The sequence below is a fragment of the Rhodococcus sp. NPDC056960 genome, from assembly GCF_042674125.1.
Lineage (GTDB): Bacteria > Actinomycetota > Actinomycetes > Mycobacteriales > Mycobacteriaceae > Rhodococcus_F.
On the sequence record NZ_JBHURF010000018.1, the window covers coordinates 1 to 112,754 of the forward strand.

Annotated in this window: 101 protein-coding genes and 5 pseudogenes (1 of these 106 running past the window's edge); 48 read left to right on the forward strand and 58 right to left on the reverse strand. The window is 69.1% G+C overall.

Annotated features, from left to right (window positions below; genetic code table 11):
• Together ACFTWF_RS26950 and ACFTWF_RS26955 are read left to right on the forward strand one after the other, a co-directional pair.
• Positions 1-175, forward strand: a pseudogene (locus tag ACFTWF_RS26950) (lipoyl synthase); the annotation flags it as partial.
• Positions 172-402, forward strand: a complete 231-nt coding sequence (locus ACFTWF_RS26955; RefSeq protein WP_378464211.1) for a hypothetical protein — start codon at positions 172-174, stop codon at positions 400-402. The pseudogene ACFTWF_RS26950 and the gene ACFTWF_RS26955, both read left to right, overlap by 4 nt.
• A gap of 21 nt (positions 403-423) precedes the next feature.
• Here ACFTWF_RS26955 and ACFTWF_RS26960 read toward each other — a convergent pair whose 3' ends face one another.
• Positions 424-1,539, reverse strand: coding sequence for a GAF domain-containing protein (locus tag ACFTWF_RS26960; protein WP_378464212.1), 1,116 nt, complete (start codon positions 1,537-1,539; stop codon positions 424-426).
• 299 nt (positions 1,540-1,838) lie between these two features.
• Between ACFTWF_RS26960 and ACFTWF_RS26965 the strand changes: the two genes are divergently transcribed.
• Both ACFTWF_RS26965 and ACFTWF_RS26970 read left to right on the forward strand, forming a co-directional pair.
• Positions 1,839-2,804: a sugar phosphate isomerase/epimerase family protein gene (locus tag ACFTWF_RS26965; protein ID WP_378464213.1), complete on the forward strand. Its 966-nt coding sequence runs from the start codon at positions 1,839-1,841 to the stop codon at positions 2,802-2,804.
• 46 nt (positions 2,805-2,850) lie between these two features.
• Positions 2,851-3,885, forward strand: a complete 1,035-nt coding sequence (locus ACFTWF_RS26970) for a Gfo/Idh/MocA family oxidoreductase (RefSeq protein ID WP_378464214.1) — start codon at positions 2,851-2,853, stop codon at positions 3,883-3,885.
• Positions 3,886-3,915: 30 nt separating this feature from the next.
• Here ACFTWF_RS26970 and ACFTWF_RS26975 read toward each other — a convergent pair whose 3' ends face one another.
• Together ACFTWF_RS26975 and ACFTWF_RS26980 are read right to left on the reverse strand one after the other, a co-directional pair.
• On the reverse strand, positions 3,916-4,206 hold the full coding sequence (locus ACFTWF_RS26975) for a hypothetical protein (protein WP_378464215.1): 291 nt from the start codon (positions 4,204-4,206) through the stop codon (positions 3,916-3,918).
• Positions 4,207-4,313: 107 nt separating this feature from the next.
• Positions 4,314-4,838: a PadR family transcriptional regulator gene (locus ACFTWF_RS26980; RefSeq protein WP_378464216.1), complete on the reverse strand. Its 525-nt coding sequence runs from the start codon at positions 4,836-4,838 to the stop codon at positions 4,314-4,316.
• A gap of 102 nt (positions 4,839-4,940) precedes the next feature.
• Between ACFTWF_RS26980 and ACFTWF_RS26985 the strand changes: the two genes are divergently transcribed.
• Entirely contained in the window at positions 4,941-5,423 is a 483-nt protein-coding gene (locus ACFTWF_RS26985) for a DUF1707 domain-containing protein (RefSeq protein WP_378464217.1), read from the forward strand.
• Between the two features lie 33 nt (positions 5,424-5,456).
• Here the strand turns inward: ACFTWF_RS26985 and ACFTWF_RS26990 are convergent.
• A pseudogene (locus ACFTWF_RS26990) lies at positions 5,457-5,645 on the reverse strand (response regulator transcription factor); the annotation flags it as partial.
• 200 nt (positions 5,646-5,845) lie between these two features.
• Here ACFTWF_RS26990 and ACFTWF_RS26995 point away from each other — a divergent pair.
• Positions 5,846-6,865 (forward strand): LacI family DNA-binding transcriptional regulator, encoded by a 1,020-nt coding sequence (locus tag ACFTWF_RS26995; protein WP_378464218.1) that lies wholly within the window; start codon positions 5,846-5,848, stop codon positions 6,863-6,865.
• Here the strand turns inward: ACFTWF_RS26995 and ACFTWF_RS27000 are convergent.
• On the reverse strand, positions 6,862-7,770 hold the full coding sequence (locus ACFTWF_RS27000) for a LysR family transcriptional regulator (RefSeq protein ID WP_378464219.1): 909 nt from the start codon (positions 7,768-7,770) through the stop codon (positions 6,862-6,864). The two genes, ACFTWF_RS26995 and ACFTWF_RS27000, sit on opposite strands and share 4 nt — an antisense overlap.
• Before the next feature lie 155 nt (positions 7,771-7,925).
• Between ACFTWF_RS27000 and ACFTWF_RS27005 the strand changes: the two genes are divergently transcribed.
• From ACFTWF_RS27005 to ACFTWF_RS27015, 3 genes are read left to right on the forward strand one after another with little or no spacing between them, the layout of a single operon-like run.
• Positions 7,926-9,236 carry a CitMHS family transporter gene (locus ACFTWF_RS27005; protein ID WP_378464220.1) on the forward strand — a complete coding sequence of 437 codons (1,311 nt, stop codon included), beginning with the start codon at positions 7,926-7,928 and terminating at the stop codon, positions 9,234-9,236.
• Positions 9,237-9,264: 28 nt separating this feature from the next.
• Positions 9,265-10,641 (forward strand): acyclic terpene utilization AtuA family protein, encoded by a 1,377-nt coding sequence (locus ACFTWF_RS27010; RefSeq protein ID WP_378464221.1) that lies wholly within the window; start codon positions 9,265-9,267, stop codon positions 10,639-10,641.
• The gene (locus ACFTWF_RS27015; protein WP_378464222.1) at positions 10,638-10,958 is read left to right on the forward strand and encodes a hypothetical protein; all 321 of its coding nucleotides are present in this window, start codon (positions 10,638-10,640) and stop codon (positions 10,956-10,958) included. Before ACFTWF_RS27010 ends, ACFTWF_RS27015 begins: the two co-directional genes overlap by 4 nt.
• 4 nt (positions 10,959-10,962) lie before the next feature.
• Here ACFTWF_RS27015 and ACFTWF_RS27020 read toward each other — a convergent pair whose 3' ends face one another.
• Genes ACFTWF_RS27020 through ACFTWF_RS27050 form a run of 7 tightly spaced genes read right to left on the reverse strand, consistent with a single transcriptional unit; the run spans position 10,963 to position 17,385 of the window.
• Complete coding sequence (locus tag ACFTWF_RS27020) at positions 10,963-12,357, reverse strand: AMP-binding protein (RefSeq protein WP_378464223.1); 1,395 nt, start codon at positions 12,355-12,357, stop codon at positions 10,963-10,965.
• Positions 12,350-12,952: an energy-coupling factor transporter transmembrane component T family protein gene (locus ACFTWF_RS27025; protein WP_378464224.1), complete on the reverse strand. Its 603-nt coding sequence runs from the start codon at positions 12,950-12,952 to the stop codon at positions 12,350-12,352. Before ACFTWF_RS27025 ends, ACFTWF_RS27020 begins: the two co-directional genes overlap by 8 nt.
• Entirely contained in the window at positions 12,949-13,629 is a 681-nt protein-coding gene (locus ACFTWF_RS27030) for an energy-coupling factor ABC transporter ATP-binding protein (RefSeq protein ID WP_378464225.1), read from the reverse strand. Before ACFTWF_RS27030 ends, ACFTWF_RS27025 begins: the two co-directional genes overlap by 4 nt.
• Positions 13,626-14,753 carry a thiolase family protein gene (locus ACFTWF_RS27035; RefSeq protein WP_378464226.1) on the reverse strand — a complete coding sequence of 376 codons (1,128 nt, stop codon included), beginning with the start codon at positions 14,751-14,753 and terminating at the stop codon, positions 13,626-13,628. The genes ACFTWF_RS27030 and ACFTWF_RS27035 overlap by 4 nt, the downstream gene beginning before the upstream one ends.
• Positions 14,750-15,871: a synthetase gene (locus ACFTWF_RS27040; protein WP_378464227.1), complete on the reverse strand. Its 1,122-nt coding sequence runs from the start codon at positions 15,869-15,871 to the stop codon at positions 14,750-14,752. Before ACFTWF_RS27040 ends, ACFTWF_RS27035 begins: the two co-directional genes overlap by 4 nt.
• Complete coding sequence (locus ACFTWF_RS27045; RefSeq protein WP_378464228.1) at positions 15,868-16,452, reverse strand: biotin transporter BioY; 585 nt, start codon at positions 16,450-16,452, stop codon at positions 15,868-15,870. The genes ACFTWF_RS27040 and ACFTWF_RS27045 overlap by 4 nt, the downstream gene beginning before the upstream one ends.
• 33 nt (positions 16,453-16,485) lie before the next feature.
• A complete protein-coding gene (locus tag ACFTWF_RS27050) occupies positions 16,486-17,385 on the reverse strand; it encodes a DMT family transporter (protein ID WP_378464229.1) in 900 nt (299 codons plus the stop codon).
• 83 nt (positions 17,386-17,468) lie between these two features.
• On the opposite strand from ACFTWF_RS27050, the gene ACFTWF_RS27055 reads away from it, so the two are divergent.
• The gene (locus ACFTWF_RS27055) at positions 17,469-18,365 is read left to right on the forward strand and encodes a LysR family transcriptional regulator (protein WP_378464230.1); all 897 of its coding nucleotides are present in this window, start codon (positions 17,469-17,471) and stop codon (positions 18,363-18,365) included.
• Positions 18,366-18,368: 3 nt separating this feature from the next.
• Here ACFTWF_RS27055 and ACFTWF_RS27060 read toward each other — a convergent pair whose 3' ends face one another.
• The 4 genes from ACFTWF_RS27060 to ACFTWF_RS27075 form a co-directional block, all read right to left on the reverse strand.
• Entirely contained in the window at positions 18,369-19,388 is a 1,020-nt protein-coding gene (locus tag ACFTWF_RS27060) for a sugar phosphate isomerase/epimerase family protein (protein WP_378464231.1), read from the reverse strand.
• Positions 19,389-19,431: 43 nt separating this feature from the next.
• On the reverse strand, positions 19,432-20,610 hold the full coding sequence (locus tag ACFTWF_RS27065) for a Gfo/Idh/MocA family protein (RefSeq protein WP_378464232.1): 1,179 nt from the start codon (positions 20,608-20,610) through the stop codon (positions 19,432-19,434).
• A 229-nt stretch (positions 20,611-20,839) separates the two neighbouring features.
• Positions 20,840-21,904: a LacI family DNA-binding transcriptional regulator gene (locus ACFTWF_RS27070; protein WP_378464233.1), complete on the reverse strand. Its 1,065-nt coding sequence runs from the start codon at positions 21,902-21,904 to the stop codon at positions 20,840-20,842.
• Positions 21,905-22,012: 108 nt separating this feature from the next.
• Entirely contained in the window at positions 22,013-22,711 is a 699-nt protein-coding gene (locus ACFTWF_RS27075; protein WP_378464234.1) for a GntR family transcriptional regulator, read from the reverse strand.
• Positions 22,712-22,803: 92 nt separating this feature from the next.
• On the opposite strand from ACFTWF_RS27075, the gene ACFTWF_RS27080 reads away from it, so the two are divergent.
• Positions 22,804-23,991 (forward strand): AbrB family transcriptional regulator, encoded by a 1,188-nt coding sequence (locus tag ACFTWF_RS27080; protein ID WP_378464235.1) that lies wholly within the window; start codon positions 22,804-22,806, stop codon positions 23,989-23,991.
• Here the strand turns inward: ACFTWF_RS27080 and ACFTWF_RS27085 are convergent.
• A complete protein-coding gene (locus ACFTWF_RS27085; RefSeq protein WP_378464236.1) occupies positions 23,919-24,824 on the reverse strand; it encodes a phosphatase PAP2 family protein in 906 nt (301 codons plus the stop codon). The two genes, ACFTWF_RS27080 and ACFTWF_RS27085, sit on opposite strands and share 73 nt — an antisense overlap.
• A 139-nt stretch (positions 24,825-24,963) precedes the next feature.
• Here ACFTWF_RS27085 and ACFTWF_RS27090 point away from each other — a divergent pair, with 139 nt between their 5' ends.
• Both ACFTWF_RS27090 and ligD read left to right on the forward strand, forming a co-directional pair.
• Positions 24,964-25,398 carry a PAS domain-containing protein gene (locus tag ACFTWF_RS27090; RefSeq protein WP_378464237.1) on the forward strand — a complete coding sequence of 145 codons (435 nt, stop codon included), beginning with the start codon at positions 24,964-24,966 and terminating at the stop codon, positions 25,396-25,398.
• Between the two features lie 115 nt (positions 25,399-25,513).
• A complete protein-coding gene (gene ligD / locus ACFTWF_RS27095) occupies positions 25,514-26,485 on the forward strand; it encodes a non-homologous end-joining DNA ligase (RefSeq protein WP_378464238.1) in 972 nt (323 codons plus the stop codon).
• 3 nt (positions 26,486-26,488) lie between these two features.
• On the opposite strand, the gene ACFTWF_RS27100 is transcribed toward ligD, so the two are convergent.
• From ACFTWF_RS27100 to ACFTWF_RS27145, 10 genes are all read right to left on the reverse strand, one after another.
• On the reverse strand, positions 26,489-28,252 hold the full coding sequence (locus tag ACFTWF_RS27100; protein WP_378464239.1) for an MOSC domain-containing protein: 1,764 nt from the start codon (positions 28,250-28,252) through the stop codon (positions 26,489-26,491).
• Between the two features lie 133 nt (positions 28,253-28,385).
• Positions 28,386-28,604: a hypothetical protein gene (locus ACFTWF_RS27105; protein ID WP_378464240.1), complete on the reverse strand. Its 219-nt coding sequence runs from the start codon at positions 28,602-28,604 to the stop codon at positions 28,386-28,388.
• Positions 28,605-28,718: 114 nt separating this feature from the next.
• A complete protein-coding gene (locus ACFTWF_RS27110) occupies positions 28,719-29,939 on the reverse strand; it encodes a VWA domain-containing protein (protein ID WP_378464241.1) in 1,221 nt (406 codons plus the stop codon).
• Positions 29,936-30,583, reverse strand: a complete 648-nt coding sequence (locus ACFTWF_RS27115) for an SRPBCC family protein (protein WP_378464242.1) — start codon at positions 30,581-30,583, stop codon at positions 29,936-29,938. Before ACFTWF_RS27115 ends, ACFTWF_RS27110 begins: the two co-directional genes overlap by 4 nt.
• A gap of 12 nt (positions 30,584-30,595) precedes the next feature.
• Entirely contained in the window at positions 30,596-31,483 is an 888-nt protein-coding gene (locus tag ACFTWF_RS27120) for an AAA family ATPase (protein WP_378464243.1), read from the reverse strand.
• Positions 31,480-32,403, reverse strand: coding sequence for an XdhC family protein (locus ACFTWF_RS27125; protein ID WP_378464244.1), 924 nt, complete (start codon positions 32,401-32,403; stop codon positions 31,480-31,482). The genes ACFTWF_RS27120 and ACFTWF_RS27125 overlap by 4 nt, the downstream gene beginning before the upstream one ends.
• A gap of 29 nt (positions 32,404-32,432) precedes the next feature.
• The gene (locus tag ACFTWF_RS27130) at positions 32,433-34,835 is read right to left on the reverse strand and encodes an aerobic carbon-monoxide dehydrogenase large subunit (protein ID WP_378464245.1); all 2,403 of its coding nucleotides are present in this window, start codon (positions 34,833-34,835) and stop codon (positions 32,433-32,435) included.
• A complete protein-coding gene (locus ACFTWF_RS27135; protein WP_378464246.1) occupies positions 34,832-35,416 on the reverse strand; it encodes a (2Fe-2S)-binding protein in 585 nt (194 codons plus the stop codon). Before ACFTWF_RS27135 ends, ACFTWF_RS27130 begins: the two co-directional genes overlap by 4 nt.
• 2 nt (positions 35,417-35,418) lie before the next feature.
• The gene (locus tag ACFTWF_RS27140) at positions 35,419-36,324 is read right to left on the reverse strand and encodes an FAD binding domain-containing protein (RefSeq protein ID WP_378464247.1); all 906 of its coding nucleotides are present in this window, start codon (positions 36,322-36,324) and stop codon (positions 35,419-35,421) included.
• A gap of 76 nt (positions 36,325-36,400) precedes the next feature.
• Positions 36,401-37,543, reverse strand: coding sequence for an XdhC family protein (locus ACFTWF_RS27145; protein WP_378464248.1), 1,143 nt, complete (start codon positions 37,541-37,543; stop codon positions 36,401-36,403).
• Positions 37,544-37,694: 151 nt separating this feature from the next.
• Between ACFTWF_RS27145 and ACFTWF_RS27150 the strand changes: the two genes are divergently transcribed.
• The 3 genes from ACFTWF_RS27150 to ACFTWF_RS27160 are packed head-to-tail and all read left to right on the forward strand — an operon-like array spanning position 37,695 to position 38,964.
• Positions 37,695-38,006, forward strand: a complete 312-nt coding sequence (locus tag ACFTWF_RS27150) for an ArsR/SmtB family transcription factor (protein WP_378464249.1) — start codon at positions 37,695-37,697, stop codon at positions 38,004-38,006.
• A gap of 1 nt (position 38,007) precedes the next feature.
• The gene (locus ACFTWF_RS27155) at positions 38,008-38,571 is read left to right on the forward strand and encodes an SRPBCC family protein (protein WP_378464250.1); all 564 of its coding nucleotides are present in this window, start codon (positions 38,008-38,010) and stop codon (positions 38,569-38,571) included.
• Between the two features lie 42 nt (positions 38,572-38,613).
• Complete coding sequence (locus tag ACFTWF_RS27160; protein WP_378464251.1) at positions 38,614-38,964, forward strand: VOC family protein; 351 nt, start codon at positions 38,614-38,616, stop codon at positions 38,962-38,964.
• A gap of 7 nt (positions 38,965-38,971) precedes the next feature.
• On the opposite strand, the gene ACFTWF_RS27165 is transcribed toward ACFTWF_RS27160, so the two are convergent.
• From ACFTWF_RS27165 to ACFTWF_RS27175, 3 genes are all read right to left on the reverse strand, one after another.
• Complete coding sequence (locus tag ACFTWF_RS27165) at positions 38,972-39,451, reverse strand: sigma factor-like helix-turn-helix DNA-binding protein (RefSeq protein WP_378464252.1); 480 nt, start codon at positions 39,449-39,451, stop codon at positions 38,972-38,974.
• A 123-nt stretch (positions 39,452-39,574) separates the two neighbouring features.
• The gene (arfB, locus tag ACFTWF_RS27170; protein WP_378464253.1) at positions 39,575-40,036 is read right to left on the reverse strand and encodes an alternative ribosome rescue aminoacyl-tRNA hydrolase ArfB; all 462 of its coding nucleotides are present in this window, start codon (positions 40,034-40,036) and stop codon (positions 39,575-39,577) included.
• On the reverse strand, positions 40,033-41,052 hold the full coding sequence (locus tag ACFTWF_RS27175) for an alpha/beta hydrolase (RefSeq protein WP_378464254.1): 1,020 nt from the start codon (positions 41,050-41,052) through the stop codon (positions 40,033-40,035). The genes arfB and ACFTWF_RS27175 overlap by 4 nt, the downstream gene beginning before the upstream one ends.
• Positions 41,053-41,195: 143 nt before the next feature.
• Here ACFTWF_RS27175 and ACFTWF_RS27180 point away from each other — a divergent pair, with 143 nt between their 5' ends.
• Positions 41,196-42,293 (forward strand): DUF1524 domain-containing protein, encoded by a 1,098-nt coding sequence (locus ACFTWF_RS27180; RefSeq protein WP_378464255.1) that lies wholly within the window; start codon positions 41,196-41,198, stop codon positions 42,291-42,293.
• A gap of 106 nt (positions 42,294-42,399) precedes the next feature.
• Entirely contained in the window at positions 42,400-42,696 is a 297-nt protein-coding gene (locus ACFTWF_RS27185) for a response regulator transcription factor (protein ID WP_378464256.1), read from the forward strand.
• Between the two features lie 3 nt (positions 42,697-42,699).
• On the opposite strand, the gene ACFTWF_RS27190 is transcribed toward ACFTWF_RS27185, so the two are convergent.
• Complete coding sequence (locus ACFTWF_RS27190) at positions 42,700-43,986, reverse strand: alpha-hydroxy-acid oxidizing protein (protein WP_378464257.1); 1,287 nt, start codon at positions 43,984-43,986, stop codon at positions 42,700-42,702.
• A gap of 115 nt (positions 43,987-44,101) precedes the next feature.
• Here ACFTWF_RS27190 and ACFTWF_RS27195 point away from each other — a divergent pair, with 115 nt between their 5' ends.
• Positions 44,102-44,875 carry a VOC family protein gene (locus tag ACFTWF_RS27195; RefSeq protein ID WP_378464258.1) on the forward strand — a complete coding sequence of 258 codons (774 nt, stop codon included), beginning with the start codon at positions 44,102-44,104 and terminating at the stop codon, positions 44,873-44,875.
• A gap of 33 nt (positions 44,876-44,908) precedes the next feature.
• Here the strand turns inward: ACFTWF_RS27195 and ACFTWF_RS27200 are convergent, their stop codons facing one another.
• Positions 44,909-45,838: an alpha/beta fold hydrolase gene (locus ACFTWF_RS27200; protein WP_378464259.1), complete on the reverse strand. Its 930-nt coding sequence runs from the start codon at positions 45,836-45,838 to the stop codon at positions 44,909-44,911.
• Positions 45,839-45,887: 49 nt separating this feature from the next.
• Positions 45,888-46,505 carry a TetR/AcrR family transcriptional regulator gene (locus ACFTWF_RS27205; protein ID WP_378464260.1) on the reverse strand — a complete coding sequence of 206 codons (618 nt, stop codon included), beginning with the start codon at positions 46,503-46,505 and terminating at the stop codon, positions 45,888-45,890.
• A gap of 87 nt (positions 46,506-46,592) precedes the next feature.
• Here ACFTWF_RS27205 and ACFTWF_RS27210 point away from each other — a divergent pair, with 87 nt between their 5' ends.
• From ACFTWF_RS27210 to ACFTWF_RS27220, 3 genes are all read left to right on the forward strand, one after another.
• Positions 46,593-47,951, forward strand: coding sequence for a cytochrome P450 (locus ACFTWF_RS27210; RefSeq protein WP_378464261.1), 1,359 nt, complete (start codon positions 46,593-46,595; stop codon positions 47,949-47,951).
• Positions 47,952-47,973: 22 nt separating this feature from the next.
• The gene (locus ACFTWF_RS27215) at positions 47,974-49,134 is read left to right on the forward strand and encodes an alkaline phosphatase family protein (RefSeq protein ID WP_378464262.1); all 1,161 of its coding nucleotides are present in this window, start codon (positions 47,974-47,976) and stop codon (positions 49,132-49,134) included.
• Between the two features lie 74 nt (positions 49,135-49,208).
• On the forward strand, positions 49,209-49,970 hold the full coding sequence (locus tag ACFTWF_RS27220) for an HNH endonuclease family protein (RefSeq protein WP_378464263.1): 762 nt from the start codon (positions 49,209-49,211) through the stop codon (positions 49,968-49,970).
• Here the strand turns inward: ACFTWF_RS27220 and ACFTWF_RS27225 are convergent, their stop codons facing one another.
• Both ACFTWF_RS27225 and ACFTWF_RS27230 read right to left on the reverse strand, forming a co-directional pair.
• Positions 49,971-50,609, reverse strand: coding sequence for a DUF3060 domain-containing protein (locus ACFTWF_RS27225; protein ID WP_378464264.1), 639 nt, complete (start codon positions 50,607-50,609; stop codon positions 49,971-49,973).
• A gap of 10 nt (positions 50,610-50,619) precedes the next feature.
• Positions 50,620-51,639, reverse strand: a complete 1,020-nt coding sequence (locus ACFTWF_RS27230; RefSeq protein WP_378464265.1) for a beta-ketoacyl-ACP synthase III — start codon at positions 51,637-51,639, stop codon at positions 50,620-50,622.
• Between the two features lie 285 nt (positions 51,640-51,924).
• On the opposite strand from ACFTWF_RS27230, the gene ACFTWF_RS27235 reads away from it, so the two are divergent.
• The 4 genes from ACFTWF_RS27235 to ACFTWF_RS27250 all read left to right on the forward strand — a co-directional run bounded on the left by ACFTWF_RS27235 (position 51,925) and on the right by ACFTWF_RS27250 (position 56,814).
• On the forward strand, positions 51,925-53,046 hold the full coding sequence (locus tag ACFTWF_RS27235) for a DUF4185 domain-containing protein (protein ID WP_378464266.1): 1,122 nt from the start codon (positions 51,925-51,927) through the stop codon (positions 53,044-53,046).
• Between the two features lie 21 nt (positions 53,047-53,067).
• The gene (locus ACFTWF_RS27240) at positions 53,068-53,691 is read left to right on the forward strand and encodes a class I SAM-dependent methyltransferase (protein WP_378464267.1); all 624 of its coding nucleotides are present in this window, start codon (positions 53,068-53,070) and stop codon (positions 53,689-53,691) included.
• Between the two features lie 82 nt (positions 53,692-53,773).
• Complete coding sequence (locus ACFTWF_RS27245) at positions 53,774-55,609, forward strand: acyl-CoA dehydrogenase (RefSeq protein ID WP_378464268.1); 1,836 nt, start codon at positions 53,774-53,776, stop codon at positions 55,607-55,609.
• A gap of 227 nt (positions 55,610-55,836) precedes the next feature.
• Complete coding sequence (locus ACFTWF_RS27250) at positions 55,837-56,814, forward strand: hypothetical protein (protein ID WP_378464269.1); 978 nt, start codon at positions 55,837-55,839, stop codon at positions 56,812-56,814.
• 71 nt (positions 56,815-56,885) lie between these two features.
• Here ACFTWF_RS27250 and ACFTWF_RS27255 read toward each other — a convergent pair whose 3' ends face one another.
• Both ACFTWF_RS27255 and ACFTWF_RS27260 read right to left on the reverse strand, forming a co-directional pair.
• Entirely contained in the window at positions 56,886-59,195 is a 2,310-nt protein-coding gene (locus ACFTWF_RS27255; protein ID WP_378464270.1) for a VanW family protein, read from the reverse strand.
• A 331-nt stretch (positions 59,196-59,526) separates the two neighbouring features.
• Entirely contained in the window at positions 59,527-60,861 is a 1,335-nt protein-coding gene (locus tag ACFTWF_RS27260; RefSeq protein ID WP_378464271.1) for an acetyl-CoA C-acetyltransferase, read from the reverse strand.
• A 130-nt stretch (positions 60,862-60,991) separates the two neighbouring features.
• Between ACFTWF_RS27260 and ACFTWF_RS27265 the strand changes: the two genes are divergently transcribed.
• Complete coding sequence (locus tag ACFTWF_RS27265; protein WP_378464272.1) at positions 60,992-62,338, forward strand: 3-oxoacyl-ACP reductase; 1,347 nt, start codon at positions 60,992-60,994, stop codon at positions 62,336-62,338.
• Positions 62,338-63,201, forward strand: a complete 864-nt coding sequence (locus ACFTWF_RS27270; protein ID WP_378464273.1) for a MaoC/PaaZ C-terminal domain-containing protein — start codon at positions 62,338-62,340, stop codon at positions 63,199-63,201. The genes ACFTWF_RS27265 and ACFTWF_RS27270 overlap by 1 nt, the downstream gene beginning before the upstream one ends.
• Positions 63,202-63,249: 48 nt before the next feature.
• Here the strand turns inward: ACFTWF_RS27270 and ACFTWF_RS27275 are convergent, their stop codons facing one another.
• Together ACFTWF_RS27275 and ACFTWF_RS27280 are read right to left on the reverse strand one after the other, a co-directional pair.
• Positions 63,250-63,849, reverse strand: coding sequence for a TetR/AcrR family transcriptional regulator (locus ACFTWF_RS27275; protein ID WP_005243713.1), 600 nt, complete (start codon positions 63,847-63,849; stop codon positions 63,250-63,252).
• A gap of 104 nt (positions 63,850-63,953) precedes the next feature.
• Positions 63,954-65,144: a glycoside hydrolase family 3 N-terminal domain-containing protein gene (locus ACFTWF_RS27280; RefSeq protein ID WP_378464343.1), complete on the reverse strand. Its 1,191-nt coding sequence runs from the start codon at positions 65,142-65,144 to the stop codon at positions 63,954-63,956.
• 119 nt (positions 65,145-65,263) lie between these two features.
• On the opposite strand from ACFTWF_RS27280, the gene ACFTWF_RS27285 reads away from it, so the two are divergent.
• The 4 genes from ACFTWF_RS27285 (at position 65,264) to ACFTWF_RS27300 (ending at position 71,502) form a co-directional block, all read left to right on the forward strand.
• On the forward strand, positions 65,264-65,731 hold the full coding sequence (locus tag ACFTWF_RS27285; protein ID WP_378464274.1) for a universal stress protein: 468 nt from the start codon (positions 65,264-65,266) through the stop codon (positions 65,729-65,731).
• Positions 65,732-65,761: 30 nt separating this feature from the next.
• On the forward strand, positions 65,762-66,853 hold the full coding sequence (locus ACFTWF_RS27290; protein WP_378464275.1) for an isochorismate synthase MenF: 1,092 nt from the start codon (positions 65,762-65,764) through the stop codon (positions 66,851-66,853).
• 127 nt (positions 66,854-66,980) lie between these two features.
• Complete coding sequence (locus ACFTWF_RS27295; protein WP_005258546.1) at positions 66,981-67,154, forward strand: DUF2613 domain-containing protein; 174 nt, start codon at positions 66,981-66,983, stop codon at positions 67,152-67,154.
• A 46-nt stretch (positions 67,155-67,200) separates the two neighbouring features.
• Positions 67,201-71,502, forward strand: coding sequence for an alpha-(1->3)-arabinofuranosyltransferase family protein (locus ACFTWF_RS27300; RefSeq protein WP_378464276.1), 4,302 nt, complete (start codon positions 67,201-67,203; stop codon positions 71,500-71,502).
• Between the two features lie 20 nt (positions 71,503-71,522).
• Here the strand turns inward: ACFTWF_RS27300 and ACFTWF_RS27305 are convergent.
• Positions 71,523-72,581, reverse strand: a pseudogene (locus tag ACFTWF_RS27305) (acyltransferase family protein); the annotation flags it as partial.
• 220 nt (positions 72,582-72,801) lie between these two features.
• On the opposite strand from ACFTWF_RS27305, the gene ACFTWF_RS27310 reads away from it, so the two are divergent.
• Positions 72,802-73,959 carry a DUF3068 domain-containing protein gene (locus tag ACFTWF_RS27310; RefSeq protein ID WP_378464277.1) on the forward strand — a complete coding sequence of 386 codons (1,158 nt, stop codon included), beginning with the start codon at positions 72,802-72,804 and terminating at the stop codon, positions 73,957-73,959.
• A gap of 138 nt (positions 73,960-74,097) precedes the next feature.
• Here ACFTWF_RS27310 and ACFTWF_RS27315 read toward each other — a convergent pair whose 3' ends face one another.
• Complete coding sequence (locus tag ACFTWF_RS27315; RefSeq protein WP_378464278.1) at positions 74,098-75,306, reverse strand: polysaccharide biosynthesis protein; 1,209 nt, start codon at positions 75,304-75,306, stop codon at positions 74,098-74,100.
• A 54-nt stretch (positions 75,307-75,360) separates the two neighbouring features.
• Between ACFTWF_RS27315 and ACFTWF_RS27320 the strand changes: the two genes are divergently transcribed.
• Positions 75,361-77,082 carry a hypothetical protein gene (locus ACFTWF_RS27320; protein ID WP_378464279.1) on the forward strand — a complete coding sequence of 574 codons (1,722 nt, stop codon included), beginning with the start codon at positions 75,361-75,363 and terminating at the stop codon, positions 77,080-77,082.
• On the opposite strand, the gene ACFTWF_RS27325 is transcribed toward ACFTWF_RS27320, so the two are convergent.
• Positions 77,023-78,243 (reverse strand): glycosyltransferase family 4 protein, encoded by a 1,221-nt coding sequence (locus ACFTWF_RS27325; RefSeq protein ID WP_378464344.1) that lies wholly within the window; start codon positions 78,241-78,243, stop codon positions 77,023-77,025. The genes ACFTWF_RS27320 and ACFTWF_RS27325 overlap by 60 nt on opposite strands.
• Positions 78,244-78,417: 174 nt before the next feature.
• Here ACFTWF_RS27325 and ACFTWF_RS27330 point away from each other — a divergent pair, with 174 nt between their 5' ends.
• The 5 genes from ACFTWF_RS27330 to ACFTWF_RS27350 all read left to right on the forward strand — a co-directional run bounded on the left by ACFTWF_RS27330 (position 78,418) and on the right by ACFTWF_RS27350 (position 83,931).
• A complete protein-coding gene (locus ACFTWF_RS27330) occupies positions 78,418-79,173 on the forward strand; it encodes a class I SAM-dependent methyltransferase (RefSeq protein ID WP_378464345.1) in 756 nt (251 codons plus the stop codon).
• Between the two features lie 2 nt (positions 79,174-79,175).
• On the forward strand, positions 79,176-80,063 hold the full coding sequence (locus ACFTWF_RS27335; RefSeq protein ID WP_378464280.1) for an ROK family protein: 888 nt from the start codon (positions 79,176-79,178) through the stop codon (positions 80,061-80,063).
• 79 nt (positions 80,064-80,142) lie between these two features.
• A complete protein-coding gene (locus tag ACFTWF_RS27340; RefSeq protein WP_378464281.1) occupies positions 80,143-81,312 on the forward strand; it encodes a phosphotransferase family protein in 1,170 nt (389 codons plus the stop codon).
• Positions 81,309-82,454 (forward strand): hypothetical protein, encoded by a 1,146-nt coding sequence (locus ACFTWF_RS27345; protein ID WP_378464282.1) that lies wholly within the window; start codon positions 81,309-81,311, stop codon positions 82,452-82,454. The genes ACFTWF_RS27340 and ACFTWF_RS27345 overlap by 4 nt, the downstream gene beginning before the upstream one ends.
• Before the next feature lie 28 nt (positions 82,455-82,482).
• Positions 82,483-83,931, forward strand: coding sequence for an aldehyde dehydrogenase (locus ACFTWF_RS27350; protein WP_378464283.1), 1,449 nt, complete (start codon positions 82,483-82,485; stop codon positions 83,929-83,931).
• Positions 83,932-83,999: 68 nt separating this feature from the next.
• Here ACFTWF_RS27350 and ACFTWF_RS27355 read toward each other — a convergent pair whose 3' ends face one another.
• From ACFTWF_RS27355 to ACFTWF_RS27375, 5 genes are all read right to left on the reverse strand, one after another.
• Complete coding sequence (locus tag ACFTWF_RS27355; RefSeq protein ID WP_378464284.1) at positions 84,000-84,500, reverse strand: hypothetical protein; 501 nt, start codon at positions 84,498-84,500, stop codon at positions 84,000-84,002.
• A 150-nt stretch (positions 84,501-84,650) separates the two neighbouring features.
• Entirely contained in the window at positions 84,651-86,480 is a 1,830-nt protein-coding gene (locus ACFTWF_RS27360; protein ID WP_378464285.1) for a phosphoenolpyruvate carboxykinase (GTP), read from the reverse strand.
• Positions 86,481-86,754: 274 nt separating this feature from the next.
• Positions 86,755-87,066 (reverse strand): DUF6802 family protein, encoded by a 312-nt coding sequence (locus tag ACFTWF_RS27365; RefSeq protein WP_378464286.1) that lies wholly within the window; start codon positions 87,064-87,066, stop codon positions 86,755-86,757.
• Positions 87,067-87,171: 105 nt separating this feature from the next.
• Complete coding sequence (locus ACFTWF_RS27370) at positions 87,172-88,650, reverse strand: hypothetical protein (RefSeq protein WP_378464287.1); 1,479 nt, start codon at positions 88,648-88,650, stop codon at positions 87,172-87,174.
• Entirely contained in the window at positions 88,617-89,489 is an 873-nt protein-coding gene (locus ACFTWF_RS27375) for a hypothetical protein (protein WP_378464288.1), read from the reverse strand. The genes ACFTWF_RS27370 and ACFTWF_RS27375 overlap by 34 nt, the downstream gene beginning before the upstream one ends.
• 122 nt (positions 89,490-89,611) lie before the next feature.
• On the opposite strand from ACFTWF_RS27375, the gene trmB reads away from it, so the two are divergent.
• Genes trmB through ACFTWF_RS27390 form a run of 3 tightly spaced genes read left to right on the forward strand, consistent with a single transcriptional unit; the run spans position 89,612 to position 94,135 of the window.
• Entirely contained in the window at positions 89,612-90,388 is a 777-nt protein-coding gene (trmB, locus tag ACFTWF_RS27380; protein ID WP_378464289.1) for a tRNA (guanosine(46)-N7)-methyltransferase TrmB, read from the forward strand.
• A complete protein-coding gene (locus tag ACFTWF_RS27385; protein ID WP_378464290.1) occupies positions 90,385-91,116 on the forward strand; it encodes an NYN domain-containing protein in 732 nt (243 codons plus the stop codon). Before trmB ends, ACFTWF_RS27385 begins: the two co-directional genes overlap by 4 nt.
• 10 nt (positions 91,117-91,126) lie before the next feature.
• Positions 91,127-94,135: an MMPL family transporter gene (locus tag ACFTWF_RS27390; RefSeq protein ID WP_378464291.1), complete on the forward strand. Its 3,009-nt coding sequence runs from the start codon at positions 91,127-91,129 to the stop codon at positions 94,133-94,135.
• Here the strand turns inward: ACFTWF_RS27390 and ACFTWF_RS27395 are convergent.
• The 5 genes from ACFTWF_RS27395 to ACFTWF_RS27415 form a co-directional block, all read right to left on the reverse strand.
• Positions 94,110-96,017, reverse strand: coding sequence for a DUF2339 domain-containing protein (locus tag ACFTWF_RS27395; RefSeq protein WP_378464292.1), 1,908 nt, complete (start codon positions 96,015-96,017; stop codon positions 94,110-94,112). The two genes, ACFTWF_RS27390 and ACFTWF_RS27395, sit on opposite strands and share 26 nt — an antisense overlap.
• A 66-nt stretch (positions 96,018-96,083) precedes the next feature.
• The gene (locus tag ACFTWF_RS27400) at positions 96,084-96,734 is read right to left on the reverse strand and encodes a DUF1707 domain-containing protein (protein ID WP_378464293.1); all 651 of its coding nucleotides are present in this window, start codon (positions 96,732-96,734) and stop codon (positions 96,084-96,086) included.
• A gap of 61 nt (positions 96,735-96,795) precedes the next feature.
• Positions 96,796-97,464 (reverse strand): response regulator, encoded by a 669-nt coding sequence (locus tag ACFTWF_RS27405; RefSeq protein ID WP_378464294.1) that lies wholly within the window; start codon positions 97,462-97,464, stop codon positions 96,796-96,798.
• Positions 97,457-98,659, reverse strand: a complete 1,203-nt coding sequence (gene macS / locus ACFTWF_RS27410) for a MacS family sensor histidine kinase (protein ID WP_378464295.1) — start codon at positions 98,657-98,659, stop codon at positions 97,457-97,459. Before macS ends, ACFTWF_RS27405 begins: the two co-directional genes overlap by 8 nt.
• Positions 98,643-99,872: an AI-2E family transporter gene (locus tag ACFTWF_RS27415; protein WP_378464296.1), complete on the reverse strand. Its 1,230-nt coding sequence runs from the start codon at positions 99,870-99,872 to the stop codon at positions 98,643-98,645. The genes macS and ACFTWF_RS27415 overlap by 17 nt, the downstream gene beginning before the upstream one ends.
• 187 nt (positions 99,873-100,059) lie before the next feature.
• Here ACFTWF_RS27415 and ACFTWF_RS27420 point away from each other — a divergent pair, with 187 nt between their 5' ends.
• Complete coding sequence (locus ACFTWF_RS27420) at positions 100,060-101,517, forward strand: adenylate/guanylate cyclase domain-containing protein (RefSeq protein WP_185730025.1); 1,458 nt, start codon at positions 100,060-100,062, stop codon at positions 101,515-101,517.
• 28 nt (positions 101,518-101,545) lie between these two features.
• Positions 101,546-102,667, forward strand: a complete 1,122-nt coding sequence (locus ACFTWF_RS27425; RefSeq protein ID WP_378464297.1) for a YbhN family protein — start codon at positions 101,546-101,548, stop codon at positions 102,665-102,667.
• A 21-nt stretch (positions 102,668-102,688) separates the two neighbouring features.
• On the opposite strand, the pseudogene ACFTWF_RS27430 reads toward ACFTWF_RS27425, so the two are convergent.
• A pseudogene (locus ACFTWF_RS27430) lies at positions 102,689-103,535 on the reverse strand (alpha/beta fold hydrolase).
• A gap of 85 nt (positions 103,536-103,620) precedes the next feature.
• Here ACFTWF_RS27430 and ACFTWF_RS27435 point away from each other — a divergent pair.
• Together ACFTWF_RS27435 and ACFTWF_RS27440 are read left to right on the forward strand one after the other, a co-directional pair.
• Positions 103,621-104,199 (forward strand): TetR/AcrR family transcriptional regulator, encoded by a 579-nt coding sequence (locus ACFTWF_RS27435; RefSeq protein WP_378464298.1) that lies wholly within the window; start codon positions 103,621-103,623, stop codon positions 104,197-104,199.
• A 151-nt stretch (positions 104,200-104,350) separates the two neighbouring features.
• Positions 104,351-104,905, forward strand: a complete 555-nt coding sequence (locus ACFTWF_RS27440) for a YceI family protein (RefSeq protein WP_378464346.1) — start codon at positions 104,351-104,353, stop codon at positions 104,903-104,905.
• A 144-nt stretch (positions 104,906-105,049) separates the two neighbouring features.
• Here the strand turns inward: ACFTWF_RS27440 and ACFTWF_RS27445 are convergent.
• Positions 105,050-106,036, reverse strand: a pseudogene (locus ACFTWF_RS27445) (YbhN family protein); the annotation flags it as partial.
• The gene (locus ACFTWF_RS27450) at positions 105,954-106,589 is read right to left on the reverse strand and encodes a TetR/AcrR family transcriptional regulator (RefSeq protein WP_378464299.1); all 636 of its coding nucleotides are present in this window, start codon (positions 106,587-106,589) and stop codon (positions 105,954-105,956) included. The pseudogene ACFTWF_RS27445 and the gene ACFTWF_RS27450, both read right to left, overlap by 83 nt.
• Before the next feature lie 107 nt (positions 106,590-106,696).
• On the opposite strand from ACFTWF_RS27450, the gene ACFTWF_RS27455 reads away from it, so the two are divergent.
• The gene (locus ACFTWF_RS27455) at positions 106,697-107,074 is read left to right on the forward strand and encodes a DUF3054 domain-containing protein (protein WP_378464300.1); all 378 of its coding nucleotides are present in this window, start codon (positions 106,697-106,699) and stop codon (positions 107,072-107,074) included.
• 59 nt (positions 107,075-107,133) lie between these two features.
• Complete coding sequence (locus ACFTWF_RS27460) at positions 107,134-108,606, forward strand: peptide MFS transporter (RefSeq protein WP_378464301.1); 1,473 nt, start codon at positions 107,134-107,136, stop codon at positions 108,604-108,606.
• A gap of 33 nt (positions 108,607-108,639) precedes the next feature.
• On the opposite strand, the gene ACFTWF_RS27465 is transcribed toward ACFTWF_RS27460, so the two are convergent.
• The 3 genes from ACFTWF_RS27465 to ACFTWF_RS27475 form a co-directional block, all read right to left on the reverse strand.
• The gene (locus tag ACFTWF_RS27465; RefSeq protein ID WP_378464302.1) at positions 108,640-109,377 is read right to left on the reverse strand and encodes a sulfite exporter TauE/SafE family protein; all 738 of its coding nucleotides are present in this window, start codon (positions 109,375-109,377) and stop codon (positions 108,640-108,642) included.
• A gap of 106 nt (positions 109,378-109,483) precedes the next feature.
• Positions 109,484-111,163, reverse strand: coding sequence for an NTF2-like N-terminal transpeptidase domain-containing protein (locus tag ACFTWF_RS27470; RefSeq protein WP_378464347.1), 1,680 nt, complete (start codon positions 111,161-111,163; stop codon positions 109,484-109,486).
• Between the two features lie 96 nt (positions 111,164-111,259).
• Positions 111,260-112,754, reverse strand: partial view of a penicillin-binding transpeptidase domain-containing protein gene (locus tag ACFTWF_RS27475; protein ID WP_378464303.1) — the 3' portion only. Its footprint extends 314 nt past the window's final position; 1,495 of the gene's 1,809 nt are visible here — the last part of the coding sequence; its start codon lies off the right edge, out of view — the gene reads right to left on this strand; it ends in the stop codon at positions 111,260-111,262.

A 112,754-nucleotide genomic window follows, 5' to 3' on the forward strand; every position in this document is an offset into this window, starting at 1 on the left:
CTCCCGGACCGCCGAGGAGATCGGGTTCGCCGGCGTCATGGCCGGACCCCTCGTCCGCTCGTCGTACCGCGCCGGCCGCCTCTACGCCCAGGCGACGGCCCACCACCGCCGCGCACTCGCGGAACCCCTCTCGCATCTCGCAGCAGTTCCCCTGGACAGGAGTGTCGGACCATGATCAACGATTCCGTGATCGAAGATGCGCAGGTCATCGAATTCGCGCGTCGCTGGCTTCCGTACGGCGGCGGCACCACCGGCGATCTCCTCGTCGAATTCGGGATGACCCCAGCGTGTTACGTGGCCCGCCTCGGCAAGATCCTCGCCGGACCGGTCGGTCGCCGGCTCGATCCCCAATTACGTTCAGACCTGAGTCATTTCGTCGCAGTGCGGTCTGCGCGGCGTTAGCCACCGGGTTCGCGTCTCGCCTCACCCGACGACGTGCACGTCGACACCGTCGGCGAACCGATACGGATGAGTGGACAGCACGGGGCCGAGACTCTTCCGGAGGCGGGAGAGCTCGGCACGGACGGCCACAACATGCTCGCGGTCACCGAACAACGACACGCTCAGGGACGCGGCATCGATTCCAGCGGAATCCGTGTCGGTGAGCACGCGCAATATCTGCGCGTGGCGCGGAGAGAGCGCCCGAGTCCAGCTCGTGTCCCCCCGCACCGTCACTCGCGGGGCGTCACCGAGATCGAGTTCCACTCCGATGGTGGTCGGCCTGCCTCCGCGACGCACCAGCCAGCCGTCACCGAGCGGCTCCGGCAGACACAGCCCCAATCCGGGAACCAGCAGCGGCGTGCCGAGGCATGGCGGTGCCACCCGGTCGGGAACGGCCAGCCCACGGGCGTCGGCGACCCAGCCGTGCCGGTCCACCACGAGTGCGGGACCGGCGGTCGCCCCGAGCACCGGTGCCGCGTGACCTCTGAGCTTCTCCAGGTTGACCGTGTGCTCCTGCCACAGCGTGGCCTCGGCCAGCCGGACCGCCGTCTGCACCAGCGCCACCGTCGTCGGATGAACCGACATCGCCGAGCCACTGATGTCGACGACACCGAGGACGTCGCCATTGCGCGGATCGTGCACAGGCGACCCCGTGCACGACCATCCGACATGGGACCGTGCGTAATGCTCTGCCGAGAACAGCTGCACGGGAGCATCTTCCACCAGGGCCGTGCCGATGGAGTTCGTACCCACCGACCCCTCGGACCAGCGGGCGCCTTCCATGAATCCCAGCGCGTCGGCGGCCTTCCGCACGCCGCGCGCCCCTTCCCGCCACAGCACCACTCCGTCGGCGTCCGCGATCACCACGATGAAATTCGCGTCGTCCGCGACCTGGGTCAACGTGTTGCGGAGCTCGGGAAGGACCGATCGCAGGGCAGTGCGAGTCCGCCGGGCCTCGACCTCCGCGTAATCGGCCAGCACCACGTCCTCGCACCGATCGGGACTCACCCCGTCCGCTTGCAGTCGCGACCACGACCGGCCGACGACATCGCGCGGCTGCGCGGGTGGTTGCCTGCCCGACAGCACAGCGTCGTGCACCTGACTCAGCAACTTTGCGTGCCGAGGCAGATCCACGCCCGAGCCGACTGCAGGAAGGCGGTGCCGAACCGAACTGGTAGTGCTCACACAGCCGAGCCTACCGGGGAAGCCGGCGTCTAACCATGCCCCGGGTTCGCCGATTTCGGTTGGGTGCGAACATAATCGACAGCTATGGCGCCTCTGCAATTCTTCGCAACCCTTGAATTCCTGCGGTCGATGATGTGCGACCTTCTTGACAAACCGACCTACTAGAACGTACTAGTTGACGAGCCCGCATCGAGCCACGACGGAGAAGACGCATGAAAATCGGCCTGATCACCGACTCGGTCAGTCACCTGCCCTTCGAGGCAGCCCTCGACCTCGCACAGCAGCACGGACTGAATTCGGTCGAGGTCGCGACGGGAAACTGGTCGGAGGCCCCGCACGCGGACCTCGACGCGCTGGTCTCGTCCACGGAGGCACGCGCCGAGTTCGCCGAGAAGATCACCTCCCGGGGTTTGACGCTGAGCGCTCTGAACGCCAACGGCAACCAACTACATCCCGTGTCCGGCAAGGCGCACGATGCCGTCGTCCGTCGGACCATCGAGCTCGCACACGCACTCGACGTCCCGACCGTCGTCCTCATGTCCGGACTGCCGGGCGCGAAAGGCGACAGCAGCCCCAACTGGATCACGACGGCGTGGCCCCCGGAGAACCTCGACGTCCTCGCCTACCAGTGGGACGACGTCGCGATTCCCTACTGGAAGGAGCTTGCGGCGTTCGCCCGCGACCACGGCGTCAAGCTCGCGGTCGAACCCTGCGGCGGCCAGCTGGTCCACAACGTCTCGACGATGCTGCGGCTGATCGACAGCGTGGGCGACGACGCGGTGGGCGCGAATCTCGACCCTTCTCACCTGATGTGGATGGGCGCCGACATCCCCACCGTCATTCGCGCACTGGGCACGTCGATCCTCCACGTGCACGCCAAGGACATTCGCATCAACACGTGGGCCGCGCAGCGTGACGGGCTCCTCGACACCGTCCCGGTGACCGAGCCGCTGGGGCGGGCCTGGAACTACGTCACGCTCGGTCTCGGTCACCCGGACGGGGCCACGTTCTGGGCGGATTTCGTCTACGCCCTTCGCGCGGCCGGCTACGACGGCACCCTCAACATCGAGCACGAGGACGCTCTCGTCAATTCACTGGAAGGCGTCGGCCGCGCTGCCGACCTCCTGAAGCAGGTTGCCCTCGTCGAGCCACCCGACTGGACTCCCGCGAACGTCTGACGACATGATCTTGCCTTGTCCGAATGTCTTAACATAGGCTGCAACGATGAGTGTGAAGATCGGGATCGTCGGATACGGGTTGGGTGGCCGCTACTTCCATGCGCCGTTCGTCGAGGCTGCAGAGGGAATCACGCTGGGCGGCATCGTGACCCGATCGCCGTCCCGAATCGCCGAGGCCACCGCCGACTTCCCCGACGTGCCGGTGTTCGCGAGTCTCGGCGAACTGATCGACTCGGGGGTCGACGCCGTCACGATCACCACCCCACCGCAGACCCGGCGCGACCTCGTGCTCGCGGCCGTCGGGCGGGGTGTGCACGTGGTGGCCGACAAACCGTTCGCACCCGACGTCGGCACGGCCCGTGAGATGATCACCGCCGCCGACGACGCCGGCGTGCTGCTCGGCGTGTTCCACAATCGCCGGTACGACGCGGACATCCGCACACTGAAGTCGGTGCTGCCGCGACTCGGGGACATCTGGCGCGTCGAATCGCACTTCGACCTGGACGGCGCCGACACACTCGAAGCCGGCCCGGCCGGCGGGTTGCTGCGCGACATCGGCGCGCACGTCGTCGATCAGGTGCTGTGGCTGTTCGGTCCGGCGGAGCGAGTGGACGCGCACCTCGACTACGTCGAGCTTCCCGAGGGGCGCACCGACACCGGCTTCGTCGTCAACATCACCCACCGCAGCGGGGTCTACTCGACCGTCTCGTCGACCAAGATCAACCACCTCGACGGGCGGCGGTTGCGCGCGTTCGGGAGCCTGGGCAGCTACGTCGCGGACGGGACGGACGTCCAGGCGCAGGCGCTCTTCGCGGGAACCCGACCGGTCGACGATCCCACCGGTTGGGGCTATGAGGCGCGGGAGCGGTGGGGTGTTCTGCGCACCGCGGACGGGGCGGAAACGATCCCGTCGCAACAGGGTTCATATCAGGACTACTACACGCAGTTCGCGGCCGCCGTTGCCGGCGCCGGCGAGCAGCCGGTACCGGCCCGCGCCGCACTCGGCACCATCGCCGTGCTGGCGGCCGCGCGGGAAGCGGCGGAGACGGGCCGTTCGGTCGCGGTGCCGCCCGTCGACTGAACTGTCCGAACCGTCGCGACGGACTGCGCGTCAGCCCACCTGTTCTTCGTCCGCCGCACCGGCGGCGTCTTCGGAGGCGCGGCGGTCGAGGCGCTCGGCGTGGGACACCGCGGCCTCGAGGTGCCGGTCGGCGGTGGTCAGGTCGAGGCGTGCGTCGCTGAGACCGTCGATGACCTCGATGAGTGCGGCGTCCTCGGCGACACCCTGCGAGCGCCCGCCTCTCGCGTCGAATTCCTCGGTCAGCTCCTTCATCCGCTGAATGAGATCGTGCAGATCGGATCGCAGCTGTTCCGCCTGCCTGGCCAGATCGGATCCGCTCATGCTTACCTGCACTTCCTCGCCAGGGGTACACACACCGTCGGTTTCACGGTAGGCCAGGCCCATCCCGGCCGGGGCCGAAACCGCACGCCCGTGGCCGCGCGGTCGAGTCACTCCCCGCCCGCGAGCCGGTTCTCGACGCGATCGAACCAGTCGAGAACCGCGCGCTCGTACACGATCCCGAAGTCGAGGGTGGCCATGGCATAGCGGTTCGATCCGTGTGTTTCGGCGTCACGCTCGTACTCGGCGAGCTGACGCTCGTGGGCGGAGCGGTGCACGCCGAGCATCGCGAACAACCGCTCGGGCGGAAGGTGCGCGCCGAACGCGACGGTGAGCAACAAGGGATAGCGGATGTTCTCCGGGCCGGGCTCCCGGTCGATCCAGTCCGCGAATGCCCGGCGCCCCTCCTCGGTCAGCGTGTAGGGCTTGCGCTCGCGGGCGCCCCGCTCCCCCGCCTCGATCAACCCGGCCCGCTCCATCGCCGCGAGCTCCCGGTACACCTGACTGGTCGTGATCGACCAGAATTTGCCGATGCGCTCCTGCGCGGTCACCACCAGGTCCCACCCCGTCTTGGATCCCTCGTGCAGAAATCCGAGCAACGATGCCGCGGTGGCATTGAGAGGGCGTTCAGCCATGGCACGGTCCTTCGCACGGTAGGGGTTGACATTCCACTGTGTCATATCAATGATGGCAATAACGACATTCCACAGTGGAATGTCACCGCCGAGGAGGTTCCGATGGCGTACACCGACAGCATCCGGATATCCGATTCCGAACGTGAGCAGATCGTCGGTGAACTCGGCCGTCATCTCACCGCGGGCCGGCTGACCATCGGCGAGTTCGACCAGCGGGTCGCGCAGGTGTACCGGTCGATCACCCGGCACGAGGCGCAGCAGGCACTGGTCGACCTTCCCGCCCAGGCCGCTGCACCCGTGCCGACGCCGAAACCGACGGCACCGGCACGTCCGGCACTCCGGCGACTACCGGCGCATCAGCAGATCGAGTGGCTCGCCTGGCTTGCCGCCGGAACCGTCAATCTCGCGATCTGGGGAATCATCTCGGTTGCCACCGGCACCATGCCCTACTTCTGGCCGGTGTGGGTGATCGGCCCGTGGGGGCTGGTCCTACTGGGTCGGACACTACTCGGCGTCGAGGGCACGTGCGGCGCGATCGCGAGCGCCGTGCGGGGCGACCGACTGCGGGTCACCGCGCGAAGCTGACCCGCGACGGGACGAGACGGCTTCTGCCGCAGCTCAATCCGCTCCGGCGACGCCCGGGGTGACGATGCCGTGGTCGAAGGCGTACACGATCGCGGCCGCGCGGTCGCGGAGGTCGAGCTTGACGAAGATGTGCCCGACGTGACTCTTCACGGTCACCCCCGAGATGCCCAGTTGCCGCCCGATCTCGCCGTTGCTGTGCCCACGCCCGACGAGCGCGAGCACAGTTGCCGAGCCCGGTGGCCCGCGTGTCACCGGCCCCGGGGACCGGACGGGCCACGATCTCCGCGTGATTCGAGCCGATGTGGCCCGCACCAATACTAAGCTAGTACGTTCTAGTTTCAGACCGTAGAACTCGTGAGATCATTGGTCGAGAGCGGCCGCGAACGGACAGCGCGAGCCCCAGAAGACAAGGAGCCGTGCACGTGGCCGAACCGGTAGTGGGGTCGACCGGTGGCGCCCGTCCGACGATGGGCGATGTCGCGCGAGAGGCAGGCGTCTCCACCGCGCTCGTCTCGATCGTGATGCGGGGCGTTCCCGGCGCCAGCGAGGCAACCCGCCGGCGCGTGCTCGAGATCGCCGACGGCATGGGCTACGTGCCGGACCGCCGCGCGCAGAAACTGCGGCAGGCCAGTTCCCGGCTCCTCGGAGTGGTGTTCGAACTGCAGCAACCGTTCCACGGCGACCTCGTCGAGCAGATCTACGCGGCGGCGTCACGGCGCGGATACGACGTCATGCTCAGCGCGGTCGCGCCGAGCCGCGCCGAGCAGGTCGCGGTGCAGGCGCTGATGCGGGAGCGCTGCGAGGCCGCGATCCTTCTCGGATCCCGATTCGACGCCGACGCGCTCGGTGAACTGGCCGACCGCGTGCCCGCTCTCGTCGTGGCGCGGTCGAGCGGCCTGCCCGGGGTCGGCGCCGTCCGTGGCGACGACGTCGCCGGCATCACCCTCGCGGTCGACCACCTCGCCGAACTCGGGCACCGGCGTATCGCCCACATCGACGGCGCCGACGCACCCGGCGGCTCGGACCGCCGGGCCGGCTTCCTGGCTGCGATGGACCGGCACGGGCTGTCGGCGACGGCAACGGTCGTGAGCGGTGGTCCCACGGAAACCGAAGGCGCACAGGGAATGCAGGAACTCCTGGAAATGTCCGCTCCCCCGACCGCCGTCGTCGCCTTCAACGACCGGTGCGCCACCGGCGTGCTGGACCTCCTGGTCCGCCGCGGCCTGAACGTACCCGAGGACATCTCCGTCGTCGGCTACGACGACTCTCGTCTGGCGAGGATTCCGCACGTGCAGATGACGACGATCTCCCAGGACGCCACGCAGATGGCCGACGCCGCCGTCGACGGCGCGCTGGCCCAGATCGCCGGGAACGAGGCCGTCGACCTCGTGCTCGCCCCGCACCTGGTGAGGCGAGCGACCACCGGCCCCGTCTCGGGCTAGCCGGAATCAGGATTTCGGTCGGCGAGAAGCGTGTTCACGAAACCACGAGTGCTCGCCGTCTGCGGTCGGCCGGCCACCTGGACGAGCGAGATGGTGCGGTCGACTCTCGGGTGCAGGGGTATATGGACGAGACCGGCGAACGAGATCATGGGAAGCACCAGTTCCGGCACCGCGGTGACCCCGAGCCCGGCGGCGGCCAATCCCGCTACCGCACCGATGTTTTGCGCCTGCATGACCGGACCGAGTTCGATGCGAGCATCCTCGACGGCCCGGCGGACGGGCGCCGCGATACTGCTCTCGGGACCGAACGCGATGAACGGCTGCCCGGCGAGATCCGCCCATCGGAGCGCCTGTCGACCAGCGAACGGATGCGACGGCGCGACAGCGCAATAGAAGGAGTCGCTCGTCAGAACGTCCTGGCGCAGACCGGGCAGAACCCCCGACGTGGTAACCAGGGCGAGATCGACGGTGCCCGAGTACACGGCATCGAGAACCTCCTGCCGCAGTCCGTCCCGAATCTGGAGGCGCACGTCGGGGTGCCGCTCGCGGAAGTGCACCACGTAGGGCGGAAGGAATGTGGCCGCGAGCGACGGCAGGCACGCCACCGTGACGATTCCGCGGTCCCCGGTGACGAATCGCTCGATCTGGGTGAGTCCGTCGTCGAAGTCGTGGAGCATCCGCCGGGCGTGCTCGATGATCTCGTGCCCGTGTGTGGTCAGCTCGACGCGGCGAGTGGTGCGATCGAACAGCGTGACGTCGAGTCTGCGCTCGGCCTCGGCGACCGAGCGGCTCAGCGAGGACTGCGACACGTCGAGCGCGTGGGCCGCCGACGTGAAGCTCGCGTAGTCGGCGATGGCGACGATGCTCCTCAGGTGAGAGATCCCGAGATTGATGCTCATGCGCATCAGTATGGCCGGTATTCATGCGCTGGCGAGTCGCTCCACGGCTCTCGGCTGCACCCATGCATTCATGAGTTGAAATCATGAATCGATCGCCCATTGATATTTGACGCGCAATTGTGAGCCGCGCGACACTGAGACTCCGTTTCGAAGGAGGTCACATGGTTGCCGCGCTCGGCTTCGCCACGATCGCTTGTTTCCTGGCGCTCGCGTTCAGCCGACGGGTCTCGGTGCTCGTCGCGCTGATCCTCGTCCCCATCGCGTTCGCCATCGTGGGCGGCTGGGCACCCGACCTCGGGGAGATGGTGGGCGACGGTCTGCTGAAGGTCGCGCCCGTCGCGATCATGATCGCCTTCGCGGTGCTGTACTTCAGCCTGATGGTCGACGTGGGACTGTTCGATCCCGCGATCCGCCGGATCGTCGGATGGGCCGGGGGCAACCCCACCAAGATCGCCGTCGGGACCGCGGTGCTGACCCTGCTCGTCGCACTCGACGGCGACGGCACCTCGACCTTCCTCATCACGATCTCGGCTCTGCTCCCCATCTACCAGCGGCTCGGGATGCGCCCGGTCGTCCTGACCGGCATCGTCTGCCTCGCCGCGGGTCTCATGAACATGATTCCGTGGGGCGGCCCGACCGTCCGCGCCATGGCGGCGCTCGACCTGACCAGCGCCGACATCTTCACGCCGGTTCTGCCCGCCATGGGGGCCGGCGTGCTGTGGGTCCTGTTCGCCGCCTACATGATCGGCCGCACGGAACGGAAGCGGCTCGGCGTCACCGAACTGACGGCTCCCGGCGGCGGTGGCCCCGGAACGCCACACGTGTCCGACGCGCCGGTCCGCACCGGCCGCCAGCGCGCGGTGATGGCGTTCAACACGGTGCTCACTCTCGTCCTGATCGTGATCCTGCTGTTCCAGCTCGTGCCGCTCGAGGTGGCATTCGCCATCGCATTCGCGCTCGCGCTCGCCGTCAACCGCCCGAAGTGGGCCGACCAGCAGGCCCTGTTCGCGAAACACGGCGGCAACGTCACCATGGTCGTGATGATGATCCTCGCGGCCGGCGTGCTCACCGGCATCCTCAACGGCACCGGGATGATCACCGCGATGGCGGAAACCTTCGTCTCCTGGATTCCGCAGTCCGCCGGCTCCCTGATCCCCGTCATCACCGCCGTCACGTCGATGCCGCTCAGTCTGGTCTTCACCCCGGACGCCTACTACTTCGGCGTCGTACCGGTGCTCGCGGAGACCACCGCATCGTTCGGGGGCGACCCGGCGGAGATCGGCCGCGCCGCAATCCTCGGGCAGATGACCACCGGTTTTCCGCTCAGCCCGCTCACCGCCGCGACGTTCATCCTGATCGGACTGAGCAAGGTCGAGCTCGGCAAACACCAGCGTTTCATCTTCGGCTGGGCCTTCGGGACCACGATCGTCATGACCGTCGTGGCGCTGTTCACCGGCGCCCTCTCGCTGTAGTCGCCCACAAGCAAAGGACTTCGAGCACGTGACACCATCGAGCACCACCCGCGGCAACGCCTCGCGGAGCGTGCGACTCGGCGCAGGATCCGGATTCTCCGGGGACCGCATCGACCCTGCCGAGAAACTCGCCCGCCGCGCCGACCTCGACTACCTGATCTTCGAATGCCTCGGCGAACGCACCGTGGCCGCCGGGAACTCGCGCCGCCTCGAGAACCCGGACGCAGGATTCGATCCGCTGCTCGCCGCACGCATGCGCGCGGTTCTCCCGCACACACTCGCATCCGGGACCACGGTGATCACCAACGCCGGTGCCGCGAACCCGCTCGCCGCCGCGAAGCTGGTCACCGGTATCGCGTCTCGATCCGTCGACCGAGACGTGCGCATCGCCGCGGTCACCGGCGACGCGGTACTCGAACAGGTGCTGCGCCACGACCCAGTCGTGTGGGAAACCGGGAAACGACTGTCGGAACACGACGAGATGCTCGTGTCCGCGAACGCGTACATCGGGGCGGAGGCCGTGATCCCCGCGCTCAAGCTGGACGCCGACGTCGTCGTCACCGGCCGTCTGGCCGATCCCTCCCTCTACGTCGCCCCGCTCGCCCACCACTTCGGATGGGACCTGGCCGACCACGACATCATCGGCGCCGCCACCGCAATCGGGCACCTGCTCGAGTGCGCCGGCCAGCTCACGGGCGGGTACTACGCGGATCCCGTCACCAAACCGGTGAAGGGCATGGCCGATCTCGGGTTCCCGTTCGCCGACGTCCTCGCCGACGGATCGGCGACATTCGGCAAGCTCGACGGATCCGGCGGCATCCTCACCGAACGAACCTGCGCCGAGCAACTCCTCTACGAGGTGGGCGATCCCACCTCGTATCTGACGCCGGACGTCACCGCGGACTTCGGCAACGTGTCGTTCACCGGTGTCGGACCCGACCGGGTCGCCATCACCGGTGCAACGGGGCGCCCGCGCCCACAGCAGCTGAAGGTCACCCTCGGCTTCCGCGGAGGCTGGCTCGGTGAGGGGCAGATCAGCTACGCGGGCCCGCGCGCCTACCCTCGCGCCCAGCTCGCGGCGGACATCGTCACCGAACGACTCGTCGACGTGCACGGTTTTCCCGAGGACGCCGTCTCCGTCGAATACATCGGCGCCGGTGCGGCTTTCCGCGGGCTCGACACGGACACCGACGCCCACGAGGTGCGGGTGCGGGTCGCCGCCCGCGCCCGAACCCGGGAGGAAGCCGATCTCGTCGGCTGGGAGGTGGAGAGCCTGTACACCAACGGACCGGCTGGCGGGGGCGGGGCCCGACGCTCGTCGACCGAGGTACTCGCGATCCGCTCGTGCACCCTCCCCCGCGATCTCGTGTCCACCCGCGTCCATCTCACGGAGGTTCCGAAATGACGACGCCCGCAACCGTTCAGCGAGTCGACGCACTCGCCGACGTCCGTGCCGGCGACAAGGGCGACACCCTCATCGTCGCCGTGCTGGCCCGCGACCGCGCCGCCTACCGTCATCTCGAACCGGTCCTGACGGAGGACGTCGTCGCCGCCCACTACGGGGAACTGGTCACGGGGCCCGCCCGGCGCACCGTGCAGCCGAACCTGATGGCGATGGTGTTCGAGTTGCCCGGCGTTCTCGGCGGCGGCGTCACCGGTTCACCCGTGCTCGACGGGCACGGCAAGACGCTGGGCTACCACCTGCTCAGCCTCGAAATCTGATGCGCTATGCGGGATTACGGTCCCGCGATGCGGCCAGGGTGGCCGCCAGCGCCGGACGGTCGAGCTTGCCGCGCGGGGTCCGCGGCAGACTGTCGACCACGAGAACCTGCACCGGCATGCTCGGGCTCGGTAACGTGGCCCGCAGGTGCCGCCAGATCTCGCCGGAACTCGGCTCGGCGCCGTCCACGACGATTGCGGCGGCCGGCGCCTCGCCCATCCGGCTGTCGGGCACGCCGATGCACGCCGCCTCCACGACGCCGGGAAGCGCGATCAGTGCGGCTTCGACGGCGGCGGGTTCGACGTTGAGACCCGCCCGGATCACCGTGTCGGTGGCGCGGCCGAACAGGTGCAGACTGCTGCCCACCACCCGGCCGCGGTCGCCGACCGTCATCCACCCGTCGGAAGGTCCGTCCACCACACCGTCTTCGGTGAGGTACCCGTCGAACAGCATGTCGCTGCGCACGTGGACCAGACCGTCGCGGATCTCCACGTCGACACCGTCGAACAATTCGCCCGCCGAATGCTCGTCGTCGGCGCCGAGTCCCCGGTCGAACGACACGAAGCTCAATTCGGACGCTCCGTAGAAGTGCACGAGCGACGCATTGGGCAGCGCCTCCTGCAGCGCCTGCCGCCCCGAGCGCGGCCACCGGGCGGCCGAGGACAGCACCTCCCGGACACTGCCGACCGTCCCGATCCCCGACCGCACCACGTCCCACGCGATGGTCGGTACCGAATACAGATGTGTCGGAGCGTCGAGCAACGACTGCGTGACCGGGCGCAGGTCCACCGTCGCGCCGCGGGTGAGGGCGTGCAGCGCGCCGTACAGGAAATGCGTGTGGTCGAGGACTCCGGGCACCGACACCCGGTCCCGCCCGGCGATGTCGAACGTCCGGTCGGAGCGATCGAGGGTGGTGGCCCACGACCTCTGGTTGCGCACGAACAGCTTCGGCTCACCGGTGGTGCCGGAGGTGATGCCGACCAGCAACTCGGCGCCGGGATGTGCCCGGCGTGCGATTCCGTCGGATTCCAGGCTGCCGGCGGTCTCGATGGTGCCGTCGAATCCCAGTCTCCGAAGCCGCGTGTGCTGGTTGGGTGCGGCCACCACGGCACCCGGCTTCGCGAGTTCGAGTACCCGGGTCAGCTGCGCGGGCAGCAGGTGCCGGTGCAGCAGCACCACACTGACGCCCGCATGCATCGCCGCCGTGACGGCGACCAGCGACCCGACGTCGGACGTCGGCAGCACGGCGAGCCGGTCCATGCCGTCGAGCCCGGCCGCGGTCCGTTCGACGCTCGCCCAGAATCGGCCGTAGTCCACGGTCTCCCGGGCGGACACCACCGCGACGGTGTCCGGGTTCTCGGCCGCACGCACCGCGATCCGCTCGGGGAGCAACTCAGTCATCGTCCACTCCCCGGGCGACGAGGGCGTCACCCATCGCGTCCGCGGTCCGCAGCGCACGGACCAGAACGGGTGTGGCGAGCGCCGTCATCGACCACTGCAGCCCGCGGGCCTTGCGGGCCTGCGCCACCTCCTGCACGATCCCGGTGAGCAACGGGATGCACCGGATCGCCAGTGCGAGCAGGAGTCCGATCCGATCCGGATCGACCCCGAAGCGGCGCAGCGGCCCGAGTGCGCGCGACACGGTGTCGAGCATGTCCGTCACCCGGGTGGTGAGCGTGACCAGGGCCGCGAGCGCCACCGAGATCAGCAGCACCCCGCACACGACGACGGCACGCGCGGGCGAGGTGATCCACACCTGGAACACGGCGATGATCAGCAACATCCACACCACCGGCCGCAACTGCGCGACCGCGACGGTCCACGGGATGCGGGCCACGGCGAACAGCAGGCCCACCACCACGACGACGACACCGACCTCGAGGGGGGTGCGCACGAACACGGTGGCCGCCAGGATCGACGCGATCAACATCACCAGCTTCAGCCCGGCCGGCATGCGGTGCACCAGCGAGTCGCCCGGTCGGTACAGGCCGATCATTCGACCAACTGACGGTAGGCGGGGACGGCGTCGTCGGGGCTGCCGTCGAACGCGACGAGACCGTCGTCGATGACGATGACCCGCTCGAAACTCTCCAGCAACGCCAGTTGATGCGTCACGACGATCACCTGCTGATCCATCGAATCGAGCGCGTCGGCGACCACGCGGGCGTTGCGCAGATCCAGCAGCGTGGTCGGCTCGTCGGCGATGATCACCTCGGGCCTGCGGATGAGGACGGCGCCGATCGCGAGCAACTGCTTCTGCCCACCGGACAGCAGGTGCGCGGGATGCTCGGCGTGCTTGTCGAGCCGGAACCGGACCAGGATCTCCTCGACGCGGGCCGCGATCTCCTGTTTGCTCAGACCGGACCGGCGCAGCGAGAACGCCAGGTCCTCGGACACCGTGGGCATGACGATCTGGGTGTCGGGGTCGGTGAACACGAACCCCACCTTGCGCCGCACGTGCGCACCCTTCTTCGCGGCGTCGACGCCGTCGACCGTGACGGTGCCGGACGTGGGTTTCAGCAACCCGTTGATCATCCGCGCCAGCGTCGACTTGCCGGAACCGTTGGATCCGATGATGCCGACGCGGCGCTCCGAGAACCGCAGGTCGACGCCGCGCAGCACCTGGCGGTCACCGAAGGCGTGGCTCACCGAGTCGAAGACGATCTCGCTCACGACACGCGCTCCACCAACATGGCGATGCCCTGGCCGCCGCCGATGGCGCACGCCGCCAGCCCCAGTGCGGGCCCGTTCTCCCGCAGCATCTGACTTGCCAAGCGCACCAACAGGATCGCCCCCGACGCACCCCACGGGTGTCCCATCGCGATGGCGCCGCCCTGCGGGCAGATCACGGATTCGTCCAGCCCGAGTTCGTCCGATACGGCCAGCACCACCGACGCGAACGCCTCGGTGATCTCCACGACGCCCAGATCGGCCACGTCGTGTCCGGTTCTCTTCAGGAGTTTGCGGATCGCGGGCACCGGGCCGAGGCCGGGCAGCGCCGGATCCGATCCCGCGACGGCCGAGCCGAGTACCCGCAGCGCCGGCAGTCCGGCCGCCAGTGATTCGGTGGTCACCGCCAGCACCGCGGCGCCGTCCGAGATGCCGCACGAGTTGCCTGCCGTGGCCGTGCCGCCGGCGCCGAAGCTGGGGCGCAACCGCGCGAGCCGGGCCTCGGTCATGCCGGCGCGAATTCGCTGATCCTTCACGAGGTCGCCGATCGGCACGATTTCCGACGAGAAGTCGGCCGCGGCCGCGAGGGTGTGCGACCGCGCCGCGTACGCGTCCTGCCGTTCCCGGCTGATGCCGTGGGCCCGCGCGAGATCGTCCGCGGCCACCCCCATGTCGGGATCGGGAAAATCCTGTGGCGCAAAGGGGGCACGGGTGTAGCGCACCGGATCGGCGCCCGCGACCGGCGGCCAGAACCGCCACGGCGCGGTGCTCGCCGACTCGACGCCACCCGCCAGGATCAGGTCGTCGGCGCCGCTGCGCACGCGCAGCGCGGCCTGCATCACCGCATCGAGCCCGGAACCGCACTGCCGATCGACGGTGACCCCCGGAACGTCCACACCCAGCCCCGCCCGCAGGGCCGCGACCCGCGCCGGGTCACCGCCCGGTCCGAGGCAGTTGCCGAGGACGACGTCGTCGACCTCCGCCTCGATCCCCGCCCCTCGCAGCGACGACAGGACGTCGCGCAGGACGGGGGCCGCCAGATCGGTGGTGGTCAGGTCGGCGAACCCGTGCCCGGCATTGCCGATCGGCGTCCGACGCGGCGCCACCAGTACAGGGACAGAGCTCATGCCAGCAAGTCTCTCACTCGACCCCGGGCGACCTTGCCACTGGCGGTGCGGGGCAGCGACTCGATCCGCACCCAGCGGCGGGGCATCGCTTCCTTCGTCAGCACCCGGCGCGCCCGCGAGCGAACGTCCTCGATTTCTGCGGTGCCGTCGAGTTCGACCACGGCGGTGACCGTCTCACCGAGCACCGAGTGCGGCGATCCGACCACGGCGGCCGCGCCGACACCGTCGACGGTTTCGAGGATGCGCTCGACGTCCTCGGCGACCACCGTGGTGCCGCCGACGTTGATCGCGGATTCGCCCCGGCCGCGGACCGTCAGCTCACCGTTCGGACCGAGTTCCGCCAGGTCGCCGACACCGAACCAGTCCGGGGCGCCGATCACGCTGTACGGGGAGCGGACGTACAGCAGGCCGTCGCGGATGTCGGCGTGGACGCCGTCGAGCAGCCGCAGCGGTTCGGGAACCCGCCGCGCGGCCACGAGGGAGAGTTCCGCGGCGCCGTAGTACTCGACGATCTCGATTCCGTCCGCCACCGCGCGGGCGCCGTCGTCCAGGGCGGTGCCGGCGACGACGGCCGTGCGCAGCTTCGGGGCCTTCCCCACCACCTCCCGGAGAACGGCGGGGACGGCGTGCACCACCGTCGCCTCCGACGGATCGTCGGTGACGCACGCGCCGCACCACAGCGCGTGCACCGCGCCGAACAGGTGCATCGTGGCGTGCAGCGGGCCGGTGATCAGCACACGGTCCGCGGCGTTGATGCCGGTGATCGCGGTGAAGGCCGGGAAGCTGTCGAACCACGACGCCGCGGTGCGTGCGAGGGGACGGGGCCTGCCGGTCGAGCCGGACGTGGCCACCAGCAGAAAGGCCGACGGCGGAATGTCCGTGCGGTCGGGGCGGGCTTCCGGGTTCTCGACGATCACCGCGGTGCCCCGCCGCGCGGCGGCGCAGACGCGGATCAACGCGTCCGCAACCGGCAACTCGGACGCGTCGGAGACGGATGAGCCTGCGCCGTGCTCGTCGATCCACCGCTCGATCGCACGGTCGAGCTGGGCGTACGTGTATGTGCGACCGCCGACGTCGAGGGCGGGCTGATCGCCGGCGCCGCCGAGTTCGGAACTCACGTACGAATCAGGCCGGGGTACGCGCGGTGCACACTCTTGGCGACGACGGTCGCGACGACGACCTTCAGCAGGTCACCCGGGATGAAGGCGAAGTTGGTGGTGATGGCGGCGCCGACACCCAGATCGGTGCGGAGCAGCAGTCCGACGGTGCCGAAGGCGTAGATGACGACGATCCCACCGAGGGCGTTGATCAGCAGACCGGGAACGACCGGGTACTTCGGCAGGATGCGGGCGGTGAGGAACCCGATGACCAGCGTCGCGGGAATCCAGCCGACGAGGTATCCGGCACTGGGCCCGGCGAGCGCCGTCAGTCCGGTGCGGCCACCGGACAGCAGCGGCAGACCGATCAGGGTCAGCGCGAGGAAGACCGCGACGGCGGCGGTGCCCTTGCGCGCCCCGAGGACCGCGCCGGCCAGGATGACGCCGAGGGTCTGCAGCGTGATCGGCACGCCGCTGAATCCGACGGTGATGGCACCGGGCAACCCCAGGGCGGCGATCAGCGCGGCGAACACCGCGATCTGCGCCATGTCCCGAGCCGAAATACCGAGCCTCGACACCCGAGCACTCCCCACATCTGTCACGACGACTCCTCTTGCTGCACACTTGAACGACGTTCAAGATAGCAGGTCGACGGCTCCCGCGGTGGGTCGGACTCCGCGACCGCCGCCGTCGTCGGGAGGTGTGCGCGCCCCGGCCCGTGCCGCGCCGATGCCCGCCGCGACCACGAAGCCGATCCCGGCCACGGCCCACTTATCCGGAACCTGGTGCAACACGACGAGCCCGATGATCAGAGCGAACGCCGGTTCGAGGCTCATCAGGGTCCCGAACGCCGCCGTGGTGAGGCGTCGCAGGGCGAGCATCTCCAGGGTGAACGGCACGACCGGCAGCAGAATCGCCAGACCCAGCCCGAGGAGCAACAGTTCGGGTGTCATCTGTCCGAGCATCGACGGTCCGCCGACCACGGTCGCGACCACACCGGCGACCGGCATCGACACCGCCAGCCCGCTGATACCGGCGACCTCGTCGCCCACCCGCTGGGTCAGCACGATGTAGAGCGCCCAGCACCCGGCCGCACCGAGGGCGAACAGAACTCCGACGAGATCGACTCCCCCGGCCCACGGCTGCGTCAGGAGCACGACACCGACCGCCGCCAGCGCCGGCCACGTCAGGCGGCCCCGCCCGTGCAGGACCGCGACGCCGAGGGGACCGAGAAATTCCAGCGCACTCGCGGTGCCGAGCGGTATCCGCTGCACCGCCGCCATGAACAGCAACGTCACCGCCGCCGTCACCACTCCGAGCAGCACACAGGCCACGAGGGACGACCGCGTGAACGCCCTCGGGCGGGGACGCACGATCACGACCAGCAGAACCCCGGCCCACGCCAGACGCAGCCAGGCGGCGCCCTCGGCACCGACGCGATCGGACACGCCCACGGAGATCGCGAGCCCGATCTGCACGCACAGCATCGACGTGAGCGCCATCATCGCGCCGACATGGGTGGTGTTCCTGGTCATGCGAACATTGAAATCCCCGTCAACCGTTCACGTCCACGTGACTTTCATGGACACACCGTTCAGATATCACGGACAATGGAGCGGTGGACACCCGACGCCTGCATCTCCTGCTCGAACTGTCGCGACTCGGCTCCATGCGGGAAGTCGCGGAGACCCACCAGCTGACCACCTCCACGGTGTCCCAGCAGATCGCCGCCCTGGCGAAGGAGACGGGTGCGCAACTCGTCGAACCCGTCGGCCGACGGGTGCGGCTGACCCCCGCCGGACGCCGGTTGGCCGACCACGCCGTCACGATCCTGGCCGCCGTCGACGCCGCAAGGCTGGACCTCGATCCCCACGCCGAACCCGCGGGCACCCTGCGCGTCGGGGGTTTCGCGACCGGCATCCGCGTGTCGCTGCTGCCGGTCGTGGCCGAACTGGCCCGCACGCACGCGCGGGTGGACGTGGTGATCAGCGAATACGAACCCGTCGAGGCCTTCGCGTTGCTCGCCGACGACGAACTCGATCTCGCCCTGACCTACGACTACAACCTGGCGCCGGCGTCACCCGGCGCCGCACTCGAGGCTGTTCCGCTGTGGTCGACGCCGTGGGGGCTCGGTGTTCCCGCGCCCGCCGCCGACGGCACGCCGGCCGACGTCGCGGACTATGCGAACTCGACGTGGATCGTGAACTCCCGCAACACCGCCGACGAGGACGCCGTCCGCACCCTGGCCTCCCTCGCCGGTTTCACCCCGCGAATCGCCCACCAGATCGACAGCCTCGATCTCGTCGAGGACCTCATCACCGCCGGCTACGGGGTGGGCCTGCTCCCCGCCGGCCGTCCTACCCGGAGCGAGGTCACGGTCCTGCCGCTCGCCGACCCGAAGGTCGTGCTGACGGCATACGCCGTGACCCGCCGCGGGAGGTCCACCTGGGCGCCGCTGCGGCTGGTCCTGGACCGATTGACCGCAGGGCGCCGGGACCTCCCTCCCGCGACGTGATCGCTACCGCGCTGCCACGTCGGACGCGGCGGACGCGGCGGACGCGGCGTCCTGCAGTGTCTTCGCCGCGACCTGCAGCCCCTCGAGCTGACCCAGTTCGACGTCCTCGTGCTCGATGTTGACGGCCATGTCGGGGTCGACCTTCTGCAGGGCCGCGAGGAAGCGGGACCAGAAGTCGACGTCGTGTCCGCGTCCGACGGCGACGAAGTCCCACGCCGAGTCCTCGGGCCACTTGTTGACCACGTGCCTGCCACCGAGCCCGGTGGGGTTCTGGTCGGCAGGGATGCGGGTGAACCGGTCGTCGAGAACACCGTAGATCTTGCAGTTGTCGTTGATCCGGGTGTCTTTCGCGGCGGCATGGAAGACGAGGTCGCCGAGCCACTCGATCGCGGCAACCGGGTCGATTCCTTGCCAGAACAGGTGCGACGGGTCCATTTCCGCGCCGACGTTCGTCGCGCCGGTCTTCTCCACCAGACGCTTCAGGGTCGGCGGGTTGAAGACGAGGTTCTGCGGGTGCATCTCGATCGCGACCTTCACGCCGTTCTCGCGGGCGAGCGCGTCGATCTCCTTCCAGAACGGCACCGCGACCTGATCCCACTGGTAGTCGAGCGAATCGAGATAGCCGCTGTCCCAGGTGTTCACGTGCCACGCCGGCCACCGACCGCCGGGATACGCGGCGGGCAGCCCGGACATGGCGACCACCCGGTCGACGCCGAGCAGTCCGGCGACCCGGATCGCGTTGCGCAGATCCTCGGCGTCCTCGGGGCCGACCTCGGGGTCGGCGTGCAGCGGGTTGCCGTTGCAGTTGAGACCGGCGATCGCCACACCGGTCTCGTCGAACACCTTCAGGTACCCCTGCGGCGACACCTCGCCGGAGAGAAGTTCCTTCACGGGAAGGTGCGGGGTGCCGATGAAGCCGCCGGCGTTGATCTCCGCGCCGTCGAGCCCGAGTGAGGCGATGGTCTCCAGCGCCTCCCGGAGGGAGCGGTCGTGCAGGATGGCGGTGTACACACCGAGTTTCATGAGCGGTCCTTGAAATGTGAGGGGTCTTGCGAGGTGAGGTGGGTCAGCCGATCTTGACGGCTGCACCGTTCGAGCGGGCGGACTCCGCGACGGCGCTGACGATCTGCATGCCGCGCAGGGCGTGCGCGAAGGTCGGCAGGGGGCCCAGGTTGTCGATGCCGGCGATCTGGTCGAGGAAGGCGCGGGCCTGGTAGGCGAAGAACTCGGCCTTGCCGTGACCGACGCCGCCTGCGTCCATCGGCAACCCACCCTGGATGTACGGGTGCTGCGGTCCGATGATTACCCGTCGCTGCCCGTTGACGGTGGAGTCGAGGCCGTCGCTGGAAACGGAGAACTCCGCGGCGCGAGCCAGGTCGAACGCGGCCGAACCGGCCGTCCCGAACAACTCGAATCCGAGTCCGTCCGGAAGCTGGTGCGCGACACGGGAAGCGGAGAACGTACCGACGGCGCCGCCCTGGAATCGTGCGGTGAACGTAGCGAGGTCCTCGTTCTCCACGGGCGCCATCTCGCCGGTGGTCTCGGCCTTGGTGTGCCCGTACGTGACACCGGCCGGGACGGGACGCTCCGCGATCACCGTGGCGAAGGTGGCGCCGCTGATCTCGACGATGGGGCCGCACACGAATTCGGCCATGTCGAGCAGGTGGCTGCCGACGTCCGCGAGAGCGCCGGTGCCGGGACCGCCGCGGTACCGCCACGTGATCGGCGACGACGGATCGAGGCCGTAGTCGCACCAATAGTGCCCGTTGAAGTGGACGATGTCGCCGAGGCGGCCCGTCGCGAGTTCGTCCCGGATGGCCTGGATCGCGGGTGACCGGCGGTAGGTGTACCCGACCGTCGCGGTGGTGTCGGCATCCGCGGCGGCCGCGACCATGGATTCGGCGTCCGCGATCGAGCCCGCCAGGGGCTTCTCGCACAGCACGTGCTTGCCGGCGGCGAGCAGTCCTTCGACGATCTCCCGGTGCAACTGGTTGGCGACGACGACGCTGACCGCGTCGATGTCGGGTGATTCCGCGATCGCCTGCCAGCTGTACTCGGCCCGCTCGTAGCCGTACCGCTTGGCGGTGTCGTCGGCGACGGCCTCGTTGGTGTCGGCGATGGCAACCAACCGCACGTCGGGACGGTCGGTGCCGAACAGGGTCGACGCCATGCGATATCCGGCGGCGTGCGCTCGCCCGGCCATGCCGCCGCCGATGACGGCGACACCGATCGAGTTGGAGGTCATGAGTGAAGCCTTTCGATGTGGGGATCCTGCGGGTCGGACGAGTCGGAGATGCGTGCCGTAGGCCTCCGTCTAGTTCGGTCTATTTGACCGGTCTAGTAGAACTACTATGAGCTGAGTCACGCAGCGGTGTCAAGCCCTCGACCGCGGGCGGGTGCGCGAGACCGGACCAACGCCGGGCGCGACGAATCAACACCCCTGCGGGCGTTGTGAATTCAGGTGACGTCGGCGATCAGGACACGCCGGACCGGGGCCCCTCCACCGACGCGGAGACGGGACCGGTGGTGCGGCGCACCACGAGCCGCGGCCGCAGGACGATCGACGCAGGCTCGGTCCGACCCTGGTCGAGGCGCTCGATGACCGCGTCGACCGCCTTCGCGGCCTGTTCCCGGGGTTGCTGATTGACCGAGGTCAGATCGAGGTGCGCGAGTTGCGCCAACGTGCTGTCGTCGTATCCGGCGACCGAGACGTCCTCGGGAATCCGCAGTCCCACCCGCCGCAATTCGCTGATGAGCCCGATCGCACTGCGGTCGTTGGCGGCGATCACCGCCGTCGGCAGCTGCGGCCGCGCCAGGAGTGCCTGCGCCGCATCGGTGCCCGCACTGTCGGTGAAATCGCCGTCCACGACGTCGGCGCCGAGACCGTGCCGCCGCATCGCCCGCGTGTACCCGGACCGCCGGTCGGCCGCGATCGTGCCCTCACCACCACTGAGGTGAACGATCCGGCGATGCCCGAGTTCCACGACATGGTCGACGACGGTGCCGATGCCCTTGCCGTCGGCGGTGCGCACCGTGTCGACGTTGCCGCCGACGCGGCGGCCCACCACGACCACCGGAACCCGCTCGGCGAGTGCGTCCAGCACCGCGGTCTCGAGTTCGGCGCCGAGGAGGATCAGCGCCTCGCACCGGAAGTCGAGCAGTGTCTCGACGACCTTCCGCTCCCCGTGCGTCGGCGTGACCGCACCCAGCACCACCTCGTACCCGTGCTTGTCGGCGGCGGCGACCAGGTACTCGACCATCTCGGCGTGGAAGCTGTTGCGGATGTCGGCCATCACGCCGACGAGGTGCGTGCGCCGCAGCGACATCAACGCGGCCGTGCGGTTCGGCCGGTAACCCAGCTCGTCCGCGACGTCGAGAACGCGTTTCCGCGTCTCCGCACTCGGGCCGGCGACGCGCCGAAACACCATGGACACGAGGGCCTTCGAGACGCCCACCCGGTCGGCGATGTCCTGCATCGTGACGGTCTGCTTCGAGGTCGACGCGGGACCACCACTCCGGGCATCGTCGTCGCTTCGCATCTGCAGACCCTTTCGCTCACCGAGCACGAGGCACACCCACAGTATCCGACCGAGACCGAGAAACTAGACCGGGCTACCTCGTCGAGGGCCGCCTGATCGCGGTGCCGATTACGCGGTGACCAGGTCGATGGCGAGGGTCGATCCCTGCGGGTTGATGACGGCGTCGAGGATCGTCTTCTGCGTCTGCGCCAGGTGTTCGGTGCAGGCCGCGGCGGCAGCGGCCCCGTCGCCGGCGAGGATCGCACGGCAGATCGACAGGTGCTCGGACAACGAGACGTCCATGCGGTCGGGCTGGGAGTGGGCGATGTTGCGCAGCCGCTCGGTGTGGGGGCGCAGGTCCGCGACGGAACGGGCGAGTTGCGCGTTCCGGGTGTGCGTGATGACGGCCTGGTCGTAGCGTTCGGCGAGTGCGTAGAACCGGTCGCGGCGCGCATCGGACGGCGCTTCCTCGGCGATCGTCTCGAATCCGGTGGTGACGTCCTCGAACTGCCGCCTGATAGCAGCGTCCTGCGCGACGGCCTCGGCGACCATCCGCGTCGCCGCCGACTCGAGCAGGATGCGCAGCTCGAACAGGTCGCGAACACTCTTGATCGAGATGGGCGCGACCCTCGCCCCCTGCCGGTCGATGAGCGTGACCAGCCCCTCCCCCTCCAGCCGAAGGAAGGCCTGCCGGACCGGGGTGCGCGACGCCGAGAACCGCGTGCCCACGTCGATCGCACTCAGCGACTGCCCTGGCGACAGCACCCCGTTCAGGATGTCCTGCTTGAGCTGTTCGTAGACCTGGTCACCCTTGTTTCCCGCCGCCATGCATACATCGTAACGTCCGAGTTGGCATCTGTTAAGGTATACCTTCAAGTACACCATTAGACCGGGGCCTCGCCCCGGGAAGGCGTCTGCCCGTGAATGATCTGCGCTCCCCCGACCAGTCCACGCCGACGCGCGCCCTCGGGTTTCGGCGGCGCGGACTGCGCTGGACGGCACTGGTCCTGCTCTCCCTCGGCGGATGGGCCGCCGGCGAGAGCATCGGCCTCACGGCGGCGGGCCTCTTCTCGGCTCTGATCGTCGCGGCGACGCTTGCCGTCACCGGATGGGGACCGTCCCGCGTGCCCCGCCCGCTGGGAAAGCTCGCGCAGGGGGTGCTGGCCAGCGCCGTCGGACTCATGGTGCACCGGGAGACGATCGCCGCACTGGGCTCGCTGTGGGTGCCGGTGGTCTCGATCGCGGCCGCGACACTGGCGATCAGCGTGGCGGCCGGCGCCCTCCTCGCACTGCACCGGGACGTGGACGCCGTCACCGGATCCCTCTCCATGACGGCGGGCGGTGCCACCGGACTCGTCGCGATGGCGCGCGAACTCGGCGGCGACGACCGGGTCGTCGCGGTGGTGCAGTACCTCCGGGTGGCGCTCGTCGTGCTGACGATGCCGATGATCGTGACGTTCGGCTTCCGCGCGGACACCGGCGCCGACACCGTTCCCGACGCCGGCGGCGGGTCCGAATGGTACGTCGCGGCGGCGTTCCTGGCCCTGTTCATCGTCGGCGGGACGGCGGTGGCGTCACTCGTGCGATTGCCCGCGCCCGCCACCCTGGGACCGCTGGCCGTGAGCGCGGGTTTCGAACTCGGCGGATGGAGCGACGCGGTCACGGTCCCGCCGATGCTGATGACCGCCGCACTGATCCTCATCGGCTGGCAGGCCGGCCTCGCCTTCGACCGGGCGAGCCTGCGCGCGATCGGGCGAATCCTTCCGTATGCGGCCGCGCTCACCCTGCTGGTCGGGGCGGCCTGCGCGGGCCTGGGAGTGCTGCTCGCCCACCTCACCGGCGCGAGCCTCCTCGAGGCCTACCTCGCCACGACCCCCGGTGGCCTCGCGGCGGTGCTGGCCGTCTCGGCATCCACGTCGTCGAACGTCACGTTCGTCGCGGCCGCCCAGGTGCTGCGCCTGGTGATCATGCTCGTCACCACACCGATCATGGCGAAGGTCTTCGCGCACTTCGGTTCTCGCCGTCGCCGCAGGGCCTACGAGACGCCGACCGTCCGATCGGGCGACACCGCCGAGCCCGGGACGTCCCGCTCACCCCGGTCGCGCTGACCCCGGCCGAGACCCGCCGCCCACGAGGCGTAAACCAGTGACCCGGCGAGAACCGCGGTGCCGCCGAGCACGGCCCCGCCGACGACGTCCGTGAGCCAGTGCTCGCCGAGATAGAGACGCGTTGCGGCCACCAGCACGGTCAGACCACCCGCGAGCAGAAACAACGCCCACCGCCGCGTGGCCGGCAGGCCGAATCCGAGCATGACCGCAGTCATGCCGAACAGTGCCATCGCACCCGTGACGTGTCCGGACGGGAAGGAATGATCCGTCTCGAGCAGAACCTGCGTCACCACGGGCGGACGCTGCCGCCCGACCAGCGACTTGGTGACGGTGGACGCCGCGGCCGCCGCACCGACGGTTCCGATCAGGATGATCGCGGGCATCAGCGAATGCGCACGCCGGGACAGGACCGCGCCGGCGACGACCGCGAGGACGAGGGTGCCGACCGGGCCGCCGGCGTCGGTGACCGCGATCGCCGGTCCGGTCAGCCACGCCGAACGATGGTCGGCCAGCCAGCTCAGTACCGGATCGTCGGCTGTGGTCACCAGGCCCGACATCCTCACCTGGTAGGCGAGCGCACCGAAGGCGCCGGCCGACGCCACGACGCGCAGTCCCCTCGGCACCCCTGCCGTCCGGCCGTCCCGAGCGGCCGCGAGCCACAGTGACGCGACGAAGAACAGCGCGATGCATGAGACGAGAAGAATCAGCGCGACGGTGGCACCGTCTCCCTCCCGCACTTCTTCCACGGCATCGCGGCCGACTGCGATCAACCGGACATGCACGGACGTGCCCGCCCCACGGGCCTGGACCAGCTGTGTTGCTACTTCTCTCACATCTCGCAGTGTCGGCGCCCGTCGCTGTGGCGACGCTGAGAAGGCCGTCGGCCTTGCGCGGCAGCGTGTGCGGACCGCTGAATCGCCTACTGTGGCGACAACCGGGACGAACGGTCGGAATCGGTGAGAGGATAGGACTGTGAGCGCACAGGCAGAGTACGAGGAGAGACGCCGCCCGACCCCGGGGACCCCGCTGGGCTACCTCGAGCAGCTACCCGCCCTCGTCCTGCTCGAACGCCTGCCGGTTCCCGTTCTGGCGGTGGAGGACGACGGCACCGTCGTCCACGCGAACGGCGCGTTCGAGGAGATGCTCGGCCATCCGCTGGCGTCCCTGCGCGGCCGCCCGGTGTCGGAGCTGCTGGATCTGGACGAGACGGCGACGGGCGCCGACGCCGTGGAACACCTCCGCGAGAGCGCGACCACACCCGTGGATCTCGCCCACCAGGACGGATCGCGGGTGCGCGCCCTCATCAGCCGGCCGATCCTGCGCCGGCAGGACGATCCGGTGACCCTCGTCTGCTTCCACGACGTCACCGAACAGTTGTGGAACGGTGGCCGCGCGCCGGGATTCTGACCCGGCCGCCGCACACGCACGGACATTGGTCAGAAACCCGCGCAATTGCGCGGGAATCCCGCGAAACCGTCCGCAAACAGCGCGGCACGGATCTACGGCGGGTTAGGTTGACTGCATGGCGACCGGCAAGAGCAAGGCTCCCGCTGTCGAACTGGAGGTCGGCGACCGGACCGTGCGGATCTCGCACCCCGAACGCGTCTACTTCCCGGCCACCGGCGCCACGAAACTCGACCTCGCGAACTACTACCTGAGCGTCGGCGACGGGATCGTCCGCGCGTTGCGCGACCGCCCCTGCATGATGCACCGGTTTCCGGACGGGTTGAGCGGCGAGAAGGTCCACCAGAAGCGGTTGCCGCACGGCGCGCCCGACTGGGTGCATACGGTGCGGGTGACGTTCCCCCGATACAACCGCCACGCCGACGAACTGTGCGTGACGCACCCGGCGGACGTGATCTGGGCGGTGCAGATGTCCACGGTCGAGTTTCACCCGTGGAACTCGCGCCGCGCTGACGTCGAGCGCCCCGACGAGTGGCGGATCGATCTCGACCCGATGCCCGACTGCGGGTTCGACACGGTGCGGCGCGTCGCCGGGGTGGTGCACGAGGTGCTCGACGAACTGGGTGCCACGGGGTGGCCGAAGACGTCGGGCGGAAGCGGCCTGCACGTGTACGTCCGGATCCGGCCGGACTGGGGATTCGGCGACGTCCGGCGGGCCGCGCTGGCCTTCGCCCGCGAGGTCGAGCGCAGGTCGCCGCGGGACGTGACCACCACGTGGTGGCGCAAGGACCGGGATCCGCGCAAACTGTTCGTCGACTACAACCAGAACGCCCGCGACCACACCATCGCCAGCGCGTACTCGGTGCGCGGCGTGCCCCACGCCACGGTGTCGACACCCGTGACGTGGGACGAGATCAACGACGTCGATCCGCGCGAGTTCACCATCGCCACCGTTCCGGCTCGGTTCGCGGAGCTCGGCGACCTGCACGCCGGAATCGACGACGCCGTCTTCTCGCTCGAGCCGCTGCTGGAGTGGGCCGACCGCGACGAGGCCGCCGGCACGTCGGATCCCGGTGGCGCGGACGAGTAGCCGCTACAGGTCCAGGACCACGCCGTCCGCCGGGCGCGAGCAGCAGAGGAGCGTGTTGCCTTCCGCGGGTCGTTCGATGGGTTCCGGGTCGTAGTCCACGGATCCGGACAGCAGGACCGTTTCGCAGCTGTGGCAGACGCCGGTGCGGCACGACCAGCGTGTGGGCACGTCGCAGGCCTCGGCGAATTCGAGCAGCGTCCCGTGCCCCGGATCCCACGGCACGGTGAGCCCGCTGCGCGCGAACGAGACCGCCGGGCCGCTGCCCGGGCGTCCCGGCGGCGGGTGCGGCACCGGCGCAGCGGAATCGGGCGGAACCACACCGGGATGGAGGGAACCCTCCGCACCGAACGTTTCGACGTGGATCCTCGCCGGGTCGAGTCCGTGCTCGGCCAGCGCGGAGCCGAGGTCGGCCATGAACTCTGCGGGCCCGCAGAGATACGCCTCCGCGTCGTGAGGCAGACCGAGGCCGCCGATCAGTTCCGCGGACAGCCGCCCGGCGGTGGCGTAGTCGACACCCCGCCGGTCCGTGTCGTCGGGTCGGCTGTACGCGATGTGCGCGCCGCTGCCCGGCAGCCGGCGCAGTAGGTCCCGGCTCTCGTCGGCGAAGGCGTGCTCGGATCGGTTGCGGGCACCGTGGACCCACCACACGGGCCGGGCCGAATCCTGTTCTGCCAGTGCGTACAACATGGAGAGGACAGGTGTGACGCCGACGCCCGCGGAGACGAGCACCACCGGACTCGTGCCGCCGTCGAGGAAGAACGTTCCGCGGGGTGCTGCCACCTCGAGGATGTCGCCCTCGTGCACGCGGGAATGGAGATAGCGGCCTGCCGCGCCGTGTGGTTCCCGTTTCACACTGATCCGGTATTCGGGGGCGCCGGGGCGATTGGACAGCGAGTAGCTCCGGACCAGTGCGGCCCCGTCGTCGGGGTGGACGCGGAGCGTCACCGACTGACCCGCGCACCAGTAGGGCAGGGCCGTGCCGTCCGTGGCCGCCAGGGTGAACGAGAGCACGTCGCGGCTCTCCGGGTGCCTCCCGGTGACGGTCAGCGGCCGGAAACCGGGCCACGCCGGTGGCGGGCTGCCTGCCGCTCTCGACAGTCCGGTGTTTCCGCCCGCGCCCGTGTCGGCCTGGTCCAGCAGGCTCTGCAGCGACCCCCGCCACCCGGGGCTCAGCGCCGGGATGCGCAGGGCACGTTCGAGCGCGTCGTGGGGGTGGCCGGGCAGATACAGCAGCGCATCGATGTCGGCGACGGTCACCGCTTCCGGACCGGACGCGATCTTGACGATGTCCTGCCCTGCCTCGACCTGTCCCTCCTCGATCACCCGGAGGTAGAAACCGGGCCGCCGGTGGGACACGAGCAGCGCCGCCATCTGCGGTTCGTTCATCCGCATGCCCACCCGGTAACACGTCACGCGCGGCTGGGTGACCTCGAAGACCGCGGTTCCGATGCGGTAGCGATCACCGATGCAGACCTCGTCGTCGGGCAGGCCGTCGACGGTGAAGTTCTCGCCGAAGTTCCCGGGAGCGAGATCGGTGCGGCGCAGGTGCTCACTCCAGTGGCGGTAGGACTCGGTCTGGTAGACCAGCACGGCACGGTTCTCCCCGCCGTGGCCGCCCAGGTCGCCCTGGCCGTCGCCGTCGATGTTGAGCCTTCGGACCGTGCGCGGGCCGTCGACGGGCCACTTCCAGACACCCGTGTGTACCGTCCGCCCGCGCCAGGACACATCCCGGGGCATCCCGACATTCAGTGAACTGAGCGTAGCCACGGTTCTCGCCTCGCTTGGTTGGCAGCACTCCCGATCGACCCTGGTCGATCATCTGTCATCTCGCTCCGCGGGGCAACGACGAGACACGCGCCCCGGCCGTGGTGGCCGAGGCGCGTGTATGTCGGGGTGCTCCCTACCGGGGCGGCGGGGGCGGCGGAGGCGGGGGCGGCGGGGGGTTGGGGTTGCAGAGCTGGCAGCCGTCGACCGGCGGTTTGGGAACGGGCGCGTGACAGTCGTTCTGACACGGCCTGGCACCGGCGATCTCGGCCGTCCCCACCAGCGAGATCGAGAGCGCCGCGAGCAGCGCTCCGATCGCCGCGGCGACTCTGGCCGGCTTTCTGGTACTCGACATTGGGCTTCCTCCTGTGAGCTGAACTGCGGTGTGCTGCACCGTCTCCTCGAGTGTGCGGGAGGGGCGACACCGCGGGCAGGGACCCTCGGGGTGAATTCGCATCACCCCTCGGGCTCACCCCATCCGGCCGATCACGTCGAGCACGTCGCGCAGCGCCGACAGCGAATGTGCGGGGAGGAACGCATCGCAGAACGGCAGTGCGGCGGCCATCGATCCGGCGAGCGGCCGGAAGTCGGGATCACCGGCGCGGGGGTTGAGCCACACCACGCGGTGGGCGCGGCGGCGTACCCGGGTGAGGGCGTGGGTGAGTTGCGCCGGACCGTCGCTGTCCCAGCCGTCGGAGGCGACGAGGACGAGGGCGCCGCGCAGTGCGTTGCCGTGCGGGGACGCGAGCAGTTCACCCAGGCTGCCCGCGATGTGGGTGCCTCCGAATCTGTCGACCACCTTCTCGTTGGCCTTGCGGATCGCGGTCTCGGCGCTGCGGTGGGCCAGCACCGGGGTAAGTCTCGTCAGCGACGTGGAGAAGGCGAAGACCTCCGGCCTGCCCGCGGTTTGCCGTTGCACCGCCGCGCGCATGAGGTGGAGGTAGATCGCGGCGTACGGCTGCATCGACCGGCTCACATCGCACAGCATCACGATGCGCCGCGGGCGGTGACGGGCGCGGGTCCTGGCGAGCACCACCGACTCCCAGCCCGTGACCCGCGACCGGTTCATCGTGGCCCGCAGGTCGATACGCCGGCCGCGGCGATGCACTTCACGGCGCCGGGTGCGGCGGGACGGCCAGTTCGCGGTGGCCTGCTCCAGCCAGGACCCGAGAAGCCGGAGGTCGGCGGCATCGAACCGGGCGAAGGGTTCGTCGGCGCGGGCCACGAGCCGGCTGGGCAGGGTGTCCGGCACGGCCGTCAGGGCGTCCCGGAGGTCGTTCTCGCCGCTGTCGTCGCCGCCCGTCATCATCGGACGGGTCATCCACGGCACCCCGTCGGCGTCCTCCGCCGCACCGGGTCGGTCGCGCCCGTTGCGGACACGGGCCAGCGCGGGCTCCGGCCCCTGGGCGGCGTGGCGCCGCGCGATCGGGTCGAGCGACAGGAGGGCATCGTCGAAGACGGCAGCGAACACCGCGTCGAACGGCGCGAGGTCGTCGACGCGGTTGACGAGGGTCAGCCGCGCCGACCAGTACAGCCGCGACCGGGAATTCGGCGGCGACAGGTGCAGCGCCTGCACGAACACCGCAGGGCCACTTGCCGAGACCACGACACCGCGAGCGCGCAGCCTGGCGACGAGAGCCACCGCGAACGACGCGAGGTCGACGCCCCGCAGGAGGCCCGTCGCGCTCATCTCCTGCGGCGGCCCAGCACGAGGACGACCACGATTCCCGCGAGGACGGCAGCGAGAATCGGGGCGTACCGTTTCCAGGCGCCGGCGCCGGAGAGAGCCAGGAGGTCCAGCGCAGCCGGTTCCGCAGCCGGCGGGGCCACGGACAGCGTCGCGGCGCCGGCGGAGTCGGCGGCGGGCACGGAGGCCGGCTCTTCGGCGGGTCCCCCGGCGAGTTTCGCTTCCAGCGACTCCGCGAACTGCCCCATGAGTTTCTCCGACACCTGCTGAATCATCCCGCTGCCGAACTGCGCGAGTTTGCCGACGATCTTCATGTCGGTGTCGACGGTGACACGGGTGCCGTCGCCGACCTCGTGCAACTGGGCGGTGATCGTCGCGGACGCGTTGCCGGATCCGCGCGAGTCCCGTCCGCGGGCGTCGATCACTGCGCGATGTTCCTCCGGGTCACGCACCACGAAGGTGGCCTTGCCCTTGAATTCACTCGTCACCGGGCCGACCTTCACCTTCACCTTCCCCAGATAGTCGTCGCCCTCCCGTCCGGTCATCTGCGCCCCGGGGAGCAGCGGGGCCACCTGGTCGAGATCGCTGAGTACCTCCCATGCCTGTTCGATCGGTGCGCTGACGGTGAACTCGTTGGCAATCTTCATGACGGGAGCCTCTCATCCGGTGGCCAGGCCGTGGGCATACTCGGCGAATGCGTCCTGAACAATCGTGCGGTCGTCCGGGGTCTTGGCGAGCGCACTCAGGCTCGAGATCGCGTCGTCGCGAACCAGGTCCGCCACGCCGAGCGCCGCGAGTGCCGATACCCAGTCGATCGTCTCCGCGATGCCGGGCGGCTTGTCGAGATCGAGTTCGCGTGCACGGCCGACGAATCGCGTGGCGTGCTCGATCAGCGGCGCCGCCGCCGCGGGCACCGTGCGGCGCACGATGGAGGCCGCTCGCGCGGGCTCGGGATAGTCGATCCAGTGGTACAGGCAGCGCCTGCGCAGGGCGTCGTGGAGGTCGCGGCTGCGGTTGGACGTCAGCACCACGACGGGGTGGTGTTCGGCCGTGAACGTTCCCAGCTCGGGAACGGTGACCGAGGCCTCCCCCAGGAATTCGAGGAGCAGCGCCTCGAATTCGTCATCGGCCCTGTCTATTTCGTCGATCAGCAGCACCGGCGGCGTCGGTCCCCGATATCGCACACAGTGGAGGATCGGCCGCTGGAGCAGGAATTCCTCGGCGAACAGGTCGTCCTCCGTCAGGCCGTCGCCCCGCGATTCGGCCAGCCGGATGGTGAGCAGCTGACGCTGGTAGTTCCAGTCGTAGAGGGCCTCGTTCGCGCTGAGACCTTCGTAGCACTGCAAGCGGATCAGCGGTGCGCCGAGAACGGACGCGAGCGCCTTGGCCGCGGTGGTCTTGCCGACGCCGGGTTCCCCTTCGAGCAGCAGCGGACGCCGCAGCACCGCCGCCAGGTACAGCGCCGACGCCGTACCGAGATCGAGGAGGTAGTCCTCGGCATCGAAGCGCCGGACCACGTCCGCCACATCCTCGAACGCTGCCGTCATTGCGCTCCCGTCCCCCGCGCTTCCGTCTCCCGCACTTCCGTCTCCCGCGCGAACGACGCCCGGCAACCCGGACCGCAGAACCAGAAGTCGTCGCCGCCTCGACGCAGGTGCGCGGTGTCCGGGCCGACGAAGACGCTCATCCCGCACACCGGGTCGACCGCCTCGTGCACCGTGTCCCGGACAGCCGAATCGTGCTCGGGCGCCCGGAGTCCCGCGGTCCGCAGTTCGTGCACCAGCTCCGCGGCGATCGACACCGCGATCTCCGCGGACGTTCGCGCCCCGATGTCCAGGCCGACGGGGGTGTGCACCCGGGCCCGCTCCGATTCGGTGAGATCGAGGGCGTCGAGGATGGCCCCACCCCGGCTGCGGCTGGCGACGAGCCCGACGTACCCGACCCCGGCGTCGAGCGCCGCGCGGATGACCTCCGCCTCGGGCCCGCCGTGTCCGGCCAGCACCACCGCGGTCGTGCCGGTGAACCGTTCGAGCCCGGCGTCGTCGTGCTCGACGGAGAATTCCATCAATTCCGCGATGCGGGCCAACGCCTGCGCGATCGGTGTGGTGCCGTAGATCCGCACCAGCGGCGGCGGCAGTTGCGGCTCGAGGAAGATCTCCATGGCGCCGCCGGACAGGCACGGATTGACCACGACGGACGCGCCCGGCGCCTCGGGGAACTGCACGGCCCCGTCGGGAAGGATCCGGAGCAGCACACTCTTGTTGGAATCGAGCACGCCGAGAGCGGCGGTGCGCACCGAGTTCTGCGCGCACTGACCGCCGACGAACCCCTCGATGGTCCCGTCCTGCAAGAGGATCGCCTCGTCGCCGGTGTGGCTGGACGTGGGCGGCTGCGCGCGCACCACCGTCGCGTGGACGAACGGCCTGCGGTCGCGCACCAGTTGCGCCGCACGCTCTTTCAGATCCATCGGGCCTCCTGTCTCGACGGGGGCGACAATCAGATCGGCGGTGTCGCGCGGCCCTGCATGGCCTCCCACACCCGGGACGGGGTGAGCGGCATGTCGGCGTGCCGCACACCGAACGGGGCGAGCGCATCCACGACGGCGTTCACCACGGCCGGGGGCGAGCCGACCGTCGCGGACTCGCCGATGCCCTTGGCGCCGATCGGGTGATGCGGCGACGGGGTGACCGTGAAGCCCGTCTCGAGTTTCGGCACCTCCAGCGCGGTGGGGATCAGGTAGTCCATCAGCGATCCGCCGAGGCAGTTGCCGTCCTCGTCGAATTCGATGATCTCCATCAGCGCCATCCCGATTCCGTCGACGATGCCGCCGTGCACCTGCCCCTCGATGATCATCGGGTTGATGCGGGTGCCGCAGTCGTCGACGGCGAGGAACCTCCGCACCTTCACCACGGCGGTGCCGGGATCGACGTCGACGACACAGAAGTACGCGCCGTACGGGAATGTCAGATTCTCGGGGTTGTAGCAGATCTGCGCGTCGAGTCCGCCCTCGATGCCCTCCGGCAGATCACCGGCGCCGTGTGCCCGCATCGCGATGTCCTGGATGGTCACCTTCGCCGCGGGATCACCCTTCACGTGGAATTCGCCCTTCTCCCATTCGAGATCGGCGACCGAGGCCTCGAGCATCCCGGACGCGATGATCTTCGCCTTGTCGCGCACCTTGCGCGCCACCAGCGCCGCGGCCGCCCCCGACACCGGCGTCGACCGGCTGCCGTACGTGCCGAGCCCGAACGGCGTGTTGTCGGTGTCGCCGTGCACGACGTCGATGTCGTCCGGCGGAATTCCGAGTTCCTCCGCCACGATCTGCGCGAACGTCGTCTCGTGCCCCTGCCCCTGGGTCTGCACCGACAACCGCAGAACGGCCTTCCCCGTCGGGTGCACCCGCAGTTCGCATCCGTCGGCCATGCCCAGTCCCAGAATGTCCATGTCCTTCCGGGGCCCGGCACCGACGGCCTCGGTGAAGAACGACATGCCGATTCCCATCAGCTCACCGCGTTCGCGGCGTTCCTTCTGTTCCTCCCGCAACTGCTCGTAGCCGATCATGTCCATGGCCTTGCGCAGCGTGGTCTCGTAGTCGCCCGAGTCGTACACCCACCCCGTCTTGCTGGTGTACGGGAACTGGTCGGGGCGCAGCAGATTCTTCAGCCGAAGCTCCGCCGGATCCATCTTCAGGTCGAACGCCAGGCAGTCGACGAGGCGTTCGACCAGATACACGGCCTCGGTGATGCGGAACGAGCAGGCGTACGCCACGCCGCCGGGCGCCTTGTTCGTGTACACCGCCGTCATCGCGCAGTGCGCGGCCTCGAGGTCATAGCTGCCGGTGAAGACCCCGAAGAAGCCCGCCGGATACTTCACGGGCGCCGCGGTCCCGTTGAACGCGCCGTGATCGGCCAGCACCTTCGTGCGGATCGCGAGCATCTTCCCCTCGGCGGTCGCGGCGATCTCCCCGACCATGATGTAGTCGCGGGCGAACCCGGTGCTCATCAGGTTCTCGCTGCGATCCTCCATCCACTTCACCGGTTTGCCCGTCACCAGCGACGCGACGATCGCGCACACGTATCCCGGATAGATCGGGACCTTGTTGCCGAACCCCCCGCCGATGTCCGGCGACACCACCCGGATCTTGTGCTCCGGGATCCCCGAGACGAGCGCGTAGATCGTCCGGTGTGCGTGCGGGGCCTGGGAGGTGGAGTACAACGTCAGCTTGCCCGACACCCGGTCGACGTCGGCGATCGCGCCGCACGTCTCCATCGGTGCCGGATGCACCCGGGGGTAGACGATCTCCTGCTTCACCACCACGTCCGCTTTCGCGAACACGGCGTCGGTCGCGGCGGCATCGCCCGTCTCCCAGTCGAAGCAGTGATTGTCCGTCTTGCCGTCGAGGTCGTCCCGGATCACCGGGGCGTCGGGCGAGAGCGCCGCGCGCGCGTCGACGACGGGATCGAGCATGTCGTACTCGACGTCGATCAGTTCCAGCGCGTCCCGCGCCGAGTACCGGTCCTCGGCGATGACGAACGCGACCTCCTGGCCCTGGAAGCGCACCTTGTCGGTGGCCAGCACGGCCTGCACGTCGTTGGACAGGGTCGGCATCCACGCGAGGTTCTTCGCGGCGAGATCGGCGCCCGTCACCACCGCCGTCACCTTCGGGAGTTCCTGCGCCGCACTGGTGTCGATGCTCACGATCCGGGCGTGCGCCACGGGCGAACGCAGGATCGCCAGGTGCAGCATGCCGGGGAGGGTGATGTCGTCGACGTAGTTTCCGAGGCCCCGGATGAAGCGGGGATCCTCCTTGCGGAGCATGCGACCGTGGCCGCACGGCTTCTTGTCGTTGTCTACGACGTCGGCGTCGCGCGAGGGCGGACGCGATTCGACGGTGGTCATGACGGACTTCCTGTTGTCGCGTGTTCCTCGACGTTCATCGGAGCGCCCTCGGCGCCCCGCGTCGTGTCTTCCTGAACCTCCGCGTCGAAGTCGCCGGCCGGTTCGGGTTCGGCGGCTTCGCCGTCGCGGTGGTCCGCCGCCCACTGGATCGACCGCACGATCGTGGTGTACCCGGTGCATCGGCAGATCTGCCCGGAGATCGCTTCTCGGATGGTGGCCTCGTCCGGGCTGTCGACGCGGTCGAGCAGGGCCCGGGCCGTCATCATCATTCCCGGGGTGCAGAACCCGCACTGCAGTCCGTGGCACTGCATGAAGCCCTGCTGGACGGGGTCGAGTTCGCCGTCGTGTTCGAGCCCCTCGACGGTGCGGACGTCGTGGCCCCCGGCCATCGCCGCGAGCATCGTGCACGACTTCACCGGGTCGCCGTCGACGGTGACGACGCACGTGCCGCAATTACTGGTGTCGCAGCCCCAGTGGGTGCCGGTCAGGCCCAGTTGATCGCGCAGGAAGTGGACCAGCAGCATGCGCGGTTCCACCTCGGCGCTCACCGCTTCGCCGTTGACGGTCATGTTCACCTGCATGGCTATGCCTCTTCTCCGGTCGGTTCGTGCTCCACATCGCTGCGCAGCACCCGGTCGACCGCGGTGCGGAGTGTGCGGATGGTGAGTTCGGACGCGAGATGGCGTTTGTAGTCGGCGGTGCCGCGCGCGTCTCCCACGGGTTCGCAGGCCTGAGCGGCCATCCGGCCGGCCTGGGCGAAGGCCTCCTCCGAGGGCGGCCGTCCCGTCAGGTAGTCGGCGACGTCCGTGAGTCCGGACGGGTCCGGGTTGACGGCGGTCAGGCCGACCGCGGCGCGGGCGAGTTCGCCGCCCTCCACCGTGACGGCGGCGCCGGCCGCGGCGACGGCCCAATCCCCGGTCCGCCGTTCGACCTTGGCGTACGCGCTGGAGCTGTGGCCGTGGACCGGGACGACGATCTCGATGAGCATCTCGTTGTGCGCGAGGGCCGTCTCGTACGGGCCGACGAGGAACTCGGCCATCGGGATCTCGCGGCGTCCGCCGGGTCCGCGCACCACGCACGTGGCGTCGAGGACGCCGCAGACGGTGGTGAGGTCCTCGGCCGGGTCCGCCTGGCACAGCGACCCGCCGATGGTCCCGCGGTTGCGCACCACCGGGTCGGCGATCACCTTCTCCGCGTCACGGAACAGCGGGAACACCGCGGCGAGTTCGTCCGATTCGAGGAGGCGGCGGTGCCGCGTCATCGCACCGATCCGCAGCATTCCCGGCCCGGTGGTGATGTATCCGAGTTCGCCCTCGAGGTCGTTGATGTCGATGAGGTACTCGGGGTTCGCGAGACGAAGCTTCATCATGGGGAGCAGACTGTGGCCGCCTGCGACGAGTCGGGCTTCGTCGCCCAGCCGGTCCAGCAGGGCGATGGCGTCCTCGACGCCGGTCGCGCGCTCGTATTCGAAGGATCCTGGTACTTGCATTGTGACCTACCTCACAAATGTGGATCCTCTCAGCCTGCGCAAGAACCGGTGGCCCGTCAACCCCCGGTGAACCGCCCTATTCGACGCCGGATTCGACCGGTTCCTCGTGGTGTATCCGGCCCCTGGCCTCCACCAGCGGGCGTCCGGTGCCGCCCCACCGGCGGGCGATGATCTCGGCGGCGATGGACACCGCCGTCTCCTCCGGCGTCCGGGCACCGATGTCCAACCCGATGGGACTCGACAGCCGGGCGAGTTCGGCGTCGGTCAGACCGGCCTCGCGCAGCCGTTCCCTCCGGTCCAGGTCGGTTCTGCGCGACCCCATCGCGCCGATGAACGCGACGTCGGGAATGCGCAGTGCCGTCTCGAGGAGGGGGACGTCGAACTTGGGGTCGTGGGTGAGTACGCAGATCACTGTGCGGCCGTCGATCGCCCGGGCCTCGGCCTGGGCCGCGAGGTACCGGTGCGGCCAGTCCACCACCACCTCGTCGGCCGTCGGGAATCGCGCGTGTGTCGCGAACACCGGACGGGCGTCGCAGACGGTGACCCGATATCCCATGAACGCACCCTGCCGCGCCACCGCGGCCGCGAAGTCGATGGCCCCGAACACCAGCATGCGGGGCCGCGGAGCGTAACTGGCTACGAACACCTCCATGCCCTCGCCGCGGCGCTGGCCGTCGGCGCCGTACGTCAGCACCATGCTTCCGCCCGCCGCCAGCAACCCGCGGGCGTCGTCGGTGATCGCGGAATCGGCGCGCTCCGAACCCAGCGAGCCCGTCACCGCCTCGGGTCGGACCACCAGCCGGCGCCCCACCCACGAGTCGTCGGGATGCGCGACCACCGTGGCCACCGCGACCGGCCGATGCTCGTCGATGTCCTCGACGATCCCGGCCAGCTCCGGAAAGCTGTGCCGCGCCACCGGCTCGACGAAGATGTCGATGATTCCACCGCACGTGAGGCCCACCTCGAACGCGTTCTCGTCGCTGATGCCGTAGCGCTGCAGCACCGGGACCCCCGACGCCGCGACCTCGGTCGCGAGTTCGTACACGGCACCCTCGACGCAGCCACCCGACACCGAGCCGGATGCCGTCCCGTCGGGTGCCACGACCATCGACGCCCCGGCCGGCCGCGGAGCGGATCGGAACGTGCGCACCACCGTTCCGACGCCCGCCGTCCCACCCGCGGTCCACACGGCCATCAGGTCTGCCAGGACGTCCCGCATCAGCACCCTCCCAGTCGGGTCCGGCGTGGGATACACGCTCAGCTACAAGACTATCGCCGCGGCGGGTCCTGGTCGGGAGACCGGAGCGTCGCCGTCGCCCGGCGGTTACATTCCTTGACGCGTATATACGCGAACAGGCATACTCAAGGACATGGCACCGGACGTGTTCACCGTGGTCGCCGAACCGCAGAGGCGCAGGATCCTCGAACGACTGCGAACCGGCCACGCCAGCGTCGGCGAACTCGTCGACCACCTCGCACTGCCGCAGCCGACCGTGTCGAAACACCTACGGGTGCTGCGGCAGGCGGGGTTCGTCACCTGCCGCACCGCGGCCCAGCAGCGCATCTACAGCCTGCACCGCGAACCGTTCGACGAGTTCGACGCGTGGCTGCAGCCGTACCGCCAGCTGTGGACCCACCACCTCGACGCCCTGGGGCGGCACCTCGATTCGAAGGAGAACTGACATGACCGAGCCGGACGCACGACGCGACTTTCGTCCCGGCCCACTCCGCCACGCCGAGGTGAGCCGGGGCGGCACCCGGTGGGCCCTGACGTTCGTCCGCGACTTCGCCCACTCCGCCACGGCGCTGTGGACGGCGCTCACCGATCCGGGGGAACTCCCCCAATGGGCGCCCTACACCGCCGACCGCGACCTCGGATCGGTCGGACCCGCCACCCTGATCATGATCGACGGGGACCAGCGCACCGAACTCGACGGCACCGTCACCCGCGCCGACGCCCCCCGCGTCCTCGAACACGCCTGGGGCGACGACGTGCTGCTGTGGACCATCGAGGGAACCGACTCGGGCACCCGGTTGACGTTGCGCCACACGCTCGACGACCAGCGCACCGCGGCGATGACGGCGGCCGGGTGGCACCTGTGCCTCGACGTCGCGGAGGCCCTCCTCGACGGCAGCCCGGTCGGGCCGATCGTCGGCGCCGAGGCGATGAACCACGGCTGGCGCGAACTCAACGAGCAGTACTCCGCACGCCTCGGCGTCGAACCGATCGATCCGACGCTCCCCTGAATTCGGTGACGGCGGCCGCCCGGACCCCGGTACCGTCGATCCATGGGACTGCAGTGGGAAGCCGTGGTGGTCAACGCCGTCGATCCGACAGCCCTGGGACGATGGTGGGCCGACGCGCTGGGCTGGGGCGCCGTGACCGACTCCGACGGCGACGTCCACATCCGGCCCGAGGCCGACAGCCACCCGGAAATTCTGTTCGTGGCCGTGCCGGATCCGAAACAGATCCAGAACCGCCTCCATCTCGACTTCCGCCCCGACAATCAGGACGCCGAGGTCGAGCGGCTTCTCGCGCTCGGTGCCCGCCGCGCGGATGTCGGTCAGGGCGAGCAGAGTTGGGTGGTGCTCGCCGATCCCGAGGGCAACGAGTTCTGTGTGCTCTCAGGTCGACGCTGACGTCCGCTCAGGCCGCCGTCGCCCGTAGCGTCCGCAGGGCCTCGTGCTGCACGACGAGAACCCGGCCCACCGGCAGACCGAGCACACCCGCGGTGTCGTGGGCGGAGAGCCCGTCGATGACGCGCAGCAGGACGACCTCCCGGGCAATCGGGTCGAGATCGTGGAGCAGGCGCGCCACTTCGGGCGGGACGTCGGAACTTCCGGCGCCGGGATATCCGTGTGCGACCGTCCTGCTCACGATGCGGTACACCTCGCGGACGGGATGGTCGCTGCGGGCGAGGGACGGAAGTTCCCGCGCCACCGCGAGCAGTGCCTCCTGCGCGACCTCGTCGGCCGCCCGCCCGCCTTGCTGGGAATTCCCCACGCGCGTCCGGCAATAGCGCACTACCTGCGGCCACAGCGTCGTCATCATTCGCCGGACTGCCTCGTGGTCCCCCGCCGCGGCTGCCGCGGCCGCCGAATGCAGTTCCTCGTCAAGCACACTCATGTCGCCCTCGTTCCCCCGACCCCGCCGCACCCGGTGACCCGTCACGGCGCTTCCGTACTCATCTTCCGACACACGAGGAGTCGACACATCAGGGATGTTCCCCATTTCCCTGCGCGTAAACCACTACATGTCCGGCTTCTTCCGCAGGTTCTTGGTCTGGCCTCGTTGCTTCTTGGCCTCGAGTCTTCGCCGCTGCGACCCCTTGGTGGCCGTGGTCGGACGCCGGGTACGGGGTTCGGCCAGGACGGCCGCCCGCAGCAGCGCTGCCATCCGGGCCCGTGCCGCGCGCCGATTGCGCAGTTGCGAACGGGTTTCGGACGCGACCACGCTGACCACACCGTCAACGAGCCTGTGTCCCAGCCGAATCTGCATGCGCTCGAGCTGGGCGGGCGACAGCGTCGACAACGTCCACAGGTTCACCCGCAACTCCACCCGCGAATCGGTGGTGTTGACGCCCTGACCACCGGGACCGCCGGCGCGGGAGAATCGCCACTGCAACTCGGCGGCGGGAACGACCAGCGATCGTGTGATCTCGAGGTCGTCGGTGACGTCGCCACCGGGAAACACCGGAGGAACGTCGCTCACACTCCCAGCGCCCGAGCGAGCACCGGCCAGGAATCGTGAAGGTCGTCCTGCCAGTACCCCCACGAGTGTGTACCCGAGTTACGGAAACTTTCGGTTGCAGGTATTCCCAATTCTCCCAGGCGATCCGTGAATCGATGCGTGCAGTAGTTGGTCACCGCTTCGATGGGTCCACCCGCGTAGATCTGCCGGGCGAGCGTGGCGACATTGCCGTCGATCCCGGGACCGTCCAGGGTCTCGTGACGCCCCGGCAGCCCGTTGCCGTTGGAGAGAAACAGTTCGGTTCCCCGCAACTTGTCGGCATTGACATAGGGATCGTTGGCCGCCCACGCCGGATCGTCCAGCTCCCCGTACATGTTGACGGGACTGCCGTAACCGTAGTTGTCCATGGTGATCTTGATGAAGAGCTGACCGAGCGGGTCACTGGTGAGGGCGCAACCGCTGTAGGCGGCCACGCCGCGGAACAGTCCGGGAGCAGCGATCGCCAGCTGCAGGGCCGCGGTGCCCACCCGTGACATCCCGGCCAGCGCGTTGACTCCGTTGGTGCCGAGGGCGGCGTCGACCACCGGTGGAAGTTCCTGAGTCATAAAGGTCTTCCACTTGTTCACCCCCATCACCGGATCGGGGCTCTTCCAGTCCGTCCAATACGCGTTCTCGCCGCCGGAGGGGCTGACGACGTTGACGTTCCGATCCGAGAGGAACTCTTCGACGTCGGTCTTCTCCCGTCGAACCTCACCGTCGAGGAAGTACAGCGTGGGCCGCGGCGCACTCGTGTCGGCGGGGCGCTGGACGTGCACCGGCACGACCCGCTGCATCGACGCCGAGAAGACGTGCAGCGTCAGATGTCTCGGATCGATAACGGTGACGTGATCGAGCGTCGAACCGTTGGGCGCCGTCACGGAACCGAGCGCATGGCCGGTGTCGACGATCGGATCGGCGGTCGCGACCGCGCCGCCGAGTGCGAGGGACACCGCGGTGACGGCCGCGACGGCCGCTGTGCGCAGTTTCCCCCGAAACATGTGTCGTCTCACGACCGTGTACCGCCCTCCACCCGCACGAATTCCGGTCCCGGGGCATGCTAACAGTTCCCATCTTGCCGAGTAACGGAAGAGCCTTTCCGTGCGATGAACATCCGACCCCTCGAGTTCATTGAAGGACCGGCATGACCTTCCCCCCGCCCTCGTCACCCGTCACTCGCAAGAAATGGCCCTGGATCACCGGCGGCATCGTCGTAGCGGTGGCCGTGTTCTCGTTCCTCAGCCCCGCACAGGACGACCAATCGGCCCAGGCGACAGCAGCATCCGCGTCCGCGACACCCGCGGTCGCCACGTCGACGACTGCGAGTGTCGCGTCGAGTTCTTCGACACCGGTACCGGTTTCGTCTGCGCTCGCCCTCTCCCCGATCGAGCCCGCCGTCGCCGACGGTGCCGACGCGACCGCCGCGCTGCAGCAACTCGCCGGCCTCGACATCAAGGGACGCGCACCGAAGACCGGCTACGACCGCGACCTCTTCGGACAGGCGTGGACCGACGACGTCACGGTCGAGGGCGGCCACAACGGCTGCGACACGCGCAACGACATCCTCGGGCGCGATCTCGAGCAGATCGTGTTCAAGCCGGGCACCCACGACTGCGCGGTGCAGACCGGAACGCTGCACGACCCGTACACCGGCACCACCATCGCGTTCGTCCGCGGCGAGGGCACGTCGAACGCCGTGCAGATCGATCACGTCGTCGCACTGTCCGACGCCTGGCAGAAGGGCGCCCAGCAACTGGACACCGCGACCCGGGTGAACTTCGCAAACGATCCGCGGAACCTGAAGGCCGTCGACGGACCTGCCAACCAGCAGAAATCGGACGGCGACGCCGCCACCTGGCTGCCCCCGAACAAGAGCTACCGGTGCACCTATGTGGCCGATCAGGTGGCGGTGAAGGCGGCCTACGGGCTGTGGGTCACCCAGGCCGAGCACGACGCGATCGCCCGGGTCCTGCAGGACTGCGGGGCCGCGACACCGGCCGCGGCGCCCGCCCCGGCGACGAGCACGGTGCCGGAACCCATACCGGCGCCCGCGCCTGCGCCCGTTCCCGTTTCCGTTCCGGCGCCCGCGCCGGTCCCGTTCGTCGACACGGCATCGCCGAGCGACGTCTACTACAAGAATTGCGCTGCGGCCAGGGCTGCCGGCGCGGCACCGGTCCACATCGGCGAGCCGGGCTACGGCACACATCTCGATCGCGACGGCGACGGTGTCGGCTGTGAGTGATCCGGGCCTGCCGAGACACGCACCGCCACCGCAGGTTAACCTGAACTGCCTGCAGGGACGTCGGGTACCTGTAGCTCTCTGTACATGTCAGAAAGATGAGATCGGCATGACCACTGCACCCGACGCACTCGGGCACCCCCCTCACACCGGCGAACCGCCCGTCACCCGCACCTACGTGAAGCCGGCATTGTCGGCTCGCGAGGTCGAAGTGCTCCGGCACTGGTTGCGGGGCGATTCCAAGCTCGCCGTCGCGGCCGACCTCCACATCGCCCTCGGAACGGTCAACACCCACCTGACCCGGATCCGCGAGAAGTATGCGCTGGTCGGGCGCGACGCGTCGACCAAGACGGCACTGCTCGTGCGGGCGCTTCAGGACGGGATCATCACCATCGCCGAACTCTGAGGACTACGCGCGGCGCAGCGCGTCGCGGTCGATCTCGGCCACCGACGTCAGTCCGCTGAGTCCCATCGTGAGGTCGAATTCGGCGATCACGTTGGCCGTCGCGTCCCGCGCCCCCGCCTGACCCGCGAGGGCCAGACCGTACAGGTGGGGCCGGCCGAGCGTCACCGCGTCCGCACCGAGCGCAAGGGCCTTGAAGACGTCTGCTCCCGTGCGGATTCCGCTGTCGAGGAGCAGCGTCAACCGGCCGTCGACGACGGGCGCGATGTCGACGAGCGCGTCCAGCGAGGACACGCTGCCGTCCACCTGTCGCCCACCGTGATTCGACACGACGAGGCCGTCGACTCCGACGTCGAGTGCGCGCCGGGCGTCGTCGGGGTGTAGCACGCCCTTCAGGAGGATCGGGAGCGACGTCCGGCTGCGCAGGGTCTCGATGTCTGCCCAGCTCAGCGACGGACGGGAATAGATGTCGAGAAACGTCTCCACGGCGGCCCGCGGTTCCGGCGACCGGAGGTTGTCGAGGAAGCGGCCCGGGAAACGCCGGGTCATCGACACCAGCGACCGGATCGCGCCGAGCGTCACCTCGACGTCCGGCTTCTTCGCCGCGGCCTTGATCCGGTCGTGCACAATTCTGCGGAACACCGGGTCGGACGTGTACTGCGCGATCCCCTGTCCCTGCGCGAACGGCAGCGAGCCGAGGTTGAGGTCTTCCGGCCGCCAGCCGAGCATCGTCGTGTCGAGGGTGACGACGACGGCGTCCGCGCGAATGTTCTCCGCGCGCTGGAGCAGGCTGTCGACGAGATCGTCGTCCGTGCTCCAGTACAGCTGGAACCACCGGGGCGCATCCCCCATCGCCGCCGCACTCTCCTCCATCGGGGCGCAGCCCTGGTTGGAGAAGATGTACGGCACACCCAGTTCGGCGGCGGCCGCGGCGATGGCCACGTCGGCCTCCGGCCTCGCCAGTTCGGCGGCGCCGACGGGAGCGAGCAGTACCGGCGCCGGGATCCGGCGCCCGAACAGTTCCACGCCGATGTCGCGCCGCGAGACGTCGCGCAGCACCCGGGGAACGATCTGCCATTTGTCGAACGCATCGCGGTTGGCCTGCATCGTGCGACCCAGTCCGGCGCCGCCGTGCACGTAGGCCCAGCCCTTGGCGCTCATCTTCTTCCGCGCGCGCCGCTCGAGCGTGTCGAAGTCGGCGGGAACGGTGGGCGTGCGCCCGAGGACGCCGTCGCGGTAGATCAGATTCTGGCGGGCCCGGCCCGGGCTGTCCTGGTTCTCGCTCGCAGACATGGGCAGAGTCTTGCACAGCGCAACACGGACCGGCGCCGGGTCGGCGGGACGCGTAGGTTTGTGACCGGCCCCACATGGTGCGCCAGTTCGATCACCGACGTCCTAGGAGACCGCGATGCCCGACCGTCCGTCCCTCACCGGCGCTCCCTGCTGGATCGATCTCACCAGTTCCGACCCGCAACAGGTCATTCCGTTCTACACGGGGCTGTTCGGGTGGAAGTCCGACACCAACGAGGATCCGCAGTACGGCGGTTACTCCATCTTCAGCAGCAAGGGCAAACCCATTGCGGGGCTGGGCCCCCAGCAGCAGGGAAACCCGTACGGCAACGTCTGGACCACGTACATCGCGTCCGAGGACGCCGAGGCCACCGCAGCGAAGGCCGCCGCGGCCGGCGGCCAGGTGATGATGCCCGCGATGACCGTCGGCGACCAGGGCACGATGGCCATTCTCGGTGATCCCGCCGGCGCCGTGATCGGCGTGTGGCAGGCCGATCAGCACGCCGGCTTCGGCCTGGTCGACGAACCCGGCGCCCCCGTCTGGCACGAAACGCTGTCCCGCGACTACGCGGCGGCGCTCCCCTTCTACGCGGACGTCTTCGGCTGGACCTACCAGACCCTCGGCGACACAGACGAATTCCGCTACTCCCAGGCCAACCTCGGCGACCGCACCGTCGCAGGCATCATGGACGCCGGCTCGTTCCTGCCCGAGGGTTCCCCCTCGTTCTGGCAGTTCTACATCGGCGTCGAGGACACCGACGCGGCGGTCGCGAAGGTGACCGAACTGGGCGGCAGCGTCCGGCGCGAACCGGAGGACACCCCGTTCGGACGGCTCGCGTCCGTCGCCGATCCCCTCGGCGCCGCCTTTCAGATCACCACGCTGCAGTCCTGACCGGTGCGGCGGCGCGGCCCGTCCGCGCCGCCGTCACACCGGGCCGAACGACGCCTGCGCCTCCTTGGCGTTCCAGATGTCCAGGAGCGAGCGGAGGATCTCCTCCGACATGCCCAGACCGCCGAGATGGCTCTCTCCGTGCATGGTGTGGAACTCGGCGTCCGGGAGCAGCGCAACCATGTGCTGCCCGTGCCGGAGGGGGATGATGTGGTCGCAGTCGCCGTGCCACCAGCGCACGGGGGTCTTCACCGAATTGACCCGGAATCCCCAGTCCCGCGCGAACAGTACGAGGTCCGCGAACGGGGCACTGAGCTGCTTGCTGCCGCCGTTGAGCAGATCGTCGAGGAACATCGCCTTGAACTCCGGCCGCGCGAGCAGGCGGCGGTCGCCTTCCGGGGACAGTCGCCCGTACAGGTCGATGATCGGCGACGCGAACGGCCTCGCCAGCCTGATGACGGAACTCGCCGCCAGCCCGACCGGGACTCCGCCCGCCGACAGCACCGGTGCCGCCAGCACCGCGAGATCCATCAAACCGCTGCGGATGGCGTCGGGCCCCTGCGTCGGCGCGACACCGCCGAGGATGCCGGCCGCGATCACCCGGTCGGGCATCGCGTGCGCCGCCGCCAGCGAGTAGGGGCCGCCGCCGGACAGTCCGACGAGCGCCATCTGATCGATGCCCAGGGTGTCGGCGACTGTGCGCAGGTCCTCCGCGAAGTCGACCACGGCGCCGTACCGGTGCGGCGTCGACGACCCCACCCCCGGCCGGTCGATCCCGATCAGCCGCACGTGCTCACGCTCGGCGAACGCACGCGCCTCCATCGGCACCTGCCTGCGCGCGCCGGGTGTGCCGTGCAGCCAGAACACTGCCCTGCCCTGAGCCGAACCGAATTCCGCGAAGCCGAGCCGACGCCCCTCGCCTACCGCGACCGTGCCCTCCAACTGCGGGCGTGCGATATCCACCATCCCCACAGCTTCGCACGTGACCGTCGTCACGTTTTCGTTCGGGACCCGATCAGCGGTGCGCGGTGGACGTGAACTGGTAGGTCGCGGCGTCGACGATCTGATCGGGCGACACCTCGATCTCGCCGTTCAACCACGCCGTCATGAGTTCCGCGAGCCCGCCCACGAACAGCAGTGCGGTGATCTCGTCCTGCGGTGACGACCACGCCCGGTCGCCGTACAGCGCCTTCGATTCCTCGGCGACCAGCAGCGCGAATGCCCGCAACAACTCGCGTCTGCGCGTGCGCAACGGCTCGGCGCCCGCCGACTCGATGATCGACACCCGGCCCTTCCGCGGGTCGGCCGTCAGAATGTCGACGAAGGTCGCGATCGCGGCGCGCGCCCGCACCTCCGGGTCACCGGTCACGGCCTGCAGGGTGACCCGCGCAGCCTCGGCGATCTCCGCGGCGATGCCCTCGATCACCTGCACCAGCAGGTCGTCCCGGCTGCGGAAGCTCTCGTAGAAGTAGCGTTCCGTCAGTTTCGCCTCGGCGCAGATGGCGGTCATGGTCGCCTTCTCGCCGCCGACGGTGCCGAACACCTCCAGTCCCGCCTCGAGCAGCCGCGCGCGACGGTCCGCGGCCCGCTCCTCCGAACTTCGTCCGCGGTACTGCCGCGCCGGCTGACTCATGACTCGATGTTGACAGAACAGCAGGTGTGACGCACACTACACACATCTGACAGGATGCCCTGTCACATACGCCGACGAGGAGGGCCGATGCCCAGAGTTCTCGCTGCTCCCCCACCGGAAAGTGCCCTGTTACCCATCTCGGGCAATGCCGGATTCCCCGTCATCGGACACTCGCTCGACTACTTCCGCGACCCGATGGGACTGCTGCAGAGCCGCTGGGATCGCTACGGCCCCGTCTCCTGGCTGAGCATGGCCGGCAAGTGGTGGGTCACCGTGCTCGGGCCGGACGGCTGCCAGGAGATACTGCAGAACAAGGAACGGGCATTCGTCAACAGCGACGGGTGGAGCGTGCTGATCGGACCGTTCTTCCACCGCGGCCTCATGCTCCTCGACGGCGACGAACACCTCGCGCATCGGCGGATCATGCAGCAGGCATTCACCCGCGACCGGTTGTCGCGCTACACCGAGACACTCCATCCCGCGGTCGAGAGGGGACTCGACGCCTGGCAGCCCGCCCTCGGGTTCACCGCCTACCCCGCACTGAAGGAACTGACGCTGGATCTCGCCACGAGCATCTTCATGGGCGGCGCCGAAGGGTCGACGCACCGGGAGATGACCGAGATCAACAAGGCCTTCATTGATTGCGTGCAGGCCGCCACCTCGGTGGTGCGGTACCCACTGCCCGGAACCCGGTGGAAACGCGGCATCGACGGACGCGCGCGCCTCGAGGACTTCTTCCGCCGCTACCTGCCCGCCCGGCGCGCGGGTGCGGGCGACGACCTGTTCTCCGCGCTGTGCCACATCGAATCCGACGAGGGCCGGCGGTTCGGCGACGACGACGTCGTCAACCACATGATCTTCCTGCTGATGGCCGCCCACGACACGTCCACGATCACTCTGTCGACGATGATGCAGTACCTCGGCCAGCATCCCGAATGGCTGGAGCGATGCAGGCGGCAGTCGGCGGCGCTCGGCACGACCACCCCGACCTACGACCAGCTCGACGAACTCACCGACCTGGACCTCGTGATGAAGGAGTGCCTGCGCCTCGTCCCGCCGGTGCCGGTGGTCGCCCGCCGGGCGGTGAAGGACACCGAGGTGCTCGGCCGCTACATCCCGCGGGGAACGTACATGTCCGTGGTCGTGCACTTCACGCACCACATGCCCGAGTACTGGCCCGACCCGGAGACGTTCGACCCCGAGCGGTTCGCACCCGGACGCCGCGAGGACAAGGTGCACCGATTCGCGTGGGAACCGTTCGGCGGCGGCGTGCACAAATGCCTGGGAATGCACTTCGCCGGCGCCGAGATCAAGACGATCATGCACCACCTGCTGCAGCGATTCGACTGGCAGGTGAGCCCCGATTACATCGCCCCGCTGAACTACACCTCGCTGCCGTTTCCCTCCGACGGGCAACCCGTGGACCTGTATCACCGCATCCACTGAGATGTTCGACCATAGTGGGGTCATGACCGTTTCGGCGCCGCCGCTCGACGTGTACTCGCAGCCCACGCTGTCCGCCCTCATGCCGTCCGTTCTCGCCTCGCTGGGGGTCGCCGGCCAACCCAACCGGCTGCACCTGCCCGACAGCCGGCACACCGTGGTGCTCCTGATCGACGGGCTGGGCTGGACGCTGCTCCGGCGTCACCGCGAGTTCGCGCCGTTCCTGGACGGCCTCGCGGGGCGGCCGATCCGGGCCGGGTTCCCCACCACGACGGCCACCAGCATCGCGTCGTTCGGCACCGGGCTACCGTCGGGCAGCCACGGCATCACCGGCTACCAGTCATACGTCCGTGCGGTTCACGGCACACTCAACTGGCTGTCGTGGCGCGCCGGGCACAAGGGCGACGAACTCACCCGGCTGGTTCCCGAGGTGGTCCAGCCCGCGCCCACCGTGTTCGAACGTGCCGCGACGGACGGCATCACGTGCACGACCGTGGTGCCCGCGAAATTCGACGGGTCCGGCCTCACCCGTGCGGTCCTCCGCGGCGGCACGTTCCGGGGCATACACGCGTACGGTGACCTCATCGCGCACGTCGTCGCCGCCTCCCGGTCCGGCGAACGGACCCTCACGTACTGCTATCTCAGCGAAATCGACACGCTCGGGCACATTTACGGACCGGGATCCGAATCCTGGCTGCACCAGCTCGCCGTCGTCGACCGGCTCGTCGAGAAACTCTTCGCCGGTCTCGCGGCCGCAGGTCCGGGAATCACACTCCACGTCACCGCCGACCACGGCATGATCACCGTCGACGACGCGGACAAGATCGACTTCGACGGCACTCCGGCGTTGTCGGACGGCGTGGTGGCCCTCGCCGGCGAACCCCGCTGCCGTCACGTCCACGCAAAGGCCGGAGCCGCGCACGAGGTCGCCTCCCGGTGGAGGAGCGAACTGGGACACCGCATGTGGATCGGAACGCGAGACGAGGCCGTCACCGCCGGGCTGTTCGGACCCGCAGTACGGTCCGAGGTCCAGGACCGCATCGGGGACGTCGTCGCCATCGCACAGGGCGGTGTCGCCGTGGTGCGGAGGAAGGCGGAGTCGAGGCTGTCCGCACTCCCCGGCCAGCACGGCGCCCTCAGCGACGACGAGTTGCTGATCCCCTTGCTCCACACCGTCACGCCGTAATCCCGGGCCGCTCAACGGTCTCCGGTACCACTCCTGATAGAAATGACGAACAGCGTTGATTTCAGGAGAGATTCATGCCCCGCTCTGCGGTACCGAACACCGGCTCCATCATCACGACCGTACGGAACAAGTGGCCCTGGATCCTCGCAGGCCTCATCGTCGTGGTTCTCGTCGCGATGCTGTCCCCGGACCCCGACGACACCCTCGCCGCCGGCACCGAACCGATCTCGCCGTCGGAAGCCACTGACGCACAACAGATACAGTCCGCCTTCGTCGCGCTCGCCACCCTCGACGTGAAGGGGCGGGCACCCAAGACCGGATACGACCGGGAACTGTTCGGCGCCAGCTGGACCGACAACGTGTCGGTCGCGCTCGGACGCAACGGCTGCGACACCCGCAACGACATCCTCCGCCGCGACCTCGTCGACATCACCTCCCGCGACCGCACCCGCGAGTGCGTGGTGCAGTCGGGAACGTTGCGGGATCTGTACACGGGCAACATCATTGCGTTCACCCGGGGCACGAAGACGTCGGATGCCGTGCAGATCGATCACGTGGTGGCGTTGTCGGACGCTTGGCAGAAGGGTGCGCAACTCCTCGACGCGCAGACGCGGGCCGACCTCGCGAACGACCCCCGCAACCTGCAGGCGGTGGACGGGCCGACCAATCAGCGCAAGAGCGACGCCGACGCGTCGACCTGGCTGCCCCCGCTGGCGGCGTACCGCTGCACGTATGTGGCGCGTCAGGTGGAAGTGAAAGTGGCGTACCGACTCTGGGTGACACCCGCCGAGCACGACGCGATGGCCACGGTGCTCACCGGCTGCGGTGCGCGGTGATCACGCACCGGGCGGGGCGAGCCGGTTCGCCGAGCCCGTGTCGGCCGCCGGGGCCGTCGCACCGGAATCCCAGTCGACCGTATTGTTGGAACCGGTGACGTCGAGGGAGTCGAGCGACACGGCGCGCACGAAGTTGTCGTTACCGCTCACCGTCGTCGCACCGGAGTCGTCGACGGTCACGGAGTTCCCGCTTCCGCTCACCGAGATCCGCTCCGCCTGCTTGCCGAGCACGCTCACGGCGTTGCCCTGCAGGTCGATCGACTCGACGACGTCGATGGTGGAGCTGTTGCTGCGCCCGGTGATGGTGAGCGTTCCGGTCTGTCCGCCGACCACGTTGGTGTCCTGACCGCGCACGATCACCGCGTTCGACCTGGCCACGGTCGCCGAGACGCCGTTGGCCTCGATGGTGACGGTGCCGCATTCACCGTCGAGCACCACCCCCGCGCCGTCCTTGTTCACGATCACGTCGCGGCCGGCGCAGTCGCCGCCCGAGTTCAGCTCCACCGCGGAGCCGTCGCCGCCGGCCGGTTCGCTGTCGTGCGCGGCGTCCCGTCCGCACCCGCCGGACGCCGCGGCCACCACCACCAGACAGGCGATCGTGGCCGCGGCGCGGAAACCGCTCCGCCGGAGGTTGTGCATCGAACGCAGATCAGCTCTGCGCGAGCACCGGCATCGTGACGACCTGGCCCGCATAGGACAGACCGGCACCGAACGCGAGGAGCAGCGCGGTGTCGCCGGGCTTGACGTCTCCGTTCACCAGCATCGCTTCCATCGCGAGCGGCACGGACGCGGCCGACGTGTTGCCGGACTCGGCGATGTCGTCGGAGACCGGCACGTTCTCGGGAAGCTTCATGCTGCGGGCGATCACCTCGGTGATCCGGGAGTTCGCCTGATGCGGAACGAAGGCGTCCAGATCCTCGACGGTCAGTCCCGCCTTTTCGACCGCGGCGAGCGCGACCTTACCCATCTCGAAGGCGGCCCAGCGGAACACCGCGGTGCCGGCCATCTTGATGTACGGACGCTTGGCGCCCGGCGTCGTGATGTATTCGTACCAGTCCAGGTCCTGCACGATGGCGTCGGCCTGGGAGCCGTCCGAACCCCACTCCACCGGCCCGATACCCGCGACGTCGCTCTTGCCGACCACGACGGCGCCGGCGCCGTCACCGAAGATGAAGCGCGTGGCGCGGTCGGTCGGTTCGGTGGTGACGCTCATCTTCTCGACACCCACCACGAGGGCGTAATCGACCGAGCCGCCGCGCACCAGATCCGACGCCACGGTCAGCGCCGTGCAGAAGCCAGCGCAACCGCCGCCGAGGTCGAACGCACCGGGACCGCTGGTGCCCAGCGCGTCGGCGACCAGAGCCGCGGCGGGCGGCGTCAGGAGGAGATACGTCGACGTGGCGACGATGACGCAGCCGATCTGCTCGGGGTCGATACCGCTCGCCTCGATGGCCTTGCGTCCGGCCTCGATGGACATCGTGACGACGTCCTCGTTCTCCGCCGCGAACCGCCGGTTCCGGATGCCCGAGCGAGACTGGATCCACTCGTCCGTCGAGTCGATCAGTTCACAGATCTCGTCGTTGGTGACAACCCGTTCGGGCCGATACACGCCGAGCCCGAGAAGGGCGGACTGCCGACCTCCAGCCACGGTGGCAATCTGCTTTCCCATCGATCGATCTCCTCATCAGGTCCCGCGTGGTTACGCGCAGTGTGGACTTGTCGCCAGCACACGTTACGTCGAGCGCCGCCCACGGGGTAGCACCGGTTCCTGTTACTCGTCGGTAACAAGAGGTTGGGGGAGAAATCCGACGGCACGAAAAGGGCGGTCAAACCCACACTTCGGCACGAACGTACTTGTTAGACTTTCCCCGGTTTCCAGCAGTTGATCACCGGTAGGGGGAGTGGTCGTTCCAGGCCACGCAGTGCCGCCTGCTGCTAGAGATGGAGTGTCCTCGTGAAGCGAACCAGAGCTCTTGCAGCAGCGTCACTCATCGGCGCGGCGGTGACGTTGATCACCTTCGGCTTCGCCGGTCCGGCGGCAGCGAATCCCAACGCCATCAACCCGATTCCCGGCCTCAACGGCACCAACGGGATACCGCGCCTCACCGGGCGCACCCAGGCGGTCGCGCAACAGACCGGCATGCTCAGCCCCAACCGCACCCAGGACGCCAACGTCCTCGGCACCGACCTCGGCATCATGTGGGACAACGGCCAGGGCCAGGTCCTCACGGCGTTCGGAGACTCCGCCGGGCTCGGGCTGCCCAACCTGCTGTCGGGCAGCCTGTGGGCCTGGCGCAGCAGCACACTCTTCCGCAGTTCGGACGGCATCCTGTCGGACGGGATGAACTTCGACAGCTCGCCGCGCGACATCTTCGGCCAGTCCAAGGAACTCGTCCCGAGTCCCAAGATCCCGTTCGTCGAGATCAGCCGCATCCCCACCGCCGGCGTCGCCGCCGGCAACACCCAGGTGCTGAGCATGATGTCGGTGAAGAACTGGGGTCCGGCCGGAACGTGGGACACCAACTACTCCGGCCTCGTGTACTCCCAGGACAACGGCGAGAACTGGACCGTCGCCCCCGAGACGCAGCGGCCGAATATCGGCGGTAACGCCAACTTCCAGATGAGCGCGTTCGTCAAGGCCGACGGTTTCATCTATCAGTACGGCACCCCCGCCGGGCGCGGCGGTCTCGTCCACATCGCGCGGGTCCCGGAACCTCAGATCATGGATCTCGGAGCGTACGAATATTTCGACGGCGCCAAGTGGATCAAGGGCAACCCCGACGTCGCGAAGCCGATCATGCCGGGCGGGGTCGGCGAATTGTCCGTCGCATACAACCAGTACCTCGGCCAGTACCTCATGCTGACCACCGACCAGTACAACTCGGTGGTCATGCGACGCTCGCCGTCGGTCACCGGACCGTGGGGCCCGCCGGAGGTGCTCGTCGACACCCGGGAACTGCCCAGCGCGTACGGCGCCTACATCCACCCGTGGTCGTCGGGACCCGACCTCTACTTCCTCACGACGGTGCACAACAACTACAACGTGCTCCTCATGCACACCACCCTGACTCCGTAGCAGTCGTACTAGCGTCAGGGCATGGATGCAGCGGCCTGGGACGAACGGTATTCACAGAGCGAACTGGTGTGGGGCGCCCCACCCAACGCCGTCGTGGTCGAGCAGGTCACTTCGCTACCCCGCGGTCGCGCACTCGACCTGGCGTGCGGGGAGGGTCGTAACGCACTCTGGCTCGCCACCCGCGGCTGGGAGGTGACGGGCCTCGATTACTCGGCCGTGGCCGTCGACAAGGCCCGCCGCGTGGCCGCCGATGCACCCCGATCGGTCCGCGAGCGACTCGACTACCGCGTCGCCGACGTCACCGATTCGGACCTCGGCGGCGAGTACGACCTCGTGCTCGTGATCTACCTCCACCTCGCTCCCGCGGAGCGCCTGCGGGTTGTGAACCGCGCCATATCTGCGCTGAAACCTGATGGAATCCTCATGATTTTGGGGCATGACGCCGTTAACTTGTCGCAGGGCGTCGGAGGTCCCCAGGACATCGAAATCCTCTACACCCCAGAAGATCTGATGAATTCGATCGACGGTCGGCTCGTCGTCGACGTTGCAGAACGGCGCTTCCGCGAGACGGACGCCGGGACGGCGATCGACGCGCTCGTCGTCGCACACCGCCCGAGTCTTGGCAGTCAGGTAAATCGGGCGTAATATCGGCGATGTTACCGACGAGTAATAACTTGGGCGGTACTAACGGATAGACCGCACCATCTCACTGGGAGAGACAGAAGACATGGGCCATTACAAGAGCAACGTCCGCGACCTGGAGTTCAACCTCTTCGAGGTACTCGGTCTCGAGCAGCCGCTGAGTGACGGCGTGTGGGGCGATCTCGACGCCGACACCGTCCGCAACATGCTCAGCGAGGTTGCCCGTCTCGCCGAGGGACCGCTCGGCGAGTCCTTCGCCGACGCCGACCGCAACCCGCCGGTCTTCGACCCCGAGAACCACACCGTCACCCTGCCGGAATCCTTCAAGAAGTCGTTCCGCGCACTGTGGGACGCCGAGTGGTACCGCATGGGACTCTCCGAGGAGATCGGCGGCGTTCCCGTGCCGCGATCCGTCGTATGGGCCATCGGTGAGCTGATCCTCGGCGCCCAGCCCGCCGCGCACATGTACCAGGCCGGGCCCGCGTTCGCGGACGTACTGTTCAACAACGGTACCGACGAGCAGAAGCAGTGGGCCGCCACCATCGTCGAACGCGGCTGGGGCGCCACCATGGTCCTCACCGAACCCGACGCCGGTTCCGACGTCGGCGCGGGCCGCACCAAGGCCATCAAGCAGGACGACGGCTCCTGGCACATCGAGGGCGTCAAGCGGTTCATCACGTCCGCCGACTCCGACGACCTGTTCGAGAACATCTTCCACCTGGTCCTGGCCCGCCCCGAAGGCGCAGGCCCCGGCACCAAGGGACTGTCGCTGTTCTTCGTCCCCAAGACGCACTTCAACTTCGAGACCAACGAGTTCGGCGAACGCAACGGCGCCTTCGTCACCAACGTCGAGCACAAGATGGGCCTGAAGGTCTCCGCCACGTGTGAGGTCACCTTCGGCGGCCACGGAATTCCCGCCCAGGGCTGGCTCGTCGGCGAGGTCCACAACGGCATCGCGCAGATGTTCGACGTCATCGAGCACGCCCGCATGATGGTCGGCACCAAGGCCATCGCCACCCTGTCCACCGGCTACCTCAACGCCCTCGCGTACGCGAAGGAACGCGTCCAGGGCGCCGACCTCACGCAGATGACGGACAAGGCCGCGCCGCGCGTCACCATCACGCACCACCCCGACGTCCGTCGCGCCCTCGCCATGCAGAAGGCGTACGCCGAGGGCCTGCGCGCCGTGTACCTGTACACCGCGGCGCACCAGGACGAGGCCACCGCCAAGCTGGTGTCCGGCGCCGACAAGGACCTCGCGTTCCGCGTCAACGACCTGCTGCTCCCGATCGTCAAGGGTGTCGGCTCCGAGCGGGCGTACCAGTACCTCACCGACAGCCTCCAGACGTTCGGCGGCTCCGGCTTCCTGCAGGACTACCCGATCGAGCAGTACATCCGCGACGCCAAGATCGACTCGCTGTACGAGGGCACCACCGCCATCCAGGCGCAGGACTTCTTCTTCCGCAAGATCGCCCGCGACCGCGGGGTGGCCCTCGCGCACATCGCCGGCGAGGTCAAGAAGTTCATCGACACCGAGGCGGGCAACGGTCGCCTCAAGGCCGAGCGCGCCCTGCTCGCCACCGCCCTCGAGGACGTCCAGACCATGGCCGCCACCCTCACCGGGTACCTCATGGGTGCGCAGGAGCAGCCGTCCGAGCTGTACAAGGTCGGGCTCGGTTCCGTCCGATTCCTGATGTCCGTCGGCGACCTGCTCATCGGCTGGCAGCTGCTGCGTCAGTCCGAGATCGCGATCAAGGCCCTCGACGAAGGTGCCTCCGACAAGGACAAGGCGTTCTACGAGGGCAAGGTCGCCATCGCGTCCTTCTTCGCGAAGAACGTCCTGCCCGAGCTGACCGCCACCCGCGGCATCGTCGCCAACCTCGACAACGACATCATGGAGCTCGACGAAGCAGCGTTCTGATCGGCTTCCACACTGGCCCGGCGGCCGGGGTACTCCCCGGCCGCCGGGCTTTTTCGTGCCCACTGCCGGTTGCCGCACCACTTCTTCGTCGACGCATCGTCTGTGGTGGCCGAAACGGCGCGCGTGAGCCGAGAAGGAGTGCGGGAGTTGTCCACAACCCCCGATCCATCCACAGACAGGCTCGTCGGGAACGATTCTCGACGTTTCTCCCGGCGAGAATCGTTCCCATGGAACACGACCCGCACGCGCTGCTGCGGCACCAAGAGGCGTTGGACCGCGGCTACAGCGACGACGAGATCCGGCGTCTGTACAGCCGTGGCGAGTGGCAGCGCATCGGCCGCGGCGCGTACGTCTGCACGTCGTCGTACTCGGCGCTCGGCGAGGAGGAACGCCACCGATTCCTGATCGACTCGACGACTCACGCGCTGTCGGACTACGCGATCCTCAGTCACCAATCCGCCGCCGTCGTGTACGGCCTGCCCCTGTGGAAGACGCCGCTCGACCGCGTGCTCGTCACCCGGAACCGGCGCGGTGGTGGCCGGGTCAAGCGTCGGACCACGGTGCACTGCGCCCCGATGGGCGAGCACGTCGCCGTGGTGGACGGGCACTCGCTGACTCTCCCGGCACGAACCGTGGTCGACCTCGCGAGAACGCTGCCGTTCGAGCAGGCCGTGGTGGTCGGCGACGCGGCCGTCCGCAGGTTCGGCATCGGCCGAGAAGATCTGGAGGCCGAACTCGCCCGTGCTGCCCGCCGTCACGGCGTCGATGCGGCGCGCAGGGTCGTCCGCTTCGTGAGCGGCCACAGCGAAAGTGTCGGTGAATCGCGAAGCCGGGTGATGCTGTCGCGTGCCCGGCTTCCCGTCCCGTCCCAGCAGGGCGAGGTCTTCGAACCTGGCGGGCGCCGGATCGGACGCGTCGACTTCCACTTCGACGGCATCGTCCTGGGAGAGTTCGACGGATGCGTCAAGTACGGACGATTGCTGAAATCCGGAGAATCACCCGGCGACGCGGTCTTCGCCGAGAAGCTACGTGAGGATGCACTGCGCGACCTCGGATTCGAGGTGGTGCGGTGGACGTGGGACGACCTCGAATCACCGGGGCAGGTCGTGGAGCGAGTCCACCGCGCGATCGCGCGCGCCGGGTCGCCACGAGGCCAGGTGACGCCGCTCCCCTCCGCACATCCGCTCACGATACGGGCACTGTAAACTCACCACTTCTCCTTTCGCGCAACACTTTTCGGACCCAGAGGGAGTGCGGCTACCGAGAAGGAGTGCGGCTATCCGCCGCCGCTCGGCTTCGGTGCGGAGGTGGTGGGCTTCGGGCTCTCCGGCGCCGTGGACGGGGCCGGAGAGGCGGCGGGGGTGCGCTCGTCGGGCTTGGGCGCGCCCGGCGCCTCGCACTTGACGATCGGGACCGGGTCGTAGCGGACGGTCCTGGTGTTCCGGGAAATCTCCTGGCCGGTGGCGTGATCGGAGATCACCCGGGTGTCGCTGGCGGTGAATCCCGGGGCCCCGCTGGAGGCGATGCAGTGATCGCCGGCGGGCAGGGTGACCGTGTCGGGCTGCGTCGGCTTGGTGCGGTTGCCGGTGATCGAGTCGACGTCGACCGACTTGGTTCCCCAGAACCGGATGGTCAGATCGGACGCGCCGCCGATGGCCTGGATCATCACGCCCGTCTTGGCGTTGTTGCGGAACTGCAGGTCGATGGCGCCTTCGAAGACGGTCGCCTCCCGCGCCTCCGGGTACCGCGAGATGTAGTACGAGTGCTCGGTGTGAGCGACGTCCTCCATACCGGCGAAGTACGCGGCGTTGTACAGCGTCGTCGCCACCTGGCTGACACCGCCGCCCACCGCGGTGTCCGGGCGGCCGTTGTTGATGATGCCGGACTCCACGTACCCCTGAGCCGTGCCGCGCGGACCGGTGTACCCGTTGAGGGAGAAGGTGTCGCCGGGCCTGATCAGCGCACCGTTGATCTCACTGGCGGCGAGTCGGATGTTCGTGCCGGACGCCGCGGAGAAGCCGCCGGTGGTGAACTCGCCGATCACCTCCTTCACCCCGAGACCCTGCGCGGCCTCCGTGGTGAGAGCGGGCGGGACGGGGCCGTACACCGCGGCGATCGTATGAGAACCGTTGCCGCGCAACACCTCGGGCAACGTCTCCAGGGTCTTGGGCCACTGCACCAGGTCACCGACCACTGCCGGGACGACCGTGGGCGATCCCCCGTCGAGCGTGATCGCGGCATCCTTCGGTGCGATCTCGGTCGACACGAGCTGAGGAGCGAGGATTCCGGTGGCCGCGTCGACGTTGTACGTCGGCTTCAGCCCGCCGGTGCCGTCCGGCTCGAAACCGACGATGGCACCGATCTGCTGACGCGGCGCCGTCGCGACCTTGCCGTCACGACCGGTGACCACCAGATCCGCCGAGGCCGCGGGCGCCGCCACGTCGTCGAGCGCCTTCTGGACGCCTTCCTTGGTCACGGTGACGGGCACGACGTCGACGGGCAGTTCCACCGTTCGGCCGAACGCCCACTTCTCGATCAACGCCGCCTCGGCGGCCTCACCGTTCAGGTTCTGTCCGGTGGACGGATCCACCGGCACCGGGGTCTCGCCCTCGAACACGACGGTTCCCTCGCGGGACGCACGATCGGTGTCATCGCGCAGGCCGTCGACGGCGGACGCCAGCGCGGCCTCGTCGCGGGTCGACACCACCCCGATCTCGTCGGTGGTGAAGAACGACGTGAGACGGGTGAACGGGTTCAGCGGCTGAGAATGGGCCCGGTCGAGGGTGGCCTCCCAATCGACCCCGAGCCCGGCGGCGGCAGGGACGAGTTCCGTCGACACGTCGCCGGCCTGCACCGTCAGCGGCTGATCGACCCGGGGGCCGACCTGCGCCTGCAATGTGGCCTCGGCCTCCTCGCGGGACGAACCGCCCACATCGACTCCGGCCACCGTCACGCCGCGCGGGACTTTTCCGGAGGACACCGCGAGATCCGCGGCGTACGCGAGGCCGAGCACGGCGATCACACCGCCGGTGACGGCGGCGATCTTCATCCACGGGGCACGCGCCGGAGTCTCCTCGGCCGACGCCGCTGCCGGCTCCGGGTCGGGCTGCGGCGCAGCGGCCGGCGCCACGACCGTCGGTTCCTCCGCCGCGGCGGTGTACGCCACAGTCGGACCGGGAACCGGGCCAGCCGGAATCGCGGGAATCACCTGCGTGACGTCCTCGTTCGCCGGCGGCTCCACCCACAACGAGGCTTGCTCCCCGGAACGTTCCCCCAGGTCACCGAGGTCCAACTGTGTTGTGGGAGCCTCGTCGGCACTCGGCTGTGCCGTCGGAGGCTCGTCGGCACTCGGCTGTGCCGTCGGAGGCTCGTCGGCACTCGGCTGTGCCGTCGGAGGCTCGTCGGCACTCGGCTGCGTCGTCGGAGGCTCGTCGGCACTCGGCTGTGCCGTCGGAGGCTCGTCGGCACTCGGGACCGGACTCGCGTTCTCGACACTCTCGGGCTCGACACTCCCGCGCGACGTGGAGGGGTCCGGCGTCGACCGTTCGGGCGCAGTGCGCCCCTTGTCGCCGTCTTCGTCGTTCACCGTGGCCCTCTCACCGAGTTGTCCTTCGTGCGGGCCTCAGCTTGCCGTCGGTGCTCGTTGCATTTCAAGCGCGATCCGATTCCGAGCGAGGCCCGGTCGAGACCCCCACGTCAGCGTACCGGCCGCCGGAAATGCAAGAGCCCCGCGCTGCTGCCAGGTCGGGGGTCAGGCAGCAACACGGGGCTGACAGGGATATCGCCAGCTAATCTCCAGCGTTACACCTCTCGGAAAAGATTTCGGGGATCCGGCCACCCCTCGTTGCCGGATCCCCGCTCGTACTGCGCGCACGCTGGCCTTTCCGATCTCCCAGCTACCGGAAAGGCCGGTCGGTTCACGCCTCTATGATTGCCGTCACACCCTGGCCGCCGGCGGCGCAGATCGAGATCAGGCCCCGGCCCGAACCCTTCTCCGCCAGCATCTTGGCGAGCGAGGCGACGATGCGGCCGCCGGTCGCGGCGAACGGGTGCCCCGCCGCCAGCGACGACCCGTTGACGTTGAGCTTGCTGCGGTCGATGGAGCCGAGGGCGCCGTCGAGTCCGAGGCGTTCCTTGCAGTATTCGTCCGATTCGAACGCCTGCAGCGTCGCCAGCACGACCGACGCGAACGCCTCGTGGATCTCGTAGAAGTCGAAATCCTGCAGCGTGAGGCCGTTGCGGGCCAGCAGGCGCGGGATGGCGTACGTCGGCGCCATCAGGAGGCCGTCCTTGCCGTGGATGTAGTCGACGGCAGCGGTTTCGGAGTCGACGAGATGCGCGAGCACGGGGAGCTTGCGTTCGGCGGCCCATTCGTCGGTGGACAGCAGGACCGCGGACGCGCCGTCGGTGAGCGGGGTGGAGTTGCCCGCCGTCATCGTCGCGTCACCCGCCTTCACTCCGAAGACCGGCTTCAGCTTGGCCAGCTTCTCCGCGCTGGAGTCGGGCCGGAGGTTGTCGTCGCGGGTGAGGCCGAGGAACGGGGTCACCAGGTCGTCGAAGAAGCCGCGGTCGTAGGCGGCGGCCATGTTCTGGTGGCTGGCGGCGGCCAGTGCGTCCTGGTCCTCGCGGCGGACGCCGAACTCCTTGGCCGTGATGGCGGCGTGCTCGCCCATGGACAGCCCGGTGCGGGGTTCGCCGTTGCGCGGGATCTCGATGCCGAGCATCGACGGGCGGACGTTGCCGAGGAGCTTGATGCGGTCGCCGGTGCTCTTCGCGCGGTTCAGCGACAGCAGGAATTCGCGGAGTTCGTCGTTGACGCCGATCGGTGCGTCGGAGGTGGTGTCGACGCCACCGCCGACACCGGCGTCGATGCGACCGGCCGCGATCGCGTCACCGACGGCGACGATCGACTGCAGTCCGGTGCCGCAGGCCTGCTGCAGGTCGAAGGCCGGGGTGTAGGGGCTGAGGGCGCTGCCGAGCACGCATTCGCGCATCAGGTTGAAGTCGCGGCTGTGCTTGAGGACGGCACCGCCGGCGACGAGGCCCAGCTTCTCACCCTGGAGGTTGAAGCGGCTCACCAGTCCGTCGAGGGTCGCGGTGAACATGTCCTGATTGGACGCCTGTGCGTACTTCCGGTCGGAGCGGGCGAACGGGATCCGGTTTCCGCCGACGATCGCGACGGGACGCTGCTGCTTTCCGCCCGGCTTCGGCGCCGCTGCGGTGGTTGAATTGGTGCGAGCTTTGCTGGTCACTGACGTCTCCAAGGATCTGGTGCGATTACCTGTTGGCTACTATTCTTACTCAGGAGTAAGTTGCTTGTCGACACCGCACTTCACTCGGTGCTCGGTGACTGACCGCCTAACGACGACAGAAGGTAGGACCGTGGCAGCCAGCAAGGGAGCTCCCGACATCTATTCCCAGTTCCTCTCATCCGCACCCGGCGCGTTCATCGCCGCGAAGGCGGGACTGCCGCGGCCCGAGCACCTGCGGCGATACAAGCACGGCGAACCGCCGCTCGCCGGCCCGGTCCTGATCGGCGGCAAGGGGCGTCTCGTCGAACCGCTGCGCGAACTGCTGTCCGACTACCCCGCCGCGGGAGCCGGCGACGACAGGTACGGCGCCCTCGTGTTCGACGCCACCGGCATCGGCTCGGTCACCGAACTGGAGCAGCTGTTCGAGTTCTTCCAGCCGGTCATCCGCAACCTCGCGCCGTCCGCGCGCGTCGTCGTCCTCGGAACCACCCCCGAGGAGACGTCGGGCGTCGACGAGCACATCGCGCAGCGCGCGCTCGAGGGCTTCACCCGCAGCGTCGGCAAGGAGGTCAAGCGCGGCACCACGGCCCAGCTCGTCTACGTCTCGCCGAAGGCCGCCCCCGGACTGTCCGGTCTCGAATCGACGCTCCGCTTCCTGCTGTCGGCCAAGTCCGCGTTCGTCAGCGGCCAGGTGATCCGCGTCGGCGACGAGGACTCCGTCGCACCCGCCGACTGGGACAAGCCGCTCGACGGGAAGGTCGCCGTCGTCACCGGTGCCGCCCGCGGCATCGGCGCGACCATCGCCGAGGTCCTCTCCCGCGACGGCGCGCACGTCATCTGCGCCGACATCCCCGCCGCCGGTGAGGCGCTGTCCGAGACGGCCAACAAGGTGGGCGGCACGTCCCTGGCGCTGGACGTGACGGCCCCCGACGCGGCCGACAAGCTCGCCGAGTTCGTCCTCGAGCGGCACGGCGGCGCAGACATCATCGTCCACAACGCCGGCATCACCCGCGACAAGACGCTCGCCAACATGGACGAGGGCCGCTGGAACATGGTGATCGGCGTCAACCTTCTTGCACCGCAGCGCATCACCGAAGTCCTCGTCGCCAAGGGTGCGCTGAAGGAGGGCGGTCGCGTCATCGACGTCTCGTCCATCGCCGGCATCGCGGGCAACCGCGGCCAGACCAACTACGGCACCTCCAAGGCCGGCGTGATCGGACTCGTGCAGGCGTCCGCGCCGGTGCTCGCGAAGAAGAAGATCACGATCAACGCCGTGGCACCGGGCTTCATCGAGACCGCGATGACGGCGGCGATCCCGTTCGCCACCCGTGAGGCCGGACGTCGCATGAGTTCCCTGATGCAGGGCGGCGAGACCGTCGACGTCGCGGAGACCGTCGCCTACTTCGCGAGCCCCGCGTCGAACGCCGTCACCGGGCAGGTCGTCCGCGTCTGCGGCCAGAGTCTGCTGGGCGCCTGATGTCGGGCAAGGTCGTGCAACTCACGGAGAAGCCGGGCACGCTCGACATCTACGCCCGCGCCGTGCGCAGCGCACTGCCGGTCATCGGTGCGAGCGGGGACAGCGCCCCGGACACGACTCTGGTTCTGAACGGCGTGCGCGTCGACCCCGACAACCTGGCGGCGTACGACAGGGTGACCGGACTGCGGTTCGGCGACACCCTGCCGCTCACGTACCCGTTCACGCTCGTGTTCCCCATCGTGATGAAACTGATGGTGTCCGAGGGGTTCCCCTTCCCCGCCATCGGTTCCGTGCACGCGGAGAACGTCATCGAACGGTTCCGGCCCATCTCGGTGATCGAGCCCCTCGACGTGTCGGTGCACGCGGAGAATCTGCGCGAACACCGCAAGGGACTGCTGATCGACGTGGTCAGCGAGATCAAGGTCGGGCGCGAACTGGTGTGGCGGCAGACGTCGACGTTCCTGCGTCAGCAGAAGACGTCGCTGTCCGGTCAGCCCGGCCCGGAGCCCAAGGCCGAGGAGGAGCCGGCGCGTCCGCTGCGGACGATGCGGGTCGATCAGAAGACGATCAGCAGGTACGCCGCGGTGTCCGGTGACCGCAACCCGATTCACGTGTCGTCGTTGGGCGCCAAAGCCTTCGGGTTCCCGAAGACCATCGCGCACGGCATGTGGAGCGCCGCCGCCGTCCTCGGGACGGTGGAGGGCCGGATTCCGGACGCCGTCACGTACAGCGTGCGTTTCGGCAAGCCGATCCTGCTGCCGTCCACGCTGAACGTGTACGCCGATCAGACCGCCGACGGCTGGGACCTGTCGATCAAGCACCCGAAGAAGGGGTACCCGCACCTCACCGCGACGCTGCGCTGACCGGGACGAACGGGACGCTCGTTCGATCTGACCGAACGAGCGTCTCGTTCACTCCGGCTTCTTCTTGCCCGCGAGGCCGCGCCAGGCCAGGGATTCCAGCAGGTCGGCGGCGGCGTCCACCTCGATCTCGCCACCGGCGACGCGGTCGGCGACGGCCTCCCCCGCCCCGACCAGGGCGATGGCGATCAGTTCGAAATCCTGGCCCGGTTCCGGGTCCTTGGTGCTGGACTCGAGCAGGTGCGCGGTCAGTTCGATCAGCCGGTCGCGGCTCGACTGCACCGACCCGACGAACGCCTGCTGCCCCATCGCCTGGCGGTACAGCACCATCCACGACTTGCGATGCTTGCCGACGAACCCGAGAAAACCCTCGAGCGCCCGGCGCAGCTGTTCGCGGGGGCTCAGCCCCGGATCTCCCGCCGGAGCGAGTGCCTCGACGAAGCGCAGCCCCTCCCGCTGGATGCACGCCGCGAACAGTTCGTCCTTGGAACCGTAGTAGAGGTAGAGCATCGGCTTCGAGATCTCCGCCTTGGCCGCGATCGCGTCCATCGACGTCTCGTGAAAACCTCTGTCGGAGAAGACGTCGACGGCAGCGTCGAGCATCTGCTGCTCGCGCACTGCGCGCGGCAGTCGCTTGGTGCCGCCGGCCATTCGTCCTCCAATATTCGTCGAACCCGCTATCTTACTCTACGGTAATAAAGCGGGTTCGACCGGCGGACGAGAAGAATACCAGCACCCCGTCGCCACACCGCGCGCTAGCAGGCGATGGCGCCCTTCGCCCGGGCGACCGTCAGGACGGCCTCGTCGACGCGCTGCTGCGGCAGCTTGCCCGACGCGACGGCGCCCTCGAGGTGATCGAGCACCCGCGGGACGTCGTCGGTGGTGAGCCACAGCGCGACGTCGACACCGGACTCCAGCGCCGTCTCGACGGCCTCGGTGATGTCGTAGCGGTCGGTGATCGCCTGCATGCCGCTGAGGTCGTCGGTGAAGATGGGGCCGGTGAACGGGGGCGCCCCGTACCCGGTGCCGCCGCGCAGCAGTGCGACCGCGTCGGGGCTGATGCTGGCGGGGATCCCGGGTGCCGTCAGACCCGGCACCTCGAGGTGGCCGAGCATGACGCCGACGCCCGTGGACACGAGGTTCCGGAACGGGACGAGGTCCTTGTTCTGCAGCTGGTCGAGCGGCGGGGTGGTGACGGCCCCGGTGTGGGAGTCGCCGGACGCCGATCCGTGGCCCGGGAAGTGCTTGATCACGGGCAGGATTCCGGCGTCCCGCATTCCGCGCGCGTAGGCGTCGGCGTAGCGGGTGACGACGGCCGGATCGTTCGAGTAGGAGCGGTCGCCGATGACGCTGTCGTCGGGCTGGCTGCTCACGTCGACGTCCGGGGCGAAGTTGACGGTGACCCCCAGATCCTTCAGACCGCGGCCGCGCTCGAGCGCCATCTGATACGTCTGTTCCTCCGTCATCGTGGCGGCGGTCTGCCGGGCGGACGGGTCGGCCCCGAGCAGGTTCTCGACACGCGACACGCGTCCGCCCTCCTCGTCGATCGTCACCATCAACGGCAGCGACGATGCCGAGGCGACCTGGGGAACCTCGTGGTTCGCGAGCATCGCCTCGTCGGTCCAGCTGCCGATGAAGATGCCACCGACCTGCTCGGCCCGGACCACCTGCGCCGCGTCCGCGGTGCCGGTGACCCCCACGTTCAGCAGCTGAGCAAGCTTGCGCCGCAACGGCAACGACTGCAGGAACTGCGTCTCGCACGACGCCGGAGCGGCGGCGGGTGCCGCGGTGCCCGTGTGCGACGCCGGATCCGCGGAGGACGGCTCTGCGGACGACGGGGCCGACGTGGCCGAGGACGACTCCGCGACCGTCCCGCCACCACCCGACGAACATCCGGCGACGAGGCCGGTACAGGCAGCGAGCGCGAGGGCATACTTGATCCGCATGGGTTCGACGGTAGCCCAGTTCGCCACCGATGCTGCCCTCACAGGCCCCGAATCAGGGACCGCTGCCGTCCTCCTTGGTAATCTGGACATCAGAGGAAACCCGTACTCAGGAGGTCGTGGTGCCCGGTGGTTTGATGTTGATCGCCTACGACGGATCCGACAACGCCAAGCGCGCGGTCGAGTGCGCGGGCCGCTTCCTCGCCTCCAATCGCGCTGTGCTGGTGACGGTATGGGAGCCGATGGTCCGTCAGGCCGCGCGCATGTCCGGACTGTCGGGTGTGATGCAGCCCGAGTGGGTCCCCGACGAGGAAACCGAGGACGTCGCGTTCTCCGACGCCCGGGTCACCAACGCGGAGGGCGTCGAACTCGCGGAGGCCGCCGGGCTGTCCACCGAGGGTCGCTGCATCGAATGCACCAGCACGATCTGGACGGCCATCGTCGAGACGTCCGACGAACTCGCGGTCGACATCATCGTCACCGGAACCCGCGGCACCACCGGCCTGCGGTCGCTGCTGCAGAGCAGCGTCGCCGACCACGTGCTGCGTCACAGCCACCGTCCCGTGCTGATCGTGCCTCCCGGGAAGTAGCCACGGCGCCCGACTACTGTCGGGTGCACCATGGACGGCTTCCTCCTCTCACGCGCCGACCGGACGCTCCGCACGTCCGGCGTGCGGCACGGATACGACACGGCAGCGACTGCGGTCGCCGCGCTCGCGCACGGTGACACCGAACTCGTCGTCGGGGCGCTTCCGTTCGACCCCGGACACCCCGCGGCGCTGAGCGCCCCGGAATCCTGGGAATTCACGGACGGCCCGTGGCGGCCCGTCGCCGTTCCCCACCTCCCGCCCGTACGCCTCACCGCGGAGGTCCCCGAACCCGCCGAGCACGTGGCGCGGGTGCGATCCCTCGTCGACCGCCTGCGCGGCGGTGTTCTCGGCAAGGTCGTCGCCGCACGCAGCGTCACCCTCCGCGCGGACGCCCCCATCTCCGCAGAAGCGTTGGCCGCACGAATGATTCACCAGAACCCCACCGCCAACGGGTTCGCGGTGGACCTGTCCGCGGCCGGCGACGACTTCCGCGGGCACAGTCTGGTCGGCGCCAGTCCCGAGGTGCTGCTCAGCCGCCGGGGACGTCGCGTCACCTGCAGGCCCCTCGCCGGCACCGCCCCTCGTCGCGCCGATCCGGAGGCCGACGAGAAGGAAGGCCGCGGCCTGCTGGAGTCCACGAAGAATCTGGCCGAGCACGCGTTCGTCACGGCGTGGATCGAGGACGTCCTGACCCCGCTCTGCACCGAACTCACCGTCCCGAAAACGCCGGTCCTGACGAGCACGCACGAGGTGTGGCATCTCGCGACCCCCGTCGACGGGGTGCTGCGCGATCCGTCGACCAGCGCGCTGACCCTCGCGACCCTGCTGCATCCGACCCCCGCCGTGTGCGGCACGCCCACCGACCTCGCCCTGGCGACCATCCGCGACGTCGAGGGCGACCGACGGTTCTACGGCGGCGCGGTCGGGTGGTGCGACGGCGCCGGTGACGGCGACTGGGTGGTCGCCATCCGGTGCGCCGAGATCACGGCGGACGGCCGCGAGGCGCTGGCGTCCGCGGGCGGCGGGATCGTCGCCGACTCCGACCCGGAATCCGAACTCGACGAGACGACCACGAAACTGCGCACCCTCCTTCGGGCACTCGGTGTGCAGCAGGGTCCGTGAACTGCAGAAACAGCGGCGCCCGAGCACCAATCAGCAGTTCGGCGGCCTCTGGGTGATACCTTGACCCGAGCAATTCGTACGCGGGAGTAGCCGTGTGCGTCGATGGCACGACAATGGGAGATGTCTGATGGGGAAGTTCCTTGTGCCCGGTGTGGTCAGCGCCGTGGTCGGTGTCGCTCTCGGCACCGTGGCGACGCTCGGCATCACCGCAGCCGCACAGGACAACACGCGTCCCGAGATCGACCGGAGCGGCAACGCGGATTCCTCACTCCTGAACCAGGTTGAGTACGGCAGCCGCTGAGAGCGCCGGTTCGACACGTTCCCGCACTTTCCCCGAGTCGGCGGCCATGTCGCCCTCGGCGGAACCTCTCTCCCGGCGGTGGCTGTTCGGCGCCTCTGTCGTAGCGTTTCTTCTCGCATTCCTGCAAACCCCCGGCCGGCTCGCCGCTGACACCAAATACGACCTGTCCCAGAACCCGATCGGGTTCCTGGAGCGGGCCGCGCATCAGTGGAGCAGCCAGGCCCCCATGGGCCAGGTGCAGAACCAGGCCTACGGATACTTCTTCCCGCACGGCGCGTTCTTCGCCCTCGGCGACGTCCTGAGCGTCCCGGCATGGATCACCCAGCGCGTGTGGTGGGCCTTGCTGCTCGTCGCCGGATTCTGGGGCATCGTCCGGCTCGCCGAGGCGGTCGGCGTCGGCAGCCGCTCGTCCCGCATCATCGCCGGTGTCGCGTTCGCGTTCTCCCCCCGCGTCCTCACCACCCTGGGGTCGATCTCGTCGGAGACCCTCCCGATGATGCTGGCGCCGTGGGTTCTCCTGCCCGTGGTCGTCGCCCTCGCCCACGTGAGTGGCAATGCGTCCCGGGATACACGATGGCACTCACCTGCCCGGTTGGCCGCCCAGTCGGCGCTGGCCGTCGCGTTGATGGGTGCCGTCAACGCCGTCGCGACCGCGGCCGCGTGCCTCGTCGCCGGGCTGTGGTGGATCTCGCACCGGCCCAACCGGCGGTGGTGGGTGTTCACCGCATGGTGGTTCACGTTCCTGGCCCTGGCCACGCTGTGGTGGATCGTGCCTCTGCTGCTGCTCGGCAAGGTGAGCCCGCCGTTCCTCGACTACATCGAGTCGTCCGGGGTGACCACCCAGTGGACGTCGCTCGCGGAGATCCTCCGCGGGACCGACAGCTGGACCCCGTTCGTCTCCCCCGAACGCATTGCCGGCGCCGTCCTGGTGACCCAGCCCGCCGCGGTCGCCGCGACCGGGCTGATCGCGGCCGCCGGGCTCGCCGGGCTGTGCATGCGCTCGATGCCGGCCCGCGGCCGCCTCACCCTGATCCTGTTCGCCGGCGTCGCCGGACTGGCCGCCGGATACATCGGCGAACTGGGTTCCCCGTTCGCCGAGCAGGTGCGACTGTTCCTGGATTCCGGCGGGGCTCCCCTCCGGAACGTCCACAAGCTCGAGCCACTCGTCCGGCTGCCGCTCGTGCTGGGGCTCGCGCACCTGCTGGCGAAGGTGCCGCTGCCCGGTTCCGTGCCGCTCGCCCGGTGGCGCAGCGCGTTCGCCCACCCCGAACGCGAACCGATGGTCGCGGTGACGAGCCTCGTGCTGGTCGCTCTCACCCTGGCGACGTCGCTGGCCTGGACGGGCAAGCTGGCACCGCGGGGCACGTATACCGACGTCCCGGACTACTGGCAGCAGGCCGCGTCGTGGCTCGAGGACAACGCCGGCGGCACGAGTCCCGACGGATCCGACGCCGAGCGGGCGCTCGTGGTGCCCGGCGCACCGTTCGGAAGCCAGCTGTGGGGGCTCACCCGCGACGAACCCCTGCAGGCGCTGGCGTCCACACCGTGGGCGTCCCGCGACGCCGTCCCCCTCACCCCGCCCGGCACCATCCGGGCGATGGACTCGATCCAGCGGTTGATCGCGGACGGCCGCCCGTCGGACGGCATGGCGCAGACCCTCCTCGGGCAGGGCATCCACTACCTCGTCCTACGCAACGACCTCGACCCCGAGACGTCGCGGTCGACGCGACCGCTGCTCGCCCACCAGGCCGTCACCGGCTCACCCGGATTCACTCCGGTGGCGGAGTTCGGTGAGGACATCGGTCCCGGCGACGTCGAGGGACTGGTGATCGACAGCGACCTGCGGCCCCGGTATCCGGCGATCGAGATCTACGCGGTGTCGATGCCGGACGGCTCGCCGACGACGAGCGGGCCGTACACGGCGAACCTCGACGGCATCCCCCGCGTGCAGGGCGGCCCGGAATCGCTGCAACGCCTGCGCGAGAACGGCGCCCTGCCCGGAGCCGGGCCCGTCCTGCTGGCCGCGGATGCGAAGCGCGCCGGACTGCCGGTCGACGACGTCACGGTCACGGACACCCCGCGGGACCGCGAAACCGACTACGGCCAGGTGGACAACCACAGTTCGGCGCTGCGCGCCCCGGACGACGCGCGCCGCACGTTCAACCTCGTCCCCGACTATCCGGTGGCGGACACCCCGCTGGTCGAGGGGCAGTGGGAGGGCGCGACGCTGAGCGTGTCGAGCGCGGCGTCCGACGCCACCCAACTCGGCGGCGCCTCCCCCGCCAGCAGTGCCGCGGCGACCGTCGACGGGGATCCGGCGACGGGCTGGTTCAGCAACGGCATCGAGCGGGCGCTGGGTCAGTGGCTCCAGATCGATTTCGACACGCCGCTCACCAGTTCGCTGCTGCACATCACGACGAGCCCGGCCGCGATCGGCGCGCCCGTCCGCTGGATGGAGGTGTCGACGCCCAACGGCAGCACCGCCGTGAAGGTGGACGCGCCGGGCAAGCCGATCGCCGTGTCCGTCCCGGGCGGCGTCACCCCGTGGGTGCGGATCACTGCGACCCGCACCGAGAATGGTTCCGCGGGAACGCAGTTCGGGATCAGCGAGGTGTCCGTCGAGGACTTCTCGCAGCGCGACGCCCCCGTCACCTTGCCGATCCGGTACCGGACCGTGCTGCCGTCCACACCCGAGGGCGCGACCGTCTCGGGCTGGGATCTCAGCCAGGAACTGCCCGGCCGCAACGCCTGCGCGGAGGCCCCCGACCGGGTGCGGTGCAGCAACGCCTTCGTCCTGCCGCCCGAAGAGGTCGGGACGTTCGAGCGCACGCTGTCGGTGCCCGAGCCCACCGCCGTCACACCACAGCTCATGCTCCGCGCACGCCACGGCGCACCACTGGAAGAGCTTCTCACCCAACGGGACCGGCCGTCCGCGCACGGCACCAGCAACATCGCCGACCTGCGCGGGTCGGCGTTCGCCGCCACCGACAACGATCCGCGCACCAGCTGGTCCGCGATGCAGGACACCACCACCGGCAAGGGTGCGAAACCCACCCTGACGATCGACCTTCCCGAACCCACGCTGGTCACCGGCCTGCACCTGACCCCCAGCCTCGGCGCCGTGCCCGCCGCTCCCGACCGGGTCGCCGTCGACCTCGGGAACGGACCGCAGGTGCGCGACGTGGACGAGGACGGCACCGTCACGCTCGAACCCCGGGTGACCGACCGGATCGTGCTCAGCCTCGTGTCCTGGAAGAGCACCCTCGACCAGAACGCGCTGGGATTCGCCCAGTTGCAACCCGCCGGACTCGCCGAGGTCGGAGTGCTGGGCGCGGACGGCAACCTGCTGCCCGGTTCGGGTCCCGTCGACGACGCGGGCGCGCGCACCGTCACCGTGCCGTGCGAGGAGGGTCCGGTCGTGACGATCGGCGGACAGCCCGTTCGCACCAGTGTCACGGCAACGGCCGGGCAAATACTTTCCGGCGAACCGGTTCCCGCGACCGTGTGCGACGCCCCCGGCCCGGTTCCGCTGGGAGCCGGAGCCCAGGACGTGACCGTCGCCCCCGGGTCGGCGTTCTTCGTCGACAGCCTCCGCCTGAACGCCGGCGTCCCGTCGCCTCCGGTTCCGACCGAGCAGGTGTCGACCACCGCATGGACGGAGAACCACCGCGAACTCACGGTGCCGCATTCGGATGCGGACCGGATCGTCGTCGTCCCCGAGAGCACGAACGTCGGCTGGGTCGCGACCGCACCGGACGGCAGCGAACTGACCCCGATCGTCGTCGACGGCTGGCAGCAGGGCTGGATCCTGCCCGCGGGCACCGAGGGGACGGTGACGCTCGACTTCCCCACCGACCACTGGTATCGACTGGGCATCTTCGGGGGCCTGCTCCTGCTGATTCCCCTCGCCGCCGCCGCACTGTGGCCGCGCCGCGGGCGCGAGCGCGATCCCGGCCCGGCACCCCGGACCTGGGGCAGCGCGACGGTCGGGTGGCTGGGAGTCCTCGCTGCCGCCACCGTGATCGGCGGTCCCGTCGGTGCCGCGACGACGGTCGTGGTGACACTGCTGGTGGTCGGTCTCGTCCGTCTCCGCGGCACCGCCACCACCGCGCGGGTACTGGTCGGGGTCGCCGGAGCGTCGGCGATGGTCGGCATGGCGATGCTCTCCACCGGGCCGTGGCGTGCGCCCGGCGGATACGTGGGTCACTCGTTCCTGGTTCAGTTCCCGTTGCTGCTGGCACTCGTCGCGACCGGGCTCGCCGTGCTGCCGCTCGGACGTTCCGCGCTACTGGTCCGAGCCTCCCAGCGCTTGACGGCACGGCGGGCCGGTTCCTCCACCAGCGCATAACTGGCCGACGCGACCGCGACGCTCATCACGGTGGTGAGGAACAGGATGTAGACGAAGTGGCCGGAGAACGGAATCAGGCCGAACACCGGGAAGACGATGGACAGCACCGCCAGGTGCCAGATGAAGATGCCGTACGACCAGCGCCCCACGGCGAGCGCCGGCGGGCTCGCCAGGAACCGGTGCCTCGACGTGTCCGACAGCACCAGCGGGGCCATCAGCGCGAAGCTGATGACGGCGCCGAGCGCCATCTTGACGGCGTACTGCCACGGTTCGGGACGAACCAGCCCCTCCGGGCCGGCCAGGTCGGTGGCCGTGAGAGCGAACGCCACTGCCGCGACGAGAAACATCCGGACGCGGTGACGCGCCCAGCGATGCATCCGACCGGGCGGACTCACCGCCAGTTCGGCCAGCACCATGCCCGCTCCGAACCAGGGCAGGTAGCCGGGCAGCCAGTTGTCGTGATGGATGCCACCCGGTGTGGGGATCGGCACGAACGCCCACGCCAGACTTGCCGCGATCAGGGCGAGGATCACCGGAAGACGCAGCCGCGCAGCCGGACCCCGCAACCGGACCAGACCGAAGGCCAGCAACGGCAGCACCAGGTAGAACGCCACCTCCACCGACAGACTCCACATCTGCGTCAGACCGTCGGTGAGGGTGAGGGGCACGAAGACCTGGACGAGACCGAGATTCGCCCACCAGGTGCGGTAACTCGCGTGCGCGGTGGGCAGGAACGTCAGCACCACGGCGACCGCGACCCAGTACGCGGGCAGGATGCGCGTCGCCCGCGAGATCCAGTACCGGAGCACCCCCTGCGCGGGACCCATCCCCCGCGCCGCCCCGGCGTGGCTGCGCCACAACAGGAATCCCGACAGCGCGAAGAAGACCGCCACCGCCAGATCGAATCGTCCCCAGATGCGGCCGAGGACGGGCACGTGCGTCGCACCCGTCTGAAACGCCACGTGCGTCACGAGCACGCCCAGCGCCGCGAGACCGCGCATCCCCTCGAGTGCGGGAACGAAACCCCGAGGGGTGCTGGGCGCCGCAGGCGCCGGCGAGGTGCTGACCGAAGTGCTCATCACGAACAGTGTGCCTGGTAACGGCGCTGTGACGGAAAACTCCGCCCCGGTCACTTCGCCGCTGAACGGCTGGTGCGTTTACTATCCGATGGGGCAAATGCGCATTCGAGACTGTTAGTGTTTTGCCTCACGTGGTGTCGATGTGGGCTCCATGCGATCCGTGCAGCCGTGCTGCCGGTGGGGGAATCTCAATCGACAGATTTGGGTTAGGAGAGAAAGCATGGCGGAGCGCTCAGGGCCGAGCCGGATACTTGCTTGCATTCTGGTGGGCCTCGGTGCCTTCCTCTTGGCCGTCGCCATTCTCATTCCCACCTACACGGTGGGCAAGCTGGAGAAGACGCCCTTGGACCTCGAAGTGACCACGATCGCCGAAGGTTCCGGCAGCGTGCTCAACTCGCAGGCTCTTCTCGCAGGCAAGGCCGAAGTCAACACGAACGTTCCACTGGTGTCACAGCGTTACGTCACCACCGAGGACCCTGCGAACGCGGACGTCGTCACTCTCCAAGCGGGCCAGACCCTGCGGCGCACCGACAAGCAGGGCGACACCGGACTGCTGTCCGCGATCGTCGACCGCAGCACCGTCGACCGCAAGACGGCGATGCCGACCAACGACCCGGTGGGCACCATCCAGACGCAGCCCAACCAGCCTGCCGAGGAAGTTCCGCGCGACGGACTGCAGTACAAGTTCCCGTTCAACTCGGAGAAGAAGAGCTACCCCTACTTCGACCTGAGCGCGCGCGCCACCCAGGACATCGACTTCGTCGAGGAGACGGAGATCAACGGCCTGAAGGTGTACCACTACAACCAGACGATCGCGCCCGTAGACCTGTCGAAGGTCGTCAACTCGCCCACCAACAAGCTGACGCTGCCCGCCGACACCTGGGGCGTCCCCGGCGGCACCCTCCCCGTCACGATGACCCGTTGGTACACCAACGTGCGCGACGTGTGGGTCGAGCCCGAGACCGGTGTCGTCGTCAAGGGCCAGGAGCAGCTGCACCAGTACTACGCCCGCAACAAGGACAAGCCGGAGATCGACGTCCTGAAGGTGGAACTGCCGTTCAACGAGCAGACCATCGAGTACCAGGTCCAGCAGGCCAAGGACGGCATGGACAAGATCAGCACGTTCGGTCGCACCGTCCCGATCATCGCCGGCATCCTCGGTGTCATCGCGCTGATCGCCGGACTCTTCCTGGCTCTGCGCGGCGGCAAGGGCAAGCAGCCCGCACCGGCCGACGGCGGTGACCACCCGCAGAGCGGTGGTGGGCGCCACGGCGTCGACCTCGACAAGTCGGAGGCTCCCACGGAGCAGCACGACTGGACCACGGACAAGACGGAAGAGATTCCCGTCGCAGATCCGCGCCGGTACGACGAGCGCTAGAGCAGTACGGCCGGACGCCACGTAGTCCGGTCGCGAAGGGGACCTCGGTACGTCACCGAGGTCCCCTTCGTCGTACCCGGGGTGGACTGTGCGTGGCGGCGCCCGATGTCACAGGCGGCTCGTGGGAGTGAACGAATGTCACATCGGGCGCGGCGCATCCCGTCGCGCGCTGCGGACCGCGAGGATGCTGACGATCAGGGCGGTGCTCGACGCCACGCTGACGGCCACCGTGATGAGCTGCCCGATCGTGGACGCGAGGGTGAGCATGGTGGCCATCTCGACGGCGAAGCCGACCCAGGCGATCACGGCGAGGTGCGTCCGCTCCCCCGCGATAGCGGAGAGCAGGGCGCCCTGCAGGACGGCCAGGCACGCGCCGTGCAGCGCGAACAACCACAGCAGCGACTGCACGGGCCGGTACGCGTCGCCGACGAGGAGCGGGACGAGCGGGGCGGCCACCGCGACTCCCGCCACCAGGACCGCGCCGAGTCCGACGAGGACTGCGAGCGCGGAGCGGATCGCCTGCGCGGAGTGCGCCGGGTTCGCCATCCGCGGATACAGCACCACTCCGACGGCCTGTGGCAGCCAGAACGCGACCTTCGTCGCGACGGCGCCCAGCGCGTACAGGCCGGCGTCGTCGTTGCTCAGCACGATCCGGGCGATCACCACGTCCATCGACGACAGTGCGATCAGCGCCAACTGCACCTGCGACGCCTTCAGGACGGCCGGGACGCCGATCCGGGTACTCGACTCCCCGGCGATCCCCGAATCGGCGAACAGTCGGGCGCACAGGGCCACCAGCCCGGTGCCGACCGCACTCGCGGCGAGCGCGAGACCCGGTCCTCCGCCGACGGCGAGCACCACGACCGCGGGAACGACCTTCGCGACACCGGCTCCCGCGAGGACGACGCTGAGCGGGCCGAACCGGGCGGCGCCCTGCAGCAGTCCCTGTTCGGTGGCGAGCAGGACCAGGACGGGCGCCGTGATCAGCGCCGAGAACGTGGCGAGCATGCCGGTGTCGAGGACCCACGACACGACGGGGGCGAGCACCAGTGCCGCGACCGCGACGATCACCGCGCACCGGTACCCCAGCAGCCGGACGGCGCGGGCGCCCTTGCCCCGCACCACCTCGCGGGCGACCACGGTCTGCAGCGCGAGAGCGGGGACGGCGAGGACGAGCTGGGCCGCCAGCAGACTCGCGAACTCCCCGTACCCGGCCGGGCCGAGCCAGCGACTCGCCGCCCAGGCGAGCAGGTAGGACGCGATATTCGCGGTCATCGAGCCCGCCGTCACCAACGTCACCCCGGCGACCGCCGAGCTGCTCAGGGTCTGGCGTCGCATGCGCCCCATGATGCACTACGTGCCGTGCGAGCCGGGTCGATGCACCACGTATCGTGACGGCCCATGACCGCCCGGCGCCGAGCATCGTTCGTCGCAGCGGTCTACAGCCTCTCGCTGGCCTTGCTCATTCTCGGGCCGCTGCTCGGTCCCGGCTATCTGCTGCTGCGGGACGCGGTCAGCACCCCCCGCTCCTTCCTGACGGATTCCGCGCTCGGACTCACGGACGCCGCCGCACGGGCCGTGCCGCAGGACGCTCTCCTCGCGACGCTGAGCGTGTTCGTGGACGGCGGCCTGGTGGTGAAGGCGATCCTGGTGCTCGCGCTGTGGGCGGCGGGGTGGGGTGCGGCCCGGATGGTCCGCACCGTCCTGCCGACCGCCGGGCTCGGACCGCAGCTCGTGGCCGCGACCGTGACGGTGTGGAACCCGTATGTCGCCGAGCGGCTGCTGCAGGGTCACTGGAGTTTGCTGACGGGGTACGCGGCGCTGCCGTGGGCGGTGTGTGCGGCGGTCGCGATTCGGCGGGATCACCGGCAGGGCTGGTTCGCCGTCGCGGCCTGCCTCGCCGCTGCCGGGCTGACACCCACCGGCGTGTTGCTCGCGACGGTGACGGCGCTGGCCGTCCTCGTGCTCCCCGGCGGACGATCCGCGGTGTGGCTCCGCGTCACCGTCGCGCTGGGCCTGTTCGTCGTCGCGAGCGCGCCGTGGCTGGTGGCCACGGCCCTGTCGGGCGGCGGTGGGGACGGCTCCGATCCCGCGGGGGTGGCGGCGTTCGCGGCGCGGGCGGAGCCGGGGCTGGCGACACTCGGCAGCCTCGCCGGTCTCGGCGGGGTGTGGAACGAGACCGCGGTACCGCAGACCCGGACGTCGCTGTTCGCGCTCGTCGGCACGGTAATGCTGCTGGGGGTCGTGGTCCTCGGCCTGCCCGCGCTGTGGCGGCGACGCCGGCATCCCGTGGTGGCCGCGCTGTCGGCGCTCGCGCTGGTCGCGGTGCTGCTGCCCACCCTCGGGGCCACGGCGTGGGTTCTCGACGCCGGCCGCTGGCTGGTCCAGAACGTCCCCGGCGCGGGGCTGCTCCGGGACGCGCAGAAGTGGGTGGCACTGGCGGCGCCGCTGTATGCGCTCGCCGCCGCGGCCGCGGTGCTGCGACGGCCGGCGACCTGGTCCGTCTCGGCTGTCCTGATCGTGCTGCTGGCCCTGCCCGACCTCGCGTGGGGAGTGGGGGGCGCGCTGCGCCCGGTCCACTATCCGCAGTCGTGGCAGCAGGTGGCCGCCGAGGTGGAGCAGGACCCGGACAGCGGGGACGTGGCCGTGCTGCCCACCGGCATGTTCCGCAAGTTTCCCTACAGCGGTTCCGCGCCCGTCCTGGACCCCGCCCCGCGGTGGCTACCCGCGGACGTCCTGCAGACCGGCGAACTGGTGGTGGCGGGCGGCACGGTGAAGGGCGAGGGGTCCCGGGCGCAGCAGGTGGAACGGGTGCTGCTCACCGGCGGTTCCGCGGCCGATCTCGCGTCGCTCGGTGTCCGGTGGGTGCTGCTCGAGCGCGACACGCCCGGACCGCGCGGCGAATCCGCGACCACCCTGTCCGGACTGGAACGACGGTTCTCGGACGAGCATCTGGAGCTGTACCGCGTCGACGGCGACGTCGCACCGCACGAGGCGTCCGACCGAACACGGGACGCGGTGATCGCGGCCCACGTGCTGTGGGCGCTGCTGCTGGCAGGCGGACTACTCGGCGCGGGCGTGCTCGAGGCCCGGACGCGCCAGCGCCGGCGACACCAGCCCTGACGTGCGCAGACCCGCGGCGGTACCCGCGAGCACCTCGTGGACGCCGTTCCCGGTGTGCCGCCAGGAGAACTCGCCGGCCCGGACGCGGGCCTTCTCGCCGAGCACCAGACGGGTCTCGGGGTCGAGCAGGAGGGTGTGGACGGCCGCGGTCAGTTCGCCGACGTCCGCCGTCGCCGCCTCCGCGCTGCCGACCAGAATCCCGGTCACACCGTCGACGATCGAATCGGTCAGACCCTTGGAGCTGCGGTAGCCGACGGTCGGGACCCCGTGCTGCGCGGCCTCGATGACGGCGAGACCCCAGCCTTCCTTGCGGGACGGCATGACGTGCACCCACGATTGGGACAGCAACCGGTGCTTGCGCGCCTCGTCGACGTGCCCGTGGAACGTGACGGCGTCGCCGATGCCCAGTTCGTGCGCGCGGTCGCGGAGGTTCTGCTCCCACCAGCCTCCGCCGATGACGTCGAGGTGCACGTCGGCGACGGTGGGGCGCAGGGCGGCGACGGCCTGGAGTGCGTCCTCGATCTGCTTGTGCGGCACCAGCCGTGACAGGACGCACACGCTCGGGTGCGCCGTCCGGGTGCCGGTGCCGCCGACCGTGACACCGGGAGGGATGTCGTCGGCTCCGTTGCGCACCACCGCAATCCGTTCGCGTTCCACGCCGAGCTCGACCAGTTCGTCGGCGGACGGCAGCGACACGGTGAGGTACTGGTCGTCCCGGTGGGTGCGCGGCGACAACCGGGATTCCACCCACCAGCCGATCTTGCCCATCAGCCGGCCGGCCACGGGCCACTGCTCGCGGTGGCAGTGGTGGACGAGCAGCGTCACGGGTGCGCCGGCGACGACGCGGGAGAAGAACGGGATGCCGTTCTGGGTGTCGATGACGGCGTCGGGCCGGATGCCGCGCAGTGGACCGAACCCGAGCCGGCCCGCCGCGATCGCGGCGAGGGCGCGCGGATAGACGCTGTACCGTCCGCCTGCCCGGCTGATCTCGATGCCGTGAACGGTCTCCCGCTTGGCGGCGCCGCGGTAACCGGCCGTGCGGAGGGTGACCTTGATTCCCCGCGCCGCGAGCTGGGCGCCGACCTCCTCGAGGTACCGCTCACTGCCGCCACCCTGCGGGTGACCGGTGTCGCGCCAGCAGAGCAGCAGAACCTCTCGCACGTTCATATACTCCTGTGGTCGGTGCGGTACATGTGGTCTCGGGGCGGGACGTTCCGCGCGGTAGTCCCCGAACACCCTATCGGTCGCATTCCACCGGATGTTGCAGCCACCGCGAACGGATTGCGGCCCCGGCGGCCGCACTCGCTAAGGTTCAATCTCGTGACGACGCCTCCCGTGACCCGGCGATTCGGTCGACGGGCAACCCTCAAGCGGTCGTTCGGCCTGCTCAGCGACTTCCGGCACGAACAGACCGCGCCCGACCTGTTCTACGGCGCCCTCGCCCGCGACTCCGTCGAACTGATCGGCGACCTGTACGGCGGTCTCACCGATTCGGACCTCACCGGAACGACGGTGCTGGACGTCGGGGGCGGACCCGGCTATTTCGCGGACGTGTTCCAGCAAGCCGGCGCCCGGTACGTCCCCGTGGAACCGGATCCGTCCGAGATGCATGCCGCGGGGCTCGCCGTGGGCGGCGCGGTGCGCGGGTCGGGGCTGGCGCTGCCGTTCCGGACGTCGTCCGTGGACATCTGCTTCTCCTCCAATGTCGCCGAGCACGTCAGCGAACCGTGGGCAATGGCGGACGAGATGGTCCGGGTGACGAAACCCGGCGGCCTGATCGTGCTGTCGTACACGCTGTGGTGGGGGCCGTTCGGCGGGCACGAGACCGGACCGTGGCATGCACTGGGCGGCGAGTACGCCGCACGCCGGTACCTGCGAAAGAACGGCCGCGAGCCCAAGAACCGGTACGGGGTCTCCCTGTTCGAAGTGGGCGCGACCGACGGGCTTCGGTGGGCGCGGCGCACCCGGGACGCGGAGTTCCTGGCGGCCTTCCCCCGCTATCACCCGCGGTGGGCGTGGTGGTTGGTGCGCGTCCCCGGACTGCGGGAGTTCCTGGTGAGCAACCTCGTCCTCGTACTGCGGAAGAACTGACCGTGGTCGCGCTGGCTCTCGACATCGGTGGCACCAAGATGGCCGCCGGGATCGTCGACGCGGACGGCACGGTGCCGCACCCCGCGACCACCCCGACCCCGGCGACCGGCGTGGCGGACGCGTGCGCCGCCCTGCTGTGCGAGGTCGCAGGTTCGGCGCAGATCACGTCGGTCGGCATCGCCTGCGCGGGACCCGTCGACACGGTCGCCGGCACCGCGTCCCCCATCAACATCGAGGAGTGGTCGGGCGGATTCGGCCTGGTCGACGCCGTACGGGAACTCTTCCCCGGCGCGAGAACCCGGCTCGCCATGGACGGCGCCGCCGCCGCACTCGGCGAACACCATCACGGCGCCGGACGGAAAGCCCCCGACCTGTTGAGCCTCGTCGTGTCCACCGGCATCGGCGGCGGCGTGATCCTCGGCGGCCGCATCGCCGCCGGCCGGACCGGCAACGCGGGACACATCGGTCACATGGTGGTGCCCGGCGCGACCGACCCCTGCACGTGCGGCGGGGCCGGATGCCTCGAAACGGTGGCCAGCGGACCGTCGTCCGTGCGCTGGGCCCGATCCCACGGGTGGCGCGGGACGACGGGTGTCGAACTGGCGAGGGCCGCCTCGGACGGTGACGACGTCGCCGTAGCCGCACTCGGCCGCGCGGGGACCGCACTGGGGCAGGCGATCGCGTCCGCCGCCGCGCTGCTCGACGTCGACCTCGCGGTGATCGGCGGCGGATTCGCCCAGGCCGGACCCCCACTGTGGGAGCCTATGGGCCGGGCCGCGGCCCGTCACGCGCGGCTGTCGTTCGTCGCGAATCTGCGGGTGGTGCCCGCGGAACTCGGCGCCTCCGGAACCCTCGTCGGGGCGGGAGTCCTGGCCGTCGGCGAGGGCTGACGCCGCAGGATCTCCTCACCTGTTCCGAAATTCTGTAACGTGTTCTAGTGTTCAGGGTCACACCACGTTCAGAGAGGAGGTGACCGTGAGCACGAGCACTGCCCGATCCGCCGACGACTCCGATCACTCGTCCGAAGTCGCCAGGCCCAGTAACTCCCGCCGCGATCCGGAGGTCCTCCGGGACGCGCTGCAACGCTGGCTCGCCGATCGACTGCCCGCCGACGCCGCGCCCGAGGTCACCCACCTCCACCTTCCCGACGCCAACGGCATGTCGAGCGAGACCATCCTGTTCGACGCCACCTGGTCGGGCGAGATCCACCCACTGGTCGCACGGGTCGCACCGGCCGACACGACGATGCCCGTCTTCCCCAGTTACGACCTCGACGGACAGTTCCAGGTGATGGCTCAGGTGCGGGAGCACTCCGCCGTCCCGGTCCCGGTCGTCTACTGGTCCGAGTCCGATCCCGGTCCGCTCGGCGCCCCGTTCTTCGTCATGGCCCGGGTGTCCGGACAGGTCCCGCCGGACGTGATGCCCTACAACTTCGGGTCGTGGGTGACGGAGGCGACCGAGGAGCAGCGCGCGCTGCTGCAGCACAGCGCCGTGAATGTGCTTGCGCAACTGCACGAGATCGACCGGCCGTGGGAGCGATTCGCGTTCCTGCGACTGCCCGGCGCCGGCCCCACCGTCACCGAGGCGCTCGCCGCGCACATCCGGCAGCAACGCGAATACTACGAATGGACGACGCGGTCCGGTCCGCGGTCGCCGCTCATCGAACGCGGTTTCGCGTGGATCGAGGAGAACCTCCCCGACGACTCCTCCCCCGCCGTCTTCTGCTGGGGTGACGCCCGCATCGGCAACATGATGTTCGAGGACTTCCGGCCCGTGGCCGTACTCGACTGGGAGATGGCCACACTCGGACCTCGCGAACTCGACCTGGGCTGGATGACATACCTGCACCGGTTCTTCGAGGACATCGCGGCGGCCGCCGGACTCGACGGGATGCCCGACTTCCTGCGACTCGACGACCTCGCCGCCCGCTACGAGGAACTGACGGGCCACACGCCCCGCGATCTCGAGTACTACACCGCCTACGCGGCACTCCGGCAGGCCACCATCATGCTGCGGATCCAGGAGCGCGCCATCCACTTCGGGCAGGCCGCCCTGCCGGCGGACCCGGACGACATGATCATGCACCGCGCCTCCCTCGAGGCGATGCTCGACGGCACCTACTGGGAGAAGATCCGATGACCGCCGACTACACGGGGAACTCGCTCTCCCCGATGGACGACTACCCCGTTCATCAGGTGGCCGAACCCATTCGGCGCGTCGCCACATCCGACCGGAACTTCTACGACCGCTACTACTTCAACTGCTATCCGTCGGCGGAGTCCGACCTCTTCCTCATCATCGGTCTCGGGCAGTACCCGAATCTCGGTGTGACGGACGCGTTCGCGGTGCTCCGCCGCGGCGACGACCACATCGTCGTCCGCGGGTCGGCGGCACTGGGCCACGACCGCTCCGACACCACGATCGGGCCGTTCCGCGTGGAGGTCCTCGAGGGCCTGCAACGCCTGCGCGTAGTACTCGAGCCGGGCGACTACGACCTCTCCTTCGACCTCACCTTCGACGGCGCGATCCCCGCGACGCTGGAGCCCCGGCACTTCCGCCGGCAACTCGAACGGGTCACGTTCGACACGAGCCGCTTCGTCCAGACCGGCACCTGGACAGGCGAACTCACAATCGACGGGCAGAGCCTGTCCGTCACCCCCGACACCTGGCGCGGCAACCGCGACCGGTCATGGGGGGTGCGCCCGGTCGGTGAGTCCGAACCGCCCGGCCGGCGGGCGGTCGACGGCATCCAGAACTTCTTCTGGATCTATTCGGTGATGCAGTTCGAGGACTACACCGTCTCCGTCGTCCTGCAGGAGGACGAACTCGGCCGGCGGATCGTCGAGGACGCCGTCCGGATCTGGCCGGACGCCGACCGCGAACCCGAATGGCTGGGCCGGCCCGAGCACGAGTTGAAGTTCGAGCCGGGGACGCGGGACGTGACGGCGGCGTCGCTGAGTTTCCACCGTCCGACCGGCGAAGTCGTCACCGTCACCTGCGAACTGCTGGTGCCCAATTACATCGGCATCGGCACGGGGTACGGCCTCGAAGCCGACTGGCGTCACGGCATGTGGCAGGGCGAACTCGAGGTGCAGGGACTGCGCAAGCGCGCCTCCGAGATCGACCCGGGCCTCCGGATGTTCTGTCCCGTCGACAATCTCACCCGCTTCCGACTCGAGGACAGCGGCGACACCGTCGTCGGGACGGGGTTGTTCGAGGTGGCCGCGATCGGCCCGCACGCACGATACGGATTCGACAGTTTCACCGACACCGCCTCCTGACCGGGGGAACGACACGAGGAATGGACAAATGACCGACTACGACAAGCTCTACATCGGCGGCAAGTGGGTGGCCCCGGCCACCGATCAGGTACTCGACGTGTTCTCCCCGGCCACCGAGGAACGCGTCGGCCGCTGTCCCGTCGCGTCACCGGCCGACATCGACGACGCCGTCGCCACGGCCAGGCAGGCATTCGACGAGGGTCCGTGGCCGCAGACCACACCCGCCGAGCGCGGTGAGATCCTGGCGAAGGCCGCGAAACTCATCGAGGAGCGCGGCGACACCCTCAACGCGCTGATCTCGTCGGAGATGGGTCAGCCGCCCGCGATGGTCGGGATGATGCAGCAGACGCCGTCGCTCGCGACCCTGAATTTCTACGCCGGTCTCGCGAACGAGTTCGAGTGGGAGCAGACCCGCACCGGTGTGTTCGGCCAGACGAAGGTGCTGCGCGAGCCGGTCGGTGTGGTGGCCGCGGTCCTCGCCTGGAACGTGCCGCTGTTCCTCGCCGTCAACAAGCTGTCCCCGGCACTGCTCGCCGGCTGCACCGTGCTGCTGAAGCCGGCACCCGAATCTCCGCTCTCCACACACGTTCTCGCCGAGATCTTTGCCGAGGCGGGGGTACCCGAAGGCGTCATCTCCGTCCTGCCCGGCGGCGCCGAGACCGGCGAGTACCTGGTGTCGCATCCCGGGATCGACAAGATCACGTTCACCGGCAGCAGTCCCGTCGGCCGCAAGATCGGGGCCATCGCCGCACAGAACCTCAAGCGCTGCTCCCTCGAACTGGGCGGCAAGTCGGCGGCCATCATCCTCGAGGACGCCGATCTCGCGTCCACCATGCCGATGCTCGTGATGTCCGGGCTGATGAACACCGGCCAGGCGTGTGTCGCGCAGACCCGCATCCTGGCCCCGCGGTCCCGGTACGACGAGGTCCTGGACGCGCTCGTGGCGGGTGCCGGATTCATGGCCGTCGGCGATCCGTCGGACCCGGCCGCGCAACTCGGGCCGCTGATCTCGGAGAAGCAGCGTAACCGCGTCGAGGGCTACATCGCCAAGGGCAAGGACGAGGGCGCCCGCGTGGTGCTCGGCGGCGGCCGCCCCGCGGGCCTCGACAAGGGCTGGTACGTGGAGCCGACGATCTTCGCCGACGTCGACAACTCGATGACCATCGCCCGTGAGGAGATCTTCGGACCCGTCCTGTCGGTGATCCCCTACGACTCCGAGGACGAGGCGATCAAGATCGCGAACGATTCCGACTACGGACTCGCCGGCTCGGTGTACACCACCGACATCGATCACGGCCTCGCCGTCGCGAAGCAGATCCGCACCGGCACGTACGCCATCAACTGGTACGCATTCGATCCGGGATCACCGTTCGGCGGCTACAAGGCCTCCGGCATCGGCCGCGAGAACGGACCGGAAGGGCTCGAAGCCTTCTGCGAGACCAAATCCGTCCTGATGCCGCCCGGCTACGCGGGATAGGCGGCTTCGCCCCCTGTGCGCCTTTCTGGTTGCTGCAGCTACCAGAAAGGCGCACAGGCCCGGAGGGCCTAACTGCCGAACTGAATTCCACCCAGCGGGCCGCCGACGAGGACGATCTGCGGCAGCGTGGTCTGGGGGTTCGCGACGGTCGTCAGGGACAGGCATTCGCCGATGACCGCGTAGGCGCCGTCCGGGAGTTCCGGTGTGGTGAACGTCTTGACCGCGTTACCGGCCTGGTTGGCGACGACCCGCTCCAGCGGGGCGGTGGCCCACGCGACGAATCCCGGCTCGAGCACCACGGCGGGATCGGCGAGCACGGCGGGCAACTTGGTGGCGTCGAAAGCTACTGCACCGCAGGACTGGGCGTCCAGCAGATTCAGGACGTTGGGGTTGGTGACGGTGATGTCGAGGGTGTTTCCGTCGGCCGCGGTCACCACGGTGGGAGGCTGGACTTCCGTCGCTGCGGACGCCGTCGCCGGCATGGTCATGGCTACGGTGGCGGCGGCCGCGGCAGCGAGTGCGGCACCTCCGGCGAGTCGTTTCATGCCCCTGCTGGTCCCTGTCTGCATCTGCAATCCTTTCGTCGCGTGAGCTTCGAGAATCGAGGCCTTTACAAACCGAATGGTATGCGTTTACTTGGGGGACGTCCCCTGGAACGACGAATGTCACAGTGGTTCAGTCGAACTGAACCACTGTGACATTCGGTCACCGGGGTGGGACTAGCTCAGGCGCTGCTTCAGGGCCTCGAACTCGTCACGGATGCCGGAGGGAACCTTCTCGCCGAGGAACTCGAACCACTCCTCGATGAGCGGCAGCTCCTTCTTCCACTCGTCGACGTCGACCTTCAGCGCCTCGTCGACGTCGTTGGCGTCGACGTCCAGGCCACCGAGCTCGAGATCGGCTGCGGTCGGAACGAATCCGATCGGGGTGGACTCGGCGCCGGCCTTGTGCTCGATGCGGTCGACGATCCACTTCAGCACGCGGGAGTTCTCGCCGAAACCGGGCCACAGGAAGCGGCCGTCGTCGCCACGACGGAACCAGTTGACGTAGAAAATCTTCGGCAGCTTCTCGGCATCCGCGTGCTTGCCGAGGTTGATCCAGTGGTTCAGGTAGTCGCCGGCGTTGTAGCCGATGAACGGGATCATGGCCATCGGGTCGCGGCGGACGGTGCCGACGGCACCCTCGGCGGCCGCGGTCTGCTCGGACGACAGCGTGGCACCCAGGAACGTGCCGTGCTGCCAGTCGAAGGACTCGCTGACCAGCGGGACCGTCGTCTTACGGCGTCCGCCGAACAGGATCGCCGAGATCGGCACACCCTGCGGGTCGTCCCACTCGGGGGCGAGGATCGGGCACTGCGACATCGGGGTGCAGTAGCGCGAGTTGGGGTGCGCGGCCTTCTGGTCGGAGTCGGGCGTCCACTCGTTGCCCTTCCAGTCGACGAGGTGCTGCGGGTCTCCTTCGAGGCCCTCCCACCACACGTCGCCGTCGTCGGTCTGCGCGACGTTCGTGTACAGCGAGTTGCCCGCCTCGAGCGTCTTCATCGCATTCGGGTTCGAGCCGTAGTTGGTGCCCGGCGCGACGCCGAAGAATCCGTACTCCGGGTTGACGGCGTACAGGCGGCCGTCCTCACCGAACCGCATCCACGCGATGTCGTCGCCGAGGGTCTCGGCGCGCCATCCGGGGATGGTCGGCTGGATCATCGCGAGGTTGGTCTTGCCGCAGGCGCTCGGGAACGCGGCCGCGATGTAGTACGGCTTGTCCTCCGGGGAGATCAGCTTGAGGATCAGCATGTGCTCGGCGAGCCAGCCCTCGTCGTGGGCCATCGCCGATGCGATGCGCAGCGAGTAGCACTTCTTACCGAGCAGAGCGTTTCCGCCGTAGCCGGAACCGTAGCTCCAGATCTCACGATCCTCGGGGAAGTGGGTGATGTACTTGGTGTCGTTGCACGGCCACGGGACGTCGGCCTGACCCTCTGCGAGCGGTGCGCCGACCGAGTGCAGCGCCTTCACGAACGGCTTGTCGGTGCCGAGCTTCTCCATGGCAGCGGTACCCATGCGCGTCATGATGCGCATCGACACGACGACGTACTCGGAGTCGGTGATCTCGACACCCAGCTTCGGGTCGTCGGCGCCGAGGGGCCCCATGCAGAACGGCACCACGTACATGGTGCGTCCGCGCATACTGCCGCGGTAGAGGTCGGTCATGAGCGACCGCATCTCGGTCGGGTCCATCCAGTTGTTGGTGGGCCCGGCGTCGATCTCTTCACGGGAGCAGATGTAGGTGCGCGACTCGACGCGGGCGACATCCGACGGGTCGGAGTTGCCGACGAACGAATTCGGCTTCTTCTCGTCGTTGAGGCGGGTGAACGTGCCTGCCTCGACGAGCTGCTCGGTCAGTCGATCCCATTCGGCGTCCGAGCCGTCTGCGAAGACGACCCGTTCGGGCTGAGTGAGTTCGGCAACCTCTCGAACCCAGGCGAGCAGCTCACTGTGCTCCGTGGGGGGCGTGCCGTCAGTTCCGTTCAGACCGGGAATGGTCGCTGAGGTCATCAAACTCTCCTGGGGTGAGCCGGAACCGGACCATCTGCCGTCCGCTGAGAGAACCTCACAGCGAGTGCCAGACGGTCCGATTTCCCCTCTCGGCGGGGTCCAGCCAGGCCGTCCATGCCACATGGAAGACGCGGGCGCCGGGTGTCCTATCCCTAGAGGTTAACGCCGCGAGTCCCATCTCGGGGAATCGGGTGCGGTTGGAATGGTCACAAGAACGATTCAGTAGCGTTGCCAGGGGCCTTTCCCGGGTCTGGAGTGCGGATTTCGGAGGCGTTCAGCCGTTACCGAGAGTCCCGCCATCGGTCTGCTGCCAGTGCACGACGCCGTCGCCGTCGCGGTGAAACTCCCACGACGCATAGGCGCCGTCGTCGTGGATCAGCGTCAGATGGTCTGCGTCGCCGTCCGAGTCGAGGTCAGAGGCGATGACGACCGCGTCGCCGGCCTCGAAGGTCTGGGTGTCCAGGACCCCGTCTCCGTCGATGTCGTGGGTCGGGTCGGTGAGGGCGATCGCCCCGGAATCGGGGCCGAAAGTGCTCGGATCGACGTCCGGCACGTCCGGGATCAGAAAACTCTCCGTCGTCGCCACCGCGGTCTCCCTTCACATTTCGAACGATTTTCACGCACGAATCAAGACATATCAAGATAATTCAACACGATCCCACAGCAAATCGGGCGAACATCGGTCGGATACCTATGTATTCAGACGTTCGACAGTTCGTTTCGGTTCCCCCGCGCGCCGGCGGACCTCCTGCAGTCCGCGGTCGACCGCCGCGAGGTCGCGTTCGCAGGAGGACAGCTGCCCGGAGCGTCTCGCGCCGACCCGACGGAGTTCGGCGTCGATCTGCGCGACCCGCTCGTCCACCTTCCCGGCGCACACCCGGCCCTCGGCGATGATCGCCTCACTCACCCGGGTCTCCGCTGCGAGCAGTCGGCCGAGGGCGAACTGCTCCCACTGGGACCGGACGTGGACCAGGGCCTCGGTGGCCCACTGCCGAACGTGGGCACGCTCGGCGACGTGCCCGCGCGCCCGCGTCAGCCACCACGCCGCGACCGCGCCCAGCGCCAGGGTGAGCGGGATGGTCGCGAAGTCGACGACGGGCACCATCGACAGCGGCGAGACCACCAGCCTGCCCAGACCGAGCCCCGCGGACGCGCCGATCAGCACCGTCATCCGGTCCTCGACTCCGCGGTGCCGCGGTTCGGGCCCGTCCGGCGCGACGGGGGCCGGCAACGGAACGTCGGTCGCGGGTGTCGATCCGGTAACCCCCAGACGGGACGTCAGGGTGTCGAGTCGCGCGGTCACCGCGGCGTCGACCGCGCCGCTCCGCTCGCCCACGACCTCGGTCAGCCGGTCCGGGTACCCGGCGAGGGTCCCGCGCCCGGCGCGATCGATCTCGGCGCGCACTGTCGTTCCCACCGCACGAACCTGCGACGCGACCTCGTGCATCAACTCGACCTTCGCGAGCTGTACCTGCCCGCGCAACTGCGCGACCCGTTCGGTGCGCCCACCGTCACGTTGCGCGAGCGAGCGCACCCGCTCGGCGCGCAGATCCGCGCCGGGCTCGGAGTCCCGTACGGACCGCGCGGTGGTGACGATCATGCGCCGGGTCTGCTCGAGCACGATCTCGACGGCGGAACGGCTGTCGCGCGTGTCGTCGCGCGCGGCGGACAGGAGTGCGGCGAGCACGGCCTCGACCCCGGACCCGCCGGCCGCCACGGGGTGGATCGTCGAGTCGGCGAATCGCGGCGAATGAGCGGCGAGCAGCGCCCGGTTGCGTTCGCTCACCCGCGCCCAGTCCCCGTGGACGTCGGTCTTGGTGAGTGCGAACACCACGGGACCGGCGGGGCGCGCGACGAGATCGAGGGCGGACAGCTCCTCGCGCCCGAGCGGCGCCGCGGCGTCGAGCACCATCAGAACGACGAGGGCGTCGACCGGATCGTCCACGAACGCGAGGGCGGACCGATCGAGCGCGCGGAGCCCGCGCACGAGCGTCGACTTCCCGGACCGGCGCGGTCCGGCCACGAAGACGCCGCTCCCCGGTGCAGCACCGGACCGCAGACGCGCGGCGGCGTCCGGATTCCACCGCGTGACGACGTCGACCGTCTCCGCAGGCAGATCCGACCACTGGTGGGCGGTCACGCGCCGCGACTGCCGCTCAGCTGTTGCCACACGCGCACGTAGTGACGCCGCACGTCGACGGCGGCTCGGCGCCCGCGGGCCGTCGGTTGCAGGGCCTGTTGTGCGCGCCACCAGTCCGCGCACCTCGCGGCGTCCTCGGCATTTCGGGGCGGCTCCGGCGCCTCCGCGGCGCAGTCGTCCAGGTGGAGCCGGGCCGCGAGGGCCGCGAGTGCGACGGCGTCGTCGCCGGCGAGATACGCCTCCAGCACGTCCCGGGCCGCCGCGCTGCGTGCCGCCAGCGACCGCAGCGACGTCAGGAGCGTCTCGCCGCGGGCCGCCCGGATTCGGGCGGCCCGGTCGGCGATGGCGGCCGACACCGCGCCGATCCCGCTGTTCGGATCACCCGCGGTCGCGAGCGTCCCGATCAGGGGCAGAGCAGGAAGGCCGCCCTCGGTCGCGCACTCGGCGGCACGCGCGACCGCGGCCTCCCACGCGTCTGCCGGCGCCCGCGACTCGCCCACCGTGTCCGATTTGTTGAGAACGAAGAATGTCTGCGCCGGATCCAGCGGCCGCACCGCGTCCCGGTCGGCGTCGCGCACCGTTTCGACGACGACGTAGACCACCACGTCCGCGTCCAGAACGGGGTCGGGCGCACCGGGCACATCGACGGGATCCGTCTCCTCCACGACGACTCCCGGGATCGCGACCGCGGTCAGCGCCGCGGCCACCGTGGACCGGCCCACACCCGCCCGACCGGCGGTCTGGACGCGAATCGGCGCCCGGAACACGGCCACGGCCTCGCGCACGCGCTCGCCGGCCGTGCGGTCCCGGGACGCGACGTCCCCGGCGAGTTCCGCCAGTTCCCCGCCCCCGGCATCTGCTGTGCCCATGACGCAGTCACCCCCCTTCGTACCGCGCCGATTCTGTCAGACCCGGACCGAATCGGCGTGGGCAACCGTGCAGGCTGGGCACCGGATTACCGAAAAAGTCTCAATGTGAACTTCAGACCCGTATGCCGGAAACGCCACGCATGCGTGACAATGGTCCGGTGAACCACGCTGATCAGGATGCACCCGCCGTCCCCGAGGAGGGGCAGACGAAGGACTCGAAGGGGTCCCGTCTCCACCCGAGGGTGACAAGTTTTCGCTCGCGCAGGGGCGCTCTGACCGCCGCCCAGCAGGAGTCCTGGGACCGGCAGTGGCCGAAGATCGGCGCGGACGTCACCGACGATCGCCTGGATGCGACGTCCTGGTTCGGCCGCGACGCCCCCCTGATCCTGGAGATCGGCTCGGGGACGGGCACCGCGACCGCGGCGATGGCCAAGGCCGAACCGCACGTGAACCTCATGGCCGTCGAGGTCTACCGGCCCGGGCTCGCGCAGTTGCTTCAGCAGATCGAGCGGGACGAGATCCCGAACATCCGGGTCCTGCGCGGCGACGCCATGGACGTTCTCGAGAACATGATCGAACCGGAATCACTCACCGGTGTCCGTGTCTTCTTCCCGGACCCGTGGCCGAAGGCCCGCCATCACAAGCGGCGCCTGCTGCAGGCCCCCACTTTCGCCCTGATCGCGAGCAGGCTGAAGGCCGGCGGTGTGTTGCATGTCGCAACAGACCACGCCGAGTACGCCGAGGCCATCGCCGAGGCGGGCAACGCCGAACCCCTCCTGACCTCCCTCGACTGGGAGTCGCCGATGACGCACGAGCGCCCGGTGACGAAGTTCGAGGACAAGGCCCACCAGGTCGGCAGTGCGATCACCGAGTTGATTTGGGGGAAGATCAGGCCATGAGCGTCAGCGAGCAGTACTCCGACACGGCCGGCACCGCCCCGGCAGGCGCCGCGGTGTCGTCAGGATCTCCCGCGGCGGGGGCACGTGACGGACGTCACCAGAAGCGGGTTCTCCTGGTCTGGGACGCACCCAACCTCGACATGGGCCTCGGCGCCATCCTCGGCGGCCGGCCCACGGCCGCCTACCGGCCACGATTCGACGCACTCGGCCGCTGGCTGCTCTCCCGGACCGCGGAACTGTCCGCGTCCGGCACCGACACCCTCGAACCCGAGGCGACCGTCTTCACCAACATCGCGGCTGGCAGCGCCGATGTCGTGAGACCGTGGGTCGAGGCCTTGCGTAATGTGGGCTTCGCGGTGTTCGCCAAGCCGAAGGTCGATGAGGACAGCGACGTCGATTCCGACATGCTGGACCACATCGCGCTTCGTCATGGTGAGGGGCTGGCCGGTGTCATGGTCGCCTCCGCCGACGGTCAAGCGTTTCGCGAACCGTTGGAGGACATCGCCGCGACCGGCATTCCGGTCCAGATACTCGGGTTCCGCGAGCACGCCAGCTGGGCGGTCGCGTCCGACCTTCTGGACTTCGTCGATCTCGAGGACATCCCCGGCGTGTTCCGGGAGCCGCTCCCTCGGGTCAGCCTCGACACACTGCCCGACGAGGGTGCCTGGTTGCAGCCGTTCCGACCGCTTTCCGCCCTGCTCGTCGGGCGGAAGAGTGCTGCCGAGTAGGAGTTGATCAGTGTTCGCGAGCTGGGGAAGCGTCGTCTACCGGGCCCGATTCACCGTCATCGGCATCATGGTTGCCTTGTTGCTGGGTTCGGCCGCGTACGGCCTGGGCCTCGAGAAGCATCTCAGCCAGAGCGGCTGGGACGATCCGGGCTCGGAGTCGGTCGCCGCCGCCAAGCTGGCTGACGGCACCTTCGGTCGCGACACCAACAGCGATGTCGTCGCGCTCTACACGGCGCCCGAGGGCAAGACGATCGAGGACCCGGAGTTCCAGGCGAAGGTCGTCGAGAACCTCGAGCGCGTGGCCGCGGAACACCCGGACAAGATCCTCAAGATCAACGGCGGGTATTTCAAGGTCGGCACCGCACCGCAGCTGGCGTCCGCGGCGGACGCCGACAAGCAGCACGCGATCGAGAGCATCGCGATCGTCGGTGACAACGACACCGAGGTCACCGCCAATTTCCGGGACGTCAAGGACGAGTTCTCCATCGACGGCGTCGACGTGCAACTCGCCGGACTCCAGCCCGTGTCGGGTGCGCTCAACGACACGATGGCCAAGGACATCCGGCGGATGGAGATGCTGGCGATCCCTGCCGTCGGCATCCTTCTGTTCTTCGTGTTCGGCGGTGTCGTCGCGGCGGCGCTGCCGCTGATCATCGGCGGCCTGACCGTGGTCGGCGCCAACGGCATCGTCCGGCTCATCACCAATTTCACCGAGGTCAACTCGTTCGTCGCGCCCGTGGTCTCCCTCGTGGGTCTCGGCCTGGCCATCGACTACGGGTTGTTCATCGTCAGCCGGTTCCGGGAAGAGATGGCGGAGGGGTACGACACCCGCTCCGCCGTCCGCAGAACGGTGATGACCGCCGGCCGTACCGTCGTGTTCTCGGCGACGATGATCGTGGCCAGCCTCGGCGGTCTGCTGCTGTTCCCGCAGGGCTTCCTGAAGTCCGTCGCCTACGGCGCCATCGCGACGGTCGGGCTCGCGGCACTGACGTCGATCACGATCCTGCCCGCCATCCTCGGCATCCTCGGCAAGCGCATCGACGCCCTCAGCACCGAGCGCTTCCGCCAGACGCGGAACACCGAGGAGATCGAGGCGAGCATCTGGGGCCGGTTGACCCGCTGGGTGATGCGTAACCCGCTCAAGGTCACGATCCCCATCGTCGTCGGGCTGCTGCTGCTGATCGTGCCGCTGACCGGCATCAAGTTCGGTGGCATCAACGAGACCTACCTCCCCCCGGGCAGCTCGACCCGAGCCGCGCAGGAACAGTTCGACGAGATCTTCCCGAATCTGCGCACCGAACCGGTGAAGCTCGTCGTCTCCGACGCGGACAACAAGGCGCTCGGCCAGATCATCAAGGAGGCCAGCGGCGCGCCGGGACTGATCGAACGGTTCTCCCCGGAGGGCGCGGCCAAGGACGGTGTGGTCGTCCTCAAGGCGGGTCTCGTCGACCGCAACGAGTCGAAACCGACCATCGACTATCTCCGCGCCATGGACAAACCGGACGGGGTGCAGGTGCTGGTGGGCGGCACCCCGGCAATCGAGCAGGACAGCATCGCCGCGCTGCTCGACCACCTGCCGACGATGGTGATCTCCGTCCTCGTACTGACCACTCTGCTGATGTTCCTGACGTTCGGATCGCTGGTGCTGCCGATCAAGGCGGCGTTGATGAGCGCGCTGGGACTCGGATCCACACTCGGCATCCTGACGTGGATCTTCATCGACGGTCACGGCTCGGGGTGGTTGAACTTCACCCCCGGCCCGATCATGTCGCCGGTGCTGGTGCTGATCATCGCGATCGTCTACGGCCTGTCCACCGACTACGAGGTGTTCCTGCTCTCCCGCATGGTCGAGGCGCGGGCGCAGGGGGCGAGTACCACCGAGTCGATCCGTATCGGTACCGCGCACACCGGCCGCATCATCACGGCCGCTGCCCTGATCCTCATAGTCGTCACCGGCGCGTTCGGGTTCTCCGAACTGGTGATGATGAAGTACATCTCCTACGGCATGATCGCCGCACTGATCATCGACGCGACCCTCATCCGCATGTTCCTCGTGCCCGCCACGATGAAACTGCTCGGCGACGACTGCTGGTGGGCGCCGGCGTGGATGAAACGCATCCAGGAGAAGACCGGTCTCGGTGAGCCCATCCTGGACAGCGAATTGATGCCCGCCGACGTCCCGGAACTGACCCCGATCGGTGCCGTCCCGCCGCAGCGGAAGGTCTCGGCGCCGCCGGCACCGCGGAAACCGGAACCGCTCACGGAACCGATCCCGCTGGTCGCGGCGCGGGCGCTGGCGGCAAAACTGTCGAAGGACGACGCGAAGACCCGCCGGGCGCAGAACGAGGCTCGGCGGTCGGCCACCGGCAGGCCCGCCCGTCCGCCGGAGGACGTCGCGGACACTTCGCCGGAGGAACCGCAGACCACCGTTCTGCCGCAGCCCGCCCCGCCGCGGGCGGCACCGCCGCAGTCCCAGCCGGCCCCGTCGCAGTCCCAGCCGACGCAGTCCCGTCCCGCACCGCCACCACGGCCCGCACCGCAGCGGCCGGCACCGCGGCCACGTCCGGCGGCTCCGGCGCCGGGTCCGGCCACCGAGTCGCGTCCCATCGAGAGTTGGCTCGCGGACCTGCGGTCCACGTCGGCCGCCGAACCCCGGCCGATCTCCTCTCCGGCGGAACCGCGGCCGAGCGCGTCGGCGCCGTCACTGCCCACCCGCTCGCCCCGTTCGGTGCCCGCACCGTACGAGCAGGAGACCCCCCGGTCGTCTCCTGCCCGCCCGGTGCCGCCGATCCCGTCGAGGCGACGCGCGGCCGAACCGCCGGAGCCCGTCCACGGCGGCAGGCGCACGAACGGCACCAATGGCACACCCGCCAACGGGGCTCCGGCCAACGGCTCCCGTCGTCGTAGCGTCGAGGAGCCGCCCGTCGATCCGGACGACGCCTCGAGCGGACGGCATCGCGCGGACGACGGCAACGCGGTGAGTGTCAGCGAACTCATCGCTCGGCAGAACCGGCGCTGACGGAGCCGTTCGGCGTTTCGCGTCCGGCATCCCGCTCCGCGAATTCACGCGCGTAGCGGGTGCCGGCGAGGAGCAGCAGCAGGCCGACGACGAGGAACGCGAGGACGCGGAACAGTCCGTCGAGGGTGGCCAGGTCGAACAGGAACAGTTTGGCCAGCGCCGCGCCGGTCAGTCCCAGTCCGACGCCGAGCGCGGTGTGCGCGTAGTCGCGGCGAGCCAGTCCGAACACCAGGGCCGCCGTCGCCGCCGCCATCCACGCGATGGTCGCGGCGCAGTGCCCCGCGATGAATCCGGCGGACGTCCCGGTGAGCGCCGTGCCCGCCGACACCGTTGCCGTGGTGACCGCGTACAGGATCACCAGCCCGGCCAGCACCCAGCACGGCTGGGCATTGTCGTCGCTCAACAGTGTCAGCGAGTGCGCGTACCAGACGAACAGAAAGACCGTTCCCGCCAGCACCAGGGCAGACAGCACCGTTATCACCCCGAGCGCATCCAGCGCACTGTCCTCGTCGACCAGGACGAACGGCGGAGCGGTAACCAGGAACGCGATCCCGCCCACGACGGTGAAGACGGCGCCGACGGCGTACGCGATCCGGGAGTCCGCCTGCCCTCCGACGGTCAGGAACAGCGCCGCCACCCCGAGCAGGACGAGGGGCGCGAGGTCCTCGCTCGACCCGATCAGGCACGCCTCGAGCAGCGCCAGGGTTCCCACTCCGGCGAGAGCGATCCGCGCGTGACGCGGCAACGACCGCGCCAAGGCGAACGCCCCGAACATCACGGCGGCCAGTGCCAGCGCGATCGACGCAGACACGAGGCGGTCGAACAGGTGCCCGAGCACCAGCGTCGGGACAGCCGTGGCGACGATCATCGCGGTCGCGGTGACGTCACGAGAGTTGCTGCGCAGCAGGATGATCGACGTCACCAGACCGAAGGCGGCAACCAGGGCCGCGGAGGCGAGCAGCCAGTACTTCTCCGGCCGCTCGGACAGTCCGGAACTCGCGGTCGCGATCAGCAACGCGATCACCACCGGACCCGTCCGCGCGATCGACAGGTACGGCCAGTCGCGGCCGACCTGCGCGGGGAAGCTGGCGACCTGGATGACGAACAGGAACCCGACGAGCGTGAGAGTCACCCCGTCGGTGAGAACGGGCGCGAGCACGGCGGCACCGGTCACCACGAGCAGCGCGAGGGGTTGCGCATCCCACCGGACGGCCAGTGCGACACCGGCTCCCGCGATCCCGAGCGCGACAACCATCGCGAGTACCGGCAGCAACCAGTGGTAGACGACGGCCACGGCCACGACGTCGAGATAGGCGCCCGCGATACCCGTTGCCGCGAGCGCGATCCCGCCGACCCGTCCGCCCGGACGTCCGAAGACGCGGATGCCGGTGCAGACCAGTGCGGCCGAGAACAGCCCGCCCGCCGCGACACGCAGTTCGGGGCCGAAGAATCCGGCCTGCGCCGCCAGCACGAGCAGCATCACCACCCCGATGAGGGTGACGGCCACACCCGCGACGGCCAGCACGCGGCTGATCATCCCGTCGCGCTGCCACCAGGGGTCGCGCACCACCCGGGGCGGCGGCACGGGAGCGGGCCGGTACGCGAGGGGCTGCGGGGGTGGCGGTGCACTCGGCGGCGCCTGCGGCACCGGCGCACTCGGCGGCGCCTGCGGCACCGGGGGCCGGTACATCGGTTGGGGCGCCGGCTGAGGTTGCAGTTGCGGTTGCGGTTGCGCTTGGGGCCGCGGGACGCTCGCGAGTTGCGCCTGCAGGACGGCGAGGTTCTCACCCACGTGACGCATCTGCTGACCGAGCGCCGAGAAGTCGCCGGAGAGCTGCGCGACGAGCCGGGGGTCGACTGAAGGAATACCAGGTGTGGACATGGATCCATCGTCCGGCGACGACGGCGCCCACACATGAGTAGGCCTACTCGAGCGGCCTGGGTCGTGCTACCCGAACATCCGGCGGATCGACGTGCCGAAAGGGTGTTTCGCGGTCACGTTCCCGAACCGGACCTTGCCGCGGACCACGACGTGCAGCGGTCCGATCGGAGGTCCGGTCCGCACCTTGTTGTTCGCGGAACCGCCGACCGTCTCCACCCCGTTGAGGTCGACCGTCGCCTCCTCTGGCACGACCAGCGAGATCGTGCTCGCGTAGTCGTCGATCGTCACGTACACCACCTGCGTGGACATGACGGCCCGCGTGAAGTCGAGCGTCACCGTCGACAGCCGGGTGTTCACCTCGAGGGCGGGGGGAACGTTCCAGGAACCGGTCCGGCTGACCGACGACATCCGGCCCCGGATGACGTCCCCCGGCGGCGGCGCCGGCGACCGGTGCGCGACCGGCGGGACCGGCGGCGCCGGTCGCGACACGTACGGCTGATCGGGGTACGGCGGCGGCGTGAACTCGGAGATCAGCTGGATTCCCGGGAGATCCACCAGGACGACGTTCAGCTCCGCCCGCGTCTTCGCGGCGAGTGCCGTGTCCATCCGCTCGGTGAATTCGCCGAGCGAGAGCATCCCCTGGCCCACCGCACGCTGCAGCAGTTCGCCGACGTGTTCCCGCTCCGCATCCGATACGCGTAGGTCCCGTGCCTCCATGTCCACCAGGCTAGCGCCCGTGAGTACTTGTTAACCGCCGGACGTTAACAAGTACTCACGGCTACTCGAGGCCCTGCTCGATGGCGTACCGGGTCAGCTCGACGCGGTTGGCCAGTTGCAGCTTGCGGAGTGTGGCCTGCACGTGGTTCTCGACGGTCCGGTGGCTCAGCGACAGTTTGGTCGCAATCTGCTTGGCGCTCAGGCCCTTCGCGACGAACCGCAGCACCTCCGTCTCTCGTTCCGTCAGCTTCGGCACCGCGGGTCCCTGCTCGGCGGCGGGCGCGCTCGACATGCGGCGGTACTCCCCCAGCACGAGTCCGGCGAGGCCCGGGGTGAACACCGCCTGCCCCGCCGCGGTGGCCCGGACCGCGTCGAGCAGTTCCTCCACGGACGCGCTCTTCACGAGGTACCCGGACGCGCCTGCCTTGACGGCGTCGAGGACGTCGTCGCGCTCGGACGACGCCGACAGCACCAGCACCCGGCTGTCGGGCGACACCTCGAGGACGGCGGCGGTGGCGCCGGCGCCGTTTCCGTCGGGCAGTTGCATGTCCATGAGCACGACATCGGGCCGTGTCGCGGCTGCGCGGCGTCCGGCGGTGGCGACACCGTCCGCGGTGGCGACGACGCCGAACCCGGCGCCCTCGAGGTCGCGGGCGACGGCGTCCCGCCACATCGGGTGGTCGTCGACGACCATCACGGTGATCTGTTCGCCGGTATCCGTGTCACCCATGTGTGTCGTCTCCCTTCGGCACGCGGATCTCCCATTCGGTGCCCTGGCCGGGGTCGGTGTCGAGTTCGGCGGTACCGCCGAGCGCACCGACGCGTCCCAGAATGGATTTCGATACTCCCATGCGTCCCTCGGCCTCCGCTTCGGCGAGCCGGCCCGGCGCGATGCCGCTGCCGTCGTCGCGGACGCTGACGATCACTTCGTCGCCGAGATCCTCCAGCAGCACGTATGCCTTCGCGCCCGCGCCGGCGTGCAGCGCGACGTTGGACAGCGCCGTGTCGACTACCGCGGCGAGCTCCGTTGCCCTGTGCCGTTCGATCGTCACGGGCGCGGCGGGGGTCGAGACCGACACCGTGGTGCTGGCCCGCGTGCCGAGCAGCAGTCGGAGGTCGAGTGCGCTGCCACCCAGATCCGACGCCACTCCGGCCCCCTGCTCGGAGATCAGCATGCGCAGCGCCACCTCCTGCTCCCCGGCGAGGTCCGCGAGTTCGGCTGCCGGCCCGCCGATCTCGTTGCCGCGACGACGGACGAGCGCGAGCACCTGCAGGACGCCGTCGTGCACCTCACGGGCGAGCCGTTCCCGTTCCTCGGTCGCGGCGGCCAACCGCACGGCCTGCTCCAACTGGGCCTGCGCGCGCCGCGCGGTGGTGGTGGCGAGTCCGAGCGCGAGCCCCACCGAAACGAGGACGGGCGCCGTCGCGTCCCGCCACAGGTCGAGGTTCACCTGGTCGCGCACCACGGCGCTCACCGTCGCCATCAGCACCCCCGACGCCATGCCGAGCCACGGTCCGCCGTAGACGGCGGCGGAGATGACGGCGTTGGTGACCCACAGCGTGGTGGGCAGGGTCTGATGGTTGGTGTACCAATCATGATCGGCGACAAGGCGAGTCGACGCCATCAGGGCGATGACCACCAACTGGTCGGCGATCACGATCTGATACCGCGGGACCTTCCCGTGGGACAGCAGGACCGCGGACAGCCCGGACCACACCGCCATCAACGCGACGAAGAACCAGCTGAGCCGTGGGTGGGTGTAGTACTGCACCGACACGAACTGGTAGCTGATGGCGTAGATCAGCGTGACGAGGCGGAACGCCTGTGCGGCCCGCCACAGTGGTGCGTCCGGCTGGGTGTCGGGCTCGGCCGGGGTGCGCGGACGGTAGTGCAGTCGGGTGCGGCGCTCACTCTCGTCGGTCATGGGTCTGCGCCGTGTCGTCTGCCGCCGTCGGGTGGGGATGTGGTGTTCCGTCGGCCTCGGCCGGATACAGCGGGACCGCGGGGTCGTCGACCTCGAGCTCCTCGTAGGTGGCCTCGGGGTCCGCGGAGAGCAGGGACCGCACCGCCGTGTTCAGTAGCGCGACGATCGGCACGGCGAGGAGGCCGCCGACGATGCCGGCGAGCACGATGCCGGTGGTGATGGCCAGGACCACCGCGAGCGGGTGCAGCCGGACCGCGCGGCCCAGCAGCAGGGGCTGCAGCACGTGGGCCTCGAGCTGCATCACCCCGATGATGATGCCGAGCACGATCAGTGCGGTCAGGAACCCCTGGGTGACCAGCGCGACGAGCACCGCGAGGAACCCGGTGAGAAACGCACCGACGATCGGGATGAACGCACCGATGAACACCAGCGACGCCAGGGGCAGGGCGAGCGGGACCCCGAGGATCGCGAGTCCCGCGCCGATCCCGACGGCGTCCGCCGCGGCCACCGCCACCGTCGCCCGGACGTACCCGACGAGCGAGCCGAATCCCTGACTTCCCGCCAGCCGGACCCGCCGCCGCGACGCGGTGGGCACGAGGCGGGTGACAAATTCCCAGATCTGGGTTCCGCCGTAGAGGAAGAAGATGAGAGTGAACAGTGTCAGCAGGGCGCCGGTGAAGATTTCGCCGACCACCGTGGCCGTGGTCAGCGCGCCGCTCGTCAGCTGCTGCCGGTTGTCCTGGATGGACTTCACCACCGAGTCGCCGGCCTGCCGGATCTGATCCTCGCTGAAATGGAACGGTCCGTCGGTGAGCCACCCCTGGATCTGTGTGACGGACGCCTCGAATTGTTCGGTGAGGCCGGGAAGTCCTTCGATGAACTGCTCGACGACGAACGTCATGATCCCGGCGACGATGCCGATCGAGCCGATGAGGACGACCAGGACCGCCGCCGACCGCGGCACCCCCTTGAGCTGCAACCAGTCGACGAGCGGTACCAGCAACGCCGACGCGAGGAGCGCCAGACCCACCGGGATCAGGACGGTGTCGAGCCTGGTCACGATGTAGCCGAGCGTCAGCAGACCCGCGAAGATGACGAGAAGACGCCACGTCCATTCGGCTGCCACCCGCACCACCGGATGCACGGCCGCCGACGCACGGCCCCCACCCTGTGTTTCCGCGGCTGTTTCCGAGCGCTGCTCGTTCGCGTTCACCTGCGGAGCGTATCGAGGTTCGGGGAACGCCGGGTGATTCGCGTGGGAAACACGCGCGGAGCGCGCGAAATGCGCCATTTGGGGGACGTGTCCTACGCCACCCGGTACACCCCCCGCTAAATTGAACGTCGTGCGCAAATCCTATAGAGCGATCGCGGCGACGGTTCGCAGCAGATGGCCGCTCTATATGGTTTCGATGCTTCTCGCCAATTTCATCGGCGCCATCCTCGTGTTCGCCTTCGTGCGCTACGGCGTGCCGATCCCCGAATCGCAGGCCATCATGGCCGACCGGGTGCGTAACGTCGCGATCTTCGGCGGCTATCTCGCGTTCGCCGCCGTGGTGAGTCTCACCGCCGCCGCGATGATGCTGCGGTCCGTCGTCCGCTGGCAATTGCGCGGCGGTCCGCCGACGCGCAGCGAGCAGATGTCGGCGCTGCACGCGCCCCTGCGACAGGCGATCGTGCACCTGGTGCTGTGGATCCTCGGCGGCATCATCTTCGTCCTGCTCACCATCACCGAGATGCCGGAACTCGCGGTCGCAGTGATCGTCACCGTCTGCATGGCCGCCACCACGACGTTCGGCTTCACCTACATGCTCGGCGAACGGATCCTGCGTCCCGTCGCCGCCCGCGCGCTCAGCGAGGGCGAATTCGACCGGACCATGGCGCCCGGCGTCGGCACCCGGATGGCCATGACGTGGGGACTCGGAACGCTGATGCCCGTCATCGGCATCATCCTCCTGTGCGTGACCCAGATCACCACCGACCTCGTGTTCTCCCCCGACGCGCTCGCATGGGCGATCATGCTGCTGTCGATCATCGCCATCGCGCAGGCCTTCGCGCTGTCGATGCTGACGGCCAGTCAGATCTCCGACCCCATCAAGCAGCTGCGACGAGCCATCGAACGCGTCCAGCGCGGCGCCACCGACGTCCGGGTCGAGGTCTTCGACGGCTCCGAGATCGGGCGACTGCAGGTCGGGTTCAACCGGATGATGCGAGAGTCGGACGAGCGGCGTCTCCTGCGCGAATTGTTCGGCCAGCACGTCGGCGAGGACGTCGCGCGGCGGGCACTGCAGTTCGGTACCGAACTCGGCGGTGAGACCAGATTCGTGGCCGTCCTGTTCGTCGACATGGTCGGCTCCACCGGCGCCGCCGCGGAGCGTCCCCCCGGCGAGGTCGTGAACCTGCTCAACGAGTTCTTCCGCGTCGTCGTCGACGTGATCGACCGCCACCACGGCTTCGTCAACAAGTTCATGGGCGACGCAGCGCTCGCGATCTTCGGGGCCCCGCTCGACCGCCCCGACGCACCGACGGCGGCGCTCGCCGCGGCCCGGGAACTGCGGTTCGCGTTGAACGAGATCACCGGCCTCGACGTCGGCATCGGCGTCTCCGCCGGGCTCGCCGTCGCCGGCAACATCGGCGCCGCCGAACGTTTCGAGTACACGGTGATCGGAGACCCGGTCAACGAGGCGTCGCGGCTCACCGAGCTGGCCAAGCTCCACCCCAGCCGAGTGCTGGCCTCGACGAGCGCGCTGTACTTCGCCGACGACGACGAACAGGCCCACTGGGAACTCGGCGAACAGGTCCAGCTGCGGGGCCGACGCCGCAACACCCACCTGGCTTGGCCGGAGGACTATCCGGAGTAATCCGCTATCCGTTGGTTACGCTGGCCAGGTGGCCCAGCCTCGATCCGACCCGCCCACTGCCGAGCCTCCTCGGCAGCGAAGCCGATACTGGTGGATCAAATGGCTACTCGGCGCCGGCCTCCTGGCCCTGCTGACCGTCGAGGGCATTTACCTGTGGCCCACACTCAGCGACTCGTGGAAAGCACTCACCGAGATCCACTGGGGGTGGGTCGCCGCGTGTATCGCCGCCCAGGCCGTCTCCCTCAGCGGATACGGCGCCGTCCAGCAACGGCTGCTGCAGGCGGGCGGTGTCGTCGTCAGCCAGTTGAAGTCGGTGTCGGTGATCTACGCGAGCACCGCGATGGCCGTGAGCCTGCCGGCCGGTCAGGTGTTCTCGACGGCCTTCACATACAAGCAGACCCGCAAGTGGGGCGCGACCCCCATCGTGGCGTCGTGGCAGCTCGCGATCTCCGGCGTCATCGCCGCGGGCAGCCTCGCGCTCCTCGGCGCCGCAGGCGCATTCGCGGTGGGCACCAAGGTGAGCCCGGTCACCCTCGTGCTGTCGCTGGTGGCCGCGTTCGCACTGTTCTACGGATTGCGATACATCTCACGCAATCCCGACTCGATCGAATCGATCGGCAACTGGGTACTCGCCCGGTACAACAGGTTCCGCGAGAACCCTCCCGGCACCGGCGTCGAGCGGTGGAAGGAGATCCTCGGCCAGCTCGACTCGGTCGAGCTCAGCCGCAAGGACACCGTCATCACGTTCGGGTGGTCGGCCGTGCACCGGCTCGCCGACGTCGCGTGCCTGGGTTTCGCGTGCTGGGCGGTGGGAGCGGCACCGTCGCTCGCGGGCCTGCTGATCGCGTTCGCCGCCGCCAAGGCCGTGGCCAGTATCCCGCTCGCCCCCGGCGGGCTGGGATTCGTCGACGGCACGCTGATCGCCACCCTGACGGCTGCGGGCGCCACCGCGTCGCAGGCCCTCGCCGCCGTGTTCGTCTACCGCGTCGTCAGCTACATCCTCGTCGCACTCGTCGGCTGGGTCGTCTTCCTCATCCTGTTCCGGCACAACCAGCACGAGGACCTGGAGATGGACCTCGAATTCGAGCGCCGCGAGCAGTCCGCACCTACCACCAACCACTCCCAGCCCGAGCCCGACTCCCAGCCGTGAGTACTTGTTAACCGCCCGCGGTTAACAAGTACTCACAGGGGGGCGAAGCCGCCGAATCGCGTCCGCCACGACGTCCGGCCGGTCCTCGGGCATCAATGTGTAACTGTCGTCGACCTCCAGCAGTTCGCCGCGTGGGTACAACTCGGCCAGGCGCCGGCCGTGGTCGCGGGGCATCACCTTGTCCTCGACGGCCCACAGCACGAGGACCGGCCGGTCGAACCGGCGGTTCGCGTCCGCCCATTGCCGCAGCGTCACCTTCGCCGGCAGGGACGTCCCGTATTTGCGGAGATCCCGTCGCACCCGACGGTCGGTGGTCGCGGGCCGGAACCACGCGTCCATCACGGGCTTCGGCACCGGCCGCTTGCTCATCCAACCCCACGACGCGGGCGCCCGCCGCATCGCCGTGAATCGCAGTGCCTGCATGGCCAAGGCCAGACCCCCCGGGCACCGCGGCGGCGAGAGCTATTGCGCGACCGGGAATTCCGGGCGGGTAGTTGTCGAACGCCTCACACGGAGTGAGCACGAGGGCGGCGAGGCGGCGGGTGTCGCCGAGAGCGATGAGCACCTGGGCGCCACCCCAGTCGTTCTGGACGAGCGTGACGTCGGTCAGGTCGAGTCGGTCGAGGAACTCGCCGACGAGCAGTCCGAGTCCCCGCAATGACAGGTCGGCGTCCTCGCGCATCGGGATCCGGTGCGCGCCGAGCGGGAGGGTCGGGAGGATGCAGCGGTAGTCGGGAGCGAGGCGGTCGACGACGTGCCGCCAGACGGTGCCGTCGATCGTCACCCCGGAGATGAACACGAGCACCGGACCGTCGCCACCGGTGTCGCGATACTCCACGGTGCCTGCCGAGAGTTCGATCTGCTTCATGGCACTCACTCCATTTGATAGATCGTTCTACTTATTCTCACGGTACGATGAGGTACGCACCGAGCGCAACGGCCGGAGGTAGAAAATGAACGACACGAAGGCCCGGATCCTCGGCACGAGCGGCGAACTCTTCCGCCGCAACGGCTATACCGGAACCGGCCTCAAGCAGGTCGCCGCCGAGGCACGGGCCCCGTTCGGTTCCATCTACCACTTCTTCCCTGGCGGCAAGCAGCAACTCGGGGAAGAGGTCATCCGGACGTCCGGCGAGGAGTACGCCCGGTTGGTGTTCGCAATCTTGGACGCGTACCCCGACATCCTGGAGGGAATCGAGGCAGGGTTCCGCCTGGCGGGCGAGACCCTGGTAGCCACCGATTACGCGGACGCCTGCCCCATCGCCACGGTCGCACTCGAGGTCGCGAGCACCAACGAGGTGCTCCGCGTGGCCACGGCGGACGTGTTCACGAGTTGGATCGATGCGGGCAGCGCGCTGCTGCGCGACCGCGGCTTCGAGGAAACCGCGGCGAGGCGCCTGATCCTGGGATTCATCACCGGCCTGGAGGGCGCGTTCGTCCTCGCCCGCGCGCTGCGCAGCACCGAACCGCTCGATGCGGCCGGCGCCACGATCGTCGCCGCCGCGCGCGCCTGCCTCCCCCCACGTGAGTGAGAAAGCGTCCCCGGACACACCACGGCACTCACATGCGGGAAGTGACAGGCGTCACACTACGGTTGCGGAAGAAATCCCCAGCGTCCATAGTTGAAGCTACAAGCACTTGAAGTTTCAACTAACTGTGTTGTCGACGATCCGAGGAGTTTTCATGACCACCGCCACCACCACCCTGCCCAACCTCACCGCCGGAACCTGGGCCATCGACTCGGTCCACTCCACCGTCGGCTTCTCCGTCCGCCACCTCATGGTCAGCAAGGTCCGCGGCACGTTCAACGACTTCACCGGCGCCATCACCGTCGCCGAGGACGGCACCGCCACCGTCACCGCCGAAATCCAGGTCGCGTCCATCGACACCAAGAACACCGACCGCGACGCCCACATCAAGTCCGCCGACTTCTTCGACGCCGAGCAGTACCCCACCGCCACCTTCACCTCCACCGCCGTCCGCGCCAAGGGCGACGACTACGTGGTCGAGGGCGACTTCACCCTCCACGGCGTCACCCGCCCCGTCGAACTCGCCCTCGAATTCGGCGGCGTCAACCCCGGCATGGGCAACGGCCCGGTCGCCGGCTTCGAGGCCACCACCGTCCTCAACCGCAAGGACTTCGGCATTACCATCGACATGCCCCTCGAAGGCGGCGGCGCCGTCGTCGGCGACAAGATCACCATCACCCTCGAGATCGAGGCCGGCCTGCAGGCCTGACCCACCCCGCACCACCCGCGCCCCGCCCTCCACCCGGAGAGCGGGGCGCGATCGTTTTGTGCCGCCGGCATATCTGGCGGCCAACAGCACTGCCCACCCGATGGCGCCGATCAATGCGAAACTGATCAGCCGATACAGCATCACGGCCGCGGTGGCCTCGTCCGTGCCCAGTCCGCCGGCGACGAACGCCACGATCAGGGCGCCGTCGACGACGCCGATGCCGCCGGGGATCAGGGGAATGCTCGACGCGGCCATGCCGGCGACGTAGGCCGTCATCGCGAGCCCGATGCCGACGTCGGCGACGCCCACCGCCCGGCACGCCGCGACCAGGCACAGCAGGTCGCCGATCCAGTTCAGTCCCGCGAACATGCCCCCGAGAACCCAGTCCCGGGGGCGGGGCCGGACGAGCGCGAGTTGCTCGACGAGGGTGCGGACGCGTTCGGCGCCCGACGTCACGGGCCGCCGCAACAACGCATTGACCCAGCCGAGAACCCGTTCCCCCGCACGCACGAGCAGCGCGGGCCGGCGAACCAGTTCCCGGAACGCGAGGGCCAACCCGAGAACGCCGGCGATCTCACCGACGAGGGTGATCGGATCGGCATGCGCCCGGACGCCGATCGTCGCCCCGAGAATGCCGAGCGCGCCGAGCGCCACGGAACTGATGATCCCCGAGGCGAGCATCGTCCAGGCGACCAGCGGCGTGCTGGCCCCCCACTTGCGCAACCGGCGAAACGTGAATCCTGCGGACACGAGGTGCCCGGCGGGAAGGGTGACGGACAAGGCGTTGGACGCGAAAGTCAGTGCGATCGAACGACGGAGCGCCACCCGGAGCCCACCGGCCGCGAGCAGTTGCCGCTGCAGTCGCGCGAACGTCGTCATCGACGCGATCTCCGCGACGACGGCCAGCGCGAGCCACCGCCACCGCGTATGCAGCAACGCGCCCGACGCCCGCGCGATGTACGGACTGAGCACCAGCACCTCGATCACGAGTGCCACGGCGGCGGCGACCGCGAGGGCCGTCCGGAATGCCGACCGCCCACGCCCAGTGTCAGCGACGGTCATCGGACGCGCTTCCGGTGCGCGGCCGGGGAAGGTCGAGGACGCCGGCCTCGATCTCGCCGAATGCGGCATCCAGCAACCGGAGGAAGTGCTCCGCGTCGTCGCCGGGCTGCCACTGCAGGTAGGCGGTGCGCAATACGGCGAAGGCCGTGTTGACGAGCAGGGCGCGGCAGAGCGGGTCGACCGGGTCCGACTGCGTCCGCGCGTCGACCCAGTCCTGAACAAATTGCTGGAACCGCTCGCCGGCCGCCTTCGTCGACTGTTCGAGGTGTGGTGCCGCACCCAGGATCCGGCGCTGGATCACGAGGGTCGGCGCATTGTGCTCGATGCGTCCGCGGATGATCTCCCGAACCGACACCCACAGCGGCTCGTCGGCCGGACGCTCGTCCGCCAGCGTCTGCCACCGCCCACAATCACCCGGCCCGGGGTCGAAGAGCAGCGCCTCCTTGGAGGCGAAGTAATTGAACAGTGTGCTCTTGGACACCCGGGCCGCTGCCGCGATCTCCTCGACGCTGACGTCGTCGTAGCCGCGCTCATCCACCAGTTCGAGAGCGCACGCGTGCAAGGTCCGCCACGTCTCGTGCTTCTTCGACTCGCGCAGCCCCGCTCCGCTGTCCTTGGCCATGAACTGAACCCTAGCCCCAACTTGGACCCGGTACAATTTTCTTCTCGGTCCACTGTTGGCACGAGTCCAGAAGTCCGGCGCAGCGAGGGCACCTCTAGGCTGACGGTGTGAAGAAGTACCTCCCCGCGCTCGCCATCGACGTCGTTCTCGTCATCGTGTTCTGCGCGATCGGCCGCCGCAGCCACGACGAAGCCAACGCTCTGACAGGCCTCGCCACCACGGCGTGGCCGTTCCTGACCGGACTGGCGATCGGCTGGATCGCGACCGTCGCGCTCTACCGCGACAAGTTCGACGCGTTCCTCCTCGTCCCCACCGGCATCGTGGTGTGGCTGTCGACGCTGGTGGTCGGGATGCTGTTGCGTGTCGTCAGCGGCCAGGGAACGGCGGTCAGCTTCATCATCGTGGCGGGCACCGTTCTCGCCGTGTTCCTCCTCGGGTGGCGCGCCGTCGCGAAGGTCGTCACGAGGACCCGCGCAACCACCTGATCACGGCGAATCCGCCCCGACGGCACACGAACTTCCGCTCGAGGTGGGACAGTTTTCCCATGAGCGACACTATCGATCCGGCCCGGGACGAGAAGAGGTCCGACCGCGGGTTCTTCGGCCAGCCGTTCGCCCTCGCGAACCTGTTCGGCGTCGAGATGTGGGAGAGATTCTCCTTCTACGGGATGCAGGGCATCCTGATCTATTACCTCTACTATTCGGCGGCCGACGGGGGCCTCGGCATCGCCGAGTCGTCCGCCACCAGCATCGTCGGCGCCTACGGCGGCACGGTGTATCTCTCCACCATCCTGGGCGCCTGGATCGCCGACCGGCTACTCGGCTCCGAACGCACCCTGTTCTACAGCGCCATTCTCGTCATGCTGGGCCACATCGCGCTGGCCGTGTTCCCCGGGCTCTGGGGAGTCGGGATCGGTCTCGTCTGTGTCGCGTTCGGCAGTGGCGGGCTCAAGGCCAACGCCACCTCCCTCGTCGGCGACCTGTACGACGCGGACGACGAGCGCCGCGACGCCGGGTTCTCCATCTTCTACATGGGCATCAACCTCGGTGCACTCGTCGGACCGCTGCTGACCGGGTGGGCCCAGAGTTCCATCGGCTTCCACGCCGGGTTCGCGCTGGCCGCGATCGGCATGGCGCTCGGACTCATCCAGTACACGATCGGACGCAAACGCCTGCGCGGCATCGGCGCCGAACCGCCCAACCCGCTCCCCCGCAGCCATCGTCCCAGGTGGATCGCCATCGCTGCCGCGGCGGTCGTGGTGATCGCGGCCCTGTCCCTCACCGGGGTGATCACCGCGGCCAACATGTCGGACATCGTGGTCGGACTCACCATCGTCGCCGCGATCGGCTACTTCGCGATCATGTTGTCGAGCAAGCGCATCACGGCCGTCGAGCGCAGCCGCGTCTACGCGTTCATCCCGATGTTCATCGCGAGCGCGGTGTTCTGGTCGCTGTTCCAGCAGCAGTTCACCACCGTCGCGGTGTATTCGGACAAACGGCTCGACCGCAACCTGTTCGGCTGGGACTTCCCGCCGTCCTGGGTGCAGTCGATCAATCCGGTGTTCATCATCATCTTCGCGGGCGTCTTCGCCGCCGCGTGGACGAAGCTGGGACCGCGTCAGCCGTCGTCGCCGATCAAGTTCTCCATGGGGACGATCATCATGGGCATCGCGTTCCTGGCGTTCATCCCGATGTCGGGCGGCGGCGCGAACAGCGCACCGCTGCTGGGTCTGGCCGGCATCCTGCTGCTGTTCACGTTCGCCGAGCTGCTGCTGTCGCCGGTCGGGTTGTCGCTGTCGACCAAGCTGGCGCCCGAGGCCTTCCACACGCAGATGGTGGCGTTGTTCTTCCTGTCGGTCGCCCTCGGCACCGCCATGGCGGGCACGCTGGCCAAGTACTACGACGAGAACAACGAGGTCCCGTACTTCACCGCGGTCGGCCTCGGCTCGATCGCCGTCGGCGTGCTCCTCGCGATCGGGTCGCCGTGGATCCGGCGTCTGATGAAGGGCGTGCACTGACACCGAGCGTCAAATCTGCACTGACCTGCTCGTCTAGCGGAACCACAGCCACACGGCCAGACCGAATCCCGCCATCGCGATGACGACGCGGAGGACGGACGGCGGTATCCGCTTGACGACGGGTGGGCCGCACCAGCCACCGGCCAGGGCGCCGACCGCCATCGCGGCGGCGGCGCCCCAGTGGACGGGGCCGAAGAGCGCGAATCCGATCGCCGCGACCAGGTTCGCGACACCGAGGAGGAAGCTCTTCAGGATGGTCGCGCGCCAGATCCGCTCCGACGTGAGGATCAGCGCGATCGCCAGGAAGATCACGCCCGCACCCGCGCCGAAGTATCCGCCGTAGATGGCGACGACGAACAGCGACACGGAGTAGGTGCGGGGCATGTCCCGGTCGCCGGCCAGCGCTCGCAGGCGCGGTTGCAGCAGCAGTGCCAGCGCGGCGAACGCGACCATGAACGGAACGATCGCCTCGAACGACCCGGCCGGGGCCACCAGCAGGATTCCCGCCCCGACGAGGCCACCCAAGGCGGAGTACAGCGCCCACCGCCACAGTTTGGGACCGGTGTCGGCGACCTCCCGCGTCGAGTTGGACAGGGCCCCGACACCGACCGCCACCATCGCGACCGTGTTGGTGACGTTGGCGGTGACGGGCGGTAGACCGACCGCGAGCAGTGCGGGATACGACACGATGGACGCCAGGCCGGTGACGAACCCGACCAGTCCCGCGAAGAACCCCGCTACGACGAGTAAACCGATATCAAGCAGGGACACAAGATAGAAACTTACCCTTGCGTACTTACTCCCTCAGCGCGTAGCCCATCCGGTCAATTCGCCGTCTCCGTGCACTCAGTTCGCCGGCTTCGCCATCTCCGTGTCCTCAGTTCGCCGGCTTCGCCATCTCACGGAACAGCATGTCGGTCATCTTCACGGCCCGGTCACCGCCGTCGGCGTCGGCGACGAAGACGGCGAACGCCAGATCGCCGCGTGAGCCGTAGAACCAGCGATCGTCGCCGCTCGCACCGTTCATGCCCATGAGGTCCGGGTAGCCGTTCAGGTACGACGCTCCGCCGCGCACGACGTTGTCGCGCATCATTCCCCGGAGTTGGTCGTTGACGTTGGCAGGGAGCGGCTGAGCGGCCACGTCGGTGGTGCCCGGTTGCCCCTGGACGATCATCGGTGCCGGCGCGCTGCCCCGCGCGATCGACGCGGCGAGCATGGCCATCCCGAACGGTGTGACGGCGGGCAGGTCGCTGTCCTTGCGGTTCATGACCTGATTCATGCCCGACTGGTCGGCGGTGAAGACGGCGGTCTGCTGGTCGAGGCCGGGGATCTTGTAGTTCATCCCGAGCCCGAGTTGGTTGCCCGCCTTCTCGATGTCTTCGATCGACAGCGAGGACGGGTCGACCCCCTTCTGCAGTCCGGCCGCCTTCTTCACCAGGTCGAGGTTCGATCCGGCGGGGTAGAGGCCCTGGAACGCGATCGGCCCCTGTTCCATGGCCTGGTTGTTCTGTGCCGCGGCGAGCACGGCGCCGGTGGACGGCTGGATCGCGACGATCGTCGCGGGGGTGCCGACGCTGACCACTGCTTCCTCGGCCGCCAACTGCAGGTGGGAGTCGAGGGTCGCGGCGATGTCCGGTCCGGGCGGGCCCTGGAATCCGGCCTGGGGAATGAGCGTGCCGTCGGGGTCCACGAGGTGGACGGCCCAGCCGGCCGTGGCATCCCGGTTGGCCTGCCACACCTTCCGCAGCGGATCCAGCAGCGGTGTCGTGATGCGGCGATCCGACGTGATGAGCTTCGGCGTCTTGATGGTGACGACACCGGGGATCGCGAGATCCTGTTCGAGGAACTGGTAGTCCTGGTCGCGCAGCAGCACGGCGGTCACCTGCTCGCCGGGCTTCGCCGCCATGTCGGCCATCATCGTGTCGGCCGTCACGAGGGGAGCCACCGGTTCGAGCACCTCGGCGAGGCGTCGAGTAGTGGCGACGGGGTCGGGCATGGTGGCGGGGTCGAGGGTCACCGAGTTGATGGTCTGCTCGTTCATCAGCAGGCCGCCGACGGCGTCGAAGATCCGCGGCGGGGCGGCGTCCGTCCGGTCGTAGCGGACGACGCGCCCGTTGCCCAGGTCGGGCGCGAGGATCGACGGATCCCAGGAGATCCGCCAGCCGACGGACAGGTTCCGCACGCCGCCCTGCACCTGGTAGCTCCAGTCCTTGCCCTCACCGAAATGCCAAGCGGCACCGACGGTGAAGAAGCCGGAGTCCGAGCCGAGATCCATGAACTGGGTCAGGTCGAACTTGGTGTCCTGGGGATGCAACCCATCGAACATCTGTTGAATCGCCGTCTCCGCGGCGTTGGGATAGGAGGTCTGCGCTGCAGCGGCAGCGGCATCGCCCTCGTTCAGTGCGGTGACGAATTTGTCGACGACCGAATGAGCGGTTTCCTCCTCTTTCGAGAGCACACACGACGCCAGGATCACTGCCAAGACGACAGCCGACGTCAGGGCGATCACATATTTGTTTCGGCGTCCAAGCGATCGTCCATTCCCCATGTCCACCATCTTGCTTTCAGTCACATGCGTAACAAGCACGAGTTGCCTACGAAGGAGTTACGGTTGAGCCACAACTTATCCCCGAACAGCAACGCGTGAACGGGTTTAGCGAAGAAAACGCCCCGCAGCCTGCACCGCAGGGGCCGAACTGTCACCTGTTGCTATAAATACGGCAAATGCTAGGTCGTCCTTGATTCCGACGAACCAGCCGTGAGCCGGACCACTTCCCGACTCGGCCGTGCCCGTCTTGCCCAACAGACCCGGAATGTCCTGCAGCGCAGTAGCGGTACCCCCCGTCACAGTTTCACGCATCATAGTCCGGAGGTCCGCGGTGACATTCGCCGGCACCGGCGTCACCGTCTTGTCGGCGGTACCCGGCTGCCCCTGCACGATCATCGGCGACGGCGTCGACCCGTTCGCGATGGATGCGGCCACCATCGCCATCCCGAACGGGGATGCGGTCACCTGTCCCTGCCCGATCGCGGACTCGACACGGGCCGCCGAACTGTCGGCGATCGGCACGTTGCCGGTGACCGTCGTCAGGCCGGGGGTCACGTAGTCGACGCCGAGCCCGAACTGCTGCGCGGCCTTCTGCAGGGCGTCGGGCGGCAACCCGACCGCCAGCCGTCCCATGGTGGTGTTGCACGAGCGGGCGAACGCGGTGTGCAGCGGGACCGCGCCCAGATCGAACTCGTCGTCGTTGGGGATCTGCCTGCCCTCGATGTTCTCGGTGCCGGGGCAGGGCAGGACCGTGTCGGGGGTGGCGGCACCGGCCTGCAGCGCAGCCGACGTCGTCACCGTCTTGAACGTCGACCCGGGTGGGTAGAGCCCGGTGAGCGCGATCGGGCCGAGCGCGTCGGCCGGGGCGTTCTGCGCGACCGCCAGCACCGCGCCCGTGGAGGGACGCAGGGCGACGATCGCGGCCTGTTGCGGCACGTCGGCGAGCGCCCGCTCCGCGGCCGTCTGCATCGGGAGGTCGAGGGTCGTGGCGATGTCGGGCGCGTCGGGGCCTGCCTCGCCGGCGACGGTCTTCGCCGAGCCGTCCTGGCCGACCACCTGCACCGCCCAGCCGGCGGACGCGTCCTGTCCCTCCTGCCACAGGTCACCGAGGCCGGCCAGGGTGGGCGAGGCCAGCGCCTTGTCGGTGCTGAGCAGCCTGGTCTGCGGGGCCAGCGTGACACCCGGTAGTTGCCGCAGTTGCGGTTCGATCGGCGCCAGGTCCTCGGCGCGCAGCGAGATGGCGGTGACCGGCTTGCCCTGGGCGCCCGCCAGATCCTGCTGGAGCGAGGCCGCGGTGATCGTGGGTGCGATCGGCGCCAGCAGCGCGGCGACCGCGGCGGTGTCGGCGCCCTGTTCGACGTTGACCAGCGTGACGACCTGCTGTTCGAGGAGCGGTGCGCCACCTGCGGCGAGGACCTTCGGCGGCGTCCCGGTCGTGGTGGTGTACCGGACAGTGGTGTCGTTCGTGAGACCGGGCGCGAGCACGGCTGGGTCCCAGGCGATCTTCCAGTCGTCGCCGTCCTTGGTGGCGTTGCCGGTGGTGCTGTACTTCCATTCCTGCCCCGGGGCGAACGGCCACGACACGTCCATCGTGAACGTT

What these genes read in the sequence shown, in the direction of transcription:
- ACFTWF_RS27250 (WP_378464269.1), top strand. Translation starts at nt 55,837, where the DNA reads ATGGAACACGACCCGCACGCGCTGCTGCGGCACCAAGAGGCGTTGGAC.
- ACFTWF_RS27300 (WP_378464276.1), top strand. Translation starts at nt 67,201, where the DNA reads ATGTCGCCCTCGGCGGAACCTCTCTCCCGGCGGTGGCTGTTCGGCGCC.
- ACFTWF_RS27175 (WP_378464254.1), bottom strand. Translation starts at nt 41,052, where the DNA reads ATGTTTCGGGGGAAACTGCGCACAGCGGCCGTCGCGGCCGTCACCGCG.
- ACFTWF_RS27105 (WP_378464240.1), bottom strand. Translation starts at nt 28,604, where the DNA reads ATGTCGAGTACCAGAAAGCCGGCCAGAGTCGCCGCGGCGATCGGAGCG.
- ACFTWF_RS27185 (WP_378464256.1), top strand. Translation starts at nt 42,400, where the DNA reads ATGACCACTGCACCCGACGCACTCGGGCACCCCCCTCACACCGGCGAA.
- ACFTWF_RS26970 (WP_378464214.1), top strand. Translation starts at nt 2,851, where the DNA reads ATGAGTGTGAAGATCGGGATCGTCGGATACGGGTTGGGTGGCCGCTAC.
- ACFTWF_RS27015 (WP_378464222.1), top strand. Translation starts at nt 10,638, where the DNA reads ATGACGACGCCCGCAACCGTTCAGCGAGTCGACGCACTCGCCGACGTC.
- ACFTWF_RS27295 (WP_005258546.1), top strand. Translation starts at nt 66,981, where the DNA reads ATGGGGAAGTTCCTTGTGCCCGGTGTGGTCAGCGCCGTGGTCGGTGTC.
- ACFTWF_RS27450 (WP_378464299.1), bottom strand. Translation starts at nt 106,589, where the DNA reads ATGGCCAAGGACAGCGGAGCGGGGCTGCGCGAGTCGAAGAAGCACGAG.
- ACFTWF_RS27275 (WP_005243713.1), bottom strand. Translation starts at nt 63,849, where the DNA reads ATGGCCGGCGGCACCAAGCGACTGCCGCGCGCAGTGCGCGAGCAGCAG.
- ACFTWF_RS27165 (WP_378464252.1), bottom strand. Translation starts at nt 39,451, where the DNA reads ATGAGTGTGCTTGACGAGGAACTGCATTCGGCGGCCGCGGCAGCCGCG.
- ACFTWF_RS27355 (WP_378464284.1), bottom strand. Translation starts at nt 84,500, where the DNA reads ATGCAGACAGGGACCAGCAGGGGCATGAAACGACTCGCCGGAGGTGCC.
- ACFTWF_RS27110 (WP_378464241.1), bottom strand. Translation starts at nt 29,939, where the DNA reads ATGAGCGCGACGGGCCTCCTGCGGGGCGTCGACCTCGCGTCGTTCGCG.
- ACFTWF_RS27375 (WP_378464288.1), bottom strand. Translation starts at nt 89,489, where the DNA reads ATGGGCACAGCAGATGCCGGGGGCGGGGAACTGGCGGAACTCGCCGGG.
- ACFTWF_RS26980 (WP_378464216.1), bottom strand. Translation starts at nt 4,838, where the DNA reads ATGGCTGAACGCCCTCTCAATGCCACCGCGGCATCGTTGCTCGGATTT.
- ACFTWF_RS27115 (WP_378464242.1), bottom strand. Translation starts at nt 30,583, where the DNA reads ATGAAGATTGCCAACGAGTTCACCGTCAGCGCACCGATCGAACAGGCA.
- ACFTWF_RS27385 (WP_378464290.1), top strand. Translation starts at nt 90,385, where the DNA reads ATGAGCGTCAGCGAGCAGTACTCCGACACGGCCGGCACCGCCCCGGCA.
- ACFTWF_RS27025 (WP_378464224.1), bottom strand. Translation starts at nt 12,952, where the DNA reads ATGATCGGCCTGTACCGACCGGGCGACTCGCTGGTGCACCGCATGCCG.
- ACFTWF_RS27205 (WP_378464260.1), bottom strand. Translation starts at nt 46,505, where the DNA reads ATGAGTCAGCCGGCGCGGCAGTACCGCGGACGAAGTTCGGAGGAGCGG.
- ACFTWF_RS27200 (WP_378464259.1), bottom strand. Translation starts at nt 45,838, where the DNA reads ATGGTGGATATCGCACGCCCGCAGTTGGAGGGCACGGTCGCGGTAGGC.
- ACFTWF_RS27360 (WP_378464285.1), bottom strand. Translation starts at nt 86,480, where the DNA reads ATGACCTCAGCGACCATTCCCGGTCTGAACGGAACTGACGGCACGCCC.
- ACFTWF_RS27210 (WP_378464261.1), top strand. Translation starts at nt 46,593, where the DNA reads ATGCCCAGAGTTCTCGCTGCTCCCCCACCGGAAAGTGCCCTGTTACCC.
- ACFTWF_RS27400 (WP_378464293.1), bottom strand. Translation starts at nt 96,734, where the DNA reads ATGGAGGCACGGGACCTACGCGTATCGGATGCGGAGCGGGAACACGTC.
- ACFTWF_RS27195 (WP_378464258.1), top strand. Translation starts at nt 44,102, where the DNA reads ATGCCCGACCGTCCGTCCCTCACCGGCGCTCCCTGCTGGATCGATCTC.
- ACFTWF_RS27000 (WP_378464219.1), bottom strand. Translation starts at nt 7,770, where the DNA reads ATGCGCATGAGCATCAATCTCGGGATCTCTCACCTGAGGAGCATCGTC.
- ACFTWF_RS27060 (WP_378464231.1), bottom strand. Translation starts at nt 19,388, where the DNA reads ATGAAACTCGGTGTGTACACCGCCATCCTGCACGACCGCTCCCTCCGG.
- ACFTWF_RS27070 (WP_378464233.1), bottom strand. Translation starts at nt 21,904, where the DNA reads ATGCGAAGCGACGACGATGCCCGGAGTGGTGGTCCCGCGTCGACCTCG.
- ACFTWF_RS27120 (WP_378464243.1), bottom strand. Translation starts at nt 31,483, where the DNA reads ATGACGGCAGCGTTCGAGGATGTGGCGGACGTGGTCCGGCGCTTCGAT.
- ACFTWF_RS26955 (WP_378464211.1), top strand. Translation starts at nt 172, where the DNA reads ATGATCAACGATTCCGTGATCGAAGATGCGCAGGTCATCGAATTCGCG.
- ACFTWF_RS27225 (WP_378464264.1), bottom strand. Translation starts at nt 50,609, where the DNA reads ATGCACAACCTCCGGCGGAGCGGTTTCCGCGCCGCGGCCACGATCGCC.
- ACFTWF_RS27435 (WP_378464298.1), top strand. Translation starts at nt 103,621, where the DNA reads ATGAACGACACGAAGGCCCGGATCCTCGGCACGAGCGGCGAACTCTTC.
- ACFTWF_RS27310 (WP_378464277.1), top strand. Translation starts at nt 72,802, where the DNA reads ATGGCGGAGCGCTCAGGGCCGAGCCGGATACTTGCTTGCATTCTGGTG.
- ACFTWF_RS27270 (WP_378464273.1), top strand. Translation starts at nt 62,338, where the DNA reads ATGTCGGGCAAGGTCGTGCAACTCACGGAGAAGCCGGGCACGCTCGAC.
- ACFTWF_RS27145 (WP_378464248.1), bottom strand. Translation starts at nt 37,543, where the DNA reads ATGCGGGACGTCCTGGCAGACCTGATGGCCGTGTGGACCGCGGGTGGG.
- macS (WP_378464295.1), bottom strand. Translation starts at nt 98,659, where the DNA reads ATGACCGACGAGAGTGAGCGCCGCACCCGACTGCACTACCGTCCGCGC.
- ACFTWF_RS27345 (WP_378464282.1), top strand. Translation starts at nt 81,309, where the DNA reads ATGACCGCCGACTACACGGGGAACTCGCTCTCCCCGATGGACGACTAC.
- ACFTWF_RS27460 (WP_378464301.1), top strand. Translation starts at nt 107,134, where the DNA reads ATGAGCGACACTATCGATCCGGCCCGGGACGAGAAGAGGTCCGACCGC.
- ACFTWF_RS27245 (WP_378464268.1), top strand. Translation starts at nt 53,774, where the DNA reads ATGGGCCATTACAAGAGCAACGTCCGCGACCTGGAGTTCAACCTCTTC.
- ACFTWF_RS27320 (WP_378464279.1), top strand. Translation starts at nt 75,361, where the DNA reads ATGACCGCCCGGCGCCGAGCATCGTTCGTCGCAGCGGTCTACAGCCTC.
- ACFTWF_RS27315 (WP_378464278.1), bottom strand. Translation starts at nt 75,306, where the DNA reads ATGGGGCGCATGCGACGCCAGACCCTGAGCAGCTCGGCGGTCGCCGGG.
- ACFTWF_RS26965 (WP_378464213.1), top strand. Translation starts at nt 1,839, where the DNA reads ATGAAAATCGGCCTGATCACCGACTCGGTCAGTCACCTGCCCTTCGAG.
- ACFTWF_RS27215 (WP_378464262.1), top strand. Translation starts at nt 47,974, where the DNA reads ATGACCGTTTCGGCGCCGCCGCTCGACGTGTACTCGCAGCCCACGCTG.
- ACFTWF_RS27290 (WP_378464275.1), top strand. Translation starts at nt 65,762, where the DNA reads ATGGACGGCTTCCTCCTCTCACGCGCCGACCGGACGCTCCGCACGTCC.
- ACFTWF_RS27020 (WP_378464223.1), bottom strand. Translation starts at nt 12,357, where the DNA reads ATGACTGAGTTGCTCCCCGAGCGGATCGCGGTGCGTGCGGCCGAGAAC.
- ACFTWF_RS26975 (WP_378464215.1), bottom strand. Translation starts at nt 4,206, where the DNA reads ATGAGCGGATCCGATCTGGCCAGGCAGGCGGAACAGCTGCGATCCGAT.
- ACFTWF_RS27050 (WP_378464229.1), bottom strand. Translation starts at nt 17,385, where the DNA reads ATGACCAGGAACACCACCCATGTCGGCGCGATGATGGCGCTCACGTCG.
- ACFTWF_RS27180 (WP_378464255.1), top strand. Translation starts at nt 41,196, where the DNA reads ATGACCTTCCCCCCGCCCTCGTCACCCGTCACTCGCAAGAAATGGCCC.
- ACFTWF_RS27125 (WP_378464244.1), bottom strand. Translation starts at nt 32,403, where the DNA reads ATGGATCTGAAAGAGCGTGCGGCGCAACTGGTGCGCGACCGCAGGCCG.
- ACFTWF_RS27470 (WP_378464347.1), bottom strand. Translation starts at nt 111,163, where the DNA reads ATGGTGGACATGGGGAATGGACGATCGCTTGGACGCCGAAACAAATAT.
- ACFTWF_RS27230 (WP_378464265.1), bottom strand. Translation starts at nt 51,639, where the DNA reads ATGGGAAAGCAGATTGCCACCGTGGCTGGAGGTCGGCAGTCCGCCCTT.
- ACFTWF_RS27220 (WP_378464263.1), top strand. Translation starts at nt 49,209, where the DNA reads ATGCCCCGCTCTGCGGTACCGAACACCGGCTCCATCATCACGACCGTA.
- ACFTWF_RS26985 (WP_378464217.1), top strand. Translation starts at nt 4,941, where the DNA reads ATGGCGTACACCGACAGCATCCGGATATCCGATTCCGAACGTGAGCAG.
- ACFTWF_RS27395 (WP_378464292.1), bottom strand. Translation starts at nt 96,017, where the DNA reads ATGTCCACACCTGGTATTCCTTCAGTCGACCCCCGGCTCGTCGCGCAG.
- ligD (WP_378464238.1), top strand. Translation starts at nt 25,514, where the DNA reads ATGGCGACCGGCAAGAGCAAGGCTCCCGCTGTCGAACTGGAGGTCGGC.
- ACFTWF_RS27280 (WP_378464343.1), bottom strand. Translation starts at nt 65,144, where the DNA reads ATGCGGATCAAGTATGCCCTCGCGCTCGCTGCCTGTACCGGCCTCGTC.
- ACFTWF_RS27440 (WP_378464346.1), top strand. Translation starts at nt 104,351, where the DNA reads ATGACCACCGCCACCACCACCCTGCCCAACCTCACCGCCGGAACCTGG.
- ACFTWF_RS27065 (WP_378464232.1), bottom strand. Translation starts at nt 20,610, where the DNA reads ATGACCTCCAACTCGATCGGTGTCGCCGTCATCGGCGGCGGCATGGCC.
- ACFTWF_RS27075 (WP_378464234.1), bottom strand. Translation starts at nt 22,711, where the DNA reads ATGGCGGCGGGAAACAAGGGTGACCAGGTCTACGAACAGCTCAAGCAG.
- ACFTWF_RS27140 (WP_378464247.1), bottom strand. Translation starts at nt 36,324, where the DNA reads ATGCAAGTACCAGGATCCTTCGAATACGAGCGCGCGACCGGCGTCGAG.
- trmB (WP_378464289.1), top strand. Translation starts at nt 89,612, where the DNA reads ATGCCGGAAACGCCACGCATGCGTGACAATGGTCCGGTGAACCACGCT.
- ACFTWF_RS27155 (WP_378464250.1), top strand. Translation starts at nt 38,008, where the DNA reads ATGACCGAGCCGGACGCACGACGCGACTTTCGTCCCGGCCCACTCCGC.
- ACFTWF_RS27160 (WP_378464251.1), top strand. Translation starts at nt 38,614, where the DNA reads ATGGGACTGCAGTGGGAAGCCGTGGTGGTCAACGCCGTCGATCCGACA.
- ACFTWF_RS27130 (WP_378464245.1), bottom strand. Translation starts at nt 34,835, where the DNA reads ATGACCACCGTCGAATCGCGTCCGCCCTCGCGCGACGCCGACGTCGTA.
- ACFTWF_RS27240 (WP_378464267.1), top strand. Translation starts at nt 53,068, where the DNA reads ATGGATGCAGCGGCCTGGGACGAACGGTATTCACAGAGCGAACTGGTG.
- ACFTWF_RS27405 (WP_378464294.1), bottom strand. Translation starts at nt 97,464, where the DNA reads ATGGGTGACACGGATACCGGCGAACAGATCACCGTGATGGTCGTCGAC.
- ACFTWF_RS27035 (WP_378464226.1), bottom strand. Translation starts at nt 14,753, where the DNA reads ATGAGCTCTGTCCCTGTACTGGTGGCGCCGCGTCGGACGCCGATCGGC.
- ACFTWF_RS27150 (WP_378464249.1), top strand. Translation starts at nt 37,695, where the DNA reads ATGGCACCGGACGTGTTCACCGTGGTCGCCGAACCGCAGAGGCGCAGG.
- ACFTWF_RS27005 (WP_378464220.1), top strand. Translation starts at nt 7,926, where the DNA reads ATGGTTGCCGCGCTCGGCTTCGCCACGATCGCTTGTTTCCTGGCGCTC.
- ACFTWF_RS27350 (WP_378464283.1), top strand. Translation starts at nt 82,483, where the DNA reads ATGACCGACTACGACAAGCTCTACATCGGCGGCAAGTGGGTGGCCCCG.
- ACFTWF_RS27135 (WP_378464246.1), bottom strand. Translation starts at nt 35,416, where the DNA reads ATGCAGGTGAACATGACCGTCAACGGCGAAGCGGTGAGCGCCGAGGTG.
- ACFTWF_RS27190 (WP_378464257.1), bottom strand. Translation starts at nt 43,986, where the DNA reads ATGTCTGCGAGCGAGAACCAGGACAGCCCGGGCCGGGCCCGCCAGAAT.
- ACFTWF_RS27420 (WP_185730025.1), top strand. Translation starts at nt 100,060, where the DNA reads ATGGTTTCGATGCTTCTCGCCAATTTCATCGGCGCCATCCTCGTGTTC.